Source organism: Lentiprolixibacter aurantiacus (assembly GCF_026241225.1).
In the GTDB taxonomy this organism is placed as follows: Bacteria; Bacteroidota; Bacteroidia; order Flavobacteriales; family Flavobacteriaceae; genus Lentiprolixibacter; species Lentiprolixibacter aurantiacus.
Genome location: NZ_JAPFQP010000001.1, coordinates 804,436 through 919,778 on the forward strand (window position 1 = coordinate 804,436; position 115,343 = coordinate 919,778).

At 43.8% G+C, this 115,343-nt stretch carries 100 protein-coding genes and 1 tRNA gene (2 of these 101 only partly in view); 48 read left to right on the plus strand and 53 right to left on the minus strand.

Going from position 1 to position 115,343, the window contains the following annotated elements:
* On the minus strand, positions 1–1,326 hold the beginning of the coding sequence (locus OO016_RS03560) for a TraB/GumN family protein (protein WP_266010898.1). The gene continues 2,202 nt to the left of window position 1, outside the view; the window shows 1,326 of its 3,528 coding nt (coding positions 1–1,326); it begins with the start codon at positions 1,324–1,326; the stop codon falls past the left edge of the window.
* Between the two features lie 271 nt (positions 1,327–1,597).
* On the opposite strand from OO016_RS03560, the gene hemH reads away from it, so the two are divergent.
* The 3 genes from hemH to OO016_RS03575 all read left to right on the plus strand — a co-directional run bounded on the left by hemH (position 1,598) and on the right by OO016_RS03575 (position 4,849).
* Positions 1,598–2,632, plus strand: a complete 1,035-nt coding sequence (gene hemH, locus OO016_RS03565; protein ID WP_266010900.1) for a ferrochelatase — start codon at positions 1,598–1,600, stop codon at positions 2,630–2,632.
* Entirely contained in the window at positions 2,632–4,017 is a 1,386-nt protein-coding gene (locus OO016_RS03570; protein WP_266010902.1) for an MATE family efflux transporter, read from the plus strand. Before hemH ends, OO016_RS03570 begins: the two co-directional genes overlap by 1 nt.
* Positions 4,018–4,153: 136 nt before the next feature.
* Positions 4,154–4,849, plus strand: a complete 696-nt coding sequence (locus OO016_RS03575; protein WP_266010903.1) for a hypothetical protein — start codon at positions 4,154–4,156, stop codon at positions 4,847–4,849.
* Between the two features lie 302 nt (positions 4,850–5,151).
* Here the strand turns inward: OO016_RS03575 and OO016_RS03580 are convergent, their stop codons facing one another.
* Positions 5,152–6,288, minus strand: coding sequence for a DmpA family aminopeptidase (locus tag OO016_RS03580; protein WP_266010904.1), 1,137 nt, complete (start codon positions 6,286–6,288; stop codon positions 5,152–5,154).
* A 52-nt stretch (positions 6,289–6,340) separates the two neighbouring features.
* Positions 6,341–6,811, minus strand: coding sequence for a YybH family protein (locus tag OO016_RS03585; protein WP_266010906.1), 471 nt, complete (start codon positions 6,809–6,811; stop codon positions 6,341–6,343).
* 206 nt (positions 6,812–7,017) lie between these two features.
* Here OO016_RS03585 and OO016_RS03590 point away from each other — a divergent pair, with 206 nt between their 5' ends.
* From OO016_RS03590 to OO016_RS03620, 7 genes are all read left to right on the plus strand, one after another.
* Positions 7,018–10,155, plus strand: coding sequence for a VPS10 domain-containing protein (locus tag OO016_RS03590; protein WP_439649298.1), 3,138 nt, complete (start codon positions 7,018–7,020; stop codon positions 10,153–10,155).
* A gap of 19 nt (positions 10,156–10,174) precedes the next feature.
* The gene (locus OO016_RS03595) at positions 10,175–13,309 is read left to right on the plus strand and encodes a VPS10 domain-containing protein (RefSeq protein ID WP_266010907.1); all 3,135 of its coding nucleotides are present in this window, start codon (positions 10,175–10,177) and stop codon (positions 13,307–13,309) included.
* Positions 13,309–13,860: a CopD family protein gene (locus OO016_RS03600; protein ID WP_266010909.1), complete on the plus strand. Its 552-nt coding sequence runs from the start codon at positions 13,309–13,311 to the stop codon at positions 13,858–13,860. The genes OO016_RS03595 and OO016_RS03600 overlap by 1 nt, the downstream gene beginning before the upstream one ends.
* A gap of 161 nt (positions 13,861–14,021) precedes the next feature.
* Positions 14,022–15,434, plus strand: coding sequence for a sensor histidine kinase (locus tag OO016_RS03605; RefSeq protein WP_266011946.1), 1,413 nt, complete (start codon positions 14,022–14,024; stop codon positions 15,432–15,434).
* A 10-nt stretch (positions 15,435–15,444) separates the two neighbouring features.
* Positions 15,445–16,227 (plus strand): enoyl-CoA hydratase/isomerase family protein, encoded by a 783-nt coding sequence (locus OO016_RS03610; protein ID WP_266010911.1) that lies wholly within the window; start codon positions 15,445–15,447, stop codon positions 16,225–16,227.
* 21 nt (positions 16,228–16,248) lie between these two features.
* Positions 16,249–17,802, plus strand: a complete 1,554-nt coding sequence (locus OO016_RS03615; protein WP_266010913.1) for a hypothetical protein — start codon at positions 16,249–16,251, stop codon at positions 17,800–17,802.
* Between the two features lie 56 nt (positions 17,803–17,858).
* Positions 17,859–18,932 (plus strand): PA0069 family radical SAM protein, encoded by a 1,074-nt coding sequence (locus OO016_RS03620; RefSeq protein WP_266010915.1) that lies wholly within the window; start codon positions 17,859–17,861, stop codon positions 18,930–18,932.
* A gap of 46 nt (positions 18,933–18,978) precedes the next feature.
* Here the strand turns inward: OO016_RS03620 and OO016_RS03625 are convergent, their stop codons facing one another.
* Together OO016_RS03625 and OO016_RS03630 are read right to left on the minus strand one after the other, a co-directional pair.
* Entirely contained in the window at positions 18,979–19,638 is a 660-nt protein-coding gene (locus OO016_RS03625; protein ID WP_266010917.1) for an HD domain-containing protein, read from the minus strand.
* Positions 19,638–20,372: a lysophospholipid acyltransferase family protein gene (locus OO016_RS03630; RefSeq protein ID WP_266010918.1), complete on the minus strand. Its 735-nt coding sequence runs from the start codon at positions 20,370–20,372 to the stop codon at positions 19,638–19,640. The genes OO016_RS03625 and OO016_RS03630 overlap by 1 nt, the downstream gene beginning before the upstream one ends.
* 175 nt (positions 20,373–20,547) lie before the next feature.
* On the opposite strand from OO016_RS03630, the gene OO016_RS03635 reads away from it, so the two are divergent.
* The gene (locus OO016_RS03635) at positions 20,548–20,880 is read left to right on the plus strand and encodes a YegP family protein (protein WP_266010919.1); all 333 of its coding nucleotides are present in this window, start codon (positions 20,548–20,550) and stop codon (positions 20,878–20,880) included.
* A 62-nt stretch (positions 20,881–20,942) separates the two neighbouring features.
* Here OO016_RS03635 and OO016_RS03640 read toward each other — a convergent pair whose 3' ends face one another.
* A complete protein-coding gene (locus OO016_RS03640) occupies positions 20,943–21,353 on the minus strand; it encodes a BrxA/BrxB family bacilliredoxin (protein ID WP_266010921.1) in 411 nt (136 codons plus the stop codon).
* 129 nt (positions 21,354–21,482) lie between these two features.
* Here OO016_RS03640 and OO016_RS03645 point away from each other — a divergent pair, with 129 nt between their 5' ends.
* From OO016_RS03645 to OO016_RS03660, 4 genes are all read left to right on the plus strand, one after another.
* Positions 21,483–22,214, plus strand: coding sequence for a TerB family tellurite resistance protein (locus tag OO016_RS03645; protein ID WP_266010922.1), 732 nt, complete (start codon positions 21,483–21,485; stop codon positions 22,212–22,214).
* 25 nt (positions 22,215–22,239) lie between these two features.
* Positions 22,240–22,824, plus strand: coding sequence for a HupE/UreJ family protein (locus OO016_RS03650; RefSeq protein ID WP_266010923.1), 585 nt, complete (start codon positions 22,240–22,242; stop codon positions 22,822–22,824).
* 101 nt (positions 22,825–22,925) lie between these two features.
* Positions 22,926–23,378 (plus strand): deoxycytidylate deaminase, encoded by a 453-nt coding sequence (locus OO016_RS03655; protein ID WP_266010924.1) that lies wholly within the window; start codon positions 22,926–22,928, stop codon positions 23,376–23,378.
* Positions 23,379–24,992 carry a S41 family peptidase gene (locus OO016_RS03660; RefSeq protein WP_266010925.1) on the plus strand — a complete coding sequence of 538 codons (1,614 nt, stop codon included), beginning with the start codon at positions 23,379–23,381 and terminating at the stop codon, positions 24,990–24,992.
* A 24-nt stretch (positions 24,993–25,016) separates the two neighbouring features.
* Here OO016_RS03660 and OO016_RS03665 read toward each other — a convergent pair whose 3' ends face one another.
* The gene (locus tag OO016_RS03665) at positions 25,017–25,220 is read right to left on the minus strand and encodes a hypothetical protein (protein WP_266010926.1); all 204 of its coding nucleotides are present in this window, start codon (positions 25,218–25,220) and stop codon (positions 25,017–25,019) included.
* 27 nt (positions 25,221–25,247) lie between these two features.
* Positions 25,248–25,826 (minus strand): MarC family protein, encoded by a 579-nt coding sequence (locus tag OO016_RS03670; protein ID WP_439649299.1) that lies wholly within the window; start codon positions 25,824–25,826, stop codon positions 25,248–25,250.
* 120 nt (positions 25,827–25,946) lie between these two features.
* Here OO016_RS03670 and OO016_RS03675 point away from each other — a divergent pair, with 120 nt between their 5' ends.
* From OO016_RS03675 to OO016_RS03695, 5 genes are all read left to right on the plus strand, one after another.
* Positions 25,947–26,519, plus strand: a complete 573-nt coding sequence (locus OO016_RS03675; RefSeq protein ID WP_266010927.1) for a DUF3109 family protein — start codon at positions 25,947–25,949, stop codon at positions 26,517–26,519.
* Positions 26,520–26,787: 268 nt separating this feature from the next.
* On the plus strand, positions 26,788–26,952 hold the full coding sequence (locus OO016_RS03680) for a hypothetical protein (RefSeq protein ID WP_266010928.1): 165 nt from the start codon (positions 26,788–26,790) through the stop codon (positions 26,950–26,952).
* 29 nt (positions 26,953–26,981) lie between these two features.
* The gene (locus OO016_RS03685) at positions 26,982–27,530 is read left to right on the plus strand and encodes a hypothetical protein (protein ID WP_266010929.1); all 549 of its coding nucleotides are present in this window, start codon (positions 26,982–26,984) and stop codon (positions 27,528–27,530) included.
* Between the two features lie 399 nt (positions 27,531–27,929).
* Positions 27,930–28,916, plus strand: a complete 987-nt coding sequence (locus OO016_RS03690; RefSeq protein WP_266010931.1) for a ribonucleotide-diphosphate reductase subunit beta — start codon at positions 27,930–27,932, stop codon at positions 28,914–28,916.
* A 113-nt stretch (positions 28,917–29,029) separates the two neighbouring features.
* Complete coding sequence (locus OO016_RS03695; protein ID WP_266010933.1) at positions 29,030–31,507, plus strand: ribonucleoside-diphosphate reductase subunit alpha; 2,478 nt, start codon at positions 29,030–29,032, stop codon at positions 31,505–31,507.
* 478 nt (positions 31,508–31,985) lie between these two features.
* Here OO016_RS03695 and OO016_RS03700 read toward each other — a convergent pair whose 3' ends face one another.
* Together OO016_RS03700 and OO016_RS03705 are read right to left on the minus strand one after the other, a co-directional pair.
* Positions 31,986–32,642, minus strand: coding sequence for a gluconate 2-dehydrogenase subunit 3 family protein (locus OO016_RS03700; protein WP_266010935.1), 657 nt, complete (start codon positions 32,640–32,642; stop codon positions 31,986–31,988).
* Positions 32,642–34,354, minus strand: coding sequence for a GMC oxidoreductase (locus OO016_RS03705; protein ID WP_266010937.1), 1,713 nt, complete (start codon positions 34,352–34,354; stop codon positions 32,642–32,644). Before OO016_RS03705 ends, OO016_RS03700 begins: the two co-directional genes overlap by 1 nt.
* 144 nt (positions 34,355–34,498) lie before the next feature.
* On the opposite strand from OO016_RS03705, the gene OO016_RS03710 reads away from it, so the two are divergent.
* The 4 genes from OO016_RS03710 to OO016_RS03725 are packed head-to-tail and all read left to right on the plus strand — an operon-like array spanning position 34,499 to position 38,354.
* Positions 34,499–35,497, plus strand: coding sequence for a sugar phosphate isomerase/epimerase family protein (locus OO016_RS03710; RefSeq protein WP_266010939.1), 999 nt, complete (start codon positions 34,499–34,501; stop codon positions 35,495–35,497).
* A gap of 16 nt (positions 35,498–35,513) precedes the next feature.
* Complete coding sequence (locus OO016_RS03715) at positions 35,514–35,957, plus strand: DinB family protein (protein WP_266010941.1); 444 nt, start codon at positions 35,514–35,516, stop codon at positions 35,955–35,957.
* Positions 35,958–35,969: 12 nt separating this feature from the next.
* Positions 35,970–37,199 (plus strand): nucleoside permease, encoded by a 1,230-nt coding sequence (locus OO016_RS03720; RefSeq protein WP_266010943.1) that lies wholly within the window; start codon positions 35,970–35,972, stop codon positions 37,197–37,199.
* 18 nt (positions 37,200–37,217) lie between these two features.
* Complete coding sequence (locus tag OO016_RS03725) at positions 37,218–38,354, plus strand: Gfo/Idh/MocA family protein (RefSeq protein WP_266010945.1); 1,137 nt, start codon at positions 37,218–37,220, stop codon at positions 38,352–38,354.
* 31 nt (positions 38,355–38,385) lie between these two features.
* Here OO016_RS03725 and OO016_RS03730 read toward each other — a convergent pair whose 3' ends face one another.
* Entirely contained in the window at positions 38,386–38,850 is a 465-nt protein-coding gene (locus tag OO016_RS03730) for an ASCH domain-containing protein (RefSeq protein WP_266010947.1), read from the minus strand.
* Between the two features lie 258 nt (positions 38,851–39,108).
* Here OO016_RS03730 and OO016_RS03735 point away from each other — a divergent pair, with 258 nt between their 5' ends.
* From OO016_RS03735 to nadD, 5 genes are read left to right on the plus strand one after another with little or no spacing between them, the layout of a single operon-like run.
* Complete coding sequence (locus OO016_RS03735) at positions 39,109–40,161, plus strand: sugar phosphate isomerase/epimerase family protein (RefSeq protein ID WP_266010948.1); 1,053 nt, start codon at positions 39,109–39,111, stop codon at positions 40,159–40,161.
* A gap of 55 nt (positions 40,162–40,216) precedes the next feature.
* Positions 40,217–40,519 carry an SdpI family protein gene (locus OO016_RS03740; RefSeq protein WP_266010949.1) on the plus strand — a complete coding sequence of 101 codons (303 nt, stop codon included), beginning with the start codon at positions 40,217–40,219 and terminating at the stop codon, positions 40,517–40,519.
* A 38-nt stretch (positions 40,520–40,557) separates the two neighbouring features.
* Positions 40,558–41,415 carry a YicC/YloC family endoribonuclease gene (locus OO016_RS03745; protein WP_266010950.1) on the plus strand — a complete coding sequence of 286 codons (858 nt, stop codon included), beginning with the start codon at positions 40,558–40,560 and terminating at the stop codon, positions 41,413–41,415.
* Positions 41,415–42,020, plus strand: a complete 606-nt coding sequence (gene gmk, locus OO016_RS03750; RefSeq protein WP_266010951.1) for a guanylate kinase — start codon at positions 41,415–41,417, stop codon at positions 42,018–42,020. Before OO016_RS03745 ends, gmk begins: the two co-directional genes overlap by 1 nt.
* Before the next feature lie 27 nt (positions 42,021–42,047).
* Positions 42,048–42,632: a nicotinate (nicotinamide) nucleotide adenylyltransferase gene (gene nadD, locus OO016_RS03755; protein ID WP_266010952.1), complete on the plus strand. Its 585-nt coding sequence runs from the start codon at positions 42,048–42,050 to the stop codon at positions 42,630–42,632.
* An 87-nt stretch (positions 42,633–42,719) separates the two neighbouring features.
* On the opposite strand, the gene OO016_RS03760 is transcribed toward nadD, so the two are convergent.
* A complete protein-coding gene (locus OO016_RS03760; protein WP_266010953.1) occupies positions 42,720–43,226 on the minus strand; it encodes a nicotinate-nucleotide adenylyltransferase in 507 nt (168 codons plus the stop codon).
* Positions 43,227–43,385: 159 nt separating this feature from the next.
* Positions 43,386–44,096 carry a DUF6503 family protein gene (locus OO016_RS03765; RefSeq protein ID WP_266010954.1) on the minus strand — a complete coding sequence of 237 codons (711 nt, stop codon included), beginning with the start codon at positions 44,094–44,096 and terminating at the stop codon, positions 43,386–43,388.
* A 93-nt stretch (positions 44,097–44,189) separates the two neighbouring features.
* Between OO016_RS03765 and OO016_RS03770 the strand changes: the two genes are divergently transcribed.
* On the plus strand, positions 44,190–45,959 hold the full coding sequence (locus tag OO016_RS03770; protein ID WP_266010955.1) for a Na/Pi cotransporter family protein: 1,770 nt from the start codon (positions 44,190–44,192) through the stop codon (positions 45,957–45,959).
* A gap of 74 nt (positions 45,960–46,033) precedes the next feature.
* Here the strand turns inward: OO016_RS03770 and OO016_RS03775 are convergent, their stop codons facing one another.
* A complete protein-coding gene (locus OO016_RS03775) occupies positions 46,034–48,331 on the minus strand; it encodes an inorganic phosphate transporter (RefSeq protein WP_266010957.1) in 2,298 nt (765 codons plus the stop codon).
* A gap of 76 nt (positions 48,332–48,407) precedes the next feature.
* Positions 48,408–49,610, minus strand: a complete 1,203-nt coding sequence (locus tag OO016_RS03780) for a porin (protein ID WP_266010959.1) — start codon at positions 49,608–49,610, stop codon at positions 48,408–48,410.
* Positions 49,611–49,983: 373 nt separating this feature from the next.
* Here OO016_RS03780 and OO016_RS03785 point away from each other — a divergent pair, with 373 nt between their 5' ends.
* On the plus strand, positions 49,984–50,343 hold the full coding sequence (locus OO016_RS03785; RefSeq protein WP_266010961.1) for a toxin-antitoxin system YwqK family antitoxin: 360 nt from the start codon (positions 49,984–49,986) through the stop codon (positions 50,341–50,343).
* Positions 50,344–50,453: 110 nt separating this feature from the next.
* Here OO016_RS03785 and OO016_RS03790 read toward each other — a convergent pair whose 3' ends face one another.
* The 3 genes from OO016_RS03790 to OO016_RS03800 all read right to left on the minus strand — a co-directional run bounded on the left by OO016_RS03790 (position 50,454) and on the right by OO016_RS03800 (position 54,994).
* Positions 50,454–50,849: a carboxypeptidase-like regulatory domain-containing protein gene (locus tag OO016_RS03790; RefSeq protein WP_266010963.1), complete on the minus strand. Its 396-nt coding sequence runs from the start codon at positions 50,847–50,849 to the stop codon at positions 50,454–50,456.
* A 120-nt stretch (positions 50,850–50,969) separates the two neighbouring features.
* Complete coding sequence (locus tag OO016_RS03795) at positions 50,970–52,151, minus strand: beta-helix domain-containing protein (protein ID WP_266010966.1); 1,182 nt, start codon at positions 52,149–52,151, stop codon at positions 50,970–50,972.
* Between the two features lie 20 nt (positions 52,152–52,171).
* Complete coding sequence (locus OO016_RS03800) at positions 52,172–54,994, minus strand: TonB-dependent receptor (protein WP_266010967.1); 2,823 nt, start codon at positions 54,992–54,994, stop codon at positions 52,172–52,174.
* Between the two features lie 189 nt (positions 54,995–55,183).
* On the opposite strand from OO016_RS03800, the gene dgt reads away from it, so the two are divergent.
* Entirely contained in the window at positions 55,184–56,527 is a 1,344-nt protein-coding gene (gene dgt / locus OO016_RS03805) for a dGTP triphosphohydrolase (RefSeq protein WP_266010968.1), read from the plus strand.
* Here the strand turns inward: dgt and OO016_RS03810 are convergent.
* Positions 56,524–57,639, minus strand: coding sequence for a DUF3078 domain-containing protein (locus OO016_RS03810; RefSeq protein ID WP_266010970.1), 1,116 nt, complete (start codon positions 57,637–57,639; stop codon positions 56,524–56,526). The two genes, dgt and OO016_RS03810, sit on opposite strands and share 4 nt — an antisense overlap.
* Positions 57,629–59,398, minus strand: coding sequence for a 1-deoxy-D-xylulose-5-phosphate synthase (locus OO016_RS03815; RefSeq protein ID WP_266010972.1), 1,770 nt, complete (start codon positions 59,396–59,398; stop codon positions 57,629–57,631). Before OO016_RS03815 ends, OO016_RS03810 begins: the two co-directional genes overlap by 11 nt.
* Before the next feature lie 76 nt (positions 59,399–59,474).
* Between OO016_RS03815 and OO016_RS03820 the strand changes: the two genes are divergently transcribed.
* Positions 59,475–59,924, plus strand: a complete 450-nt coding sequence (locus OO016_RS03820) for a nucleoside deaminase (RefSeq protein WP_266011950.1) — start codon at positions 59,475–59,477, stop codon at positions 59,922–59,924.
* A 52-nt stretch (positions 59,925–59,976) separates the two neighbouring features.
* Here OO016_RS03820 and OO016_RS03825 read toward each other — a convergent pair whose 3' ends face one another.
* From OO016_RS03825 to aspS, 4 genes are all read right to left on the minus strand, one after another.
* Positions 59,977–60,171 carry a cold-shock protein gene (locus OO016_RS03825; RefSeq protein ID WP_266010974.1) on the minus strand — a complete coding sequence of 65 codons (195 nt, stop codon included), beginning with the start codon at positions 60,169–60,171 and terminating at the stop codon, positions 59,977–59,979.
* A gap of 72 nt (positions 60,172–60,243) precedes the next feature.
* The gene (locus OO016_RS03830) at positions 60,244–60,507 is read right to left on the minus strand and encodes a hypothetical protein (RefSeq protein ID WP_266010976.1); all 264 of its coding nucleotides are present in this window, start codon (positions 60,505–60,507) and stop codon (positions 60,244–60,246) included.
* A gap of 3 nt (positions 60,508–60,510) precedes the next feature.
* A complete protein-coding gene (locus OO016_RS03835; protein ID WP_266010978.1) occupies positions 60,511–62,295 on the minus strand; it encodes a chloride channel protein in 1,785 nt (594 codons plus the stop codon).
* Positions 62,296–62,355: 60 nt separating this feature from the next.
* Complete coding sequence (gene aspS, locus OO016_RS03840; protein WP_266010980.1) at positions 62,356–64,104, minus strand: aspartate--tRNA ligase; 1,749 nt, start codon at positions 64,102–64,104, stop codon at positions 62,356–62,358.
* A gap of 187 nt (positions 64,105–64,291) precedes the next feature.
* Here aspS and OO016_RS03845 point away from each other — a divergent pair, with 187 nt between their 5' ends.
* Entirely contained in the window at positions 64,292–67,216 is a 2,925-nt protein-coding gene (locus tag OO016_RS03845; RefSeq protein ID WP_266010982.1) for a SusC/RagA family TonB-linked outer membrane protein, read from the plus strand.
* Positions 67,217–67,226: 10 nt separating this feature from the next.
* Positions 67,227–68,543: a RagB/SusD family nutrient uptake outer membrane protein gene (locus tag OO016_RS03850; RefSeq protein WP_266010983.1), complete on the plus strand. Its 1,317-nt coding sequence runs from the start codon at positions 67,227–67,229 to the stop codon at positions 68,541–68,543.
* A gap of 52 nt (positions 68,544–68,595) precedes the next feature.
* Here the strand turns inward: OO016_RS03850 and OO016_RS03855 are convergent, their stop codons facing one another.
* The 4 genes from OO016_RS03855 to OO016_RS03870 are packed head-to-tail and all read right to left on the minus strand — an operon-like array spanning position 68,596 to position 75,239.
* Positions 68,596–72,102 (minus strand): efflux RND transporter permease subunit, encoded by a 3,507-nt coding sequence (locus OO016_RS03855; RefSeq protein WP_266010984.1) that lies wholly within the window; start codon positions 72,100–72,102, stop codon positions 68,596–68,598.
* A 4-nt stretch (positions 72,103–72,106) separates the two neighbouring features.
* Positions 72,107–73,279 (minus strand): efflux RND transporter periplasmic adaptor subunit, encoded by a 1,173-nt coding sequence (locus OO016_RS03860; protein ID WP_266010986.1) that lies wholly within the window; start codon positions 73,277–73,279, stop codon positions 72,107–72,109.
* A gap of 19 nt (positions 73,280–73,298) precedes the next feature.
* Positions 73,299–74,633, minus strand: coding sequence for a TolC family protein (locus tag OO016_RS03865; protein ID WP_266010988.1), 1,335 nt, complete (start codon positions 74,631–74,633; stop codon positions 73,299–73,301).
* Positions 74,634–75,239 carry a TetR/AcrR family transcriptional regulator gene (locus tag OO016_RS03870; protein ID WP_266010990.1) on the minus strand — a complete coding sequence of 202 codons (606 nt, stop codon included), beginning with the start codon at positions 75,237–75,239 and terminating at the stop codon, positions 74,634–74,636. It lies immediately after the preceding gene.
* A gap of 228 nt (positions 75,240–75,467) precedes the next feature.
* Between OO016_RS03870 and OO016_RS03875 the strand changes: the two genes are divergently transcribed.
* Entirely contained in the window at positions 75,468–76,445 is a 978-nt protein-coding gene (locus tag OO016_RS03875) for a polyprenyl synthetase family protein (RefSeq protein ID WP_266010992.1), read from the plus strand.
* Here the strand turns inward: OO016_RS03875 and OO016_RS03880 are convergent.
* Together OO016_RS03880 and OO016_RS03885 are read right to left on the minus strand one after the other, a co-directional pair.
* The gene (locus OO016_RS03880) at positions 76,442–77,599 is read right to left on the minus strand and encodes a lycopene cyclase family protein (protein ID WP_266010994.1); all 1,158 of its coding nucleotides are present in this window, start codon (positions 77,597–77,599) and stop codon (positions 76,442–76,444) included. The two genes, OO016_RS03875 and OO016_RS03880, sit on opposite strands and share 4 nt — an antisense overlap.
* Before the next feature lie 34 nt (positions 77,600–77,633).
* Positions 77,634–79,931: a TonB-dependent receptor gene (locus OO016_RS03885; RefSeq protein WP_439649300.1), complete on the minus strand. Its 2,298-nt coding sequence runs from the start codon at positions 79,929–79,931 to the stop codon at positions 77,634–77,636.
* 82 nt (positions 79,932–80,013) lie between these two features.
* Here OO016_RS03885 and OO016_RS03890 point away from each other — a divergent pair, with 82 nt between their 5' ends.
* Together OO016_RS03890 and OO016_RS03895 are read left to right on the plus strand one after the other, a co-directional pair.
* Entirely contained in the window at positions 80,014–80,667 is a 654-nt protein-coding gene (locus OO016_RS03890; RefSeq protein WP_266011954.1) for a metal-dependent transcriptional regulator, read from the plus strand.
* Between the two features lies 1 nt (position 80,668).
* Entirely contained in the window at positions 80,669–81,487 is an 819-nt protein-coding gene (locus OO016_RS03895) for a ZIP family metal transporter (protein ID WP_266010996.1), read from the plus strand.
* 14 nt (positions 81,488–81,501) lie between these two features.
* Here OO016_RS03895 and ppk2 (OO016_RS03900) read toward each other — a convergent pair whose 3' ends face one another.
* Together ppk2 (OO016_RS03900) and ppk2 (OO016_RS03905) are read right to left on the minus strand one after the other, a co-directional pair.
* A complete protein-coding gene (gene ppk2 / locus OO016_RS03900) occupies positions 81,502–82,242 on the minus strand; it encodes a polyphosphate kinase 2 (protein ID WP_266011956.1) in 741 nt (246 codons plus the stop codon).
* A gap of 74 nt (positions 82,243–82,316) precedes the next feature.
* Positions 82,317–83,162 (minus strand): polyphosphate kinase 2, encoded by an 846-nt coding sequence (gene ppk2, locus OO016_RS03905; protein ID WP_266010998.1) that lies wholly within the window; start codon positions 83,160–83,162, stop codon positions 82,317–82,319.
* A 180-nt stretch (positions 83,163–83,342) separates the two neighbouring features.
* On the opposite strand from ppk2 (OO016_RS03905), the gene OO016_RS03910 reads away from it, so the two are divergent.
* The 3 genes from OO016_RS03910 to OO016_RS03920 are packed head-to-tail and all read left to right on the plus strand — an operon-like array spanning position 83,343 to position 86,271.
* On the plus strand, positions 83,343–85,397 hold the full coding sequence (locus OO016_RS03910; protein WP_266011000.1) for a S9 family peptidase: 2,055 nt from the start codon (positions 83,343–83,345) through the stop codon (positions 85,395–85,397).
* Between the two features lie 4 nt (positions 85,398–85,401).
* On the plus strand, positions 85,402–85,830 hold the full coding sequence (locus tag OO016_RS03915) for a hypothetical protein (RefSeq protein ID WP_266011003.1): 429 nt from the start codon (positions 85,402–85,404) through the stop codon (positions 85,828–85,830).
* A 36-nt stretch (positions 85,831–85,866) separates the two neighbouring features.
* Positions 85,867–86,271: a DUF2141 domain-containing protein gene (locus OO016_RS03920; protein ID WP_266011004.1), complete on the plus strand. Its 405-nt coding sequence runs from the start codon at positions 85,867–85,869 to the stop codon at positions 86,269–86,271.
* A gap of 8 nt (positions 86,272–86,279) precedes the next feature.
* Here OO016_RS03920 and OO016_RS03925 read toward each other — a convergent pair whose 3' ends face one another.
* Entirely contained in the window at positions 86,280–89,540 is a 3,261-nt protein-coding gene (locus OO016_RS03925) for a S41 family peptidase (RefSeq protein WP_266011005.1), read from the minus strand.
* 226 nt (positions 89,541–89,766) lie between these two features.
* Here OO016_RS03925 and OO016_RS03930 point away from each other — a divergent pair, with 226 nt between their 5' ends.
* The 3 genes from OO016_RS03930 to OO016_RS03940 all read left to right on the plus strand — a co-directional run bounded on the left by OO016_RS03930 (position 89,767) and on the right by OO016_RS03940 (position 91,636).
* On the plus strand, positions 89,767–90,348 hold the full coding sequence (locus tag OO016_RS03930; RefSeq protein WP_266011007.1) for a TetR/AcrR family transcriptional regulator: 582 nt from the start codon (positions 89,767–89,769) through the stop codon (positions 90,346–90,348).
* Between the two features lie 51 nt (positions 90,349–90,399).
* Entirely contained in the window at positions 90,400–91,149 is a 750-nt protein-coding gene (locus OO016_RS03935) for an SDR family NAD(P)-dependent oxidoreductase (RefSeq protein WP_266011009.1), read from the plus strand.
* A 94-nt stretch (positions 91,150–91,243) separates the two neighbouring features.
* Positions 91,244–91,636 carry a DUF423 domain-containing protein gene (locus OO016_RS03940; protein ID WP_266011011.1) on the plus strand — a complete coding sequence of 131 codons (393 nt, stop codon included), beginning with the start codon at positions 91,244–91,246 and terminating at the stop codon, positions 91,634–91,636.
* Positions 91,637–91,789: 153 nt separating this feature from the next.
* Here OO016_RS03940 and feoB read toward each other — a convergent pair whose 3' ends face one another.
* The 3 genes from feoB to OO016_RS03955 form a co-directional block, all read right to left on the minus strand.
* Positions 91,790–93,997: a ferrous iron transport protein B gene (gene feoB, locus OO016_RS03945; RefSeq protein WP_266011013.1), complete on the minus strand. Its 2,208-nt coding sequence runs from the start codon at positions 93,995–93,997 to the stop codon at positions 91,790–91,792.
* A complete protein-coding gene (locus OO016_RS03950; protein WP_266011015.1) occupies positions 93,990–94,238 on the minus strand; it encodes a FeoA family protein in 249 nt (82 codons plus the stop codon). Before OO016_RS03950 ends, feoB begins: the two co-directional genes overlap by 8 nt.
* 103 nt (positions 94,239–94,341) lie before the next feature.
* Positions 94,342–95,016: an SCO family protein gene (locus OO016_RS03955; RefSeq protein WP_266011017.1), complete on the minus strand. Its 675-nt coding sequence runs from the start codon at positions 95,014–95,016 to the stop codon at positions 94,342–94,344.
* Between the two features lie 160 nt (positions 95,017–95,176).
* On the opposite strand from OO016_RS03955, the gene rseP reads away from it, so the two are divergent.
* Together rseP and OO016_RS03965 are read left to right on the plus strand one after the other, a co-directional pair.
* Positions 95,177–96,529: an RIP metalloprotease RseP gene (rseP, locus tag OO016_RS03960; RefSeq protein ID WP_266011019.1), complete on the plus strand. Its 1,353-nt coding sequence runs from the start codon at positions 95,177–95,179 to the stop codon at positions 96,527–96,529.
* 69 nt (positions 96,530–96,598) lie between these two features.
* Positions 96,599–96,675, plus strand: a tRNA-Asn gene (locus OO016_RS03965).
* Here the strand turns inward: OO016_RS03965 and OO016_RS03970 are convergent.
* The 7 genes from OO016_RS03970 to OO016_RS04000 form a co-directional block, all read right to left on the minus strand.
* A complete protein-coding gene (locus OO016_RS03970) occupies positions 96,638–98,170 on the minus strand; it encodes a recombinase family protein (RefSeq protein WP_266011020.1) in 1,533 nt (510 codons plus the stop codon). The genes OO016_RS03965 and OO016_RS03970 overlap by 38 nt on opposite strands.
* A gap of 193 nt (positions 98,171–98,363) precedes the next feature.
* The gene (locus OO016_RS03975; protein WP_266011021.1) at positions 98,364–99,185 is read right to left on the minus strand and encodes a MerR family transcriptional regulator; all 822 of its coding nucleotides are present in this window, start codon (positions 99,183–99,185) and stop codon (positions 98,364–98,366) included.
* A 278-nt stretch (positions 99,186–99,463) separates the two neighbouring features.
* Positions 99,464–99,721, minus strand: coding sequence for a hypothetical protein (locus OO016_RS03980; RefSeq protein WP_266011022.1), 258 nt, complete (start codon positions 99,719–99,721; stop codon positions 99,464–99,466).
* A 322-nt stretch (positions 99,722–100,043) separates the two neighbouring features.
* Positions 100,044–101,294, minus strand: coding sequence for an McrC family protein (locus tag OO016_RS03985; RefSeq protein ID WP_266011023.1), 1,251 nt, complete (start codon positions 101,292–101,294; stop codon positions 100,044–100,046).
* The gene (locus tag OO016_RS03990) at positions 101,295–103,514 is read right to left on the minus strand and encodes an McrB family protein (RefSeq protein ID WP_266011025.1); all 2,220 of its coding nucleotides are present in this window, start codon (positions 103,512–103,514) and stop codon (positions 101,295–101,297) included.
* Positions 103,511–104,569: a DNA cytosine methyltransferase gene (locus OO016_RS03995; RefSeq protein ID WP_266011027.1), complete on the minus strand. Its 1,059-nt coding sequence runs from the start codon at positions 104,567–104,569 to the stop codon at positions 103,511–103,513. Before OO016_RS03995 ends, OO016_RS03990 begins: the two co-directional genes overlap by 4 nt.
* The gene (locus OO016_RS04000) at positions 104,562–105,416 is read right to left on the minus strand and encodes a DNA-methyltransferase (protein ID WP_266011029.1); all 855 of its coding nucleotides are present in this window, start codon (positions 105,414–105,416) and stop codon (positions 104,562–104,564) included. Before OO016_RS04000 ends, OO016_RS03995 begins: the two co-directional genes overlap by 8 nt.
* A 157-nt stretch (positions 105,417–105,573) precedes the next feature.
* Here OO016_RS04000 and OO016_RS04005 point away from each other — a divergent pair, with 157 nt between their 5' ends.
* Positions 105,574–105,861, plus strand: a complete 288-nt coding sequence (locus OO016_RS04005) for a calponin homology domain-containing protein (protein WP_266011031.1) — start codon at positions 105,574–105,576, stop codon at positions 105,859–105,861.
* 36 nt (positions 105,862–105,897) lie between these two features.
* Here OO016_RS04005 and OO016_RS04010 read toward each other — a convergent pair whose 3' ends face one another.
* On the minus strand, positions 105,898–106,950 hold the full coding sequence (locus OO016_RS04010; protein ID WP_266011033.1) for a hypothetical protein: 1,053 nt from the start codon (positions 106,948–106,950) through the stop codon (positions 105,898–105,900).
* Positions 106,951–107,026: 76 nt separating this feature from the next.
* Between OO016_RS04010 and OO016_RS04015 the strand changes: the two genes are divergently transcribed.
* Positions 107,027–108,019, plus strand: a complete 993-nt coding sequence (locus OO016_RS04015; RefSeq protein ID WP_266011035.1) for a S1 family peptidase — start codon at positions 107,027–107,029, stop codon at positions 108,017–108,019.
* 146 nt (positions 108,020–108,165) lie between these two features.
* Here OO016_RS04015 and OO016_RS04020 read toward each other — a convergent pair whose 3' ends face one another.
* From OO016_RS04020 to nosZ, 9 genes are all read right to left on the minus strand, one after another.
* Positions 108,166–108,690 carry a RipA family octameric membrane protein gene (locus OO016_RS04020; protein ID WP_266011037.1) on the minus strand — a complete coding sequence of 175 codons (525 nt, stop codon included), beginning with the start codon at positions 108,688–108,690 and terminating at the stop codon, positions 108,166–108,168.
* Between the two features lie 379 nt (positions 108,691–109,069).
* Entirely contained in the window at positions 109,070–109,852 is a 783-nt protein-coding gene (locus OO016_RS04025; protein WP_266011039.1) for an ABC transporter permease, read from the minus strand.
* Positions 109,845–110,555 (minus strand): ABC transporter ATP-binding protein, encoded by a 711-nt coding sequence (locus tag OO016_RS04030; protein WP_266011041.1) that lies wholly within the window; start codon positions 110,553–110,555, stop codon positions 109,845–109,847. Before OO016_RS04030 ends, OO016_RS04025 begins: the two co-directional genes overlap by 8 nt.
* Positions 110,552–111,802: a nitrous oxide reductase family maturation protein NosD gene (locus OO016_RS04035; RefSeq protein ID WP_439649301.1), complete on the minus strand. Its 1,251-nt coding sequence runs from the start codon at positions 111,800–111,802 to the stop codon at positions 110,552–110,554. The genes OO016_RS04030 and OO016_RS04035 overlap by 4 nt, the downstream gene beginning before the upstream one ends.
* Positions 111,799–112,233, minus strand: a complete 435-nt coding sequence (locus OO016_RS04040) for a CopD family protein (protein WP_266011043.1) — start codon at positions 112,231–112,233, stop codon at positions 111,799–111,801. The genes OO016_RS04035 and OO016_RS04040 overlap by 4 nt, the downstream gene beginning before the upstream one ends.
* 1 nt (position 112,234) lies before the next feature.
* The gene (locus tag OO016_RS04045; protein ID WP_266011045.1) at positions 112,235–112,528 is read right to left on the minus strand and encodes a cupin domain-containing protein; all 294 of its coding nucleotides are present in this window, start codon (positions 112,526–112,528) and stop codon (positions 112,235–112,237) included.
* Between the two features lie 3 nt (positions 112,529–112,531).
* Positions 112,532–112,975: a nitrous oxide reductase accessory protein NosL gene (locus OO016_RS04050; protein ID WP_266011047.1), complete on the minus strand. Its 444-nt coding sequence runs from the start codon at positions 112,973–112,975 to the stop codon at positions 112,532–112,534.
* Positions 112,976–112,991: 16 nt separating this feature from the next.
* Positions 112,992–113,627 (minus strand): hypothetical protein, encoded by a 636-nt coding sequence (locus tag OO016_RS04055; RefSeq protein ID WP_266011049.1) that lies wholly within the window; start codon positions 113,625–113,627, stop codon positions 112,992–112,994.
* 100 nt (positions 113,628–113,727) lie between these two features.
* Positions 113,728–115,343, minus strand: the 3' portion of a protein-coding gene (gene nosZ, locus OO016_RS04060) for a Sec-dependent nitrous-oxide reductase (RefSeq protein WP_266011051.1). It continues 343 nt past the right edge of the window; only the last 1,616 of its 1,959 coding nucleotides appear in the window; its start codon lies beyond the right edge, outside the window; the stop codon is at positions 113,728–113,730.

Below are 115,343 nucleotides of genomic sequence, written 5' to 3' on the forward strand. Positions count from 1 at the left end.
TTTTCGAAACTGCAGGCTGTTGAATATTGCATCAGAAAACCTGGCAACATAATCGCCTTCCCCGGACATTTTGATCAGCAGTATTTCCAGTGGGGTAACAAAGATCTGATAGCGTTGATGGTCTCCGTTCTTCAATTGGTTATGTATGTCTAACCCTTGGTACCCTCCCCGTTCAATAGTTTTTTTGGCTACGATGCTGCCCGGGATATTTTCATATAACAATTGATCAATATGATTCAGATTTAGGGGTTCTGCAGCAGCTAAATGCTGGTAACTGGGGATGCGGTGAACTACAATATAGCTGCCATTAGCCAGGTCCGGGGAAACATAGGTAGCCCTGTTCTGAAGGCTTACCGGATATAATTTATTTGGCAGGGCAAGTGAAAAAAACCTGTCTTTCGGTGCATATCTCGTTAACCTGGGCCTGAGCACTTTGTTTTGCAGGGTTTCTTTCAGGGTCTTACCTTTCTCAGTCGCCGGAGATACGAGTGGCTGTACGGTATACCCTTTTTTTCGGAGCAGGGCTATCACTCCCTGATCACCGGGAAGATGTGCAGCACCGATACCAGCAAAAACTTTGGTGGTATGCATAACTGAGTCCAGCTTTTCGGCCATTTGTTCATTGCGCAGGTACAGCATGTTTTTTCTGTAGAATTCTGTGTACATGGCACGGTCTATGGAGTCCAGAAGGTTGATGTTTCGCTCCCTGTAGGCGTCCTGCATCAGATAGGCCAGTGCCTGTTTTTTCATCTTTTCCTGCAGCCACTGATCTGGTTTGTCCTTCATCGCATTGCGACTTGCCCTTCCCACCAGGGCATTGGTTATGTCAGGGTCTTCCAGGGCCATTACTGGCTTTCCGTACTTAGCCCCGGCCCGGTAAATAAACATATCCAGGTAGGTGTCTTCCTCAAAATTCTGGTTAAAAGTATTGGTGCGATAAAGGATATTGTTAATCAGGTGGTCTTCCGAAGCCAGGTATTTGCCCAGGGCGTGCTTACTTGGGGCAGTGAATCGGAACGTACGGGAGTAAAACCCTTTGGGATTCAGGCCATAAGAGTCATTTATCTGTCCCCCGCTGCGATCCGTATCTGTTTCCAGCCAGGTTCCGGGATCGGATTCCAGGGCGATCATTTCACTACTTAGCAAGGCCTCGTAAAAGACATCGTCCAGGTGGAAGGCTATCTTCTTGCTTACATGCATGGTGCCGTACAGGTAGGAGCTTTCCCCGAGCCCGTTTCCCGAAATTTCCCAAAGCAGGCTGTTCCGTTCCTGGGCATTCAGGACCGAAAACAGGCAAAACGATATACAGGTAAATATGAGTCGCATTTACTACTTTGGTTTGAACTACTTATTAAAGGTGTGGTTTCCGCAAGATACTTTTTTCTACCAAACCCAAAATAAGGGTGTTTACTCCCCCTGAGGGTTATTCTATAGGCATTATTTATGCCTGCATCAAAAAGTAATGGTCTATTTTCCAACGGAGATTACAGCTAAGTATTATTTTAGCGCTGTTAAAATAGCCCCGGCTTTTAACCTCTTGCTGAGCCTAATATAAAAGCAAATACTAAAAAATATCCGGGTTTAACAAAAAATTGTTATGAAAAAAGGTGTGTTACTGGTCAATTTGGGTTCTCCGGACAGCCCAACTCCTAAAGATGTAAAACCCTATCTGGATGAATTCCTGATGGATGAAAGGGTAATTGATGCACCCAAATGGCTGCGTACTCTGCTGGTCCGCGGAATCATTCTTCAGACAAGGCCAAAGAAGTCGGCCAAGGCCTACCAGAAGATCTGGTGGGAGGAAGGGTCACCCCTGATTGTAATCTCGGAACGCTTCAGGGATAAGGTGAAATCCGGGCTTTCCCTGCCCGTTGCCCTGGGGATGCGCTATGGTTCTATGAGTATTGAAAAGGCTCTGGGAGAGTTGCAATCCAAAGGGGTGGATGAAGTGCTTTTGGTGCCGCTCTATCCACATTATGCCATGTCTTCTTACGAGACCGTAGTTGTAAAATCCCTGGAAGTACAACAGCAGAAATTTCCGGAGATGCAGGTTACCACCATGCCTGCTTTTTACAAGAACCCGGATTACATCAAAGTACTTTCAGACAGCATAGCAGAAGGCCTTAAGGATTTTGATTACGATCATATCCTCTTTTCCTATCACGGGATACCTGAACGGCATATCCGCAAATCTGACCCCACAAAATTTCATTGCAAAATTGACGGTTCCTGTTGTAAGATCAATTCTGTGGCCCACCACACCTGCTACAGGCACCAGTGTTATGACACAACAGATCGTGTTATTGAACATATGAAGCTTGATGAATCCAAGGTAAGCTCTTCATTTCAGAGTCGGCTTGCAGGAGATCCATGGTTGAAGCCCTACACCGATTTTGAGTTTGAAAGGCTTGCTAAGGAAGGCAAGCGAAATCTGGCTGTTGTCACCCCTGCTTTTGTAAGCGACTGTCTGGAAACACTGGAGGAAATTGCCATGGAGGGACAGGAGCAATTTGAAGAAGCCGGCGGAAAACACTACAAACACATACCCTGCCTCAATGATTCTGATGCCTGGGTAACCCTTATGGTAAAATGGATACGGCAATGGGAAGCTGATCAATCCCTTCCTGCCTGATGGGCAGGATAAGCTCAGATCAGCTGGGAACAGAACCCATCGGGCGTCTGCTGGTGAGGCAGGCTGTCCCCGCTTCCATTGGGATCCTGGTCATGAGCCTCAACATACTGGTTGATACCATATTTGTTGGGAACTGGATTGGTTCCATCGCCATTGCGGCCATTAATGTTGTTCTTCCCGTTTCATTTTTTATTGCTGCTCTGGGTATGGCGATTGGCATCGGGGGCAGTAGTGTTATTTCCCGCGCCCTGGGGGCGGATCAGAAGGAAAAGGCCCGGAAGACCTTTGGAAACCAGATCAGCCTTACCCTATTGGTCACTATTTCTATGGTGGCTTTGGGCCTTTATTTTATAGACGATCTTATTCCTGCCTTTGGAGGCAAAGGGATGATTTTTGAGCCGGCCAAGATCTATTATACCATTGTACTCTATGGTGTTCCTTTCCTGGCCTTGTGCATGATGGGCAATACGGTGATCAGAGCAGAAGGGAAACCCCGTTTCGCCATGATTGCCATGATTATCCCTTCGGTAGGAAACCTGGTACTGGACTATGTTTTTATCTATCTTTTTGATTGGGGGATGCACGGTGCGGCATGGGCTACAACTGCGGGGTACCTGCTTTGTTTTGGCTATATCCTTTATTTTTTCCTGTCTCCCAATTCGGAACTCAAAATTCAGGCGCACCACTTTGCCCTGAGTACTAACATCCTCAAAGAGATAGGGGCTTTAGGGCTGGTAACCCTGGCGCGACAGGCCGTTACCAGTATTACTTTCTTATTGATGAACAATATCCTCTTCGAGCTAGGAGGGGAAGCTATGGTGGCGGTTTATGCCATTATTGGAAGGATGCTGATGTTTGCCTTATTCCCGGTTTTTGGTGTAACCCAGGGATTCCTGCCTGTAGCCGGCTATAATTATGGCGCACATCGCTATGAAAGGGTAAAGGAATCCATTTACACTGCGATAAAATATGCTTCTTTTATGGCAACCCTGGTGTTCATTGGTTTGATGGTGTTTCCTGAAGCCATTACGGCCTTGTTTTTAAGTAATCGCCCTGATATTTCCGAACAGGAATTACTCACCAATAGCTTCGTACTCGAAAATACACCCGGGGCAATGCGCTGGGTTTTTGCGGCTACTCCTATCATTGCTTTGCAACTTATAGGAGCGGCCTATTTTCAGGCAGTAGGAAAGGCAGTGCCGGCGTTGCTGCTCACCTTAACACGCCAGGGCTTCTTTTTTATTCCCCTTATACTGATTCTTCCCCGATTTATGGGAGAATTCGGAGTTTGGTTGTCATTTCCTGTAGCCGATTTTCTGGCCACTGTGGTAACCGGTTACTTCCTGAGAAAGGAAGTGAAACACTCCCTGAATATTCAGTCTTAGGGGATATCCATCCCTGTTTTTTGTCTTTTTATCAAACACGCATGCATGTTGCAGATGGCCACGCTAATTTGCCGCCTCATTACCACCATGGGGTAAGATAGAAGATCAATGGAGTACGAACATAAATGGATTTTGGATGATGGAAATGAAGATGGAAGTATACGGTACAGGCCTGACTAAAATGAATCTGATGAAGATTCTTCTGGTAGCTCTGTCGTTTTTCTCACTGGCTTGTGAAGATGAAAGTGACACTCGGGAATACCCCGATATAAACAGGGAGCTGGCGATACGTGATTTTGAAGAAACCCTTAAAGAGGCCGGCGAAAGTTTGGGAGCACTCATGGGATCACAATCATCGGCTTTAAATGCGGGGAAGAATCTTAAGAAAGAAGGAAAAGAATGGGGTCAGCAAATGCAGGGCATTCTGCAACCAGCAGTGGTTGCAAGCAGAAAGTTGCTGGAAACCTACGGCATTTCAGAATCTTTTATCACCAGGGAGTTAGGAGTTTCTGATGACCCCAGATTGGTGCTTGTGGGCATTTGGATCGCTAAGTCTGAACGGCAGGGCTTGCAGGCACAGCACGCCTACCAGGCGCAACATGCAGATTTTAGTTTCTTTTTGCAGGATAATACCCTAATCGGAGGCAGCCAGGATTGGATGGATTGTATGCTGGTAGCTGTAGGGGTAGATGCCATAATTGAGTTTGCCAAAGGCAATGTTACGGAGGCTATAGCCAAGAAGGCCATAAGAAAAATAGCATCCCGTACGCTGGGATGGGTAGGAGTGGCTCTGGCTTTATATGAGTATGGAAATTGTATGGGCTGGTATTAAAAATTGGATATGAAATGTTTTAAATACAGGCTTACGCCACCCAGAGCACTTCTTTTTATTGTCTTGCTGACTTCAGGAATCTGGCAAATTGCATCATATGGATGGGAGGCGAGCAGGCCCGGGAACATATGGTTAGCTTTGGTTTTGTTTGTTGCGTTGCTGGGATCAATAGTCCTTCGGTTTTACCTGGGAAGGAAAAATAAGGAGTAAGACCCGGTGATTTGAGTTAGTGAGGGGGGAAGCCTTTGGTCTGGTACCGAAGGCTTTCTTTTTTGTAGGTGGAACGATTTATATTGCTACACTCATTCTTTCTGAAGCAGGGGAAGTACCTTTTCAAGGGGTAGTGCATCTATTCCATGGTTATCCCTGCCATTCATGGTTTCGGCTGCAAAAAGAGAATTTATGATGGCTTCCTCGGTTGCTTCAATAACGGCCAGGAACAAGGGGCTCATGGCGTCATTTTTTAATTCTTCCTTTATTTCGGTATTTCTTCCTTTGGCCTTACCCGATAGGTTTGGCTCGTAGGTGGAAAAAGCAATTACATAATCCCCACTGCCATTGGAGGCGATACCCCCTGTACGGCCCAAACCCAAGATGGCCCGTTTCGCCAGCCTCTTCAAGTTTCTTGAGTTTAAAGGGGCGTCTGTAGCAACAACAATCATACAGGAACCATCGGCATCATACATAAACCCTTGGCTGTAATTCCCCAATTCCTTTCCGACAGGAACACCATTTATTTGAAGTATTCCTCCAAAATTAGATTGTACCAGGACCCCTACGGTATATCCTCCAACTTTCCTCGGAAGGACTCGTGAAGAAGTTCCAATACCCCCTTTAAATCCAAAACAGACTGTACCTGTTCCTGCCCCAACATTGCCTTCCTTTACCGGTCCTTTTGTGGCCGATCGAATAGCTTCGCGAACATGGGATTCTTGCAGGTGCCTGCCGCGTATGTCATTCAGAAAACCATCATTGGTTTCACCTACCAGGGCGTTAACCGACCGTACTTTTTCATTCCCAGGTAACTCCAGCGTATAGGAAATAAGGGCATTCATAGCCGTGGGAACACTTAAAGTATTGGTAAGCACAATGGGAGTTTCAAGAACGCCCAATTCCTCAACCTGTGTGGATCCGGCGAGCTTCCCAAATCCATTCCCAACATAAATAGCGGCGGGGACTTTCTCCTGAAAGATATTTCCAGAATGTGGTAAAATGGCGGTAGCTCCGGTACGGATATGCTGGTCTTTAATAAGCGTGGTATGTCCAACCAGAACGCCGGGAACATCAGTTATGCCGTTTAATGGGCCCGTCCGTAAAACACCGATTTCAATTTTATAATCTCTTGCCCGGGGATTTTGGGCATTGATTTCCCATGTGGCAAAGGCCAATAGAAAAAACACGATACCGGCAAAAGCGGAAACTGGCTTGGATAATTTCATGCATTATTCCTTTATCCAGGGGGAATAACACCTCCCTGGCTTAGGTAAAAGGCTATTTAATTGAAGTTAACTGAGGATCGGCAGCTAAATGATCTACCACGCATTTCCATTTACCGTCATCTTGTTTTTTCCATACAGTCACAGTTCGGAAATACTGGGTCATTGGATTGCCAAGGGAATCATTCATAGTAAATGAACTATTCTCCAAAAGATAACCCATGTCACCGCTTTCGGAGACATGTGCTTCGTAGGGCTCCCACATTACCTTAAATCCCGGAATATCCTTTGTACTTTCAAGCATTCCCATAATGGCCTCGTGACCTCTCATCATGGGATAACCGGATTGACTTAACTGAGCATCCTCTGTCCAGTAGCTGAGATATTCTTCATTGGATTGGGATTGGGCCCATTCCCTGCTGGTAGCCATTAAAGCCTCTGCTTCTGCTTCAAGGTCAATTTGTTTTTTTTCTTCACAAGCTGTAATAAGCAGAACTGCTAACAGGAAATAAATGATTTTTTTCATAATTAAAAGGTTTAGTTGCTATGAATACAGAGATACAATATAACAAATAAGAGAATAGCATTTAAGGGGATGCATTTGGGTATTGGCAATCAATAATCCGAGGCTGTTAAATCTCAATATTGCCTTTGTAGATGTACAGCATTCTCGATTTACTATATGACTCTTTTTCCCTACATTTAAGCCTGACTAATTCAAAAGAACACAATATGAAACGCTTACCATTGCTGGTGGGGATTTGCTTCCTCATGATTACCTTTTCCCCCGATTCAATAAATGCCCAAAGACGCAAAAAGTCAACCGAAGCTTCAGTAGAATATCCTGAAGACCTGTATTCCAGCATGGAGTACCGTCTGGTTGGTCCTTTCAGGGGTGGTCGTTCTGCTGCGGTTACCGGTGTACCCGGAGAACCTAATCTGTTCTATTTTGGCGCAACCGGTGGTGGTGTCTGGAAGACAACAGATGGAGGTCGTTCATGGGAGAATATTTCCGACGGTTATTTTGGGGGGAGTATTGGCGCAGTGGAAGTGGCCCAGAGTGATCCCAATGTGATTTATGTTGGTGGAGGGGAAAAGACCTTAAGGGGTAATGTTTCCTCGGGATATGGCATATGGAAAACGGTTGATGCCGGGAAAACCTGGACCTCTCTGGGGCTCGAAAAAAGCCGGCACGTGCCCAGGATCCGCATCCACCCTAAAAATGCCGATATTGTTTATGCAGCCGTACTGGGGAATATTTACAAACCTTCCGGAGATAGGGGGGTATACAAAAGTACCGATGGGGGTAAGAGCTGGAGGAAGACCTTGTTTGTAAACGATCAGGCCGGGGCGGTAGATCTGGTGATGGACCCCAATAACCCAAGGATCTTATACGCCGCTACCTGGAGGGCTCAGCGCACCCCTTACAGCTTAAGCAGTGGGGGAGATGGATCTGCCCTGTGGAAGAGTACCGACAGTGGCGAAACCTGGACTGAGATTTCTAAAAACGAAGGATTTCCGGAGGGGACGTTGGGGATCATAGGGGTATCTGTTTCCCACAAGAACTCTGAACGTGTCTGGGCAATTGTTGAAAACAAGGATAAAGGAGGCTTGTATCGTTCAGATGATGGGGGTAAAAAATGGACACTGGTAAATGGCGAACGAAAACTGCGTCAAAGGGCCTGGTATTATACTCGCGTTTACGCCGATACCGAGAATGAAGATGTAGTCTATGTACTCAACGTCCGGTATCACAAATCAACCGACGGAGGAAAAACCTTCAAAACCTTCAATGCACCACACGGAGATCACCATGACCTGTGGATCGCACCGGAAAATCCAAAGCGTATGATCATAGGGGATGATGGGGGAGCCCAGGTTTCTTACGATGGAGGAACTACCTGGAGTACCTACTACAACCAGCCCACCGCCCAGTTTTACCGGGTGACTACCGATAATGATTTCCCATACCGCATCTATGTTGCACAACAGGATAATTCAACGGTCAGGATTCGCCATCGAAGTGATGGGAGAAGCATCAGCGAAGACGATTGGGAACCTACTGCAGGGGGGGAGTCTGCCCATATTGCTGTAGATCCGAACAACAATGATATTGTCTATGGCGGAAGCTATGGAGGCTTTTTAACCAGGGTTAACCACGATAAGGGTACTGTCAGGGCAGTTAACGTCTGGCCGGATAATCCTATGGGCTACGGCGCAGAAGGAATGAAATACCGCTTCCAGTGGAATTTCCCGATAATGTTCAGCAAGCATGACCCCAAAAAACTTTACACTTTTTCCAATCATGTACACCTGAGCACCAACGAAGGTGAAAGCTGGAAATTGCTTAGTGGAGACCTTACCCGCAATGATCCGGATAAACTGGTTTCCAGCGGTGGCCCCATAACACAGGATAATACAGGGGTGGAATATTACTGTACCATTTTTGCGGCTAATGAAAGCCCCCTAAAAGAAGGCCTGATGTGGGTAGGGAGTGACGATGGCCTGGTGCATTTAACACAGGATGGCGGGGAGACCTGGCAGAATGTTACACCAGTGAATATGCCTGAGTGGAGTATGGTAAACAGCATTGAACCCTCGGCATTTGACGAAGGAACATGTTACGTGGCTGCAACCCGCTACAAACTGGGTGATTTCACCCCCTATTTGTACAAGACTACGGACTATGGAAAGACCTGGAGTCTGATCACAAGAGGAATTAAAAATGAACATTTTACACGCGTTTTGCGGGAAGACCCAAAAAGAAAAGGGCTGCTTTACGCAGGAACGGAAACCGGCATGTACATCTCATTTGACGATGGACAGAACTGGCAGGCTTTTCAACTAAACCTGCCCATTGTTCCAATAACAGACCTGGCAATCAAAGACGATAATCTTATTGTGGCAACCCAGGGGCGAAGTATTTGGATTCTGGACGACCTTACTGTGCTGCACCAGCTCGAAGCAGGCCAGAAATCGGCCGCAAGCATATTGTTTGCTCCAAAGGATGCTTATCGTACCAAAGGGAGAGCCGCTTCGCGACCTTCTAAGACAGCTGGTCAAAACCACCCCAATGGCGTGGTTACTCACTTTTATTTACGGGATTACACTGAGAAGGATACGGTAATGCTTACCTATACTAATGCTAGAGGAGACACCCTGGCTACCTATAGCACACATGCCAAGGAGCCGAAGAACAAACTCAAAGCTAAAAAGGGAGGTAATACCCATGTTTGGGACACCCGTGGAAAAGGGGCAGAAATGCTTAAGGGGATGGTTCTGTGGTCTGCAAACCTGAACGGGGCAAAGGCTGTGCCCGGCAAGTACTCGGTTCACCTGAAGGTCAACGGGGCAAACCAATCACAGGGATTCAAAATTATTCCGGACCCACGTGCTGAGGTATCGGTTACTGATATGCAAAAGCAATATGACTTTATTACTGATGTAAATACAACTGTGGACAGGGCGCATCAGTCAATTAAGAAGATCAGGAAGATAGGAGCTCAGCTGGATACTTTCATGAAACAATATAAAGACGATGAGCGCACAAAAGAATTGAGGGATAAGGCAAGGAAAATGAAAGAATCATTTGAGGGGATTGAGAAGGCCCTTTATCAGACTAAGAACAGGAGTTCACAGGATCCACTGAATTTCCCGATCAGGCTGACGAATAAGCTCGCCCACCTGAATAGCCTGGTTTCAATCGATGATTTTCCACCTACGGCACAGGACATCCAGGTCAAAGATGAATTATCCCGGAAAATCAATGATCAACTGGCAACTTTTGACAAGCTGGTAGACAGCGAAATCAATGAATTTAATGCTGCATTCAATCAATTGAAGCTGAACTATCTTTTTATTGAAGAATAATCCTCTTAATTTAAAAAACATGAAAAGGCAACTGTTGTTTTACCTACTGGTTTTTTTAACCATAACCATCGGATGGTCTCAAACTGCTGAGGAATACTTCAGCCCAATGAAGTATCGGAATATAGGTCCCTACCGGGGCGGCAGATCGGTTACAGCTACCGGAGTGGTTGGGGATCCGCTTACCTATTACATGGGGACAACGGGTGGAGGACTATGGAAAACTGAGGATGCAGGACAGCGCTGGAAAAATATTTCAGACGGATTCTTTGAAACCGGTTCCGTTGGAGCGGTGGCCGTATCCAGCTCCCACCCCAACATTGTGTATTGCGGCATGGGCGAGCATGCCCCACGAGGGGTTATGACATCCTATGGAGATGGGGTTTACAAGTCTACAGATTCGGGTAAGACCTGGAATAAGATAGGACTGGAAAAAACACAGCATATTTCCCGTATTGTGATACATCCTGACAATCCGGATGTGGTCTATGTTGCTGCTCAGGGGGCACTTTATGGCCCAAATGCTGAGCGAGGGGTATTTAAAACTGAAGACGGTGGAGAAAGCTGGAAGAAGGTCCTTTTCGTAAATAACCTTACAGGGGCTTCCGAACTGTCTATGGATCCTACAGCGCCAGATATTCTTTATGCCGCCATGTGGGAACACCAGAGGACCCCTTATAAAGTGATAAGTGGCGGTCCGGGGAGCGGACTCTACAAATCCACGGATGGAGGTAAAAACTGGAAGCAAATCCACAAGGGACTACCGGAGGAAAAGGGAAAGATGGCTATAGCCGTCAGCCCTGCTAATCCCAATCGTGTTTATGCACTTATTGAAAGTGATTCGAACCAGGATAAGGGTGGACTTTTTGTTTCCATGAACGGCGGGGATTCCTGGAGTATGGTAAGCGGGGATAATCGTCTTGTGCAACGCGCCTGGTACTACATCGAGGTATTTGCAGACCCCAATGATGAGCATACGGTTTATGTGCTTAGTGCTCCTGCACTGAAATCCATAGACGGGGGTAAATCCTGGGAGCGCATTACAGGAACTCATGGGGATTATCACGACCTCTGGATTAACCCGGATAATTCCCGGAATATGGTAATTGCCAATGACGGTGGTGCGGCCATCTCCTTCAATGGGGGAAAGACCTGGTCTACCCAAAAAAATATGCCCACGGCACAATTTTATCGTATAAATACAGACGACCTTTTTCCGTATAATATTTATGGAGGACAGCAGGACAATACCTCGGTAAAAATAGCGAGCCTGTCCGTTGGCCGAAGTAGTATCAGCACCCAGGATTGGACCTATGCTGCAGGTGGGGAAAGTGCTTTTCTGGCGTTTGATCCCAAAAACCCCAGGTATGTCCTGGGTGGAAGTTACCTGGGGACCATTGAGGCGCTGGATATGGACTCGAAAGCGGGTACTAAGATAATGGCAGCACCAATTCAGTATTTAGGCAGGGCAGCCCGGGACATGAAGTATCTTTACAACTGGAATGCCCCCATTATCTGGTCGCAACATGAACCCGGAACTTTTTACCACTGCGCACAGATGGTGCTGCGGACACGCGATATGGGAATTACTTGGGAAGAAATATCACCAGACCTTACCCGTAATATGGATGATAAACAGGGCAAAGGGGGAGGGCCCTATACGGTTGAGGCCGTTGGAGCTGAAAATTATGGGACTATTGCCTATATGATGGAGTCTCCCCATGAAAAAGGTGTTTTCTGGACCGGTAGTGACGATGGGTTGGTGCATATTACCCGAAACGGAGGACAAAGCTGGGAAAATGTAACCCCAAAAGGCCTGGAGGAATGCCTGGTAAACGCCATTGAGGTCTCTCCCCATGATCCAGCCACGGTTTATATAGCCACTACACGATACAAGTTTAACGACTATACACCGGCCCTATACAAAACCACCAATTACGGAAAAACCTGGACCAATATCAGCAGGGGGATTCCTTACGGATCATTTACCCGGGTGGTGAGGGAAGATAAAATCCGGAAAAACCTTTTATATGCGGGAACCGAAAAGGGGCTATACATTTCCTGGAACGGGGGAGGCAATTGGGAACCCTTCCAGTTAAACCTACCGGTAACCCCGATTACAGATCTGAAAGTACAGGAGGGGGATCTCGTTGTAGCAACTTCAGGGCGATCGTTCTGGATATTGGATGATCTTGAAACCCTAGCCCAGTATAAGGCTGGAAACAAAGAGCTTTCCATTATGCGCCCGCCGATTGCCTACAATGGAAGTTGGGGCAGTCCGCTTAGCAGAAGTGCTGGCAATTTTGATGGAACACATCCTTTTGAGGGGGTTAATCCGGCTAATGGCGTAGTTGTTTACTACAATTTGCCCGATTTGAAGGAGGACCAGGAAATTACTTTGACCATCAAGGATTCAAAAGGCTCCATCGTAAGGACAATAAGCTCTGAAAAAGATCCTGCTTACAAACCGCACAATGGGGGAGGGGCTCCTCCTAAGCCACTGTTGAGCAAAAAGCCAGGGCTCAACCGTTTTGTCTGGGATATGGGATATCCGATAATGCCCGGGATTCCGGACGTTTATATAGAAGCCAATTTCAGAGGGCACAAGGCCCCCCCGGGGAAGTACAGCCTGGAACTTGAGGTGGGTGGAAGCAAGGTTGTCACCACAGCTGAAATAAAGGAAATGCCAGAATTTCAGACGGCACCCGGACAATATGAAGACTTTAATACTTTCATGATTGCCATGGAGGCCAGCCTAACCGAGATGCACAACATGATAAATTCCCTTTACAAGGTACAGGGGCAGGTGAAGGAAATCCTGGACCACCTTGAAGAAGGATCCCTAAAATCGCAGGGGAATGAACTGCTGGAGAATTTGAAAAACTGGGATGAGGAAATGGTACAGCGAAAGTCCAAAGCCTATGACGATGTTGAAAATTTCCCGAATAAGTTTACAGCCGAGTATCTGTTCCTGATCAACCAGACCTCCAGTCCAATTCCAAGGGTTAACCAGTCTTCCCGGGATCGCAAAGCGGAACTGGATAAGCAATGGTTGGGATTAAAGGCAAGGGCAACTTCAATAATCGAAAAGGAAATACCAGCGTTCAACAAAGCCCTGTGGGAAGCAGGGATAGGGGCAGTAAAAATGCCTGATTGATGGAGGCCTATTACAATTATATAAAAGCCCTGCACCTGATCTTTGTGGTTACCTGGTTTGCGGGCTTGTTCTATATTCCCAGGCTTTTCATTTACCACATAGAGGCACTGGAAAAACCCTCTCCGGACAGGGAGATTCTGGCCAACCAGCTCCGGCTGATGACCAGGCGATTGTGGAAAATCATTACCTGGCCTTCGGCCATTCTGTGCACTTTTTTTGCCGCCTGGCTGCTCTTGCTTATGCCCGGGTGGCTTTCCCAGCCCTGGATGCATGTAAAGCTGACATTTGTCCTGTTGCTGTTTATCTATCACCTTAGAACACACCAAATATACCGGCAGTTGCAAAAGGATGAAGCCCGTTATACCTCCAACTATATGCGTATATGGAATGAGGGAGCTACCCTGGTATTGTTTGCGGTAACCTTCCTGGTTATACTTAAAAATGCGGTCAACTGGATATACGGCCTGGCTGGTCTTATCCTCCTTGCCATATTGCTGATGCTTGGCATAAGACTGTATAAGCGCATAAGGGATAAAAACCCGGAGGCCTGAACGGGTGGTTAAGAATTTTGGTGGCGTTTTTGAGGTACCACAGGCCAATATGAACCCTTCTTTACAGCCGGATATTTTTGGATCGATTATTGCTATCTTTATTTCCAAATTACAGGTAGTTGTTTGCAAAGATTTCGTTAAGGTCCCGGATATTCATTTCCATGATCTTGCTGGTACTGATCGCCTCGGTGTTGATAGCCGGGGTTACCCTCTATCAGTATCGGGAGCAGTCGCGAGATTACCATGTGGTGCGACTGGAACGCAAGGAGGCCCAGATCAAGCAGAGCATTGAGTATGCCTTGAAAGAGACCACATATCCGGTAATTACAGACAATCTTTCCCTGATTTTCAGGGATGAGATTTATCGGATTGCAGATGTGCAGAATGTCAACTTTAATATTTACGACCTGCAGGGGAACCTCGTTAAGAGTTCGAAACCCCGCTTCAGAAATGATTCTCTGGTCAGTGTTTTGCCTGATGAGATCCTCACCAACCTCAATGCCAGTCCTACCAAGCGCTATGTGCAGGACCGTGTGGCCGGGATGGACAGGTACAAGGCATCTTACACCTATATAACAGACAATCGTTTTAAACCAATAGGTATATTAAATCTTCCTTATTTCGAAGACAATTCCTTTAACGATATGGAATTGAGGGAGTTCCTCATTCGCCTGGGGATGGTATACATATTTATGCTCTTGTTTGCCATTGCCCTGGCTTATTTTATATCGAAATACATAACACGTTCTTTGCAGACCATTTCAGAAAAGATCACCAAAACAGAGTTGACCAAAAGGAACGAAAAGATCATAATTGAAAACCCCGGTGAAGAAATAGGTAAGCTAATCGATTCCTATAATGAAATGATTGATGCCCTGGAGGAAAGTGCTGCAAAGCTGGCCCGAAGCGAACGGGAACAGGCCTGGAGGGAAATGGCGAAGCAGGTGGCACATGAGATCAAAAACCCGCTTACCCCTATGCGGTTAAGTGTGCAGAGCTTTGAACGCAAGTTTGATCCCTCAGATCCCAAGGCTCCGGAAAAAGTCAAGGAGTACTGCAATACGCTGATACAGCAAATAGATACAATGAGCAGTATCGCTTCCGCTTTTTCAAATTTTGCTGAAATGCCTGCCCAGCAGAATGAGACCCTTAATGTTGTTAAGACAGTTAAACTGGCTTTGGATATTTTCAATGAAAACTACATCCATTTTATAGCGGATGAAGAAGAAATTATCGCCAAACTGGACCGCACGCAGCTGGTACGCGTGGTCACCAACCTGGTTAAAAACGCAATTCAGGCCATACCCGATGTTGATGCCCCAAGAATACTCGTATCAGTATCCTCAGAAGAAAAATATGTCAAGATCTCAGTAGCTGACAACGGGGTTGGCATAGCAGACGGGGTACGCGATAAGGTCTTTGAGCCCAAATTTACCACTAAGACCAGTGGTATGGGACTTGGTCTTGGCATGGTCAAAAATATTGTAGAAACCTACAAAGGAACCATTACATTTACTTCCCAGGAAGGAAAAGGAACGGTGTTTACCGTGAGATTTCCCCGGGTCTTAACATAAATCCACAATTATGCAGTTCAATAACCTTCTTGTTGAAATAGAAGAAAGCCTTGCAACGGTCATTATAAACCGGCCTAAAAAACTCAATGCCTTAAATAAAGCGACAATACAGGAGCTCCATGATGCATTGTCTGCTTTGCAGACTGATCCCGAAATCAAGGTAATCATCCTGACAGGGTATGGTGAAAAGGCGTTTGTTGCCGGGGCAGATATTGCTGAATTTGCCCACTACTCAGAAAAAGAGGGTGAAAATCTCGCAGCCCATGGGCAAAAAATACTCTTCGATTTTGTCGAGAACTTAAAAAAACCGGTTATCGCCGCTGTGAATGGTTTTGCCCTGGGAGGCGGACTGGAACTGGCCATGGCTTGCCATTTCAGGGTCGCAAGCGATAATGCCCGTATGGGACTACCAGAGGTGTCCCTGGGGGTAATTCCCGGTTATGGTGGTACACAAAGACTGCCCAGGCTTATAGGCAAAGGCAGGGCCATGGAACTGATAATGACAGCCGGAATGATCAACGCTGCGGAAGCCAGGGAATACGGACTTGTAAATCATGTGGTGCCACAGGAAGAATTGCTTTCGTTCTGCGAGGAGCTCGCCATCAGGATATCGAAAAATTCTCCGGTAGCCATTTCATATGCAATAAAAGCGGTAAATACTGGTTTTATGAATACTGCCCGCGGATTTGAGGCCGAGATAGAAGCCTTTGGGGAGTGTTTTGGAACCGAAGATTTTAAAGAAGGAACCACAGCATTCCTGGAAAAAAGAAAGGCCAAATTCCCGGGGGCGTAACAACCTCTAACGGCTTTCTTTATGAGTAAAAATATCCTGACCATTCTGGTCCTTTTTCTGGTATCCGGAATAGCTGCTAGCCAGGAATTTCCTATTTCCTTTGAGATCGGAGAAAAATATAATGATCGGTATAAGTATTCTAATCTCCTCACCATAGCTGATGACGGCAGCGGGGGCACCATATTGGTCCGCGCATACTATTCCGGGCTCATCCTGCAACCAAAAGGTTATCTGGTAGAGCATTACAACAAGGATCTTGAACTGATAGATGAATATAATTACAAGCTAAAAGGGCATGAGTTTGTAAATGGATATGTGAAAAACGGACAATTGTACCTGTTGTTCCTGGATTACAATCTGAATACTTTGTCATACGAGTATACCGTCCACAGGAGCCCAATCACCGATTACAGATTTACCGAGCAGACCCTTTTAAGCATTGCTTCTGACCCCGTGGACAATCCGCTGGATAAAAATTATTACAACCGCAATTTTGGCAAAGGGTTTACTACCACTGTGTTGTTCGATGATGACTTCTCGGCATTTATTATCAGTACACATTACAAAAAGGGAAACCTCAATAAGCACAGGATCCATGTGTTCAGCACTTCCCTGAATAAAATAATGGAGCATGATTTCTCAGAAGCTGTGGAGGACAAAAATTACGCTTTCGAACAGTTGGAAGTGTCTCCTGATCTAAAAACCGTGTACGTAATGGGAAAGGCGTACTTCAAGCGTAAAAGGTTCAAGGCCATGGAGCGTAAGTTTCAGTATGAGCTGATCCGAATTACACCGGAAGGGAGGAGTATACAGACCTTTGACGGAACAGGAAAGTATTCCGAAGCCTTAAAACCAATGCTCAACAATGATAAACTGATATGCGTAGGTTTTTATGCAGACAGAAAGGACAATCGCTATAACGGACTGGGGTATTTTTCACTGGATCCGGTTACACTGGATATCAGGATAAAGAAATACAATCCATTCTCCGCACAGTTTATGCTGGATAAATTTGGCAAGGATGATGCACAGCAGGTAAAAAACCTGGTCTTCAAAAATGTGAGTTTTGCCAAAGACGGCTGCGTTCAATTCAATGCGGAAGAATATTTTGTAACAAATAGCGTACAGGCCAATTCCAGTGGAGGTCGTGTGCGTGTAGAAAGATTCCATCACAACGACATAGTAAGTGCTAAACTTGGCCCTTCAGGAGAGCTGATCTGGGCCAGAAACATCAACAAAACTGAAGTTACCCAGGGCGATGGAGCCTATGTTTCTTATTGTTCCTTTACCAAAGGAGGAGATACCTATTTCTTCATAAGCTCTGCTGCAGAAAACCCCGAATTGCTCAATAACGAGCGTCTTATCTTTAAGCAGGGATTCAGCAGAAACCGGAATGTCTTTGTAATCCGCCTGGACGATCAGGGCGTTATGAGCTACAAGAAAATGATTGATAGCAAAGAAGCCCGATTGCCTTTGATGGTATCCAAACCCCTTATGGACAAGTCCAATGATGCACTGCTTTTTTATGCCAAGCGTGGCACCAAAAAGCAATTGGTTAACTTCTCTATCAATTAACATACAGGATCATTTATTATTGGATATATTCCATATATTTGGATATAATCCATTAAATGAAAAAGTCTCCGCTAATAAAGGGAAGGGGTGCCCAAAGCAACCATCCCAATCGCTTTCTTGCCCATATCCAAGAGCATCGCGATGATTTTCTTGAATACTGTCGTATTCAGGATGAACCGGTAGACAATGCTAAAACCCTGTATTTACCAATACATCCGAAAACCATCGTAAATGAAGTAAAGAGCCCGGACCTGAGCATGGAATTCTCCATGAACCCCTATCAGGGATGTGAACATGGCTGTGTGTATTGCTATGCAAGAAACACCCATGAATACTGGGGGTATAGCGCCGGGCTGGATTTTGAAAAACGAATCCTGATAAAACAAAATGCTGCCCGGCTTCTGGAAGAGCGTTTAAAAAAGAAAAGCTGGAAAGCCAATACAATTGTAATGTCTGGAAATACGGATTGCTATCAGCCGGCTGAGAAAAAGTTCAGGATTACAAGGGCTTGCCTGCAGGTATTTTTGAAGTACCGCCACCCTGTGGGAATAATCACCAAAAACGATCTTATCCTCAGAGACCTCGATCTGCTCAGGGAGTTGAATCGCTATAATTTGGTTGCGGTGCATATTTCGGTTACGACCTTGTCCGAGCGTACACGAAGGATGCTGGAGCCCCGCACTTCAACAGCAAAGAAAAGGTTGAAACTCATAAAAAAATTATCAGAGGCAGGAATACCCGTAAACGCAATGCTTGCACCTATTATACCCGGTATCAACAGCCATGAATTGCTGTCTCTGGCCAGGACCTGCGCAGAACACGGCGCCATTTCTTTTGGTTATACGGTGGTTCGACTGAACGGTGCAATTGGCAAGTTGTTTACAGAATGGATCAGGATGGCTATGCCAGATCGCGCCAGCAAGGTTTTAAACCAGATTGCCTCCTGTCACGGAGGACAATTAAACGACAGTCGTTTTGGGATCCGAACCCGTGGTGAGGGCAAGCTGGCAGAGCAAATAAAGGAAATGGCCCGGCTGGCCCGTTCAAAATATTATAAAGGAAAAGGGCTGCCATCGCTTGATGCCACCTTACACGGATCCTATAAAAACGATCAGCTTCGGCTGTTTTAGGTGGTTTCCATCGGGTCAGAATGAATAAGCGCTGTCCCTGAGCAAATTATCCTGCCCCTTCCCATTCCTTGTAGAATTGTTCCAGGAAATCCAGCATGAATTGATGTCGTTGCTCAGCAAGTTTTTTTCCTGTCCGGGTATTCATCCGGTCTTTCAGCGTGAGCAATTTCTCGTAAAAATGATTGATAGTTGGGCCTTTAGCCTTTTTGTAAATATCCTTACTCATATTGGTAAGGGGTTTGATTTCCGGGTCGTAAAGCGGCCTGTTCCTGAATCCCCCATAGTTAAATGCACGGGCAACACCAATGGCGCCTATTGCATCCAGGCGGTCTGCATCCTGTACAATTTCAAGGGCTTTGGATTTCGGTTTATTGTGCTGTGTTCCGAGGCTGTTTTTGAAGGAGATGTTCCTTACGATATCTGATACCTCGTTGACAAGGGTCTCCGGAAGTTCCAGCTTTCTCATGAAGGAAGTGGCTATGCGGGGACCAATGGTTTCGTCCCCATCGTGAAATTTGGCATCGGCAATATCATGCAGCAGTGCTCCCATTCCAACGGTAAGAAGATCTGCTTTTTCCCCCTCTGCAATAAGTAAGGCGGTTCTGTAAACCCTTAGGGTATGCCACCAGTCATGCCCTCCCTCTGCACCTTCAAGGCTTTCCTTTACAAATTTCTGTGTTGCCTGTAGTATTTCTTCCGGAGTCATTAACTGTTTTCTATTGCTGAGGTTATTTGTTCTTCTATGACGGAGATGAGTTTGTCCGGGTCACCTTTGTTCTCCAGGGGGGGATGTACGGTGAACTTGAGATGTGACCCCAAACCATAGGGAAATTTCCCATAGCGAAGCATTTTCCAGGAGTTGTTTATGGAAACAGGGACCAGCAATGCCGAAGGAGCGTGTTTCATAATGGTTTTTAGGCCGTTTGTTTGAAACCTTTTAGGCTGTCCGTTCCTGCTGCGTGTGCCTTCCGGGAAAATAACAGCACTGCGATTATGTTCCTGGATGTATTTGCCCAGGCTTGCAATCTGCATTAGGGCCTGTTTACTGTCTTTCCTGTTAATGAGCACAGACCCCCCATGCCTCAGGTTGTATGAGACACTGGGAATACCCTTGCCCAGCTCAATCTTGCTTACAAATTTTGGGTGGTGTGCCCGCATAAACCAGATCAATGGAGGGATATCATTCATGCTCTGGTGGTTGGCTACTATAATCAGCGGACGATTTGTGGGTATATTATGCGGATTCTTAAAAGTGTAGCGGGTTCCCAGTACATGGGTGGCCCTTATAAGGAAAAGGTTCAGAATACTTACACTTCGTTTATGAGCCTCGTAACCAAAAACATTAAAGCACAACCATTGTATAGGGTGGAAAACTACCAGAATCAATCCAAAAAGGACAAAGTAAATGGCAGTTAGCGGATAGGCCAGGATTTTAATCATACACAAAAATAAAAATAAGGACAGATTACGGCTATTCCACCTTAAAAATGTCTTTGAAGTAAATTGGCAAATACCCATATAACTGCCGGTTTTAGGGCATCTTTCTTACAAAATCAATTGAAATTCTGAAGAATATATTTATCTTTAACAAATTGGAAAATCTAATATTCAGAAAATGGGAAAATTCGAAATTAAAAAGGACAAAGCCGGTAAATTCAGATTTAATTTGAAAGCTGGTAATGGCCAGGTAATTTTAAGCAGTGAGGCATATAATTCAAAATCTGCCTGTGATAACGGAATTGAATCAGTAAGAAAAAATTCTGCTGACGACGCCCGTTTTGAGCGGAAGACTGCCAAGAACGGAAAGGCCTACTTTAACCTTAAAGCGGCTAACGGACAGGTTATAGGAGCAAGTCAGATGTATGCTTCCGAAGCTTCCATGGAAAATGGTATTGCATCGGTTAAGAATAATGCTCCCGATGCATCTATTGATGACCAGTCCGAATAAGACCTGGTGAAAAAAAGAAAGGCGGCCAACTGGCCGCCTTTTTACTTTAATTACTCCTGTTACTAACAATATTCATCGTAAGCACTGGTCAGGTTTTCAGCGATCATTTCTGCTGGGCGCCCTTCAATATGATGCCTTTCAATCATATGCACCAATTCTCCGTCCTTGAACAGGGCCATGCTTGGTGAAGATGGTGGAAAAGGAATCATCAGGTTCCTTGCGGCGTCAACCGCCTCGGTATCCACACCGGCAAAAACGGTAATCAAATGATCTGGTGTTTTGGCGTGCATCAGGCTCATTTTTGCAGCTGGCCTGGCATTCGCAGCAGCACAACCACATACGGAATTCACCACAACCAGGGTGGTGCCTTCTTGCTTAATGGCCGATTCTACATCTGCTGCAGTATATAATTCCTGAAAACCGGCCGATGCCAGGTCTTCTCTCATGGGTTTAACAAGTTCTGCGGGATACATAGACTATTTTTTAGTTTTTAAGTGCAACAAAGATAAGGAAAGAAGAATATTTTTTACAAGCCGGTTCCCAGGCATTACTGCATGGCAGGTATTCTGTAAAACCCTATCTTTGGCGCGTTATTTTTTGCTATGATAAAGTGGGTGGGCAGCATACTGGGCTACTTCCTTTTCAGGCTTCCCGGAGCCCTGATCGGTTTTTTTGTGGGGAGCTTTCTGGATAATATGGGAAACACTGCCGGGCCGGATACACTCTTCGGAGAATTGAACCGCAAGACTGTTTCCCCCGCAGATTTCGAGTTAAACCTCTTATCCCTCTGCTCTATAGTGATCAAGGCAGACGGGCAGGCTACTGAGCGAGAACTCAACTATGTGAGGCAATACTTTATCAGCACCTACGGCAAAGAAAAGGCCAATGCCATATTTCGCACTTTCAATGAGGTTATAAAAAAGAGGGAAGTTTCTGCGCACAGGATATGTACGTACCTGAACCAGCGAACCCGTTATGAGGTACGCCTGCAACTTTTGCATTTTCTGTTTGGCATTGCCCAGGCCGATGGGGCTGTGAGTAAAGCTGAAATCAATAAATTGCAGGAAATTGCCGGTTATTTACGGGTAGGGCGATATGATTTTGAGAGCATTAAGGCCATGTTCGTCAAAACTACAGACCATGCTTATCGCATACTCGAAATTGAAAAAACAGCTACGGATGACGAGGTAAAGAAAGCTTACCGTACCATGGCCAAAAAATATCACCCAGACCGCGTTGTAACCGAAAATGAAGCAATTAAAAAGGGAGCGGAAGAGAAATTTAAAGAAGTTCAGAAGGCTTATGAATCCATTCAGCGCGAGCGGGGGTTATAACCATATAAAGCCATAATATAAAGCAATGCAGGAATTCTGGTTCTATACAAAACTCGGGTTTAACCATGTGATGGATTTTGGCGCCTATGACCACATCCTTTTTCTGGCAGCACTAGCAGTGCCCTTTACCTTTAAAAGCTGGAAGAAAGTACTCATCCTCTGCACCATGTTTACAGTGGCTCATTGCCTGTCCCTGGCCCTGTCTGCTTACGGTGTGTTGCGGGCGGATGAGGAGATCATTGAATTTTTAATCCCGGTAACCATCTTCCTTACCGGAATTTTCAATCTTTTCTACACGGGGCGCAATGCAGACCAAATGAAAATTCACTGGCATGCCCTGTTCACTACCTTTTTTGGATTCATCCATGGCTTTGGGTTCTCCAATTATTTCAATATGATGATGGCCGAACTGGAAGACAAACTCAATCCGCTGCTGGGCTTTGCCCTGGGTATTGAGATCTCCCAGGCGTTGATCATCCTGAGCATACTGCTACTTGGTTGGCTGGTGGTTGCCTGGTTAAAATTAAACAGGCAGATCTATATCGCCATTTGCTCGGTTGTGGTATTGCTCATAACCATCCCCATGCTGCTCGATACCTTGCCCGCTTAACGATTTTCACTTAAAATTAACCGATAGAGTGTTGTGAGGCTGTCCTAAAGCAGGTATCTTAGTCACCAATAGTAATAATTCACACGGTAAAAACTGTTTCCTTGAAAAAATCCAAACAGGAAAAATACGATAAGGCATACCTTAGAATGGCCCAGGAATGGGGCAAGTTATCTTATTGCCAAAGGAAGCAGGTTGGGGCAATAGTAGTAAAAGACCGGATGATCATTTCGGACGGGTACAACGGAACCCCTACAGGATTTGAGAATATTTGCGAGGATGAAGAGGGGTATACCAAATGGTATGTTTTGCATGCCGAGGCCAACGCCCTCTCCAAGGTAGCAGCCTCTACTCAGTCGTGTGAAGGAGCTACGTTGTATATTACCTTGTCGCCCTGCAGGGAATGCAGCAAGCTGATTCACCAGGCGGGAATACAACGCGTGGTCTACCAGATTGCCTACAAGGACGATTCCGGAATACGTTTTCTGGAACGCGCCGGAGTGGAGTTGGTACATATGCCTGTAATTGACAGCAACCAACCAACAGTAATTGAATAAATGAAGAAAAGCTGGTACATATGGCCTTCGGTATTTGCTCTGGCACTCGCCATAGGGATTTTTATTGGTGGGAAGCTGCATTTCAATGATACTCCGGAAAAACTCTTCACCACCAATTCCAAAAAGGACAAACTCAATCGCCTTATTGATTATATCGACTACGAATACGTTGATGATATCAACACAGACAGTATTGTGGATGTAACCGTAAATAACATTCTCGAAAAACTAGATCCTCACTCGGTTTACATTCCCAAGGAAGAGATGCAAAGTGTAGCTGAAAATATGAAGGGTGATTTTGTTGGCATAGGAGTCAATTTCTACATGTATAGAGACACCATTACTGTTATCAGGACAGTAGAGAACGGCCCCAGTTTCGACAAGGGGATACTTCCCGGAGACCGCATCATGATGGCCGATCAGGATACCCTGTATGGACAGGGCCTTCCCAGTGAGCAGGTGGTCAGCAAGCTCAAAGGGTTTAAGGGAACTAAAGTAAATCTTCAGGTATACAGGAAATCTGAGGACAAGTTTTTTACCGTTACCATAAAACGTGACCGCATCCCTTTAAAGAGTGTGGATGCCTTTTACATGCTTACGCAGAACATGGGGTATATCAGAATAAATCGTTTTGCGGAAACCACCTACCGGGAGTTCCGGGATGCGATTAGGGAGCTGAAGCAGCAGGGAGCCCAAAAGCTGGTTCTGGACCTCAGGGATAACCCCGGAGGATATTTCGATATAGCAAAGCAACTTGCTGATGAGTTTTTGCCGGAAGATAAACTGATCCTTTTCACCAAGAACAAGAAAGGCCAGGTAGACAGTACCTATGCTACTGAAAGGGGTAGCTTTGAAGACAAACCGGTCTATGTCCTAATCAACGAAAGGTCAGCTTCGGCAAGCGAGATCATTGCCGGCGCATTGCAGGATAATGATATAGGCACCATTGTAGGCCGAAGGTCCTTTGGGAAAGGTTTGGTGCAACGGGAAATGGAACTAGGTGATGGTTCGGCAGTAAGGCTTACTGTTTCCCGCTACTACACCCCTACGGGTCGTTCCATTCAGCGTGACTACCAGAATGGCAAAAGGGATTACTACCATGATTTTTCCCGGCGGTACAACTCAGGGGAATTGGTGTCTGTAGACAGTATAAAAGTAGCGGATTCCCTTAAATTCAAAACCCCTAAAGGAAAGGTAGTTTATGGAGGGGGTGGAATAATTCCCGATGTTTTTGTGCCCATAGGCACTAATCAGGAAGAGGCAATCGAAGCGTTAGAAGGGCGGGGATTCTTCAGTCGTTTCATTTTTGAACACCTTGAGGAAGACCGGAATCGCTACAGCAATTTTACCCAGGATGAATTCTACAATGGCTTTAGTGTAGACGATATCCTTTTTGAGCGTTTTATTGACTATGTTCTTTCTCTGAAAATAAAGCTTGATTTCTACGCCTACGAAGACATCATCAAATTATACCTCAAAGCCAACCTGGCAGAACAGCTCTATACCCCCAATTTGCGGGCGAAGATCAAGGGACAGGCAGATCCTATGCTGAAGGAGGTCCTGCAGGCAGATCAACCATTACTGCGGCAGGCCGGTCCAGATGATGGGATTTAATAGACGTTCCGGTTTATTGCCGGATTACTTCCCGTCTATTTTCTTTTCTATTTTTTTTGATGTCTGATAGATCAGCAGGAGCACAATTGCACACAAGGCGGCCACAATGCCGATAAGTGCGATGACACTTTTCCCTTCCAGAGGTTGCTGATAATCCACAAGGGTAGCATTATAGGCGATCAGGCCAACGGCCAGAATTAACAGGATAATAGTTACCGTCTTATTCATAGGTCTTTAATTGTATCGGGGTTTCCGCTAGAACAACTGGTTGATGTTTGTTGCGAATAACTTTACTGCAATAGCCAGCAATACCACACCAAAAACCTTACGAATAACCCCCAGTCCGTTACTTCCCAGAAGTTTGCCAATCCTGGATGAGGATTTTAAAACCAGGTATACAAAGATAATATTAATGATAATGGCAACGATGATGTTCTCCACATAAAACTCAGCCCTCAGGGCTAAGAGCGAAGTCATGGTGCCTGCTCCTGCTATCAACGGAAAGGCAATAGGCACTATGGATGCTGTTTCCGGCTTTTCATCCTTGTGAAGATTTACTCCCAGGATCATCTCTATGGCTAAAAAAAATATCACAAAGGCACCGGCAACGGCAAAAGAATTCACATCTACCCGGATGAGGTTCAGGATTTCTTCACCTACAAAGAGGAAAGCCACCATGATACAGGCAGCCACAATGGATGCTTTTTCAGACTGCACATGCCCTACCTTGTTGCGCAGGCTTATGATGATGGGAACGCTTCCCACAATATCGATTACTGCAAATAATATCATACTTGCCGTGGCGATTTCCCGAAAGTTAAGATGCAAATTCATGGTTTCAGATTTAGCGGCGGCAAAGGTACATTTTCCGGGATATTATTAATCCCATAGGCCGAAAAAATTACGGGGCCACCAGGCTCATTGTCTTATCTTTGCCGGTAAGTAATCTGGCTTATGTTTCAAATTGGCGATACCCTTATTTCTGAAGAGGTCCTGGAAAACGATTTTGTCTGCAACCTGGAGGCCTGCAAGGGGGCGTGTTGCGTAGAGGGAGAAGCCGGTGCCCCTTTGGAGGAAACAGAGACTAAAATACTGGATGCTATATACCCCCAGGTAAAACCCTTTTTAAGATCCGAGGGGATTCAAGCCATTGAGACCCAGGGGACCCATTTGCGGGGATTGGATGGTGAATGGGAGACCCCCTTGGTAAATGACAGGGAGTGTGCTTATGTTATATTTTCAGAAAAGGGCGTAGCCAAATGTGGCCTGGAGGAAGCCTTCGAGGCAGGAGCAACCCTTTGGAAAAAGCCCATTTCCTGCCATTTATACCCGGTTCGGATAAGGGAATTCTCTGAGCTTACGGCTGTTAATTACCATAAATGGCAAATATGTAATGCCGCTTGTAGCCTGGGCAAAACACTGGAAGTACCGGTATATAAGTTTGTAAGGGAGGCCCTGATCAGGAAATTCGGGGAAAATTGGTACCAGGAACTGGAAACTGCTGCAAAAGAGCACCTTAGCCCATAAATGCTCTCATATTGGACATTTATCCCATGCTCTTTTATTTAGTTCTCTTTTACCGTTCACAGAACTTTTTAAGCAGCTTATAGGATTTTTTTCGTTTTAGCCCCTTTCCTCGCGAAATTTACCATCGCTAATTATCAAACCAAAGCTATAGGCGGGGTTCTGATTACTGAAACTTATCTTCAGCCCTCCATGTTAATCATTGGGGCATGCATAGTGGGCTTTAAGATATTTATACCGGAATCCTGTTTGTAATGAATAACCAACAACCATGAAAAAGAGTTGCATTTTCTTTGCTGTTTTTCTACTTGTTTTAATCGTTGCTGTGCTCTCGGAGCGTCGTGAAAAGGAGGAATTCTCCGATCGTGTCGCAATGGGCGATCAGGCAACTACCCAGATTGCTACTCCTGACAATAACATTGGAATGGAGGAATAAACTTCCCGGAAACCTACCCCCAAATCATTATGCCCCCAAAGATACAGAACCGACTGAAGTCAGGCTTGTGGATACTCCTTCCATTAATTCTTCTCTCATTTTTATCGAACAGTATTGCCGATAGCCCCCTACCCGTGGAGGAAGGTATGTATACCATTTCAGCCAATGGGACAACCCGGGGAGAGATGAGCGGGATTGTTAGCTTTCGGGAGAGTGAGCTTGTTTCACAAAATGGCCATTTGCTTAATGTGGTTAGAATCAACTTTGGGGATTCTGCCTCTGATCAGGAGATCAACATGGAATTTCTGATTTCCCAAAGGTCGGATGCAGACCCTATTGATGAGGGTAAATACTACGTAAATCGATATATCAGCGGATTCGTTAGTGAATTTAATGGGGTTTTTGGATATGCAAACTTCGTTTCTAGGGGTGAGGATCCTTATTTCTCCAAAACCGGCCACCTCAGAATCACCAATAAGAGTGAAAACCTCTTAGAGGGCACTATGGACGTAACTTTGATAGATGCAACTGGTGAAAAGTTACAGATGGAGGGATTTTTTAAAGCCCTTCGTCAATAGATTTTCCTTTGATTAGTACTGCACGGACCCTTTAACTCTGTTTTTAAGGGCTTAAAATCAGGCATTTATTCTATATAATCGAGCAGCTCGAAACCAGGATTTCCTGCCAATTATTTTTTCATAGACTACATTTAAAACCCATAAACCAAAGAGTACTTTTTTTTATACTTCTTGGTCTAAAAATTTTTGTCTAGCCCCGACCAAAATTCCCATAAAAGTTATGATGTTCCGGAAAGGCAATCTATGACTGTGCCGAGCTTAGATTTCAACATAGCGTGTTAAAAACTTTGGGACTGATTTACTGAAACAGGCTTTACAATTTGGTAACATTTTTAAATATTTGTTAGCCCAACTCGCTAGTAGTTTTCACCCAACATTAATACCAAAAAATTAAAGCATATGTCAGCAGCTGTTGAACCCATTTTGCAGGAAAACAAGGACCGATTCGTAATATTTCCTATTGAACACCATGATCTTTGGGAGTGGTATAAAAAATGCGAGGCCTGTTTTTGGACTGCTGAGGAAATAGATTTACACCAGGATTTGTCGGACTGGAACAATAAGTTAAATGACGATGAGCGTTACTTTATAAAGCACATACTGGCCTTTTTTGCAGCTTCAGATGGAATTGTAAACGAAAATCTCGCGGAGAATTTCGTGAATGAAGTGCAGTATTCGGAAGCTAAATTCTTCTATGGCTTCCAGATTATGATGGAGAATATCCATAGTGAGACTTACTCTCTGCTGATAGACACTTATGTAAAGGACGAAAAGGAAAAAAATGTTCTTTTCAAGGCGATTGAGAATTTCGAGGCAATTAAGAAAAAAGCCGACTGGGCTTTGAGGTGGATTGAGTCCCCGAGTTTTGCGGAAAGACTTATTGCTTTCGCTGCAGTAGAAGGAATCTTTTTCTCCGGAGCCTTTTGTTCCATCTTCTGGCTGAAGAAAAGAGGTCTGATGCCAGGTCTTACCTTCTCCAACGAATTGATTTCCCGCGATGAGGGAATGCATTGCGATTTTGCCGTGCATGTTCACAATAAACACCTGATAAACAAGGTGCCCAAGGAGCGCATTACTGAAATTATTGTTGATGCCCTTAACATTGAACGGGAGTTCATCACTGAGTCCCTTCCTGTAAGCCTGATTGGTATGAATGCCAAGTTGATGACCCAGTACCTGGAGTTTGTTACAGACAGGTTGCTGGTAGAACTGGAATGCGACAAGGTATACAATGCCACCAATCCATTTGACTTTATGGATATGATTTCCCTGCAGGGGAAAACCAATTTCTTTGAAAAGCGTGTGTCCGAGTACCAAAAGGCGGGCGTATTGAACAAGGAAAAGGACACTGACTCCCAGAAGATCAGCTTCGACGCAGACTTCTAGGAAAGTACGTTAAAAGCAACCCCAATTTTTCTGGGGTTTTGCTTTGCCTAAAAATGAGATGTTAAACTTTTTAACACTAATCAAACCAAGAGAACACTAAAGAATTGTAGCAAATGTTTGTAGTAAAACGAGACGGAAGAAAAGAGCCGGTAATGTTCGACAAGATCACGGCCCGAGTAAGAAAACTATGTTATGGGCTTAACGGTCTGGTAGACCCGGTTAAGGTGGCCATGCGGGTAATAGAGGGCCTCTACGACGGGGTAACCACTTCAGAACTGGACAACCTGGCGGCCGAAATTGCGGCAACATTAACAACTGCCCATCCGGATTATGCCAAACTGGCTGCCCGTATATCCGTTTCGAACCTGCATAAGAACACCAAGAAATCCTTCTCGGAAACCATGAAGGATCTCTACGAATATGTAAACCCAAGAACCGGGAAAAAAGCTCCCCTGCTTTCAGATGAGGTGTACAAGGTGGTCATGGATAATGCAGAAACACTGGATTCTACTATTATCTACAACCGTGATTTTGGCTACGATTATTTCGGCTTTAAAACCCTGGAACGCTCGTATCTGCTCAAACTAAATGGCAAAATTGCGGAACGGCCACAGCATATGCTGATGCGGGTTGCTGTTGGTATCCACCTCAACGACCTCGATGCTGCCGTTGAGACCTACGAGCTGATGTCCAAGAAGTATTTTACACATGCTACGCCAACTTTATTCAATTCCGGGACACCAAAGCCACAGATGTCTTCCTGTTTCCTTTTAGCTATGCGGGATGATAGTATCGACGGGATCTACGATACATTGAAGCAAACCGCTAAAATATCACAATCGGCAGGAGGTATAGGATTGTCTATACACAATATCCGGGCAACTGGATCCTACATCGCCGGAACCAATGGAACCTCCAATGGGATTGTTCCCATGCTCCGGGTTTATAATGATACAGCCCGGTATGTAGACCAGGGCGGTGGAAAGCGAAAAGGTAGCTTTGCCATATACGTGGAACCATGGCATGCCGATATTTTCGATTTCCTGGAGCTGAAAAAGAACCACGGCAAAGAGGAAATGCGCGCTCGCGACTTATTCTACGCCATGTGGATTCCGGATCTTTTCATGAAGCGTGTTGAAGCCGATGGGGAGTGGACATTGATGTGTCCGAACGAATGCCCGGGATTGTTCTCAACCCATAGCGAAGAATTTGAAAAACTCTATACGCAATACGAGGCAGAAGGAAAAGGTCGTAAAACAATCAAGGCAAGAGATCTTTGGGAGAAGATACTGGAATCTCAGATCGAAACGGGCACGCCTTACATGCTTTACAAGGATGCTGCCAACCGCAAAAGCAATCAGCAAAACCTGGGAACCATCCGTTCCTCTAACCTGTGTACGGAAATACTGGAATATACTTCCAAGGATGAGATAGCAGTATGCAACCTGGCTTCAATTGCCCTGCCCATGTTCGTGAAGAACGGGGAATTTGACCACCGGGAATTATTCAAGGTAACCAAGCGTGTTACCAAGAACCTGAACAGGGTAATTGACCGTAATTATTACCCGGTTAAAGAAGCCGAAAATTCCAATATGCGCCATCGTCCTATAGGGCTCGGTGTACAGGGATTAGCAGATACCTTTATACAGTTGCGACTTCCTTTCACATCTGATGAGGCCAAACAGCTTAACCAGGAAATTTTTGAGACCTTGTATTTTGCTGCGGTAACCGCCTCAATGGAACTTGCCAAGGACGAAGGACCCTATTCCACATTCAAGGGATCACCTATTGCAGATGGCAAATTCCAGCACAACCTGTGGGGAATAAAAGATGAAGAGCTCTCAGGACGCTGGGATTGGGGTAAACTCAGGAACAATGTTAAAAAGCACGGGGTGCGCAATTCCCTGCTGGTGGCTCCTATGCCAACAGCTTCTACCTCCCAGATCCTGGGCAACAATGAGTGTTTTGAGCCTTATACCTCAAACATCTATACCCGCAGGGTACTTTCAGGAGAATTCATCGTAGTGAACAAGCACCTACTGGAAGACCTGGTTAAGCTTGGCCTATGGAATGAGAATATGAAGCAGGAACTCATGAGGGCCAACGGTTCTATTCAACATATCGATGTTATTCCAGAAGATATCAGGGAGCTGTACAAGACTGTTTGGGAACTGAGCATGAAAGACATTATCGATATGTCCAGACAACGGGGTTATTTCATTGACCAGAGTCAGTCTCTTAACCTGTTCATGGAAAACGCCAATTATGCCAAGTTAACCTCCATGCATTTCTATGCCTGGAAGAGCGGATTGAAAACCGGGATGTACTACCTGAGGACTAAAGCTGCGGTTGATGCCATCAAGTTTACGCTTGATAATACCAAGAAAAAAGAAGTTCCGGTTAGTGTGGCAGCGGAGGCTGAAGTAGCTGCTGCTTCTCCAAAGGCTCCTACTGACATCAAGGTTGAGACATCTCCTGTTAAAGGAGCCGAAGTGGACGTGGAACCTATGTCTCCAGAAGAGATGAAAGCATTGATAGCCAGAGCAAAAGAAGGACAGGCAGATGATGATTGCCTGATGTGCGGGTCATAAGCTGTCGCTTCAGCTAAAGAGATCCCCGGGGATCTCCTAAAGTTTAGTGTTTATTGATCGGGAAACACCCAGGAGGGATCCATATTTTACAAAATGGACTCTTGCCGGGGTGTTTTATTTTTAAAGGGGTTCACAGATTCCATAACAGGGGGGCAAGGATACGGTCTGGCAAAACTGGTAGTGGCAAAAGACAGAAGTTAAGAGCACTTCAATCTTTGAAATACGGTCTGAGCACAAAAAAGGATAATGCCAAAAGGGCCGCATAAATGCTAAGAAGAACAAGATAATGATCCATATCAGACAGTTATAGGAGGAACATCTGTAAATATATACGGATGCAAGGTGTTTTTAGATTTCAAAAAGGGTTTCCCGGAAGTATTATTCTAAATAGAGAGAAAAACCCTGATAGGCCATAAAGTGTAATTGTACAATGGTAATCTACCCATTATTTTACCAAACCCGGGGACTTTTCAGTGGTCTACATTTGTGGTGACCAGACTTTGCCGCCGGTCAGTTCATTCAGGTCTCCGCAAGCAATATTAACTCCGGGAACGGGAGCATATGGCAGGACTTTTTCACCTACATATTCAGTGTTTTTGTAGGACCAGATACTGAAACTGCGAAGTGATTTGGCCAGGTTGGCATTGGCTACCTCTTCGGCCAGGTCGGCGGTTTCTCCTTTTGACCTGGCCGCCATATAGGCTGCCAAAGCTTCCTCGTTGGCTTTTTCTTTTTCCGGATCAGGCACTTTCAGGGCAGAAGCCAGTATGGGTTCAATATCATCACTATCCAGGTCTGAAGGATCTTCCTTACCCGAAGCCCGGAGGGCTGATCCTGTAAATTTCCCCATCAACATGCGGATAAAACCCTGCTGTTCCAGTGGCATAACCTCGTCAAGGTACCGATCAATAAAGATATGTACATTCACTTCGGAGGCTGAAGGAGTGTCCGTTTTCGGCAATAGTATGTCTACTATATGCGTAAGTACATTACCCTCTCCAGGACTGAAAAACCGGGGTGTCCAGCTGGCCGCTGACTCTGTTTTGCAATTGTTGAGCAGGCTCATTACTGCAGGTGTAGCTACAGTGTAACCCATTGCCAGTCCCATATTCTTAAGTGCTTTTCTTCTGTCCATTAGAGTAACCCTTTTTTTAATTGTTCAGCCGCATGATTAGCAGCTCTTGCGGTAAACGCCATGTAGGTAAGCGATGGATTGACACATGATGCAGACGTCATAAAGGCGCCATCCGTTACATAGACATTTTTAACGGCATGGATTTGATTGTATCCGTTCAATACGGATGTTTTTGGATCCCTGCCCATCCGGGCGGTCCCCATTTCATGAATTCCCAAGCCGAGAGCTACGGGTTTGTCATAGGTTTCCACATCGCGTAAGCCAGCCTTTATTAGCATTTCTGCGGCCTGCTCTTTCATGTCTTTCCGCATTTTCCACTCATTATCTCGTAATTCTGCGTCGAAGGTTACGGTAGGCAGGCCCCAACCATCCAGTTTGTCGTAATCCAGCGTCATGCGGTTATCTTCGTACGGCAAAACTTCACCGAAACCACTCATACCGAACTCCCAGCCCCCGGGTTTCAGAATAGCCTCTTTAAGTCCCTTGCCATAAGACACCTCGGCTATTGTATCCTCCCAGTTGCCGCGGGTTGCTGATCCCTGGTATCCATACCCGCGAATAAATTCGGGGGTATCCGATTTACCTCCCAGGTTCCTGAAACGGGGCAGGTAAATTCCACCTGGCCGGCGTCCTTTGTAATATTTATCCTCAAATCCATCATACTTTCCGGAGGCACCTGCATCAAGATGGTGGTCCATAATATTTCGACCCAGCTGATCCGAGTCGTTGCCCATCCCGTTGGGGAACCGGTCCGATTTGGATTGCATCAGGATTGAGGTTGAGGCAATGGCCGATGCACAAAGGAAGACTACTTTGGCCTTGAACTCAAATTGCTCTTTAGTCTCCCTGTCAATCACCTTAACTCCTGTAGCTTTTTTAGTATCAGGGTCATAGATGACTTCATGGACAATTGAATCCGGTCGAAGCGTAAGATTACCTGTGCGTTCTGCTGCTGGAAGTGTAGAGGAATTGCTGCTGAAATAAGCCCCAAAAGGACAACCGCGCATGCATCGGTTTCTGAACTGGCAGCGGTTGCGGCCTTCAAATTTCTTATCGCTGTTGATATGGGCAACTCGACCAGAGGTAAGGAAACGATCATCGTATTGCTCCAGTAACCTTTCCCTTATGTGTTGCTCCAGGCAGTTGAGTTCTATCATGGGTTCAAACTGTCCGTCCGGCAGTTGTGGCAAGCCGAGCTTTTCCCCGGTAACTCCAATATACGACTCCACCTTGTCGTACCAGGGAGCAATGTCCTTATACCGAACCGGCCAGTCTATTGCGATGCCTTCTAATTTGTTGGCTTCGAAGTCCAGCTCACTCCAGCGATAACTGTGACGGCCCCAGGTGATGGACCGGCCTCCCACATGGTAACCACGGATCCAGTCGAATCGCTTAATCTCATTATAAGGGTGTTCGAGGTCGTTTACAAAGAAATGATTGTGAGCAGCCCTGGTAGTGTATCCGGTCCTTGCCTGCTTCAGTTGTTTGGCCTCATCTTCCCGCCTTAAAGAACCTCCATTCTCGAAGTCCCAGGGGTCCATATTGGCAGTGCGGTAGTCTTTGATGTGCTCTACCATTGGGCCTCTTTCCAGCACTAAAGTGTTCAGTCCATTTTCACATAATTCCTTGGCGGCCCAGCCTCCACTAATACCCGTACCAACAACAATGGCGTCATAAGACGCCTGCTCTTCATTGTAATAAAATTTGCTCATGAAAGTGTTTCGCTTTTTCCGTAAAGGGATCCTAAATATAAAATTATTTTTCTACATTTAGAGGTATCCCCCAAGAGCTAAAGGTCTTTTATTTGGCATGCTGAAGGGGCTGTATTTCCGGATTAACTATAACCTTTATATAACATGAAACACAATCCATTTAACACCAGTATGGTTTTTATGCTTGCGCTAGTGATGACGCTTTCTTTTTCCTGTAAACAGGAGAAGAAGAAGGAAACGTCTGAGACGCCCGAAACTGAAGAAGTTGCTATGCAGGAACAAACAGAATTCCCCCTATCCCTGGCGCAGTGGTCCATTCACAGGATGATCTGGGATGGTACAGATCCTTACTCCTTTGCAGAGAAAGCCCATGGATGGGGATTCACAGGCCTGGAGTATGTTAGCCAGCTGTATAACAAAGAACTGGAAGCTGCAGGTTTTTCTGAAGAGGCTATGAACAATTTTGTGGCGCGCTCCAATGCCGAGGCTGAAAAATACGGATTGACCAACCTTATTATTATGATAGATGGGCAGGGCGACCTTGCCACTTCGGATGCGGAAGAAAGAAAAAGCGCAGTGGAAAACCACTTTAAATGGGTTGATGCTGCCGCAGGCCTGGGCTGCCATTCCATTCGGGTCAATCTTTCTGGCAGTACCGACCCCGCAGAATGGGTTCCCAATGCAGTGGATGGACTTACTCAACTGGCCACCTATGCGAAGGATAAGAACATCAATATAATTGTTGAGAATCATGGAGGGCTTTCTTCCGATGCTACGTTGTTGGCCGAAGTAATGAGCACTGTAAATATGGAAAATTGCGGGACCCTTCCCGATTTTGGCAATTTCTGCATCCGTCGCAATGACCCTTCAGACTACAGCAAAGGCTGTGCGGAGATGTATGACATGTACAAAGGGGTGGAAGAATTAATGCCTTTTGCCAAGGCTGTAAGTGCCAAATCACACAATTTTGACGAAGCGGGCAATGAAACTGATATAGATTATGGTAAAATGCTGCAGATTGTGAAAAGTGCTGGGTATTCAGGTTTTATTGGTGTGGAATATGAAGGAAATGAATTGAGTGAGGAAGAAGGGATTATTGCTACTCGAGACCTGATCCTGCGTGAGGCCAAGATGCTTCAATAAACCATAAAGGGCAAAGATGAAAGCATTCTTCAACCAGCTTTTTGATTACAATTTCCAATGTAACAAAAAGCTAATCGGGACCTGTTTGGAACTGAAAGCAGTTCCCGATGATGTTGTCCGATTATTCAGTCATATTCTGAATGCCCATCACATCTGGAATGCCCGTATGCTTGGAGTTTCTGCTGAAAATCAGGTATGGCAGCTTCACGAAACACAGAACTGGGGTGAACTGCATTATGAAAACCAGCGCAATTCCTTTGAAATCATTACCAATACAGAGAATTTTGAAAAAAGGATAGATTACGAGAGCACGGAAGGGCAACGCTACAGCAATTCCCTGCAGGACATACTCTTTCATATCATTAATCATTCTACCCACCACAGGGCTCAGATATCTGCTGTTTTCAGGGCTAATGGTATTGAACCCTTGCCCATGGATTACATCATATACAAACGTTAAGTAAGGCAACCCATGAAATCAGTTGTTAAGTTTCAGTTGTCGCTTATGATGTTCCTCGAGTTTTTTATCTGGGGCGGCTGGTTTGTGACCATGGGGATTTATTTGCCCAATACATTGGAATCTTCAGGAGCAGAAATTGCCCTGGCCTATTCCACTCAATCCTGGGGAGCGATTATTGCCCCCTTCATCATTGGACTGATCGCAGACCGTTACTTCAACGCTGAACGCATATTGGGGTTCCTGCATCTTGTTGGTGCTATCCTGATGTACCAGATGGCTAATGCAAACGAGTTTTTGGTTTTCTACCCCTACATCCTGGGTTATATGATTATTTACATGCCAACGCTGGCCCTGGTAAATTCGGTTTCCTTTAATCAAATGGATAATCCGGCCAATCAATTTGCCATAATCCGGGTTTTTGGCACTGTGGGATGGATCGTGGCGGGCCTGGTTATCAGTTATGTCTTTCATTGGGATTCGGAGGAAAATGTGGCTCAGGGGATGCTTCGGAATACTTTTTTGATGACCGCTGTTGCCTCGGCAATTCTGGGAGTTTTCAGTTTTACACTTCCAAAGACCCCTCCCGGGGCAAACCGTTCGGAACGAATCTCTATTTCCGGCATCCTCGGGTTGGACGCGCTTAAATTATTGAAAGACAGGAATTTTCTGATTTTTTTTATCGCGTCTATCCTTATCTGTATTCCTCTTGCGTTTTATTACCAGCATGCAGGTCAGTTTCTCGGGGAGATCAAACTAGGTAATCCGGCAGGAAAGATGACCATAGGACAGGTTTCGGAGGTTATCTTCATGTTGTTGCTTCCCTGGTTTTTTGCGCGCTTTGGATTTAAGAAAACAATCCTCTTTGGTATGCTGGCATGGATATTACGCTACCTGTTGTTTGCCTATGGGAATGCTGATGAATTGGCATTCATGTTGCTTATAGGTATTGCCCTTCATGGTATTTGTTACGACTTTTTCTTTGTTTCCGGACAGATCTATACCGATGCAAAAGCCGGTAATAAGTATAAAAGTGCAGCACAGGGGCTGATTACCCTCGCAACCTACGGATTGGGTATGTTAATCGGGTTTTGGATAGCCGGGAAGATAACCGACTACTATGCGTCTGCAGAAAACGTTCACGATTGGCCAGATATATGGATGTTCCCTGCGATTTTCGCTCTGGTTGTTTCCCTATTGTTTGTTCTGTTTTTTAAAAATGAAAAAATAGTATATAACTCCTAACGAATAAGAAAAGGTAAAATGCCGGAAAAAATAAGACTTGGAATAATAGGTGGAGGAGGCGACTCTTTAATTGGAGTATTGCACCGGGTAGCATCATTTATCAACGATAATTATGAGATCGTTGGTGCCGTGTTTAATGCGGATCACGAACAAAGCCTTTCCTTTGCCAGGCAGATCGATATCCCTACAAACCGCATATACAGGGATTTCGATACCCTAATAGAGGAAGAAATGAAACTTCTGCCTTCGGAACGGATTCAGGTATGTTCCGTGCTTACCCCTAATTTTCTCCACTTTCCCATGGCTAAAAAATTGCTGGACAACGGCTTCCATGTCATATGTGAGAAGCCCATGACCACCACTCTCGGGGAAGCCAGGTTACTTCAGAAGGCCCATGAGAAGGCCGGGACTGTTTTTGCACTAACCCATACCTATACCGGATATCCCATGGTCCGCCAAATGCGTGAAATGATCAGGGCCGGGGAGCTGGGAAAAATCCACAAGGTTGATGCCCGGTATTACCAGGGCTGGATCAATTCGGTAATACATGATCCCGAGGAACGTTCCAGGGTCTGGCGGCTGAATCCTAAAAAAGCCGGCATCAGTTCCTGCATGGGAGATATTGGTGTGCACGCTTTTAATATGGTTGAATATACTACCGGCCTGCAGGTAAAATCCCTTTTGTGTGACTTTAATTACCTCTATGACGACAATCAGATGGATGTTGATGGGACTGTGTTGATCCGGCTTGGGCAACATGTAAAAGGGGTAATCCGGAGCAGCCAGGTGGCTACTGGGGAGGAAAATGGCCTAGCTATCAGTATTTATGGGGATAAAGCAGCCTTGCGATGGGAACAGGAACGACCTAATTTCCTGTACAAAATAACAGACACGGATCCGGTACGGATATATAAACCCGGTCATGCATACAATTCAAAGCTTTCCCTTGACGGCACTAAGCTTCCTCCGGGTCACCCCGAGGGTATTTTTGATGCCATGGCCAATATTTACCTGGGTGCTGCCCGCGCCATCAGGGGGGAAGACTACAATGATGGGGAATTTCCGACAATGACAGATGGAGTAAGGGGGATGACTTTTATTGAAGCCACAGTTGCTTCACATAAAGCGGGGAATGTCTGGGTAGATATGGATTAATTCTGACAAGCAGGGTTGGGATGCAGGAGGATTAAGCAGGAAAGACCTTTTCAAATACCTCACAAACCACAATCATACTTTCCCGGGGCTCCCTTCCAAAGGGTTCCAGTTCACGCTTGTAAAATTCCCAATGCATTTTTTTCCAGTATTCAAGGGATTTATCTCCCTCCCCTTCGAGTTTGGCATAGGATCCGGGGATACTAAAGAAGGGTTTGAGTTTTACCCCCGCGGTTCTCACTATACACCGCGCCTTGCCATTCCAGTCGGTTAGCACCGTAAAATCTCCAATTTTAGGAAGGCGTTCCCCCCTGAGCTGTAATCCAAGCAGGGAATGTGAGGTAGCCCTTTTAGTACCTGAAAGCACTAATTTAATGCTCGCCTGACAGTCTTTTTCGTTGTCAAAGAAGCGTTCAACACGCGGCTCTTCGGCAAAAGCGTACTCCAGGTGGGTGTCCAGAAAATCACCCCACATATTCCGGGCAGATGCGTTATCCATTGGCAGGTTTTTTAGGTATCATTGGGACAAAATGATCGTAAGTCTCAGAAATTGTGCTGAGCATCTCCTGGCGATAGTCGCCTGATATAGCCGATAAGCCAGGCTGATTCTTCACGATCACTGTTTTAATTCTTGGGTATTTCCTATATTTAGCTTTAGCTCCTGCAAGGATAAAAATCCCAATAATTTCAATAAATATAGGGTATTATTCTGAAACTGAACAGCCATATGAATAACTGAAAAAACCAAGCCCGATATATGAAAACAATAAAAGGTCCGGCCGTATTTCTAGCCCAATTTGTAGATAAGAATCCCCCGTTTAATTCCCTGGACGGTATGTGCCAGTGGGCCGCTGATCTGGGCTACAAAGGCATACAGATACCCACCTGGGAGCATTTTCTGATCGACCTGAATAAGGCGGCAGAGAGTCAGGATTACTGCGATGAGCTCAAGGGTAGGATCAATTCGTATGGACTGGAAATAACGGAGTTATCAACCCACCTGCAGGGACAACTAGTAGCGGTTCACCCTGCCTATGACCTGATGTTCGACAATTTTGCGCCTGATGCCTTGAAAAACAACCCAAAAGCACGTACCGAATGGGCTGTTGAGGTGGTTAAAAAGGCGGCCACGGCAAGCAGGCGCCTCGGGATTAAAGCCCACGCCACCTTTTCAGGGGCCCTGCTCTGGCACACCTGGCATCCCTGGCCGCAGCGCCCGCCTGGCCTGGTAGAAATGGGCTTTGAGGAACTCGCCAAAAGATGGCTTCCGATATTAAACCATTTCGATGAGGAAGGGGTAGACGTGTGTTACGAAATACATCCCGGAGAGGACCTGCACGACGGGGACACCTTTGAACGTTTCCTGGAGGCCACAGGCAACCATAAGCGGGTTAATATTTTATACGACCCCAGCCACTTCGTGCTCCAGCAGCTGGACTACATCACCTATATTGACCATTATCATGAATTTATCCGTGCTTTTCATGTAAAGGATTCAGAATTCAACCCAACTGGCAAGAAAGGCGCTTTTGGAGGATATAACGACTGGGGAGACCGGGCTGGCCGCTACCGTTCCCCGGGGGACGGGCAGATCGATTTTAAATCTATTTTCTCCAAACTTACCCAGTACGGATGCGATGTCTGGGCCGTAATGGAGTGGGAGTGCTGTATTAAAAGCCCGGAGCAGGGGGCCCGTGAGGGAGCTAAATTCATCCAGGACCATATCATTGAAGCTACTCAAAAAACTTTTGATGATTTTGCCGGGGGTGATATTGACCCGGAAATGCTCAAAAGAATATTAGGTAACTAGTATGGATTGGTTGTTGTTCCTGGCAAATACTACGCCACCTATTTTAATCGTGATTATGGGAATTCTATGGCGAAGGTTCCCGCCAAAAAACATCAATTACTTTTATGGCTACCGCACCCAAAGGAGCATGAAAAATCAGCAAACCTGGGATTTTGCAAATCAAATAGGTCCGGACATGTTTATCAGAACGGGATTCTTTTTGTTCCTGATATCGGCTTTTGCATTTTGGTTTTTTGATATCAGGGAGGCCATTATTGCCAATGTCGTTGCCATGGTTTTTGGGCTTACCAGTGGTGTAATCTTGTGTGAGGGGAAGTTGGCACAACATTTTGACAAGGACGGTAATCCTAAAGGATAAGGCCATTTTTAACTAACTTTAGCCAAATTATTTGATCTATGATCCAATCGATGACCGGTTTCGGGAAACACGTGATCCAACTCCCTGAAAAGAAGATAACGGTGGAAATCAAATCACTGAATAGCCGAAACCTGGATATGAACGCCCGCATGCCCTCCGCCTATCGGGAGAAGGAACTGGCCCTGCGGCAGAAAGTTGCCGGAGTTCTGAAACGTGGAAAGATTGATCTGGGGTTGTATGTGGAAATAACAGGTGAGGAGACCAGTTCTCAGATCAATAATGGTGTGGTAAAGGGATACATGAACCAGTTGTCCGAAATAGTCCCCGGGGAAGACATCAAATTGCTGGAAATGGCCCTGAGGCTGCCAGACGCTTTGAAAACTGAAAGGGGAGAAGTAGATGAAGATGAGTACCGCGCCATACAGCAGGCCCTGGATGCTGCCCTTGAAGAAATTGACCGTTTCCGGACGGAAGAAGGCAGTGTTCTGGAGCAGGATTTTAACGGCAGGATAAATGAGTTGAAATCACTGCTGGAAAAGGTATCTGCCATGGATACAGATCGACTGGCTACCATAAGGGAACGACTGGAGAAGGCTGTGGCCGACTTGCAGGTAGAAGTGGATGCCAATCGATTTGAGCAGGAACTCATCTATTACCTGGAAAAGTATGATATTACCGAAGAGAAGGTGCGCCTGGCGAACCATCTGGATTATTTTCTCACTACCATGGCTGCTGCCGGGTCTAATGGAAAAAAACTGGGCTTCATAAGTCAGGAGATTGGGCGGGAGATCAATACTATTGGGTCTAAGGCCAATTATGCTCCTATGCAACAGCTGGTGGTTCAAATGAAGGACGAACTGGAAAAAATAAAGGAACAAATGCTAAACGTGCTTTAATGGAAGGGGGAAAGCTTATCATTTTTTCAGCGCCTTCAGGCAGTGGTAAGACCACAATTGTGCGTTACCTGCTGGAGCAACCTGAGCTCAACCTGGCCTTTTCGGTCTCGGCAACAAGCAGGCCAAGGAGGGGAAAGGAAAAACACGGGGAGCACTACTACTTTATGTCAATATCCGAATTCAAGAACCATATCAAACAGGGAGACTTCCTGGAATGGGAAGAGGTTTACCGGGATAATTTCTATGGGACGCTGATCAGTGAGGTGGAGCGCCTTTGGCAAGAGGGTAAGAATGTGATTTTTGATATTGATGTGGCCGGAGGATTGCGTATCAAGAGGAAATTCCCGGAAAAGACCCTGGCGGTTTTTGTGAAACCACCCAGTGTGGATGAGCTTAAGATACGGTTAAAAAAGCGGAGCACCGAAAGCGATGAGAAGATCAACATGCGTATAGCCAAGGCTTCTGTAGAACTGGCTACAGCTCCTCAATTCGACAGGATCATTAAAAATTACGACCTGGATGTAGCGCTGAAGGAAGCCCACCAGCTGGTAGCGGAATTTGTAGGGGCAGTTCCCAAATCAGGAGAGGATAAATCCGCTAACTGAAATAATTGCGGTTAAGCGAAGAGGATTATGAAAAAAGTCGGGCTCTATTTCGGAACTTTCAACCCCATACATATTGGCCATTTGGTGATTGCTAATTATATGGTAGAGTTCTCTGACCTGGATGAGGTATGGTTTGTAATAACGCCTCGCAGTCCGTTCAAACAGAAACAATCCCTGCTGGATGATCATCACCGGTTTCAGATGGTTTTTGAAGCCATTGAGGATTACCCGAAGCTCAAGGCCAGCAAGGTAGAATTCTCGCTACCACAACCCAACTACACGGTCAACACCCTGGTTCATCTGGGGGAACAATACGGCGCAGACCACAGGTTCTGCCTGATCATGGGGGAGGACAACCTCAAGACCTTCCATAAATGGAAGAACTACGAAGTGATTTTAGATAACCATGAATTGTATGTGTACCCGAGGGTTTCGGATGGGCGGTTGCCGGATCAGTTCAAGGGACATGAGGGCATTCACCAGGTGAACGCCCCGATTATGGAGATCTCTTCCACATTTATCCGCAAGCAGCATAAGGCGGGAAAGAACATACGTCCCATGCTTCCGGACCGTGTATGGAAGTATATGGATGAGATGAATTTCTATCGGTAAAAACAAAAGGTCCCACCCGAACCGGGCGGAACCTTTCGTTCCCACAATACAGCTATAGCGATTATGCTATGCTTAATAGGTTACCAATTACAGGAATTCTCCGTCTTCGTTCATTTTAATCCTCAGTATCTTGTCGCCATTTTTCAGTTTAAGTTTATAGGTTTTCTTGGCACCTTTGGTTTCGGCGTAAGAAACACGATAAACATCTTTTACAATACTCCAGTTTGGATATCTTTTCAGAACTGATTTTTTAACAGCATCTGGTAAGTTGACATTGTTAAATTTTTCAATAGTCCTGATGATTTTTCCTTCAGAGTCATAAACGGCTACAAGCTTTCCATCGGGGATATAGAATGAAACGGTGTAGAAATCGAAATCATCCTGATAGTAGTCCTGAACGGTTACGTCGTATGCTGCTGCTTTGCGTTCCAGCATTTTAACAGGAATGGCAGCTTCAGTATTATCAACTTGATTCAAATACTTGTAATTCACCGCCATAACGACGACTTCTGATAATTCTTCTGTTTTCACTACCTGTGAAAATAAGGGGCTGGTAAGGCCAAGAACAAATAAACCAACAATAAATTTTTTCATGATACTGGATTTAAAATTCGAATTCCTTATAGTTCATGGCATTGAACTGTGGCTAATGTAAGGAACGCAAGAATTTCAACCTATGATATTGGTCAGTTGCCCCTGTAATAATGACTCAGATCATTTTAAACGGATTTCAGGAAAGCAATTTTAAAGGAATCATTCAGGTATGAGTGTGTCTGTTCCCAGATAGGTGTTGTCTTTATTATAATACCAGGCCCTTACTTTGGGCATGCGGATTCCCTGAATGGTTTCCTCACCGCTCAGTAGGATGTATTCCCCGTCATTCAGGGATTCGTTGTGAAAGAACTGGTAGACTTCCATGGCATAGGTTTCCGGATCAAAATAGAAGTACCAGCTGTCTTCCCCAACCTCTTTATCGTAAGTAACCTTCAGGACCAGGTATTCCTTGCCCTTGAATTTCTTATTCAGGACAACAGGGTGCAGCCGGGTACCTGGATCCCGGAGTTTCATTGGCAGACCATAGAGGTAGGTGTAATAATCTTTCATCAGGGTTGCCCGTTCACAATTAAGCTGGTTGGCCTTTGCTTCTTCGGGGCTGAAGTCTTTACGCCCGTTCAGAGATAAACTGCAGTTATTTCCTTCCAGCAAATAGGATGTGCTTATTCCATCCCGCTCTACAGCCAGTCGGAAATAGGATTTCGGTAAATCCAGGGTTATTTTGCTTTTCCTTAGCGGTCTGTTCGGGCTCTGCATGGTGATCAGGAATGATCCATTAAATGATTTCCATTGATTTTGGGGATCGTGATACGCTATTGCCTTATCCAGTAACTCAATACCATTTAGTTCCTGTGTAAAACCAGTGAGAGGAAGGCTAATTAGGAAAAACAGGAATAGGGATTGCTTCATTAGGGGATACTTTTTCTACCTAAAAGATACAATTCTTTTAACTTTACATTGAATTAACGGTTAGATAACAATTAAGTTTCATTGTAGCCTGTTTTGGAATACGGTATAGGTGACATACTGCGATTAATTGGGTCTCTGGGATTATTCCTGTTTGGGATGAAGGTGATGAGTGATGCTTTGCTTAAGCTGGCAGGTAACCGTATGCGTACCATTCTGTCTACCATGACCTCGAACCGTTTTCTCGGTATCACCACAGGGTTCCTGATTACCTCTGTTATACAGTCCTCTTCGGCAACCACCCTGATGGTTGTAAGCTTTTCCAACGCTTCCCTGCTGACGCTTACTGAGGCCATTAGTGTGATCATGGGCGCTAATATTGGGACTACGGTAACGGCATGGATCATTGCCATCCTCGGGTTTAAGGTGAGTATGAGCTCAATAGCCCTTCCCCTGGTAGGCATGGGCATGCTGTTCACTTTTTCCAAAAGAGAGCGTTTGCAAAACTGGGGAGTCTTTGTAGTAGGGTTTGCCGTCCTGTTCATCGGTTTGCAATTCCTGAAGGATGCCATGCCCAACATTAATGAAAACCCGGCCATACTAGATTTTTTAAGGCCATATACAGATATAGGATTCTTTTCAGTGCTCCTGTTTATGATCCTGGGCACCGTCCTCACTATCCTGATACAATCTTCCAGCGCCACCATGGCCCTTACCTTATTGATGACAGCCGAAGGCTGGATTCCATTTGACCTGGCCGCTGCCATGGTGCTGGGTGAAAATATAGGGACAACCATTACTGCAAATATTGCGGCTATTGTAGCCAATTACCAGGCGAAGCGAACGGCCAGGGCCCATCTCATTTTTAATATCGTTGGGGTAATTTGGATGCTGATCCTGTTCTATCCATTTCTTTATGCGATCAGCTGGTTAGTTCAAGAACTGGGATCACCCTCCCCTTACCTTGAACTAGCAGCTATTCCGATTGCAATATCACTGTTCCATACAGTGTTCAACATTACCAATACTTTGCTTTTAGTATGGTTTATCAAGCCGATGGCCTGGCTAGTTGAGAAGACAGTGCCAGAGATTATTCCACCTGAAAGAGCAATTGATGAACCAAAATACCTCAACGATGACATGCTGCAATATCCTGAAACAGCTATTGCCACCCTTATCAGGGAGTCGAAATACCTTTACAAGAATGCTGTTTATGAAATCGTTGCCCACGCGTTGAATATCCATCGAGCGGATATTATGTCTGACCTGAAGGCTAGAAAAGTGATAAGTAAATCAATGAAAGATTTTAAAACGGATGTTCGTGCACTGTACCTGAGTAAGGTAAAAAACATCTACGGGGAGATTATCCGTTATGCTACAAGGGCACAAAGTGAGTTAAAACTGACGCGGGCTCAGAATAACAGGATTATGGAAATAAAACTCGCCAATCGGCGGATGGTAGAAATTATAAGGGATGTTGGAGAACTCAACAGGAATGTTACTCGATTTCTCAATTCCGAAAACAAATATATACGTGAAGAGTACAACCAGTTCAGAAAATCAGTTGTTAGGGTTTTGCGTGTTATTTATCTTTTTAGGACAGAGGAAGAGAAAGAGCTTTACCGTAAGAAACTTAGTTCATTGAAGCGGGAAGCCAAGGAAAATATTAAGAAGGGGAACCTGGCCATAGATAAACTTATACGCGAGGAACTTATAACAACAGATATGGCATCCTCTCTTGTGAATGATCATGACCTTGTAAATGATCTTATAAGAAAGTTAATTGCTGTAGCCGAATTACTATACGGTGCTCGGGATCCGCTTTTTGTTAATGAGGGGCAAGATGAATTAAAAGATGTAGCTTGATATAATAACAAATGGAGCATCAGGATATCCTAATAGAATTCCGCTGATACTCCATTGGCATATTTCGAAGATTTTTATGAAGGGTCCTCGATTGTTGCCGGCTCGATACTACTGTCATAACGGGCGTAGTAAAGCTCCAGCAGATTCATTGTTGACTCCATTAAATCTTTTGTCTCAAGCAATAAAGAAAAATACAAAGTTGTGTTTTTAGGACTAGATTCCTCAGTTCTTGTCCTTGCAATTTGCTTCTCTATTTTGTCTGTAACTGTTTTGTATAGGTCATGCTTTTGATTGAGGATTTCGCCGATCTCCTCAAAAGAACGATTGTCAAAAGCGTTTTTTGTTCTGCTCAGCAAAGATTCAAGGTCCTGATTAATATCAGTAAGTTCTTTGATCTGATTGTATTTTAATTTCTTATGATTGTTGTTAACGTGTTTATGGCTGATCTTTGTAATGTATTCTAAAGACTGGGTCATATCTGTTAGATAGTCCAGAATATTTATGTAAAAATTACTTGCTTCCAGGCTGCTTTCCTCTAAATTCTTGATAAAGTAAAAGAGATGATCGCGTAGGTCATCGATCTCTGCAGATAGCTTAGAAACGTTTTTCTTGTTCTTTTTCAGATAATCGAGGTCTTGCCTGGCCAGCCCATCTATACTATGGCGATACAGTTTGCTGCTTCGCTTCATGACATTGGAAATATTCTGGGCACTTTCCTCGATTACTCCCTGAATAGAACTGCTTTCTGCACGCAATAGGGAATCCTCAGCACGAATGGCCCGGGTCTTTTTGCTATGGCTGATATAATTTCGGACCAGTAGTAAAATGGCAATAAAAAGTAATACGGCAATTGCGGCGCCTTTACCGAAGCTGATAATAGTAAGGATTACACCGGAGGCAATGAAGGCAACTATTGCCGTGGCAAACCAGCCTCCAATTACATTCAGCACGCCGGCTACCCGATAAACAGCACTTTCACTCCCCCATGCCCTGTCAGCCAGAGAGGTTCCCATTGCCACCATGAACGTCACATAGGTGGTAGACAGGGGTAATTTATATGATGTAGCTATGGAAATAAGGATCCCAGCCACCATGAGGTTAACAGCAGCACGCACCATATCAAATGCCGGATATTCATGGACTTTCCCTTTTGGCAGATGGATAACGGGTTTTGTAAACCTCTTATCTATCTTTTCAAGAACTGAATTAGGGATTACCGTTGCCGTATATTTAGAAGTTAAAATTGAAAACCTTACCAGGGCGCGGGAAATATTATTGGGCTGAAACCGCTCTCTGGCTTCCCCTGTACGCGCCAGGTTTATTTCAGTTTCGGTTACATATCTGGCTTTCTTGGATAGCCAAAGGGTAACCACCATAATTAAACCGGAGATAACAAGCAAAACGGTTGGAGTCGGCACTTTGGAAGCTAAGACGTCCATGCTGAATTCCGATGCAGCAATTCCTGAGGCCATCCAGGCTTCATAGGACTGGTATGCTGCAATGGGTACTCCAATAAAATTTACAAGGTCATTTCCTGCAAAAGCAAGTGCAAGGGCAAAGGTGCCCACGCCTATAATCAATTTGTAAATATTTGTTCTGGTGAGCGTAATAAGCAAGAAGGAAAGAACGGACCAGAATGCAAAACTAATCAGCACTATGGTGAACACTTTTTCTTCCAGAAAATCTTTAATGGTCATCCCTCCGATAAGGGAGTAGGTTTCTCCTGCAAAAGGAGTCCCTTTAATCCCCTTCATAAAAATGAAATAGGTTATGGCAGAAAGGGCAACACCACCAAAAATAGCACCTACCCATTTGGCCTTTTTCTCAAAATCGTATGAAAGCAGAACCCTTGAAATCCATTGTACGATTGCCCCGATGGTAAATGCCACCACAACAGATAAAAGGATTCCCAGGATGATTTGAAGGGCCTTTTCGGTGTTGATATAATTGATTAATTCCGAAAAGCTATCGCCGGCTGAAGCTATTTTAAGCAGTGACATAGCCACTGCAGCCCCCAGCAATTCAAATACAATGGAAACCGTGGTAGATGTTGGCATACCAAGCGTATTGAAAAAGTCCAATAGCAGTATGTCTGTAATCATTACGGCCATGAAGATGAACATTATCTCGGCAAACATAAATTCGCCAGGGTTAAATATACCTTTACGAGCTACCTCCATCATACCACTAGAAAAAATAGCACCACAGGCAATCCCTAAGCTGGCCACTACCATCAAAGTCCTGAATGAAATAGCCTTGGATCCAATGGCCGAATTCAGGAAGTTTACGGCATCGTTGCTCACCCCTACCACCAAATCTGCAACCGCCAGTGCGGCAAGGGCTATAATCATTAACAAATAAATATTATCCATAATTCGATTTTACTTTGATCAGCAAATATCCTAACTCTGTGTTTTAGCAAGGTTAGTAAAAAGTTATGATTTAATGTTAAAAATGAACGTCTAATTGAAGCCTGAACATCAGTTCATCTGAGCCATTTTGAACTGTTAAATAACTTAAATCTGATTGAACTTTCAGTTTGTGTCCAACCACATATTTGGACAACCCCAGGGTATATTGGGTTTCCGGAGATCTTCCGGTTATACCTTCATCCAGTTTGATGTTGGTATACCTTCCGGAAATCTCCCAGTTATTCTTGAACAAATATCCGGATTGGAGGTTGATACCCTTACCTACCTGTACAATATCCCCAGTCTCGGTTCCATCCGAATTTTTGGCAATGGGGTCATCAGCATCCCTTTCCGCATATTCCCACATAAAAGATAAACCATTGTATTTAAACATACCATCAAAAAAGAAGGTGTTAATTGTGGTTTCATACAGCCCTACGTCATTTATCATGTAGGAGCCCAAATTACTTCTTGTTTTTACCGCATCCTGATTTATATCGTAGTTTACGGCAAACATTAGTTTTGGCTTTTCCTCACGCTCCAGGTCACTACCGCTATAATCGCCTTTCTTTGTAAATTGACCAAAGGGTAGGAACTCCAGGCGGCCGGTGTATTGATGGCCTCCTTCGTTTCCTTCAGTTACGTTGCGGCCCTCTCCCTGTGAAAAAGCGAGTTTTTCTCGGATGAGGAAGTTATCAGATAGATAAAAATGGTGCCTCAGTTGGAATCCCACATCACGGTCAATATTAAAACGGCTGTTTACTAAGGAACGATCAACTTGCTGAAGGTTCCCAGAAGAAATTACTCGTTCAATATTGCCAGGTAACTTGGTTTGTCCCGCCCATAACTCGAAATTGCCTGCGAAGTTCCACATTACAACGGCATCCAGAATGTATCTTGGCGTGTTTCTGGTAAAGGGAGACACCCCGGAAATATCTCTGTTGGAAAGACCAAGCTCAATTTTATATTTAAATTTTGGAGTAAAAGCAAATCCATCAAACTTTAGACGGGCACGGCGAATCAGGAAGTTCTGCTCAGGATTTCCGTAGCCACCGTCATCTCCTTCCTGCCATTCTGCAACGGTCAAAAATTGCATACGGGTGCCAATCTTCATTGTAAAAGAGCTGTCTTTGCCAACCAGGTTAAACAGGCCTTTACCAAATGCTGGTGCATTGGCTTCTTGTGAAAAACTAGAGAAAACGGAGAGCAGAAATAAAGGGATAAGGATTTTAGCCTTCATAATGTATTAGTTTTTGTCAAGTACAAATAACCTACTCCCCTGTTAATTGAAGGTTAATAAATGATTATGTTAAAAATGAAAAAACTGCCTTGGCCAAAGGCAGTTCTTAGCATTCATAAAATAGTCGACAAAAACTAATAGATATTATGAATCAACTAAAGCTGTATTTAAATACATCACAATGTTCTAGAATAATTGTAATTCATGCGTCACCAAAACATTAAATAATCATTAATACTTAATGGATTGAGATTTTGGTAGATGTACTAAGAATAGAACTTCAGCGTTTTGTATGTAAATAAATAGTTAAGAAAAAGTGTTTATAAAGTTAATATTCCTTAACTTAGATTTTAGTAAAAAGATGTATGACGCCATGAAGAATTTTACATTTTTGTTAATGTTTGCTATTGCCCTGACAGGGGCATATGCTCAACAGAAAAAAGAACAGCATCTAAATAAGGAGACCAATCTTATAGAAGTGACTTATTATCATAATAATGATCAGGTAAGTCAACAGGGCACTTTCAATTTAGAAGGGAGGTTACATGGAAAATGGATCAGTTATAACGAACAGGGAGTGAAGATTACCGAGGGTTCCTATGACAATGGAATCAAAACCGGCAAATGGTTTTTCTGGTCGCAAGATGGAGTTAAGGAGATCATTTATGACAATAATAGCATTGCCAGTATCAATGAATCAACAAATAAAACTCGGCTAGTCGACAAACACTAATAGGGGCAGAACCAATATAAAAAAGCAAACATCAGTTATGATTGATGTTTGCTTTTTTCTTAGTTTATTTAAAAGGGGATTACCTAATAGAAGGAATGCAACCCGTCTTATCAAGGCTTTTTATCTGTCTTGTACTTGGCTTCAACGGAAGTATCTTTGGATACGCTATCAAGATCTAACTCCTCAAAATCCGGTCTTTTAGCGGATAATCCGGTGTTGATTTCTAAACGTTCACTTTCTTTAAGGTAAATAGGTATAAACCGTGTATCATAACCAAGATAGCGTACTACCAAAGTGTAATTTCCGGGATTAACATTATTCAATTCAAAATTCCCATGAAAATTAGTCCGGGTACTAATATTTGTGTTCTGAAGATAAATATCTGCAAAAATTAAAGGTTCGTTATTAACCTCAAGGTCTATTATATTACCCTTAATACTGGCATTTTCTTGGGCGTAGTTAAGAAACACGCTACAAGTGAAAAATAAGAATAATGTTTTTTTCATCATTATTTGATTTGAATACAAATCAAGAAAAAGTATGTAAACCAAAGGTTAACCGCGGATTAATATTCAGTAATTAAAAAAGCCCTGTCAAACAGGGCTTATGGTAAGAAAGAATTAATATTAATTTATTCCTACGGTCCAGCCTGCTCCCCAGGTGGCAATGTCTGTTCCGGTACCGTTACCTTCCCCTGAGATAAAATCAGCTTCGGTAAATGTATATCCTGTATCGTTCTTAAGCTTGGTTACTACATTATTAAAGGTAACATCAACTACCTGAAGAAGATCGTCTAAAACACCTTGCCCTGTAGTGTTTTCACCTGTATCTCCATCAAGGTCAAAAGCCTCTTCAAAATCAGTAACCACAATGTTGGTAAAAATGCCCTGCGTTCCTTCCCTTAAACGGAACGCTTCAGTTCCGGCTTCAGCAGTTCCCACCACGGTCACATTGTTGATATTCGGTGCAGAGAAGTAACCCCCTTCGTTACTGAAATCGGTGTTATATCCGTCGCATTCGAATGCTTTGTCATGAGAAACTCCGTGCTGTACGTAAACATCAGTTAAAGTTCCCGTATAGCCTTCGGTCCAGTCAATGGAATCATCTTCGGAGTTTACAATGGCAACATGACTTACGTTTACCGTACCCCCAAAGAATTCTATTCCATCGTCAGAACCTTCAAATACCTGAACATAATCAATAGTAGTTCCGTTACCTACTGCATAAAGGGAAAGGCCATTTAGCTCGGCATTACCGTCAATAGCACCTCCGGCATATTCAATTCGCAGGTACTGTATGTTACCGGAATTGTCATCTGCGGTATCACCTCCATAGGAAAGACCCCCTACTTCAGAGGTGGCGGTATTCGTAGAACCATCTGGAGTTGAGTTGATAGGTGCGCGACCGCAAATCACCAATCCACCCCAGTCACCTGAGGATGGTGAGCTGGCATTGGAAGTCAATACAATGGGGTTGCTGGCATTACCCACGGCATTAATAGATGCTCCCTGTTGAATAGCGATGTATGCATTTACACCAACAGGTTCTGCCTTAATGGTCATGCCAGCGGGAATGGTCAATGTGGTACCGTTGGCCATTAATACTGGGCCGGTAACAATGTATTCTACTTCAGGGTCCAGGATTAGGTCTTGGGTATAAACCCCACTGAGATTTACACTTGTTTCACCAGGTTCTTCATTTCCGCCGGTGTTAGTAATATTAATGATAATTTCTGAGGTATCGTCTCGCTCGCATGCTATGAACGATAACGAAATAAGTCCTAGAATTAACAACAATCTGTTTTTCATCGTTTTCAGTTTAAATGGAATTATAATTTATATTTCAGGGTTAGCCCTATGTTAACCCCAAGGTTGTACTCTCGTATTACTATATCTCCAATTCCGGTACCTTCCCTTACCAGAGAGATGTCAGGATTCAGTAAGTTGGTTGCACTTAGATTGGCTTCAAAATGCTCGCCGAAGGAATTCCTCCAAACAAAATTTAAAGTGGGAACCGATTTCTCAACAATGTTTCCAAGACTCCCTGCCCCCAGCGAAAAGATGCGGTCTGAGAAATAGGAGTAAGTCAGGGTGGCTTTAGGTCGGTATTCGCCAAATACCGGGCTGAAGTTGATGTCCGCATTCATAATGAAAGGAGAAGCTCCTTCCAGTTCATCGGAATCACGGTCAAAGGATGTTCCAAAAGTGTTTTCTGATCCAGCTGGAATGTCCACCAAATCCTGCTCTGTTTTGGTATAGGCTGCGTTGAGTCCCAGAGATAGAACACCTATGCCGTCTGCAGTAGATAAAAGGTTTTTCCTTGCTTCCAGTTCTATACCGTACACCTCTGCCTGTTCTCCCGTTCGGAAATACCTTTGGGTTCCTGTAGCATCTGCTGCAACTACCCTGTTTACCGGATCTTTTATTGTTTTGGCGAAGGCAGCCAGAGAAATAATTTCACCCTGATCCATAAACCATTCGTACTTCAGGTCGAAGCTGTATACATCTGAATAGGTAGCTCCATTTCCGGATAGCCCTCCAAGCAAGTCAGGGTTACCTCCTACCCGCTGGGTAACGGATTCATAAACAAAGGGAGCTACCTCCTTAAATTCAGGGAATGATGCTGTTTTGCTGAAAGCAAAGCGTAAATTACTGTCCTCATTTAAGGCATATCTAACATTCAAACTGGGCAGGAATATGTTTTCATATACGTTCCTTTCTCCCGGATCGTCCGGCCGGATGTTGATTACATCATAGACCACATCCTGGGCAAAGGACTCTACCCGTATACCGGGAACAATGCCCCATTTTTCTCCGAGGGATATCTGGGCGCTTGCATAAAGTCCATGCACGTTCAGTGTTCCCTTATAGGTATTTTCTGAAAGACCTGGACGGTTTCGGTTCCCGATCTCATTGCTAATAGGATTCAGTACGATCAGGTCGTACAAGCCATTGCCATCTGGGATATTTATGTTTTCTAAATTGAAGATGGCGTTGAAATTGTTTACATCGGTTACAGGGGTGTTATCCCGGTCATGGATTTCGTATCCGTAACGAATACTGTTAAACTTGCGTTCTTTCCTTTTCCCATTATAGCCAAAGTTCAGCGTGACCTGTTCAGACAAGTTAAAGCCCAGATTTAAAAAGCTGTTTAATTCATCGTCCTCAATAATTTGGAAAAACCGCTGGTTGTCAAAAGCGATATTGGTGTAGAAAACAGGATTAGTTCCCGGATCATTGTCCAGGGCTAACTGGTAGTTTTCCAAAGTGAACCGCTTACGGTCGGGTTCGTCAGAGAATACTTTGTTAAAACCGGTTCCCCAGTCCAGTGTTATTTTGTCATCAAACTTGTGGGTTCCCGTCAATTGGTTTACGAAGATCATATCCTGGTTGAACTGAACATTCATAACGTAGAATCCCTGGTCTGTATCAATTATGGCATCTCTATTGGTACCGCGGCCTTCAATTCCATAGTATCCTACGGCATCTGATGAGCTATTTATGAACAAGGAGTTGAAATTTACCTTGTGATTTTCATTTATGCGATAGCCAACATTTCCAAGGGCCGTGGTGGTGGTTTTATAGGCGTATTCCCGTACGTTGGGAAAATCTATTTTCAGTACATTGGTAAAGTCCCGAGCAGGGCCTTCCCAAATTTCATAGCCATTGCTAAAACTGGCCGCACCGAAAAAACTCAATCGGGAGGCCTCACCAAAACTATACGAATACCCTCCTTCAATGGCACCGGAAAAGTTGATGGGATCCCATGCACTCTGGGGGTCAACCCCGTGTGACAGAATAATTGCAAAAGGATTGTTGTCATAGCGGTTATAAAAACCGAAGTTGCTCGGTCCTTCACTCCTAACAAAATCTTCACCGGCCGCATTAGAATTCTGTCCACTTCCAAGTGAGACCTCCAGATATCCGTCACCGGTATAATCCTTGGAGGTAATATTTACATTTCCTGCCGCAAAGTCCCCATAGAAAGATGAGGCATAGGCCTTGCTTACTGCAACATTTTCGATAATGCCTGACGTAAATAAATCAAGGTTGATGTTCTTTTTATTGACATCATTGGAGGGCAGGGATAAGCCGTTCAGGGTAGTAGTCTGGTAACGATCTCCCAAACCTCTTACGTAAACGTTACTGGATCCCTGTTGTTTGGAGATCCCGGAGATCTGTGCAACGGCTCCTGCCGCATCGTCAATCCCTTTAAGGCTAAGTGCTTCTGCACTAATGGCTTCCTGCATTACCAGGGATTTCTTCTGTTCCAGAAGAAGTGCTATTTCCGAGTCCTTTCTTGTGGAAGTAGTAATCACCACCTCGTCCAGACTAACGCTTCCTGCTCCTAAAGCGGCATTCACCTGAGTAACCTTATCTGCCTCTACCACAACATTGGGAATTTCCAGGGTTTCATATCCCAGGAAACTAAAAACCAGGGTGTAAGTGCCGGGTTCTACAGCTGGTATTTCGTATAACCCGTCGAAGTCTGAAGTAGTGCCCTTGGAAGTGCCTTTAATCAATACATTGGCAAAGGCCAGGGGTTCGTTGTTAACATCCTTATCAGTAAGTTTCCCTACTATGCTTCCGTTTTGTTGGGCAAAAGTGAAAACCGTGAAACAAATTAATACTGAGGTTAGTAATAATCTCATTAAGCTGAATGTTCAATTTCTGCGGCAAAGAAAGACTGAGGGTGTAAAGGTCCCGTTACCTGCAGGTTAAACCTTTATATACTTTGTGTTATCAAAAAGTTATGTGATTAAGCCAGTGTTAAGGCGTAAGAAATACCCTTCATCCTATTAGAGATTAAAAGATGTAACTTGCGGTTTTAAAGAACTTTCATGAACTGGGAACAACTGCTTTCTCTAAAGCGATTCGGGGATAGAAACAAACGATTACGAAAGGAACAGGACCCAACCAGACTGGGGTTTGAAGTGGATTACGACCGGGTGATCTTCTCCGCAGCCTTCCGGAGTTTGCAGGATAAAACACAGGTAATTCCGCTTTCCAAAACCGATTTTGTGCATACCCGACTCACCCATAGCCTGGAGGTTTCCGTGGTGGGCAGGAGCCTTGGCCGACTGGTGGGTAAAGAGCTGCTGCGTGTTCACCCATATCTTGAAGAAACCCATGGCTATCAGTACAATGATTTTGGTGCCATTGTAGCTGCGGCTGCCCTGGCACACGACATTGGTAATCCGCCCTTCGGTCACAGCGGGGAGAAGGCCATCGGTGAATATTTTTCATCTGGTTCGGGTAGTCGCTACCGGGATGCCCTGACTGACAAGGAATATGAGGACCTTATAAGTTTTGAGGGCAACGCCAATGGGTTCAAACTGCTGACGGAATCCCGCGAGGGAGTATCCGGTGGTTTGAGGCTTAGTTATGCCACCTTAGGTGCTTTTACCAAATATCCCAAAGAGTCGTTACCCAAAAAGCCCACGAAACACATAGCAGATAAGAAATACGGATTTTTTCAAACGCAGGCAGATTTCTTCAGAGAACTGGCAGAAGAACTCGGCCTGGAATCACGGGGTAGGACAGGGGACAACTCGTATTCCCGTCATCCCCTGACTTTTCTGGTTGAAGCTGCGGATGACATTTGCTACACCATCATTGATTTCGAGGATGGTATCAACCTGGGATTAATTCCCGAGGAATATGCCCTGGAATATCTCATAAAACTAGTCAAAGACAGCATAAATACCAATAAGTATAATAATTTGGTGCATATGCAGGACCGCCTGAGTTACCTGCGTGCTTTGGCGATTAATACCCTTATTGCGGATGCGGTGCGTATTTTTATGGAAAATGAAGATAAAATACTAAACGGTATATTTGATACTGCATTGCTGGATCGCAGTCAGTACAAAGCCCAGATAGCCGATATAATTGACCTTAGTGTAGAGCGTATTTACCGATCAGATGAGGTGATCGAAAAGGAAATAGCCGGCTACAGGATCCTGGCCGATATACTGGAGGTATTTACAGATGCATTGACTAGGGACAAGGAGGGAAATGCCTCCAATTACGATCGTTTGATGATAGGCTTGCTTCCTCCGGTTTTCAGAAATTCTTCGGGTAGTGTTTATGAAATTCTGCTGAATACTTCATGCTATGTGGCCAGCTTGTCAGACGGGGCGGCCGTGCACATCCACAATAAAATTACGGGTAAAACGCTTTAGAAATTATAGGCGAGGCCAACGCCCAGCAGTTGCCTGAATTGTATCCTGGGTTGCCCCGGGTCAACAATTGATCCGTCATCTGCCTTCACTTCATTGAATAGGATATCGTCATCATAGATAATTTGTGTCCCGATATTCGCCTTGATGTATTCATTTACCTTCAGATTGAGGTTTAATTCCCAGTCGATATCCACATTGCCAAAGGAACGCAGGTAATCTGTGTAAAGGTTCAATCGGTGGTCCAGAACCATATTTTTCCCGATTTCCTTTTTCCAGGTATTGTTAATGAGTATCCCAAATTCAATAAAAGTATTTTCTCCAGGAGTAATAATATTACCCGCATCGTCACGAATGGCTTTTTTAACCCCGAAGGCACCATCGTTGGCCAGATCCTGGTCTAGCACAAAAGTAGCCTTCAGCGAGGTAGGGGAGAGGTAGAGGTTAAACCCTTTTCCTTCAGGGATGTAAGAAGTTCCCGCTCCGAAAAACAAATAGCCCGGGGCCATAAAACGAGATATGGGGGTACTTCTGTCCGGATATTTGAATCCATTGGAAATCTGGGTGTTGAAATTGGCCTTGACGGAATAAAACCAGTAATTCAGCGTATCCTTGCGGTAGCCAATGGTGGAGCTTAGCCGGATTGCATCATCGGTTTTACGCAACTGCCTTCCTTCCTGGGCGTTTACCCCGTATCGGATTACCAGGGAATTATCCCACTGAAAGTATCGGAATTTATAGTTACGCTCAAATTTAAGTCCTCCCAGGGCAGAAACAGAATTGTCTCCACCGGCATTCCAGTTTACGAATGCTACTTCACTCAGGTTGAGGGTGAACTCATTTTCCCTGGTCCAGAACGAAGGGACCCTGAATTTTTTCTTCCTCCTGATTAGCGGTTTTGTACCTGTGAAGGTCAGTTTGGGGACGGTAAGGTTTACCCCCCTGGGAATGATCTTTATTTTGTATTGTTGCGCGCGGATAACAATGGTATCTACCTTGGTTGTATCCACTTCGGGAAAGGGAGGAATACTGTCCTGGGCTACCGACTGCAGCGGCAGAAGAGCCATGATCCCCAGGAATAGTGCAGCTAAAAAATTGGCTGATTTAACCTTCATTAAGCGCTTTTAGAAATTCAGATTGAAGGGATAATGCATCTATTCCCCCCTGTCTGTGCAATTCTTCAACAGGACCGTGTTCAATGAATACATCTGGAATCCCTTTGATCCTGATTTTTGCAGAACTATTACAACTTTGGGCATACTCCAGAACTGCACTGCCAAAACCCCCGGCCATGCACCCGTCCTCGACGGTAAATATAGTGTGATAAGTTGATAAAATTTTATCCAGAAGCACGGTATCCAGAGGTTTTGCAAAACGCATGTCGTAATGGCTTGCTTTGCCATCGAGCTCAGGATGCTCCAAAACCTGACGTACCGTATTTCCAATAGGGCCAAGGCTCAAAACCGCAATTTCACTGCCTTTTTTCAGGCAGCGGCCTGTTCCCGGAATAACTTCTTCAAAAGGTTGTTCCCAATCTTTAGTCACCCCTCGTCCCCTGGGATATCGGATCGCGATGGGATGTGACAGCCCCATTTGGGCCGTATATAGCATATGGCGCAGTTCCACTTCGTTCATGGGCGAGCAGATCACCATATTGGGGATGCATCTGAGGCAGGCAATATCGTATATCCCATGGTGTGTGGCACCATCTTCCCCAACCAATCCGGCACGATCCAGACAGAATACCACCGGCAGGTTTTGCAAGGCAACATCGTGTACTACCTGGTCATAGGCTCGTTGCAGGAAGGTAGAATATATATTGCAGAACGGGATAAGGCCATCGGCAGCCATTCCTGCGGCCAGGGTTACCGCATGTTGTTCGGCAATGCCCACATCAAAAGCCCTTTCCGGGATTTCGTCCATCATAAACTTCAGGGAACTTCCGGTAGGCATAGCAGGGGTTATTCCAACAATGCGCTCATTTTTTCTGGCGAGGGTTACAATAGTGTGGCCAAAAACATCCTGGAATTTTGGGATCTCCGATACGTTCCCGGAGATCAGGTCTCCGGTCTGTTTGTCGAACCTTCCCGGAGCATGATAGGTAACCTGGTCCTCCTCAGCCTTTTTGAGGCCTTTGCCTTTTACAGTGGTTACATGCAGTAGTTTTGGCCCTTTAATACCTTTCATTTCATCCAGGACATGGAGCAGGCCGGGAAGGTCGTGCCCGTCTACAGGTCCTGTGTAATGCAGGTTCAGGGATTCGAAAAAATGTTCCTCTTTAATTGAGCCCTCTTTGGTGCGACTGAGGTAATTCTTGAGTGCACCTACACTGGGGTCTATTCCAATGGCATTGTCATTAAGCACAATAAGCACATCGGCATTGGCCACACCCGTGTGGTTCAGTCCTTCAAATGCCATCCCGCTGGCAATTGAGGCATCCCCGATTACGGCAATATGTTTTCGCCCTGCATTCCCCTGTAATTGTGAGGAAATAGCCATGCCCAGTATTGCCGAAATGGAAGTGGAACTGTGCCCGGTCCCGAAGGGATCGAAATCACTTTCTGAACGACTGGGGAAGCCGCTGATGCCACCGATCTGCCTGAGGCTTTCAAAATCGCCTTTACGGCCTGTGAGGATCTTGTGTCCGTATGCCTGATGCCCCACATCCCAGATGAGTTTATCATGGGGGGTGTTGTAACAATAATGGAGGGCTATGGTAAGCTCCACAACCCCCAGGCTAGCCCCTAAATGCCCTTGTTTTGCCGACACAACATCAATAATAAATCGTCTTAATTCCCCGGCCAGCACAGGAAGTTCTTCCGGCTTGAGCTTTCTCAGGTCATCTACCCCATTTATGTGTTCCAGCAGTTTCATCAGCGGGCATAAAGGTACGTTAAATTCGATTTCCCTGCCGGGGAGTCTCTTCCCTAAAAGTGGTACTTTTGCAGGTATGGAATTCAAGCTGGACGACACCTATTTTATGAAGAAGGCCCTTCAGGAGGCAGAGATAGCATTTGAGAAGGGGGAGGTGCCCATAGGAGCTGTAATTGTCGTAAAAGACCGGATCATAGCCCGGGGCCATAACCTTACCGAACAGTTGCACGATGTTACCGCACATGCTGAAATGCAGGCCATTACTGCAGCTTCCAATTTTTTGGGGGGAAAATACCTGTACGACTGTACCTTATATGTAACCCTGGAACCCTGTCAGATGTGTGCCGGGGCGCTGTACTGGAGTCAGATTGCCAGGGTAGTTTTCGGGGCTTATGACCCGCAGCGTGGCTTCACTGTGATGGGTGGACAGCTGCATCCCAAAACCGAACTTCTTGGAGGTTTAATGGAGGAAGAAGCCGGGGAGTTGATCAAGCGGTTTTTTATTCAAAAGCGCAACCTCAACTAATAAAAAAACCCCGGGAAAATCCCGGGGCCGTGTTCAATCAAAATAAAATATATTAGCCGATCACCTGCACTTGTGCAGCGACCACACCTTTTCTTCCTTCTTCTTCTTGGTATTCTACTTTGTTGCCTTCTCTAAGCTCCACCCCGTTCAATGCCGTAACATGAACAAAAATGTCCTTACCGGTTTCATCGTTGGTAATGAACCCATAACCTTTGGATTCATTGAAAAATTTAACTGTTCCAGTCATGTAAAAAATTTAAAATAATAATATTCGAAGGTACTACAATAAATGGGGAACCCCGCAAGGAAAATTAAATAATTACTTATCCTGCCTCCTTTTTTCCTTTTTCTCCCGCATTTTCCGGATGTTTTCATCGGTCAGCATATAATCTTTCACTTTTTTCCCTTTGCTTTCCTTTATCAGAAACAGGGGCATAGCCACCAGGAACAGGCCAACGGTACCAAACCCTATGTATTTATTAGCCAGCTGCAATTGCTCATCCTTTATAGAAAAGCCATAGATAATGGAACCCAGTGAGGCTAAGACCACGAGGACAATAAAGTATTTCAACCTGAATTTCATAAGCTAGACACTGAAATTAATCAACTTTCTGCGGTAGGAAGTAAGCAATTTGGAACGGGAAATAAACCCGTAATATTTACCGCCTCTAATTACCGGCAGGTTCCAGGCACCGCTATCCTGGAATTTCTGCATTACCTTCTTCATACTATCGCTTTCATAGAAAATATGTTCCGGCGCGGTATGCATAAAACTACCCACGGTTACCTTATCGTACATGGAGCTGTCAAACATCACTGCGCGTATGTCATCAAGATGGACGATCCCAATCAGGTTTTTCTCATGATTTACCACCGGAAAAATATTCCGGGCAGATTTAGCCACCGTATCGTGCAGCATCTCCCCAAGTGTCATCTCCTGCCGCACTTCTTTAAAATTGCGTTCAATAACGTCGTCTATTTCCATCATACTGAGTACCGTCTGGTCCTTGTCGTGCGTAATAAGGGCCCCTATTTTTGCCAGTTCCCGGGTATAGATATTGTGTTCAACGGCGTTTTTGCTGATGAGGTACGAAATGGCTGCTGTGATCATTAAAGGGACAAAAAGATCGTAACCCCCTGTGATCTCTGCTATCAGAAAGATGGCGGTAAGGGGGGCGTGCAGCACGCCGGCAATCAATCCGGCCATACCGATAAGCGTAAAATTACTTTCGCTAACGTAAAATCCCAGGCCTGAATTGTTGATTACCTTGGCCACTACATGGCCCAGGGAACTCCCCATTACCATAGTGGGGATAAAGATACCCCCTACACCTCCGGCGGCAAAGGTTGTGGTCATTGCCACGGCTTTGAAAATGGTAATCCCGAATAGCAGGGCTATCACTACCCAGATATTTTCCATGTAAGCATCAAAAGGGGTTGTCCCTAGCGCTTTGACGTGGTCTCCAAGAAGCAGGTCGTTGATAAAACCAAAACCTTCCCCGTACAGCGGAGGTATAAAATACAGCATAATCCCTATGGCAATCCCCCCAATCAACAGTCTGTACTTAGGGCTTTTAAATGGCCGGAATAAACGAAGAATGCCAAAATACATTTTGGTGAAATAGATGGAGGCCACAGCGGTACCCACTCCCAGGACCACATAAAATAGCGTATCCTTAACCTGGAATGAATCCTGTATGTTAAAATTGATCAGGGTTTCCTCGCCCAGGAAGAAATAGGAAGTCAGGATCCCGGAGATGGACGCCAGGATCAATGGCAGCAACGAAAGCATGGTAAGGTCCAGGCTAAAGATCTCTACAGCAAATATGATGGCCGCTATGGGCGATTGGAATATGGAGGCTATGGCGCCGGCGGAGGCACAGGCGATCAGCAGGGAGCGGTTATTGGCATTAACATGGAACAGTCTGCCGAAATTGGAGCTTATGGCAGCACCTGTTGCAACGGCGGGCCCCAGCAATCCTACGGATCCGCCAAAACCAACCGTAAGCGGGGCGGTTATAAGCGGGCCGTAAATCTGTTTCAGGGACATGATCCCCCTTTTTCTGGAAAGGGCATAGAGAATAGAGGAAACGGCATGATCCATTCGCTCCTTGTGGACGTATTTCACGTAGAGGTAAACCAGGGTAAGGCCAATAATCGGGATGATGAAATACAGCTGGTTGTCAGAAAAAATGATTCCTCTCTCCAGGGAAGCCTCAATGAAATAGGTCAGGTTTTTTAAAGTAACAGAAGCAAGCCCGGCAAGGAGGCCAACCGCTATGCTCATAACATAGATGAAGCGCTTGCTGGATACATTTCTGTACCGCCACTTGTGCAGTTTGGTAATTAAGTCAGCGTATCTGCCAGCCATCCCCGGGACCTATATTTAAAGGTATTAAAAATACGTCAGGAAAAGGGATTCCGTTGCTTCCTAAAGGTCTAATTTCAAATTCAGCTCTTCCAACTGGGCTTCATCGATTGGCGATGGGGCATCGATCATCACGTCCCTTCCGCTATTGTTCTTGGGGAAGGCGATAAAATCCCGTATGGTTTCCTGTCCGCCCAGAATAGCTACCAGTCGGTCCAGGCCAAAAGCGATACCCCCATGTGGTGGTGCACCGTATTGGAAAGCATCCATCAGGAACCCAAATTGGGACCGTGCTTCCTCAGGGGTAAATCCGAGGTGCCTGAACATGGTAGCCTGTATGTCTTTATCGTGAATCCTTATGGAGCCCCCGCCAATTTCGTTTCCATTGAGAACCAGGTCGTAGGCGTTTGCCCGTACAGCGCCGGGATCTGTTTCCAGCAATTCCAGCTGTCCTGGCTTGGGAGATGTGAACGGGTGGTGCATGGCATGGTAACGCTCTGTTTCGGGATCAAACTCCAGCAGCGGGAAATCTACCACCCAAAGTGGAGCAAACTCATCTGCCTTGCGCAGGCCAAGACGTTCAGCCAGTTCCATTCGAAGTGCACTCAGCTGGGTACGTGTTGCGTCTGTTTCCCCGGAGAGGATGCAAATGAGATCCCCGGCTTCTGCACCAGTGGCTTCTGCCCATTTGGCGAGGTCCTCGGAGGTATAGAACTTGTCTACAGAAGATTTGAAGCTGCCGTCTTCATTGCATTTAACATAGACCATCCCTTTGGCGCCTACCTGGGGCCTCTTTACCCAGTTGATCAGGGCATCGATCTCCTTTCGGGAGTATTCGGCCCCACCGGGAACTGCAATCCCCACTACCAATTCCGCAGAATTGAAAACCTGGAAATCCCGGTGCCGGGCAATGGCATTCAACTCCCCGAATTCCATACCGAAACGAATATCCGGCTTGTCCGAACCGTATCTTTGCATCGCCTCGTCATAGGTGAGACGGGGGAACGGACCTGATTCAATGTTGTGTATATTCTGAAGCAGATGACGTACCAGTCCTTCAAAAGCATTAAGTACGTCTTCCTGTTCCACGAAGGCCATTTCGCAATCGATCTGGGTAAATTCTGGCTGCCGGTCGGCCCGCAGGTCCTCATCCCTGAAACACTTCACGATCTGGAAATATTTGTCCAATCCGCCAACCATCAGCAACTGCTTGAAAGTCTGGGGCGACTGAGGCAGGGCGTAAAACTGGCCTTCGTTCATCCTACTGGGTACCACAAAATCCCGGGCACCTTCAGGAGTGGATTTAATTAGGTATGGTGTTTCTACTTCTATAAAACCCTGATCAGAAAGGTATTTGCGAACCTCCATGGCAACCTTGCTTCGGAAGATCAGGTTGTTCTTAACCGGATTCCGGCGAATATCCAGGTAGCGGTATTTCATGCGCAGGTCATCCCCTCCGTCTGTCTGGTCTTCAATAGTAAAAGGGGGCAGTAGTGCTTTGTTAAGTATGGTTATTTCGGATACCAGCACTTCCACATCTCCGGTAGGCATTTTCGGGTTCTTGGAGGCCCGTTCAATGACCTTACCTTTCACCTGAATTACGTACTCACGGCCCAGTTTTCTGGCTTTTTCGAGCAGGCTTATATCGCTTCGTTCCTCGTCAAAAACCAGCTGTGTTATGCCGTATCGGTCCCTGAGGTCAACCCAAACCACAAAGCCTTTGTCTCTCAGCTTGTGCACCCATCCTGATAATAACACCTCTTTATTGATGTGGGCTTGCCTTAGTTCGCCACATGTATGATTTCTGTACATAATACCAACCGAATTTAGCCGCAAATGTAAGAAGATAAGCTTGTTTGAGGAATATGGAAGGTGCTAAATTTAGCCAGGTGAAGTTCAAATATTTACAGGTGGTGCATACAAGAAAATTTCAAAAATAGTTTCACACACAGGAATTGTTCATTACCTTGTTTCAAATAACTTATTCAAACTTATTATTATGGAACACAAACTACTTGGAAAAACATTCCTATGGCTATGCCTACTGATTCCGCTTATCGGTTTCTCACAGGGTACTGTCAGCGGTAATGTTACCGATGCCACCTATGGTGGTCCTGTGGCCGGAGTAAATGTTGTCATCAAAGGCACCAATACCGGAACCACAACGGATTTTGACGGGAATTACGAAATTAGTATTTCGAGTTTCCCAGCCACACTGGTGTTTTCCTCTCTTGGATATGAGACACAGGAAATCCGGGTAACCGGAGCCACTGTGCTTAACGTGTCCCTTGGAGAATCTGCCACAGGTCTGGACGAAGTGGTGGTTACCGGTCTCGGTACTACCATTAAGCGTAGTAACCTGGCCAATGCCGTTTCCACGGTTTCTTCACGGGAACTTGTGGGGACTACAGCACAAACCACCCTGGACGGTGCACTTTACGGAAAGCTTACCGGGGTTAATATCACATCTTCTTCGGGTGCTCCCGGTGGAGGTTTTGCCCTCAGGCTGCGTGGTATTTCTTCAATTAACGGGAACAACCAGCCGCTTTATATTGTGGACGGGGTTTACGTGAACAATGCGGAGATACCTTCCGGACTGCGTTTTGCATCCGGTGCCAACCGGGGCAATGAGGAGAATTCCTCCAACCGTATTGCAGACATTGATCCTAACGATATTGAAAATATTGAGGTGTTAAAGGGAGCTTCTGCTGCGGCTATCTATGGAACCCGCGCGAATGCAGGGGTAGTAATCATTACCACCAAAAGGGGACGTCAGGGAAAAACTGATATCCGCTTTAGCCAGGATACAGGTTTTAATACGATAATTCAGAAACTGGGACTAAGGCCCTGGACTGCACAGAGCGTGGAAGACACTTTTGGTGCCGCTGAGGTCGATCTTTATAACCAGGCTATAGCCCGTGGCGGCCTTATCGATTATGAGGACGAAATCTATGGGGAAACCGGCTTTATTACCGATACTCGTATCAGTGCGAGTGGTGGAGGCGATAAGACCCGCTTTTTTGTAGGGGCTTCCTACCGTGACGAAGAAGGAATCATTAAGAATACCGGATTCAGTCGTTTTTCTGTACGCGCCAATATCGATCACGAAATTTCAAAAACATTCAGTTTCTCTGCCTCTTCCAATTTTGTAAGAAGTGCTTCAAGCAGGAGTTTTACTGGTAATGAAAATGAAGGAGGTCTTAGTTACGGATACAACCTGGCTTTTACACGTCCCTGGATTGATTTGTTCCCGGATGAAAACGGTATTTATCCTGATAACCCCAATTCATCAGGTAACCCCATTTTAGTGCGGGATCTGGCCAAGAATGAGGATACCAACAACCGCTTTATACAGGGGATGAAGTTTACTGCCAATATTCTGGATTCTGGTAATAATGTGGTTAGGCTCCTGTTCAATGGAGGTATTGATTATCTGGCAAACGAGACCTATGTCTATGTGCCTGAAATTCATCAGGCTCAGCGAGGTAACCAAAATGGTTTCATCGGAGTGGGTAAAAACATATTTACCAACTACAATTACCAGGCTATTGGGGTTTGGAATCATGACGCCATGGGCGGTGATCTAGCACTGACCACACAGGGAGGTATTTCCTACCTGGAACAGCAGGCAGACTTGATCTTCAACCAGGCTACCCAGCTGATTCCCAACCAGACCAACCTGGGACAGGGATCTGCCCAATCGATTACCCAGACTACTTCCACGGTGAAGGAATTCGGGTATTTTGCCCAGGTAGAGGGTAATTACAAAGATCAGTTAATAGGTACGGTGGGGTATCGCCTGGATAAGTCTACCCTAAATGGTGATCCCAATAAATTCTATGGTTTCCCAAAAGCCTCCATGGCCATAAATTTGCATAATTTCGATTTCTGGGAAGGCTCTTCCTTCCTGGACAGGTTGAAGTTGAGGGCGGCATATGGGGAAACTGGTTCATCCGGAGCCTTTGGTTCGGCTTTTACCAGTCTTGACCAGGTGTCCATTGGTGGAAACGGAGGATCCTCCATCAATGCATTGAAAGGTGATCCCAATATTGAACCTGAAACTTCTTCCGAATTTGAAGTTGGTTTTGACGCCGGCCTGTTTACTAAAGTTGGGCTGGAAGTATCTTACTACAACAGGAATGTTAATGACCTCCTGCTTAACCGTGTAGTGCCAACCTCTACTGGTTTCGGTTCAGAAACTACCAATCTTGCAGACCTGAAAAACTACGGTCTGGAAGTAGGCCTTAATGTAAATGCCTTCAACGAGGAAAATTTCGTATGGAATTCAACGTTAAACTTCTGGTTTAACCGATCCGAAATTACACGCCTTGATGTTCCGGCATTCCCACAGCCCGGTGCAGGATTTGGGTTAGGCTTGGGGACCTTCTACATTGAAGAAGGAAAACCAGTTACTCAACTTGCTGGTAATGTAAACGGTGTTCCGACACAAATTGGTAATGTTGAGCCAGATTTCCAGATGGCTTTTAATAACAACTTTACTATCTTCAAGCAGTTTGATGTTTCATTCCTGCTGCAATGGAAGAAGGGAGGAGATAATATCAACCTGTCCAAATTGCTTACCGACCTTGGTGGAACTACCCCTGACCTGGATACTCCTGCAGGACAGGAAAGAGCTGGTCTCGGATTTGTAGCTGAACGGTTTATTGAACCAGCGGGGTATTTGAGATTACGAGAGGCGGCTATTTACTATCGCCTTCCTCAAAGTGCACTGGATTTCTTCGGGGATACTGTGTCTGCAGTTAAACTGGGCGTATCCGGACGGAATATCTTTACGATTACGGACTACAGTAGTTATGATCCGGAAACGTCAACGAACGGGGGGGCTGGATTGTCCTCAGGTATTGAGGTTACTCCATTCCCAAGTACGAAGCAATTCTACTTTCATCTAAATGTTAATTTCTAAAAAAAGCGCGATGAAAAGATTATATACATACATAAGAGAAGGATCGGTTTTGCTCATTGCCCTGGCTTTAACCTTGGTTACATCGTGTTCCTTTGATGAACAGGTAGATCCCAACAGACCGAGCTTAGAGGGTGTTTTGACAGATGCTTCAGCAAACCAGCTGAATAATCTGGTGGTGGGCGTTGAATCTGCCATGAGAAATTCTCTGGCCATACAAACCACAGGATCTGGTACTATGGCAAGGGAACTTTATTTATTTGATGCGGATCCCAGGAATACAGGTGATTTGCTTGGTGCTAACGGAAGCAGCCTGGATAATAACTCCTTTTATTCCACCGCTCCATGGGCGGGTCGCTACCGAGCTATTAAGAATGCTAATATTCTGCTGCAATCAGTAGAGAATACGAGTGCGGTAACTGATGCCCAGAAAGCGGGTTACCGGGGATTTGCCAAGACTATTATAGCCTATGAGCTTATAGAAGTTCTGAAATCCTATAACCGGGCAAGGGTAGATGTTGCTGATCCGGAAAATTTAGGCCCTATTCTTGGATTTTCTGATGCCCTCAGTGCTGTGAGGTCCCTTTTGGATGCTGCACAGACAGACCTGAGTGGCGCGGGCTCAGAATTTGCCTTTACACTGGCAGGGTTTAGCGGGTTTGACACTCCGTCTACCTTCGGGCAATTTAATAGGGCAGTGGCAGCTACTGCAGCCGTTTATGCAGGTGATGGAAATGCTGCACTTACCGCACTTTCCGGCTCCTATTTTGATTTGAATGGGGACCTCACTGTTGGGCCCAAGCATGTGTTCAGCCTTAGTGCCGGTGATTTGACCAATGGGTTGTTTAAAATACCGGATAACAACGGGGATCAGATCATTGTGCATGATTCCTTTATTAATGAGGCAGAAGCCGGTGATACGAGGGTTACGGATAAAACCATTATCCGGGCTAACCCAACCTCTCAGGACGGACTTACCGGAGCTTATCAAACCGGCCTTTATGCTAGCAATATCAGTTCAATTGACATGTTGCGCAATGAAGAGTTGATCCTTGTATATGCCGAGGCCAGTATCCTGACCAATGCCCTTGGTGATGCAACCACTGCACTTAACGTGATCCGCAACTCGGCTTCATTAGGCAATACCACAGCAACAGATGCTGCTGGCCTGACAACCGAATTGCTGAGGCAACGCCGTTATTCACTTTGGTGTGAAAATCACAGGATGTTCGATCTTAGAAGGTACAATCTATCCAACACCTTGCCGATAGACAGGGCCGGAGATCAGATATTTGATGTATTGCCTGTTCCTCTTTCGGAAAACGAATAAGGATCAGTATCTATAAAGAAGAAAACCCTGGTTTTATCACCAGGGTTTTTTATTATGCAGCTATTTCGAATGCTTCCTCCTTGTCTTTTGGCTTTTTATGGCCTCCGCGGAAGCGGATCTTAATCCTGTATACAATATTGAAAAGGACGGGAACAATGATCAATGTGAGGAATGTGGCTACGATAAGCCCGAAGATAACGGTCCAGGCCAAAGGCCCCCAGAAGATCACATTATCCCCACCTATATAAATATTGGCGTCGAAATCGGCAAAAAGGGTAAAGAAGTTAATGTTCAGTCCTATAGCCAGTGGGATTAATCCTAATACCGTGGTGATGGCAGTCAGGATTACAGGTCGCAAACGGGCTTTTCCGCCTTTTACTATGGCCTCGGTAACCTCCTCGTTGGATAGCAGGTCTTTGTCATCAAGACCCAGTGCTACCTTTTTACGGTCGATCAGAATTTGGGTATAATCCAGCAGAACCACACCATTGTTAACCACAATTCCCGCAAGTGCGATGATTCCCATCATGGTCATCATGATTACAAAAGGCCATCCTGTGAGCATCAGGCCTCCGAAAACACCAATTAAACTCAGGAAAATTGCGGTCATGATAATGGCCGGTTTGGATATTCCTCCAAACTGGAATATGAGGATCAGCATGATTAGCCCCAGACCTGCAAAGAAGGCTCCCACAAGGAAATTCATCTGCTTGTTTTGTTCTTCAATCTGCCCCGTATAATCTACCTTAACCCCTGCTGGCAAGTCGCCAAAATCTTCCATTTCCTTCTGGATCTGGGCAACGATAGCCCCTGCATCTGTAAATCCGGGTTGCAATCCGGAATAAACCGTAACCACCCGCTTGGTATCCCTGTGTTTTATCGCGCTGAAGGAAGAGGTGTTCCGTTGTGAAGCCACGGCAGAAACGGGAACTTCCTTGATCTGCCCGGTTGCCGGATCACGGAAAATTATTCTCTGATTGAAAAGGGCACTGGTGTTGTAGCGCAGATCTTCATTAAAACGAACATTGATGTCATAATCCTCCCCGTCTTTCTTGTAAATTCCTGCCTTATCGCCAAACAGAGATCTTCTCAGTTGCTGTCCTACCTGTCCTACACTTACGCCGAGCTCCCCTGCCTTTTCACGGTCCACAACCACCTGCATGCTGGGCTTGCTCTTGTTTACGTCTATCTTGATTTCTTCTATACCAGCAATATTCTTGCTGTTGATGAAGTTCCGGATACGTTCAGCAACATTGATAAGGGTGTCATAGCTCTTGCCCTCTATCTCTATATTGATAGGATATCCGGAAGGGGGTTCAATTGCATCTTTTTCCACTGAGATGGCAAGACCAGGATATACCCCATTCAAACCTTCCTGTATTTCCTTGCGCAGTTGTTCCGTATCCCGTCCCTTGCGGAATTTAAATTCGCGCATGGAAAGAGTAACCTTGCCACGGTGTGGCATCTCAGCAGCAGACCCACCTTCTGTAAAGGGGTTCTCTGCTCCTTTTCCTACCTGCGAAACGCTGGATTCTACCAACAGGTTGTGCGAGCCTTCCATGTATCGGTCACTATCGGCAATGGCGTATACCCTTCGTTCAATGTCCTTGGTAATAGCGTTTGTTTTATCGATATCAGTACCCTGGGGATATTCAATGTATACAAAGATCTGGTTAGGGGTATTATCGGGGAAGAATTCCACTTTTGTCCTGCCGCTTCCCAACGAAATCCCGAACGTAATAAAGGCAGTTAGCAGCAGTATTACAGTTACTCCAAAATACCAGTATACATTGCTTCCCCGGAGAGCATGCTTTATGCGGGTTTCATACCAATTCTCAAAACGGGTCAGGGTTTTAGTCTGGAACTTTCTCGCCGAAGGTTTTAGCAGGTATTTGTAAGCCCAGAACGTGATAGCGAGCACAATCATCAAGGTGCCCAAGCCTCTTACCTGTCCTCCGACAATTAGTATAAAGGCTCCCATACCCCCCAGCAAAATACTCAGGCGTATTAATTGCTTGCGGGAGAGCTCCCTTTCTCCAATTTCCATAAAGCTGGAAACCAACATAGAGTTCATAAAAATGGCCACAAAAAGGGAAGAACCCAGTACTACTGATAAAGTGATGGGGAAATAGATCATGAACTCCCCCATAATGCCAGGCCAGGTACCTAAAGGAACAAAGGCCGCCACTGTTGTAGCTGTTGATATGATAATGGGAAAAGCAATTTCCCCGATTCCTTTTTTGGCGGCCTCAATTCTGCTCATCCCTTCTTCCTCCATAAGGCGATAGACATTTTCAACTACCACAACCCCGTTGTCTACCAGCATACCTAATCCCATAATCAGTCCAAACAGGATCATGGTATTCAGTGTATATCCAATTGCCGACAGGATCATGAATGACATGAACATAGACATAGGGATGGCAAAACCAACAAATAGTGCATTTCTGAAGCCCAGGAAGAACATCAGGACGGTAACCACAAGAATGATTCCGAATATGATATTGTTTACAAGGTCATCTACCTGGTTCAAAGTCCGACTGGAGGTATCATTGGCAATAGTAACTTTCAGGTCCTTCGGGAAATAATTTTCCCTGGCTTCATCCACCAGCTTTTTGATTTCTTCTGCCGCCGTGATAGCGTTTTTACCAGAGCGTTTCTTTATATCCAGCATTACTACGCTATTGCCCTTCTCCCGTGCGTAAGTGGTCTTATCTTCTTCCTTAAAGGATATGGTTGCGATGTCTTTGAGGTATACGGCATTGCCCTTTTCCGATTTGACCACGAAATTCTCCAGCTCCAAAGGGTTTTCAATTTCTCCCAGCACCCGGATGGTGCGCCTTTGTCCGCTTGTTTTAAGGTTACCGGCAGACATGGTTATATTTCCATTGCCGATAGCCTGGAGAACATCGTCGAAGCTGATTTTGGCAGCCATCATTTTATAGATGTCCACGGCAACCTCCACTTCCTTATCCTGTGCACCTCGAATATCTACTTCCTTGATCTGGGGCAGGTCTTCAATTTCCTCTTCCAGGTATTCCCCGAATTCTTTCAATTTGTCCACCGGATAGTCGCCCGTAATATTAACGTTCATAATGGGCATGGATTCTGATAAATTCAGATCAAAGACATTGGGTTCAACTTTGGCGCCGTTAAAAATGGGCCAGTCTTCCCCTGCTTTTTCCTCATCTACCAGATCCTTTACTTTTTGCTTGGCACTTTCAACAGTGATATCCTCATCGAACTCAACCGTGATCATGGCGTAATCTTCTTCAGAAGTAGAGATGATTTCTACCAGGTTACTCACGTTTTTCAAACGGTCTTCCAGAGGGTCGGTTATAAGGCGTTCAATATCTTCTGCGGTATTGCCCGGGTATATGGTGCTGACATAGATCTTGGTTTCCTCAACTTCCGGGAAATCCTCACGAGGCATGGCGAAGTAGGAAGAAAGGCCAATCAGGAAAAAGATTCCTATCATGACATAGATAACCGAAGGGTTGTCAATGGCCCAGGAGGAAAGCCTGAATTCCTTGTTGATATTTTTTTTCTGACGACTCATTTTGCTACTGGATTATTTGAATTTGTTGTCCCTCCCGAACAGTACGAGCTCCTTCTTTGATAATTTGATCACCGGCTCTGATCCCTGAAAGGACTTCAACGAGATCACCCTGTGTCCTGCCGGTTTTCACAATCATTTTGGTAGCTTCGGCAAAAGCATCATCAGAGGTGTTTGAGGCCAGGTAAACGTATTGCTCACCCTCGGCATTCTCGGAGATTACACTTTGGGGGATAAGTATGGCTTCCGCATTGCTGTAATCATTAATCTGTACCCGGGCTGTCAGATTCGGTTTGATATTTCCCGTCTGGTTAGGCACAGGAATCTCAACGTTGAAGGATCGGTTGACAGGGTTGATAAAGTTCCCTGTCTGACGAACCCTGGTTGTTATACTATCTCCCAGGACAGGAAAATAGACCTTTACTTCTTTTCCTTTGGTAACCCCTTCAAGGTAACTTTCCGGGACATCAACAGAAATGTACATATCCGACAGGTTAACTATGCGGAATACCGCTACTCCTGTACCTGGAGAAACCACTGTACCTTCGTCCTGTATTACATCATCTATGATTCCTGAGAATGGGGCAGTGATCCTGGACTTGGCCAGTTGGCTCTCTGCCTGTTCCACGGTATTCCGGGTGGCTTCGAAATTAGTTTTAGCCTGTAAAAACTGAATCTCTGAACCAATTTTCTGATCCCAGAGTCGCTTTTGCCTTTCATAGGTGGTCTTTGCCAGGGCCGCCTGAGTCCGCAACTGTTCCAGCTGACTTTCCATGCCTCCATCATCGATCACAGCTAGCAGTTGTCCCTTTTTTACCTGCTGTCCTTCCTTTACATACACTTTTAACAGTGTACCGGGCATTTCGGGATAGATCAGCACATTTTGCCTGGTCATAACATCTCCCTGTAAATCAAGGAAGTGCTTAAAATGGCTGGTTTCTGCTTCAATAGTGGTTACCAGGGGCACTTTCATATTATTGTCTATAGAACTTATGGCGGAGTCCAGTAGTTCTAACTCTCTGTTGAGCATTTTTTGCTGGTCGGAAATTTCCTGTCGCTTTAATTTGATATCATTCAAATTTCCGGCGGCGATTATATCTTCTATAGTAGCATTGCTCTTATTCTGACAGCTCTGGGTAATGGTCATTCCAATGAGCAGCAAACCAATTATTTTTTTCATCACGTTAAACTTGTTATGCTTAGTTGTTGAGTATTGTTTCTAGATCTGTTTTTTTGTTGATTACGTTAACCATGGATTGCAGGTATTCCTGCTGTGCAGCGTAAAGCTGGGTTTGAGCCTGTCTGAGTTCAAAACTGCTGGCCAGACCTTCGCTGTACTTTATCTGATTTTTATTTTCGATACGTGCGGCCAAATCCAGGTTCTTCTTTTTGGTCTCATATTCTTCAATGGAAAAAATATAGTCGCTTCGGGCACGGTCCAATGCCAGCCGGATTTTCTCCTCGGTTTCGGTTAACTGGGTTTTGGCCTTCTCAAATGCAATTTTAGCACGCTGCGTACTGGCATCCCGTTTTAATGAACTGAAGAGGGGAATCTTAAGGTCTACACCCAATACGGAGCTTTCAAACCATTCCTGTTCGCTTTTAAGGAAATTAAAATCGTCTCCGAAAGCAAAGTAGCTGTAATTAACAAAGGCGTTTAAGGTAGGCAGCGCCCTGCTCCTGGCCAGTTTCAGTTCGTAATACCGCTGCTCGTTCAGATTAAAGACCAGCTTGTAATCCACATTGTTTTCCATCACAAACTCCGATTCCAGCAAGCCCGGATTGATCTGTTTTTTAGTCAGGTCGTCCAGATTTTCAGTAAGTATGGTGTTGTACTCTATGGGTAATCCCATCATAAGATTGAGCATTTGCAGGGTAATCACTTCCAGGCGCTGCGCATTTTTAAGGCTGCTCTCCAAAGAAGCGAGTGTTATTTGCAATTGCTCCACACTTTCTTCATCTCCTAATCCGTTCTCAAAAAGTTTTTGGGTTTCGTAAAGAGTTTTGCCCAGGGTTTCAATATTATTTTGGGCGATGGCAACCGTTTCTCTTGCCAGCAATACATTTCCATAAGCTTCTACCACTGCCTTGCGAACCTCCTGGGCTGTCTTCTCTTTGTTATTCTGACTATAACTCAGAAAGGCCCTTGTAGCCTGTACGCCGACGATATAGGAGCCGTCAAAGATCTGTTGCTTAAGCGTTGCTGTTGCATTGGCAGATTGAGGCGGACTAAACACTACCGGTTGAAATGTGCCAGGCTCCCCTCCGAAAAATTCTGCAGGGATCAGGGATACCGGCTGTTTCAGCTGGTTTTGGTAGCTGATGTTAGCATCTATCTGTGGCAGCCCCGTGGCTATTACCTCCCACTTTTGTTTTCGGGCATCCAGGATATCGCGGTCTGCGTTTATAGCGCTGTAATTGTTTTCCAGGGCAAAGTTTATGGCTTCCTCCAATGAAAACTGTGTTGGCGTATCCTGTGCCCAACTGGAAATAAGCGGAATAATTAATAAAAGGGTAATCAGTGAGTTTCGCATTTATTCGTGGTTTGAGTTGATGATTTGATTTAAAATTTTTCTGCCTTTTGGAGTGACAATACCCCTGAGGTGGTACTCGAGGTATTCATCCATCAATTGGGCAGATGAAAACCGGTTGCCCGGGAATAGTCGCGGATCATTGAGACTCGTTACACCAGAAAAATAAATTCTTGCAATGAAGTCGGGATCCAGATTTTCGCGGTATATGCCCATGGCAATACCTTCCCTTACGTTGTCAAGGGTGCATTTCTGCATCATTTCAAATTGTTTTCCCCTCAGGGTCTTGTGAATCTGGGGGTAATATTTCTGCAACTGAAACTGGGGAGAAGCCTTTTCCTCCTTGAGATGCTCCATAACCAGACGTTTGATCTCATAAAGCTCTTCAATGGGGTTTTTATGAAGGGAGCATATTTGGTCAATACCTTCAGAAATGACATTAAAAACATGAAGAGTGCAGGCCTCTACCAGTTCATTTTTATTCTTGAAATGGGCGTAGATGGTTTTTTTAGAAATACCCATTTCATGGGCCAGGTCGTCCATGGTGACGCTCTTGAATCCCAGGTTCAGGTATAATTCCGTCGCTTTTTCCAGTATCTGCTCTCTCATAAGTGAGGCAAATATAGCAATGGAAACTTTTAATACATAAAAAGTTTCCAGAGTTTTACAATTATTTAACAAGATGTTTATGTGATGATAATTTTTACAGGAATTCCCGGGCCTTGTAAGTCAATTTAATGTCGAGAAAAGCATTACTGAACTATAAGAAGGGATGAAATAGCCGTTGCGTAATATCAGTAAAGTCAGCTTTTCCATTATTTTTGGAAAAAATTCAAAATGCCCGATTTAATTAAATCATACCAGGAGGTTTTTAACGGCTATCTGAAGGAGAAAGTCAGGAGTTCTGAACCGTCGGGTTTATACGATCCCATGTGTTATATCCTTGACCTGGGGGGCAAGCGGTTAAGGCCTGTTCTGACCCTCATTTCTGCTTCGGCCTTTGGTATAAATAAGGATGAAGCCCTGGATGCTGCGCTTGCTATTGAGGTATTTCATAATTTTACTTTGCTTCATGACGATATTATGGATGAAGCTCCTTTGAGGCGGGGACAACCTACTGTGCATCACAAGTGGGATATTAATACCGGGATCCTCTCAGGTGATGCCATGCTCATTTATGCCTACCAACTATTTGAGACCTATCCGGAAGACATCTTTAAACCTTTAATGCAGCTATTCAGCCAGACTGCCAGGGAGGTATGCGAAGGACAGCAATACGATATGGACTTTGAGACACGAGAAGATGTTACTATCCCGGAGTATATGCTGATGATCACATATAAAACTGCGGTTCTTGTAGCGGCAGCCATGCGAATGGGGGCTATTATAGCCCGGACTTCTGAAGAAAACCAGAAACTTATTTACGACTTTGGTAAAAACCTCGGGATTGCATTTCAGTTGCAGGACGATTATCTGGATGCTTTTGGAGACCCTGAAACCTTTGGCAAACAGGTGGGAGGGGATATTATAGAAAACAAAAAGACCTACCTCTATTTAAAGGCAAGGGAACTGGCTTCCCCGGAAGTGGCTAATGATCTGGACCATCTGTTTTCCATTAAACCAAAGAATCCTGTGGGCAAAATCAGTACTGTGCTCGAGATTTACCGGGAGACCGGGGCTGCAGAGGCCACCAGGGAAGCTATTGCGGGGTATACCAGAGAAACGTTTGAAGTGTTGGAAAACCTGGAACTGACGGGGGATTACAAAACATTACTCCGTTCCTTTGCCGAAAACCTGATGGATCGTAAGGTTTAAAAGAGCCTTCTCCTCAGGGCGTCCAGGAACAACCGGGTTGGACTGCCGGACATGGTCAAAAGTTCTTCCCAGAAATTGGTTTCTTCATCAAGGAACTTGAATAAGAGTTGAGGACTCCTTTTTTTGAATATGGACTCAAAAATCCGTCTTCCCTGGCTGTTATCCCGTTTCAAGATGTCTAACAACAAAAGATCGTAAAACCAAAAACGGGATCTTCTGTCAAAGCTTTTAAGCGGCCGTTCTGCTTTGAGGTGCTCAACAAGTTTTTTAACTTTTAAAGCACTGCTCCTGAAGGTATATCCTGTGCTTGCTTTGGCCCAGCCCCCGGCTATTCCAATATGAAGCAGATTTGCTGAATTATGCTGTTTGAAGTTATAGGAAGTCATGGGGATTCTCCCTTTTTCCTTAACCTCTATCTCGTATTCTTCGCAATTAAGGTCTTGCTTCAAATAATTCCGGATAGCATTTTCGTATTCTTCCTCGGGTAAAAGTTCTTCTGAAAAAAGTGTGTATTCAACAAGGGCTTGCTTCTCTGAAAAGGGAAGCACATACATAAAGCGTGTGTTGCCCTTCTGAGGGATGGAAAAGTCCATGAAGGTGGCCGTGCCCGGATCAAAAGTGTTGGTTCTGGTTTTAACGAACCAGCCTATGAAGTGCTGTTGTAAAACCGGATAGCGTTGTTGGGAAGTTAAGGCGGTACCATCAAAGATACTTGAGAATACCTGGCTACCGGTATATGTTCTTTTATTAGTGCTGACTACTACTTCATGTCCCTGATCTTCTATAGATTGAACTTTGGCATTTATGAATGTCAGGTTGGAAAAGCCCTTTAACTTTCCAAAGTAATGTTCGTAAAAATCAATACCCCTGATCATTTTGTACCGGTAAGGCTCAATGGGGATACGGGCCCTGTATTCTTTCCCCGCAAAATAAATGGTGTCCCAGGTCCTGTGGACTATATTGTCAAAAGTCCCTGCTCCCTGTTCCCAGAAACACCACGTCCGGTCATTGCTTTGCTTCCGGTCTTTGTCCAGCAGCAGTATTTGCTTATCACCGAAATGAGGATCGCTCCCCAGTGCATCGGCAAGCATTAATCCGGAAGCACCGGCGCCTACTATGATATAATCAAAATCTGGCATAGCCTTTAGCGTCAAAAATACGAATTAAGGGGTGAACCCGCTTGCGAACTTAATTCAACTGGTACCTCAATCCGATAAAAGCACGGATACCCTGATTGGGCCCGTAGACGTATGAGGGATCAAAAGTGAGGGCATAAGGATTATCTGCCGTAGGCACTACATTGCCACTGTTATCAAAAACTACCTGCCGGTCAAACGGATCGTTGGCTCTCGCAATTATGAAAGGGTTACCCCTGTTGGGTGTCCAGTCCAGCAGGTTTTTTACCCCACCATAGATTTCAAATCCAGGTAATCCATTGTAAGTGAACTGAATATTCTGTATGCTCCATGCAGGGGAGAATTCCGACCTGGGGTCCAGTGCCCCCAAAAGAGGCAACCGCATGGGGCCGTACAAATTCCCGGTATAATCCACGCTCAGGTTTAAGGATCGAATGGTATAGGAGACATTCCAGGTTCCCGTATAACTTTCCGTAAGGATTTGCCGTTGTGTAATCCCGTTTTCGGTGTTTTTGACGTCCTGAAGTGTGGCGCCCAATAAAAATTTGAGCCCATTCGGGAATACCAGGTCCAGGTTGGCACTGATTCCCTGTGAAATGGATCTTCCATCGAGATTATCGTAGATGATCTGGTTGGGGTTTGTATCATAATCGGGCAGGATGATATTGGAAAACTGGGTATAAAAGACAGAGGCATCAATGCCAATGAATGAGCCGTTATCGGCATAAATTTTTTTCAGGTAATTGAGATTGAAGTTAAAGGAGCGTTCCGGGTTTAATTCTTCGGTAATAACCACCTCCCTGGCCCCGGTAAGGGCTGCATGCTCCTCGGTAAACAAATTAACCACCCGGAATCCTGTTCCAGCATTGAATCGTAAAATATCCTGTTCGGAAATCTTCCATTTAACTGCTCCCCTTGGTGTAAAGATATTGCCGTGGCGGTCGTCATAATCATATCGCAGTCCTGTAAGAACGGATAGTTTTGGACCCATCTTTATTTCGTCCTGAAGGAAAATGCTGGGTATCCAGACCTTATCGGGTTCGTTGGATCGCAGTGTTGAGGTGGCCGGGGTACTGTCGTCGTAATAGTTGTAGCGAACAGCAGTTCCAAAGAGCAGATCGTGTTTGCCCAGGGATTTATCCCAGGTAAGCTGTCCGAAACCTATGCGCTGGTCGGCCAGATAAGGCATATCTCCATAGACGGAGTTCTGGTAATGGTCATTGTAGCTAAAGGACAGCAGTAATTTTTCTTTAAGGGGCAGCTGGTACTTACCAAGTATTTCCCAGCGCCTTGTATAAATACTTTCGCCGTATATAACATCACCTCCACGGAAATCAGGAGTCCACTGCATCTCGCCACCCCAGCGGTCTTCATAGAAAAATCGACCAGCCAGTGAAAAGATCCGGGAATGCTCTCGCTTTATATTCCATTTCTGGAAAACGGATATGCGGTCCTGAAGGGTTACATCGGTAAAGTTGTCACCGTTTTCATCTGTGGGTACATCGAAGTTGAAGTAATTCACTCCCAGCAGCAGATCAGTTTTGGATCCCATGCTGATCTTGGCTCCCACATCCAGATTATACTCTCCCCAACCCGTCACAAAGGCTTCGGCAGAGAATTCCGGTGCCAGAGGGGCGTGTTTGGTAATGACATTGATCAAGCCGCCAACAGCCTCACTTCCATACAGGCTGGAAGCCGGCCCTTTTACGATCTCTATCTGTTCAATCAGGGAGTTTGGGATACCTGTCAGCCCATAGACAGTGCCCAGGCCACTCACAATAGGCATCCCATCAATCATCACCAGCGTGTAGGGGCCTTCCAGTCCATTGATATGAATATCTCCCGTATTGCAGACATTGCAATTGATCTGAGGCCTGACCCCGTTTACATTCTGCAATGCATCAAACAGGCTGGGGGTGGGGTTTTTTTTGAAAAAAGCTGGAGTATATACTTCCACAGGTACGGGACTTTCCAGCCTGTTAACAGGTTTAAGGGTGCCGGTTATTACGGTTTCATCAAGTTGCTCCGCGGAATTTATAAGGGAAATGTCCAAAAGCTCATTTCTTGAATTGCCACTGAATTCAATTCGTTTCCGGTAGGTTTCATAACCCACCGCGCTGACCAGCAAAACATAATTGCCATGTGGGATATCTTCAAGCACATACAGTCCATTTTCGTTTGTAGAAGTTCCATATGTGGTCCCTTTGAGGTAAATGTTGGCAAATGGGACCGGCACTTCTGCACTGAGAACAGTTCCCCTGATACTATTCTGACCCAACAAACTGGAGTAGAACATTGCACAGGCAAAACCTAAAAAGGCCCTGATTTTAATATTGTTTACATTAGGCATTTAAGAAACCATAAAATAAAATTAGACAAATCTAAAAATATGTTTATACAAATAAAAATGTATTTTTGTAATTATGAGTGCGATAAGCCATTCCGAGGAGAACTATTTAAAGGCCATTTTCCATTTAGGTGGTGAGGGAAAGCAATCTGTGGCTACAAACGCAATTGCCCGCAGCATAAAGACGAAGCCTTCTTCTGTAACGGACATGATGAAACGCCTTGCGGAGAAAGACCTGGTAAATTATCGCAAGTACAAGGGGGTATCGCTTACCGAGGAGGGAAAGAAAGCTGCATTGTCCATTATTCGGAAACACAGGCTTTGGGAGGTTTTTCTTGTGGAGAAACTGAATTTCTCCTGGGATGAGGTACATGAGGTGGCGGAGCAACTGGAGCATATTCAAAGCGAGAAACTTGTAGACCTGCTGGATGAGCATCTAGGGTTTCCCCAGTACGACCCTCATGGGGATCCTATTCCCGGTAAGGATGGCAACTACCCATCCCGTGAAAAGCAATTGCTAAGTCAGTTCCCGGAGGATTCACGGGGGATTTGCATAGGCGTTAAGGATTCCTCCGCTTCTTTTCTTAAATATCTGGACCGGAATAAAATTTCATTAGGAGATACAATCCACGTCCTGGAACGGGAAGACTTTGACAATTCTTTATTGGTGAATATTGGCAATAGGAAGATGCAGATTTCTCATCAAATTGCCGCTAACCTTTACCTTAAAATGCTTTGATATGATAGATCAGGTTATTGCTTATTTCGAAACTATTGACCCTATCCTGGCAGCCCTTTACGCCACAATTTTTACCTGGTTCCTGACGGCCTTGGGCGCTGCACTGGTTTTCTTTTTCAAAACCATGAACCGGGCTGTTTTGGATGGAATGCTTGGATTTACAGGTGGCGTAATGGTTGCTGCAAGCTTCTGGAGTTTGCTTGCACCAGGAATAGAAATGAGTCCTGGAGAGGGATTTATAAGGGTGATCCCGGCTGCGGTTGGATTCCTGTTGGGAGCTGTATTTCTTTATGGACTGGACAAAATCCTGCCTCACCTGCACATCAATTTCAAGGAAAGCGAAGGGATTAAAACTCCCTGGCACAGGACTACCTTATTAATCCTGGCCATAACTATGCATAATATTCCGGAGGGACTGGCCGTAGGGGTTCTCTTTGGCGGAGTAGCCTCTGGTTTTGAAGGGGCTACAATAGGAGGTGCCGTTGCCCTTGCCCTGGGGATAGGACTGCAAAATTTTCCAGAGGGGTTTGCTGTTGCCATGCCGCTTCGAAGGCAGCGACTTAGCAGGACCAAAAGCTGGTTGTACGGTCAGGCTTCTGCCCTTGTTGAACCCATTGCCGGAGTACTGGGAGCCTGGGCCGTGCTTACTTTTGAGCCTATCTTACCCTATGCTTTGTCCTTTGCTGCCGGTGCCATGATCTTTGTTGTGGTGGAGGAGGTTATACCCGAGACCCAGCAGGATAAATTTACTGACATCGCCACCATGGGATTTATAGGAGGTTTCATAATAATGATGGCCCTTGATGTAGGTCTGGGATAAAAAGCGGTTTGAATCTATTCTAATTCCTCTTCCTGTATTTCCTCGTAAGGAATATTGTCCAGGATATATTGAAGTGCCTCTATCCGGGCATCTGTTTTCCTGTTGGCATCTATAATAACCCATGGGGCTTGTGGCAGGTTGGTATTCTCGAACATCCGCAGTTTAAAGGAGGTGTATTCATCCCATAATTCCTGTGCCTTTTGATCCACCGCGGTTATTTTCCAGCGTTTCAGCGGATTGGCTTTGATTTCCTTGAAACGCAGGGCTTGCTGTTCCTTGGATATGGAGAAATACAACTTGAGCAGGTAGGTGTCCGATTCCAGGATCATCCTTTCAAAACTGTTGACCTGCCCCATGAAGGTGCGGTATTGCGATTTGGTGCAAAATCCGTTAACGGGTTCCACTACGGCCCTGTTGTACCAGCTACGGTCAAAGAATACCATTTCACCAGGCTTGGGCAGCTGGTTTACGTAGCGCTGGAAATACCATTGGCCCTGTTCTTCAATAGTAGGTTTTGGAAGTGCTACTATTCTGAAATTCCTGGGGTTGATATGGGCCGTAATCCTGCGAATGGCTCCCCCTTTTCCTGCAGCGTCCCTGCCCTCAAAGATTACGACAACCTTTTTGTTCTTGGTGATCACCCAGTTCTGCAGTTTTATCAATTCTGCCTGCAATTCCCTCAGCCTGATCTCATTCCGGGTATACCGGAGCGCCTTCTGCAGGTTTATCTTTTTCTCCGCGAATAAAAACTTCATGCCTATGGGCGAATTGAGCAAGGCAACTTCTTCTTCAGAAAGTACGGGTGTTTCTACTTTGGTTCTTGCCATGATTAAATATCAATTTGTTCAATATGCCTGTAATAGCGCTGAACCACATTTGGATCCGGAAGGATGGTGGTTTTGGAGCCTGCATGGCGTGAATAGTGAAATTGTGAAAGTACATATCGTATGCTTTCCAAACGGGCTACCCTTTTGTTGTTCGCTTTTACAATGATCCAGGGGCTGAAGGTAGAATGGGTTTTGGAAAACATCTGTTCCTTGTAGTGGGTATATTTATCCCAGAGTACCTGTCCCATTTTATCCACAGGGCTGAATTTCCATATTTTCAAGGGGTTATCCATACGGGAATCGAACCGCTTTTTTTGTTCGTCCTTGGAGATAGAAAACCAGAATTTGATCAGGATTACCCCGTCTTCATAAAGCATGTGTTCAAATCCGGGAACCTGCACCATGAACTGGTCGTATTCCGGTATTGTACAAAAGCCCATCACCGGTTCTACTACTGCCCGGTTATACCAGCTGCGGTCAAAAAAGACGATCTCCCCGGGATTTGGCATTTCTTTGATATAGCGACGAAAATACCACTGTCCCTGTTCTACTTCTGTAGGTTTGGAAAGGGCTACCACCCTCATGCTCCTGGGGTTGAGATGCTCAGTGAATCGTTTGATGGAACCTCCTTTCCCCGCAGCATCCCTGCCTTCGAACAGAATGGCTACCCGTAACTTTTTTTTGGTAACCCATTGTTGCAGGGTCACCAGTTCTGCCTGCAGCAGTTTGAGTTCCTCTTCATAACGGACATTCCTTAAAACTTTCCTGATTTTCATGTTTTTCTGATCGGCTACGCTGATCAGATCCTTCCTTCGTTTGGCTTTTAGTAAGTCCTCAAGTTCAAACATTCGCTGTATTGGTATTAGGTTGCCGGCAGTTCGAATCTGGCCTGATTGCAAATCACCGGAATCCTAAAGATACTATTTTTCCCCAATCCGGAAGACGCAAAGGAGGCCAGAATAATGAGTAGAAGTAGTATTTTTGGCATACGGTTATTATTGTCCGTTTGTTTTTAACCCAATACTCTAATGATTCTATTTCGCAATTATCTGATTTCCTTATTTTTTGCACTCTTACCCCTGTTTCTGGCAGCCCAGGAAGCCCAGCCGCATCCCAAATTTTCATATTTGGATGTGTTTGATTTGCAGTATGTATCCGATCCACAGATTTCTCCTGATGGGGAATGGGTGGTGTACCGCAAAATGGGATACGACATTATGAAAGATCGTGCAGTTGGCAACTTGTGGATTAGAAGTACTAATGGAAGTTTACATCAGAAGCTTACTGCAAGGGAAGGAAATGAATCCAGCCCAAGATGGTCTCCTGACGGGAATAGGATAGCTTTTGTAAGTGCTACCGGGGAGGGATCCGAAATCTATATCTACTGGAAGGGTAGCGGTAAAATAGCGCGTATATCACAGCTTCCTGCAAGCCCCTCTTCCATGACCTGGTCTCCGGACGGAAAACAACTGGCCTTTTCCATGAATGTTCCCAAGGCACCTCCGGTTTTGGTGAAAATGCCCAAAAAACCAAGAGGGGCCAAATGGGCAGAAGCGCCGCGTATTACAGATCGTGTCTATCACGAAGCTGACGGTCGGGGATATATTAACCCCGGGTTTAACCATATTTTTGTTATCCCGGCAGAGGGCGGAGCTGTAAGGCAGGTAAGCTCGGGAGATTATCACCACAGAGGCGCCCTGTCCTGGAGTCCTGATGGCAGGTACATATATTTCTCTGCCAACCGTAATGAAAACTGGGAGTACGATTTCCGCAACAGTGAAATTTACCGCGTTTCTGTAAATGAGGGTACCATCGAAACCCTGACCAGCAGGAATGGACCTGACCGCAATCCGGCTGTATCCCCAGATGGGAAAAGCATCGCTTATATAGGCTTTGAAGATAAAACACAAACTTATCAGGTAACCCAGCTCTATCTGATGGATGCCAATGGAGGCAATATCCGGGAACTGACCAAACAGCTGGACCGGTCGGTGGCCAGTCCTGTATGGGATAAGGAGGGCAAGGGCCTTTACTTTCTTTGTGATAATGAGGGAAATACCAAAATTGGTTATGTTACGCTGAATGGTAAAGTCACAAAAAAGGCAGATGATGTTGGGGGAACCTCTATTGGCAGGCCCTACGGAGGCGGGTCGTTTTCCGTATCCAGTTCCGGAATACTGGCGTATACGCTTGGAAGGACAGATCATCCCGCGGATCTGGCCATACAGAAAGCTAGGGCGTCTTCTCCCCGAAGATTGACCAATCTAAACAAGCCCTTGTTCGAGTTTCGCAGGCTGGGTAAAGTAGAAGAGATCTGGTACACTTCTACTGTAGATCAACGAAAAATACAGGGATGGGTGGTCTATCCTCCCGATTATGATCCAGCAAAGGAATATCCTTTCCTGGTTGAGAACCATGGCGGCCCCATCTCCAATTACGGGGACAGGTTTTCCGCAGAGATACAACTTTATGCAGCAGCTGGCTATGTGGTGTTTTACCCGAATCCCCGGGGCAGCACGAGCTACGGTGAAGAATTCGGAAACCTTTTATACAACAACTATCCCGGGGACGATTACCAGGACGTGATGGATGGGGTAGATTATTGCATTGCAAAAGGGATCGCCCATGAAGATCAGCTCTTTGTTACCGGGGGTAGTGCAGGGGGTATAATGACTGCATGGATGATTGGGAAGAACGATCGTTTTGAAGCTGCTGTGGTAGCCAAACCAGTCGTAAACTGGATTAGCAAGACCCTGGTTGCCGATAATTACTTCGGCTATGCCAATTCGCGCTATCCCGGGCAACCCTGGGAGAATTTTGAAGGCTACTGGAAATTTTCCCCCTTGTCTCTAGTGGGCAATGTCACTACACCTACCATGGTGCTTGTTGGAATGGACGATCTCAGGACGCCTCCCAGCGAAGCAAAGCAATTGTATCACGCATTAAAATTGCGGAAAATAGAGACTGTTTTGGTAGAGATCCCGGGCGCAAGCCATGGCATTGCCAGCAAACCAAGCAACCTCATTACCAAAGTTGCTCATACGCTGGCCTGGCTGGATAAATATTGCAACAAAGAAAAATAGGGTCGTGGCGCAGAAACATCGAAAGGGATTGTGGAATTTCATTATTGTAGTAACGCTACTGGTTTGTGGTATGGTGTTTGCCATGCATTATAAGAACTGGATCAGAGAGGAAACAGACCAGATTACAATTCTTTCGGGATTTTATTTACAGCAGATACCCTATGCAGAGTTGCAGGAGGTAGAACTTGTACCGCGCATCCCGGAATTGGAACGTATAAATGGGTTTTCTGCCTGGGAAAAAGAGAAAGGAATTTTCAGGGATTCACTTAGGCCGAATAATAAGATTTATGTCTATGTAGATAACCTTTATGATGAAAAGATAAGGTTGTTGTACAAGGACTCAATAGAACTATACCTGAATCTCTCCGATTCCCTTAAAACAAGAGAGCTGTTACAGTTGTTGAAAGAACGAAAGGATGTACAGATACAATAGCGAACAGAAGAACTCGTTATAAGCTCAAAAACAGAAATGCGACTTCTTTTTCTTTTTTTTCTTATTCCCTTGATGGGGATAGCTCAAAATAAACTGACCGTAAAAGTTTCCGGGGTTTCCTCCAATTCGGGAAATATCATGTTGGCCGTCTACGATAATGCCGAGGGGTTCCTTAAGGAAGACAAGGCCCTGATGGGGGTCAGCACCAGGGCCGTAAGCGGCATCACCGAATTGCAGATAAGTGAACTCCCTGAAGGTCAGTATGCCCTTGCCATCTACCATGATGAAAATGGCAATGAGGAACTCGATACCAATTGGCTGGGTATTCCCAAAGAACCAATTGGATTCTCCAACAGTAAAATGAAAACCTTTGGTCCGCCAGGATTCGAGGACTGTTCTTTTTTACTTAAGGCTGATAAGGAAATCCAGATCAGCCTTTGATCCTGATTTTATTCGTTATTATAACCATCCGGTCTTTTCCATTTAACCGGTGGTGCTGGTTCTGGCTTGATCTGGAATTCATTCTGCCTGAGTAGCTTCATGGCTTCTTCAACCCCCTTTTCCAGTTGAGGATCCTGTCCTGCCAAAACCTTGGCAGGCTCTTGAATCACTTCAATATCTGGTGCAATACCATCACCCTCAACAGCCCATTTTCCGTATTTATCATAAAATCCACCTCTGGGGGCCACCATACGTCCACCATCTATAAACCTCGGGGTATCCCAGGTTCCTACCAGACCACCCCAGGTTCGAGTCCCAACCAGCGGTCCGATATTCTTCGCCTTGAACATGTAGGGCAAAAGGTCACCCCCGGAACCGGCCCTCTCGTTAATCAGCATTACCTTAGGACCCCAGATCCCGGCAATTGGAGTTGTCCAGGGACGATTGTCTTCCGTCTTGCTGTTGAAGTAGCCAAATAATTCCCTGTCCAGGATATCAATCATATAATCTGCTGCAGATCCGCCACCATTGTTCCTTTCGTCAATGATGACTCCTTTTTTATCCTGCTGGGAGAAATAATACCGGTTGAATGAAGTGAATCCACCTCCACCCGTATTGGGAACATAAACATAGGCCAGTTTGCCGCCCGACAATTTATCTACCTTGCGACGATTTCCTTCAATCCAGTCATAAGTCCGGAGACCTCTTTCGGAACGAACGGGTTTTACCAAAACCTTTTTTGCCCCCTGTTCATTGGGGACATTATTGACTGTAATATAGATTTCGCGTTCTGCGGTTTGCTCCAGCAGGCTGTAGGGGTTGATGCTGCTGTTGAGCGGTTTTCCATCAATTTCAAGCAGGTAATCTCCCTCATTTACCCCAAGTCCCGGCATTGCTAACGGGGCCCTAAAATCCGGATTCCAGCTTTCTCCGGTATAGATCTTATCAATTCTGTAAAAGCCTTTATCGACTGATAAATCACATCCAAGGAGGCCCACGGGTACATTGTCAATATCGGGTTGATCCCCACCCGAAACATAGGAATGGCCAACAGATACCTCGCCAGACATGATGTCTACCACGTAGTTGAGGTCTGTACGATGCCGCACATGGTCAATCCAGGGGGAATACCATTCATAGATCTTGTTCCAGGGCGCCCCGTGTACATTATTGACATACAGGAAATCACGCATAAAACGCCATCCTTCCTTGAAAATTTGCTTGTACTCGGCCCTTGGGTCTACTTTAACACGTAAATTGGTGTTCAATGCCCCATCCCCATTTTTGGGTTTTCCGGATGTTTTTACAATACTCCAGCTTCCATTTTTTTGAAGCAATATGGATTCCCGGTCGGACGAGACCATAGCTCCAGCCACATTGGTGCTGAAATCTTCTGCCTTTAATTTCTCGACATCGTATTTATGCAGTGTAACATTGGGTTGGTTAGGCACACTCTCCGCAATGAATACCTGCATTTCCGGACCGGCCATCAGTGCAACGTAATTGCGGGCGTCCAGTTTAAGCGGTACTATCCGCTTATATATATCTTTCGGACTGATGGTAACGCTAACGCCTTTTGTTTCACCATCCTTATCCCCTTTATCTTCCTTTTTCTTTTTATCCCCGCTATCCTTTTCTTTTTTTACTGATTCTTCGTCGCTTTTTGGCAGGTTCGGGGCTTTGTCTTTATCGGATAAAACCAGCGCATATAGAGACCGGGTTACATCAGGGTCATAGGAACTCATATCCAACCATCCCGATTGTAGTCCATAATTGGTGCTGGCCAGGAAATAGAGGTATTTCCCATTCTTATCCCAGGAAGGGCTGATCGCATCTGCCATTCCATCTGTTAACTGCAGGCGCTGCTGTGTTTTTATATTATAAGCAAATATGGCTTTAAAATGACTATCTAACTGCCTGGGATAAGCGATCCACTGACTGTCGGGAGACCAGACCGGATTCATGGTCCGGTTGGGATGTGCATAGCGATCCGTATCTGCTTTCATTGCTGTACCACTATTCAGGTTGATTACCCAGATGTTGTAATCCGTATCGGAGTAAGCAATATGGGTGCCATCAGGCGACCAGTCCGGTTCAAAGTAGAATGTGGGGTTAGGCAGCGGGTAAGATTTTTGATTCTCCCCGTATTGGTTGGCCACAACCAACTGATATTCACCACTGGCATCTGAAAACCAGGCCACTTTATCGCCCTTCGGAGACCATACAGGATACCGATCAGCTACACCTGGGGTATTCGTCAGGTTTTTCCAGCTTCCGTTTTCCCTGGGAACGCTGAAGATCTCTCCACGATGCTCAAAAAGGGCGCGTTTTCCCGTTGGCGACAACCCGGGATTGGTGAGATTCCTGCCGGAAACATCTTCCCATCTCAGACGGGAAAAGCTCATATCTCCCTGCACGGTTATATTCAGCTGCCTGCTGGCATTGGTCTCAGGGTCAAGGAAGTGAAGATAACCACCCTGTTCATATACAATTCCAGATGGCCCAGCATCCAGGCTTTTTACATCAAACTTTTTGTGGAAGGTATGCTGTTTTTCCGCTCCTGTAGCAGGGTCAAAAGACCAGATATTGCTTGCATAATCCCGTTCCGATAAATAAAATACCTTATTGCCATGCCAGACCGGGTCCAGATGCCTTTCCGCGGTAGGTTGGGGGGTGCGAATGAGAGCTTTGGTCTCCATATTGACAATCCAGATCGGCATGGCCTGTCCCCCCCGATAATTGCGCCATTCCGGATCCCAAAAGGTGATAGGTACGTATGCAATATGTTTCCCGTCCGGAGCGATTTCCCCGAATGCCGCTCTTGGGATATCAACAGCCTCGGGGATACCACCCTCAAGCGAGACCGTGTAGAACTTGTTGGTTTGCGTTGGCCTGCCTTCCCGACCGGAACGAAACAGTATTTTGCCATCAGGGGTCCAGCCCTGTACAAAGTCACCTGCCGGGTGCCAGGTAAGTCTTTTGGGTTCCCCTCCTGTTGCCGGGATAACGTAAACGTCCAGGTTACCCCCATACTGACCGGTAAATGCGATCATTCTCCCATCTGGTGAGAAATGAGGGGCCAGTTCATAGCCCTCATTGCTGGTTAACCTGATCGCCTGTCCGCCGTTAATAGAAGTCTTCCAAAGATCATTGGCATAGACAAATACTACTTCCTTATCAGAAAGCGTAGGTTGTCTTAATAATTGGGTGCCCTGCCCGAGCAGACAGAAGCTCATCAAACCCGCTATAAGGGTGAGTAAAGTTTTCATGAGATTAGTTTTATGGATAGTTATTATATCTGGCTTTAAATGACCTTATTTGCTTTTGCCGGGGTCTTGAGTGTGGTAAGAAATCGGGGTAGATTAAACGACATGTAAATGCGTCTTGCAAGCATAAGATACGTATTCTTCACTTCTTGCAGTGACAAGAAAATCTAAAAAAAATGTTAATCATTTTTTGAAACGATTGTTTCAATATATATTTGCAATGAATATTATGTCCAGAACACTGACATTTGATAGAGAAACCATACTCCAGAATGCGATGCAGCTTTTCTGGGAGAAGGGTTATAATGCCACTTCCATGCAGGATCTGGTAGAAGCTACCGGGCTTAACAGGTCCAGCATCTACAACACCTTTGGTTCAAAATTGGATTTGTACAAGGCTTCTCTGTCGGTTTACCAAAAAAGAACCGGAAAAACCCTGAAAGAGGTCCTTCTCAAAGCGAACAGACCATCAGAGGCTTTGCAAAAGGTCTTCGAGATGGCCCTTCGGGAAATTGTTGAAGATAAAGAGGGCAGGGGATGTTTTAATATGAACTGCAAATCTGAAATGGGCAATCAAAATTTGGAAATCCGGCACTGGCTGTTGGGGACACAGGAGGAAATGCTAAGCCTTTTTGAGTCATTGGTTAGCCAGGGACAGCAGGAAGCAGAATTTAATCTGGACAAATCTGCTCAGGAATATGCCTATTACTTATATAGTAGTTTTCAGGGATTTAGGATGACGGGCATTCTGGTTAAGGACAGGCCTGTGTTGGAAGGGATAATTTCAAATACATTATCCGTATTGAAGTAAATTTTTTTAATCTAAAATGGAACGAACGTTCCAATAAATAAATCAAATTATATGCAAAAATTAAAGAACAAAGTAGTAGTAATTACCGGAGGAAATTCCGGAATTGGACTGGAGACTGTCAAAGCATTTTTAAGCCAGGGGGCAAAGGTGGTCTTTTCAGGAAGGCGTCAGGAAGCGCTGGACGAAGTGGCTTCATCAATTAGTGGAGACTTCAGGGCTGTGCTGGCAGATCAATCCAGGATTGAGGACAACTCTCGTTTGATCCGTGAAGCGGTAGCGGCATATGGGCAGATAGATGTACTATTTGTAAATGCCGGAGTGGCTTATTTTGCACCAGCCGACCAGATAGATGAGGATCATTTTACCTCCCAGTTCAATACCAATATTAAAGGACCTGCCTTTTTAGTTAAAGAAGCTATCTCTCATATGAATGAAGGTTCCAGCATTATCTTCAACACCTCAATTGTTCATCTTAAAGGCTTTGAAGCAGCTGCAGTATACAGTGCAACCAAGGGTGCCCTGAGGGCTTATGCAAGGGTATTAACCACTGAACTGGCGCCAAAAGGTATCAGGGTGAATTCTATAGCTCCGGGGCCCATCGCAACGCCAATATACAACAAGATGGGCATGCCTGAGGAAGCCGTTAATGAAATGGGCAAGTCCTTTGCAGCTTCCAATCCTCTGGGACGTTTTGGTGAGCCCCGGGAAATAGCCGAAGTTGCTGTTTTCCTTGCCTCCGAAGGTGCCAGTTATATAAACGGAATTGAAATAGCCGTAGACGGAGGAATGAGCCAGATATAATGATAATCATCTCCAGCAGTAACCCGTTCACAAAAGCTGGACGGGTTTTTTCTTACCTAAATTCTTCCTACATTTCATTCTTATAGCTCATATTATGGAAGTAATCTTAATGGTGCAGGTATTGGGGGGTCTCTTCGGCATGTTAGCTGTTGTTTTCGGGGCCTTCGGGGCACATGCATTGAAAAAGAAATTATCGGCAGAACAATTGCGAAGCTATGAAACCGGAATCAAGTACCAGATGTACCACGCTATTCTCCTCCTCGTATTGGGATTCAATTTAGGATTTAGCACTGCTTCGGAACGCTATATGGCCTACTGTTTTATTTTGGGTATAGTCTTCTTTTCCTTCAGCATTTATGGCCTGGTTATAACAGAGGCGAAAGGACGCAAGTGGAAATTCCTGGGGCCGGTAACCCCAATAGGAGGTCTCTTGCTGGTTGCAGGCTGGGGGCTGCTGATCTATTCTTTTCTTGCCAATATGTTCTAGGATCAATGGCAGTTGCAATCTCCCTGTCCGCACCCTCCCTGGTCTGATTTTTTGGGAGCGAACCATTTTTGGGGGAGCACAAACTTTTTCAGCAAATAAAAAAGCGCAATGCCGAGGGCGAGATATACCAATATGGATTGTAGCAGGCTCATACTATTTCAGAAGCTGATAGGCTATGAGGGATATAAGGTACGCAAATGTGCTCATAAATGCCAGTTGCAGTAGAGGCCATTTCCAGCTGTTGGTTTCTTTTTTAACAATGGCCAGTGTACTCATACATTGCATGGCAAAAGCATAAAAGAGCAGCAATGATATCCCGGAGGCCAGATTGAACAGCGGCTTTTTGGTTTGTTCGTTGATCTCCGCAGCCATACGATTCTTTATGGTCTCCTCTTCGTCATTCCCCACGCTGTAAATGGTAGCCAGTGTGCTGACAAACACTTCGCGGGCTGCAAAGGAGGTAATCAGGGCAATCCCGATCTTCCAGTCGTACCCCATAGGTTGTACCAGTGGTTCAATGGCCTTTCCCATATATCCAATATAGGAATGCTCCAGTTTGTAACTGGCAATTTCCTGGACCTTTGCTTTTTCCTCCAGAAGATTGTTGAAGGCCTGAAGAGAATCCCGGTATTCAGGCAATGCCAGGGCGCTTAGGTTAAAATCTTCGATACCGGTTTTGATAAAAGCCTGGCTATTGGCAGAAAAACCCTCATTCTCGATTCGCTGGATTACAATATCTTCCGCATTTTCAAAATCTTCAGAAAATCCGTTTGAACCCAGAAACCAAAGTACAATGGAAATGGCCAGGATAATCTTCCCGGCTCCCAAAACAAAGCTTTTGGTCTTTTCCACAACCGTAAAGGCAACATTTTTAAACAGGGGCAATTTGTATGAAGGCATTTCGGCCATAAAAAAGGAACGGCTCTTGATTTTAAGAACCCTGTTGAGCAGCATGGCAGAAAAAATTGCTGCCCCGAAACCCATAAGATAGAGCAACATCAGGGCAAGGGCCTGATAACCCAGCCCCATGAAACGCCCTTCAGGGATGACCAGGGAAATAATGATCAAATAGACCGGCAACCTGGCCGAACAGGTGGTAAAGGGGGTAACCAGGATGGTTATTAATCGTTCTTTCCAGCTGTCGATATTCCGTGTAGCCATAACTGCAGGGATTGCACATGCGGTACCAGAAATCAGAGGAACCACACTTTTACCACTTAACCCAAACGGTCGCATGAGCCGGTCCATCAGAAAAACTACCCTGCTCATATAGCCGGATTCTTCCAGGAGTGCAATGAAAAGGAACAAGAAGGCAATTTGCGGGATAAAGATCACAATCCCTCCAATTCCGGAAAGAACTCCCTCGGCAATGAGATTGGTAAATGCCCCTTCAGGCAGGGTATTTTTAATCCATTCACTGCCAGCGGCAAACTGCTCGTCTATAAAATCCATCGGATAACTACTCCAGTCGAAGATGGCCTGGAATATGGTCAGCAATATGACAAAAAAGGTCAGATAGCCAAACACCTTATGGGTAAGCACCCGGTCCAGGCCAGCCCTTAAACCTTTTGCTTTGGTTCGGTCTACCTGGTACGTTTCCTTAAGAATGTTGTTGATAAACTTGTAGCGGTAAATGGTCTCCTTTTGTTGAAGCCGTTTGAGCTCTGACTTGGATTTGGTCTCGAAGTCTTCACTGATTTTAATGGGCTTCTTGTCTACAGGACTAAAATTTACATCCTGGGTAATCACAAGCCAGAGCTTGTAGAGATCTTCGTTGGGGAAAACAGTTTGTAAGCGCCCGAAATATTCCGGGGATATTACTGAGGCATTCAGGTTGGGTTTTGTAGACAGGTTTTTGTAATCGGCAATCAATTCCTTGATCCTGTCTATACCTTTGTTTTTTCTGGTACTAACCAGGGCAATCCTGGTATCCAGCTTTTCTTCCAACAGGCTTAGGTTGATGGTAATACCCTTTTTAGACATCCTGTCGGACATATTAATTACCAACAGGGTAGGTATCTTAAGGTCCTTGATCTGGGTGAAAAGCAGGAGGTTTCGCTTCAGGTTTTCCACATCGCTGATCACTACGGCCACATCCGGATAGTCTTTGTTGTTCTTGTTGAGCAGTAGTTCCACAACCACACTCTCATCCAGGGAAGTGGTATTGAGGCTATAGGTGCCCGGGAGGTCCAAAATATGTGCTTTTACCCCTCTGGGCAATTTGCAAATACCTTCCTTTTTTTCTACCGTAATACCAGGATAATTGCCCACCTTCTGGTTAAGGCCGGTTAATTCATTAAACACGGAGGTTTTTCCGGTGTTGGGATTCCCGATCAGGGCTACATTGATGTTTTTAGTCATGGGAATCCTGATCTTCTATGAGGTCTATTTCTATTTGCAGGGCTGTGGCCCTCCTTATGGCTATATGCGATCCGTTAACGTTGATGTAGATGGGGTCGTTCAGTGGGGCAACCTGGACCAGTTCTACCTCATTACCTGGGAGACAACCCAGTTCTAGGAGTTTGATGGGAAGCAAATCATGTTGAAATTCCCGGATTACCCCACGCTGTCCATTTCTAAGGTCTGCTACTGTGATCAACAACGCTTATTTAGATTAAATTTAAGCAAGGACAAAAATACAGGAAAAAGGTGGAAAATTCAGGAAAAAACTCCTAAAACCGCATGTGCATTTCTATGTTTCAGGACTAATTTTGGTAAGAGGCCTTGAGTATTTTGAGGTCTTTCAGGAGTTCCTTTATTTCCTCCGGGTTGGTTCCGTCATAAGTCCCGCGAATTCTTCTCTCCTTGTCGACCAGGATAAAATTTTCCGTATGTATCATGTCGTACGGACCTCCGTCGCCATCGCTTTTTACCGCCAGATAAGACTTTCTGGCGAGCTCATAGATTTGTTTTTTATCGCCCGTAACAAGGTTCCACTTATAATCCAGGACACCTTTTTTCTTAGCGTATTTCTTTAGTTGTGCCACAGAATCAATATCCGGTGTAACCGAATGGGAGAGCAGTAGCACCTCCTCATCATTCAGGATTTCCTTCTGGATATCGGCCATGTTTTTAGTCATGATCGGACAAATGGTAGGACAGGTAGTAAAAAAGAAATCGGCCACGTAGATCTTGTCCTTGTAGTCTTCCTGGGTCACGGTTTCACCGTTCTGGTTGACCAGGGAGAAATCTGCTATGGTGTGGTATTTTTTAACGTGGGTAATGGTGCTGTCTACCAGTTCGGGATTAAAATCGGCGGGCTGGTATACGGGCAGAGTAACTTTTGGTTGAAGCGCATTGTAAAACAGGTAAAGGATTACGACGGAAAGACCGGCCAGTACAATTCCAAAGCGCTTGTATTTTGCAAAAAACTTTATCATGATTTCGTTTGCAAAGTTAATTCACAGGGAGCAGGGGTTCAAATCCCTCAGCTGCGATGTGCTGCTAAATCTTTCTTAAATTCAGAAAGCCTTGAATAGCTTACTTTTTTAAGAGCGCCTAAAACACTACTTTTGTGCGTTTTAATGGCAAAATGAAACCATGAGTCCCATTCTCATCAAAACCATACAATTTTTCCTGAGCCTTTCATTGCTGATAATTCTGCATGAGCTGGGCCATTTTATCCCGGCCAAGCTATTTGGTACCCGGGTTGAGAAATTCTATCTGTTTTTCGATATCAAATATTCCCTTTTCAAAAAGAAGATCGGTGAAACCGTTTATGGAATAGGCTGGTTGCCCCTTGGCGGTTATGTGAAGATTGCCGGGATGATCGATGAGAGTATGGATATGGAGCAAATGTCCCAACCCCCAAAACCCTGGGAATTTCGTTCCAAACCTGCCTGGCAAAGGCTTATCATAATGCTTGGGGGAGTTACGGTGAATTTTATCCTTGCCGTTATTATCTACATCGGGATGGCCTATGCCTACGGGGATCAGTTTATCCCAACCAACAGCCTCAGGGACGGTGTATGGGTTACGGAAAAGAATATAGGAGACGAACTGGGAATTCAGACCGGAGATAAGATCCTTGCCATAGACGGGGAATATGTAGAAAATTTCAATGGCCTGCTGGGCGAGATCATTAATGGTAACAATATAACCATTGAGCGTAGCGGGCAGGTAATTGAAAAGGAAATTCCTGTAGATTTTATAGCCACCTTGCTGGAGGATGAGGACAAGATACGCTTCCTGAGCCCGAGGATCCCCTTTGTAGTTGGGGATATCCCGGAGGTTTCATCAAACAAAGATTCCGGCCTGGAAGTTGGAGACATTGTAATTGGCATTGGCGATGATCAGGTCACATACTTCGACCAGGCCAGGGAGGTACTTAAAAAATATGCAGATCAGAACACTGTGATCACCGTACAGCGGGAAGAATTGCAACAGCAAATTCCTGTTGTTGTGAGCGACACGGCCACCATTGGTGTCAACCTTGGCGTTCTGACCTTCGATCAGCTGGAGCAAAAAGGCTATCTGAAACTGGAAACCAAAAAGTATTCCTTTACCGAATCCATACCTGCAGGTATAGACAAGGGGGTAACTACGCTAACCAGCTATGTGAAACAGCTTAAAAAGATATTCAACCCTGAAACCGGGGCATACAAAGGTGTGGGAGGGTTTGCTGCCATCGGAAATCTCTTTCCCGACAGCTGGAACTGGCCGGCATTCTGGAGTACTACGGCTTTGATCTCCATTATCCTCGCCTTTATGAATATCCTTCCCATCCCAGCTTTGGATGGTGGTCATGTGGTGTTCCTGCTTTATGAAATGGTAACCGGGAGAAAGCCGAGCGACAAGTTCCTGGAGTATGCCCAGATGATAGGATTCTTCCTCTTAATTGCCCTGTTGTTATTTGCCAATGGGAATGATATCTACAAGTGGTTGTTTAAATAGAAATCCGCTTTTTTTTATTGGGGTATTGGAAAGAAAAATTTATATTTGCATCCGCTAAAAGCGCAATATTCCTCCTTAGCTCAGTTGGTTAGAGCATCTGACTGTTAATCAGAGGGTCCTTGGTTCGAGCCCAAGAGGGGGAGCCAAATTAGACAAGCCACCAGAAATGGTGGCTTTTTTATTTGCCACCCTTTGAGAAAGCCAATTTTTACCGGTGATGAGGTCCACAACAGAATTCAATTTTCCGATTCGATAATTTTTTCCAGTAAAAATCAATTTCTCAGGGAATATCGAACCAACTATCTGCCGTTTAATCTCTACAGGAGCCATCAAGTAATGTTCCTTCAATTGAGAAATCAAATTTATAGCCTGGTCAAAATAGACATTGAAGTTAGATTGATCCGTATTTAAATTATCGATTTCATTTTTTATCTCCTGAATTCCTTTTTTGATACGGATAGTCAGTCGGTTATAATCTTCAATTTCTAGGACACCCGTGGCCAACTTGTCATCTACACGTCCGAGATTGTTTTGCAGTTTTAGTAATTCCTTTTCCTTTGCCTTGACTTGAACCTCTCTTTTGCCTTCCTGACTTTCGAATACATCCTTAACCACCCTCTGATATAATCTCATTACGGAAACCGGTATTTGTATCGACTCTAATAATTTCTCAAATTGAGTTTCTGCATAATCTGCGGGGTGACGCTCCTTACATCCATTCTGACAATGATAGTAATTATAATATCGGCTTCTTCCCTTTGAACGGCTTGCTGTAAGGTTATTTCCACAGGTATTGCATACCAAGTGCCCTCGTAAAGGAAATATTTTGTCCGTTTCTTTTTGTTTAGGTTTTTTTCGGACATTGCCATTTACAATATCCTGCACTTGGTAGAACAATGATTCCGGAACAATGGAAGAATGTTTTCCATCCACAAGTTCCTCCGGTTCCTCGCGGTAGGCAATAATGCGAATTTTACCCATATAGAGAGGGTTCCGTAACAAGTTGTAAAACGTTTGCTTAGAGCACTTGAAACCTTCTCTGACCAGATCTTTACGGATATGATCTAGTGGTCTCCGGTTTTGTGAAACCTCTTTAAAAGCCCTTAAAATGAACTTAGCGTCATCATTAGGTTCTATGGTTTTAGCAGCCTTATTATTGTCATATCCTTTTGGTGCAGGCCATACCCAGCGCCCTTCACGTAACGCCTGTCTCATGCCTCGAATAGTGTTCAGACCGCGTCTTTCATTTTCTACTTGTGGGAGTACCATATTGAGCATGTATGCAATTAAATTTTCCGGCACAGTTAAGTCCAAATCATTTTCAATAAATCGCAATCGAACACCCAAGTTTTTCAATTTTTCAATCATTTGCATGGAGGCATAAGCGTTCCTCGAAAACCGATCGAAGCGAACACACCACAACTCCTCAATATGTATGTTCCTTGATTTTAGGTCAACAATCAACTTTTTAAATTTTGGGCGGTCAAAATTTTTACCTGAGCATTCTTCCTCATAATGGGCTACAATTACTTTGCCATTGGATTTGCAATGCATAAGGAGCCTTCGCTGTTGGTCCTGTAAACTAAATCCATTTTCCTTCTGGTCTTCAGTAGAAACCCTAGTATAAATCGCAACGTTCATTCTTCATAAATTTTAAAAATTTCGTATTCTAGCATAGCCAACTGATATAGTGTATGGCGCAGTATTACAATGTTTTCTTCGGATAAATTTTTTGCATCAGGGCCTAATATTTCCTTGCATGATTCAATTGATAACATTATTAATTAGAAACATCAATAGTCCTTGGTTTTTGACCACTTGCCTATCTTTTTTCCTATTTTAGGGTTTCGCCCTCTTTATCTATCTTTTTAGTTTCAGTAATCTTATATGCGGTTCTTGAATCGTATTTAGTGTCTGTCCTAACTCCAAAATCGATCATATTGAAAAGTGCTTCAGCAGTCCTTTTATCTTTCATCAATCTTTCCTTTTCAACAATGTATTTCTTTCCTCGTACCGTTACTTTTAATTCCTTAAGGTCAGACAGTTTTAAAGATTCTTTTAACTCCTTTTCAATTTTTGTTGAAGTATATTCTGTTTGGTTCGGAAATCCTGTTCCTTTTGAAAACAATGAAATTACATCGATACAGATATAGTCATCTTTAAGATTCCCATCCTCGTGAAATTGGTTCAATGCTTCTTGTCTGCATAATAATGACTCACCATCTGCAAAAACGATAAGTTTTATGGGTTCTTTGAACATTCTACCATATGCGAGATAAAAATCAAGGATTAAATACTTCGAAAGGACTTTTTCAGAATTGTAGGACTTTAGATACTCATTAACTTTTTTTATGGCATTCATATCTAAACCAAACCTCCTTAATTTTTTTATGATGGTTATCCAAACCATCTCCGAAATAGAAAACCTTCTCCACCCCTTACCCTCGGGTCGATCATCTTCAAGAATGCCAATTTCATTCCAGTGGTTTAATACCCTTGATGTCACTTTCTCATCTGATAATTTATATCTTTTTTCATTCAGAAATTCCCTTATTTTTCCTCCTTTGGGGATAAAATTGAAAAGAAAATGATGATCAAACCAACCTGAATCAGTGAGTATTTCTGCCCACTGTAAGCGTGTCAACTTATTAGCCATTAGAAATAAAACTTACATAAGTGTAATATTCACAAACTTAATAATAAAAATTACATCAATGTAAGTTTTTGTACATTTATAAGATAGAAATAGGCCAATTCCTTTTTCATTATAATCTTGCTCTTTTCTAATTAAGACAGATAAGAAGGAAGTTTAATTAACAACCGTCACAAAGGGATCTATGATAAAAGGAAAATTAGTTATGGAAGTTTTATTAAAGCACAGAAATGAATCCTTTTATATAAAATATAGATAGAGGAAGGATAACATGTCAAACTTCAATATTTGTCATAACTAAAATCTACAGGTTCCCCAGATTCAAAGGATATGGGGTTTAATCTCGGAAAAACATAAGGCATCAATTTAAGCAATATCTCTATTCTCTTTTTATCTGGAATTGATTCTAAGTATGAAGGCAAATGTTCTAATTCCTGAGCAATAATTTCTTTTAAGACATTTCGAAGTTCTTTTGTAATTCTATTTGGAGTTCCTTTTTTTCGACCTCCAATTTTTTCATGACCCTTGGTGAATGGCATCGGTAGTTAATACTATTTTATACTATTATAGTATTCCAAATTAAGCGTTATAATGCAATTAGAAGCATACTAATTAGCATTAAATTTCATAGTTGAAATTTGATTTATTTATTATTTCCAATAGGGTCGTTTTGATAAAACTACTAAATCAACAGTGGCAATTCTAGTTTAAGATTACAATTATCTTTTTACAGAATTATTCTTGATCAGTATAACAGGATTGTGTAAAATAAGGGATTACTTACTGAAGCAAATTGCCATTTATAGTGCTTAAAAAATTTTCGGTATAGTTCTTTGCATTATTTGGAAATAATGTTGAAACCTAAATTTCAAGTAATTCAATAACTTTTTGCCCAATATCCATGCTTAATTTATTTGAATCTGTATCGATAACGGAAACAAATCCAATCTTGCATTGGTGTTGCATTCGTTGCATTTGTTTATCCCTTCCTTCTATATAGTCTTTATTGTTATAATTGGCAAATTCTTCACTGAGGGTCTCGTCACCAGGATAAAGCAACAGTCCCTTTTTGGCTTTCCAAAATCGGCAATAAGAGTATATCTGCTTTAGATCATTGTTTGATACAGATGTTTCCAATGGAAGTTTCCACTTTGTATCTATGACATATGTATCATTACCTTTAGATAAAATTATATCAGGCTCTAGATATTTATTGTTCCAAAAATTTTTCTTTTGATGTGTTTGAATTCCTATACCTTTCTCAAGGCATACTTTTCTTAGTTGTAAACCAACAAATTCTTCCCACAGTTTGTTCATATCAAAGAGAATGGATAGAATCCTTTCTTCGCCAGTCTCGATGTCCGGAGAACTATTGCTTATAATTAGTTTGGCAAGTTCAAGGGCGTACTCATACTCCTTAGTCTTCCTATTCAATACAACTTTAGTTAGATGCTTGGAATTTATTTCTAAAGGATCAGAAATAGGAAAGTTTAGTGATATTCGCTTGCATTGATCAAAAAGGTAAGACCCCTTTGAGAAAAATGATACTATTTGTAAGGCCTTTAATAGTATTTGATGCAATAAATGATTAGCATCATAAACTTGATGTGTTGTATAAAAGCGTTCTTTGTGGATAAGGTTGTAACGGATATTGCCTGCAAAATCTAATTTGCCTTTTAAAGCCTTTGTGTTACTGGTCTCTTTTCTATACTGCTTAACTAGCCCCAAACGAATCAACCTATCTAATTCATTGAGATATATCTCAAAATAAACATAAAGTAAATTGAGGTTTTGTTTTTCTACTAATCCTGGACCAAATGGTGTAGCCTTTAATTGATTACAGAAGGATAGCATTTTGAGCAGTTTCCCACGCCATTTCCCGTCCTTGTCATTCTTGTCGGCCTTAGGATTGATCTCAATACTCAATCCATCAATCTGTATGACACCAACATATTGATTGAACTTAACACCTCTTGGAATTGGTTGGAAAAAGTTAGTCTGATATTGGTCATTTAAAGCCAGTAATTTCTCAAGGTGGCTATCTGTAAAACCTTTGTCACCAACATATAAGCGTTGATGCTCGAAAACTGATATTTTTTCGATAAATGACAATTAGGCCATATCTTCTGAAGGAGTATTTAATAACTTTTCTACAGCAGGCATTATCTCTTCTGCTGAAACTTCCTTTATTAAATACGACGGTTTCTGTTTATAGCGATCTTCATCTCCTTCATATACAAAAGGGGCGAACTTTTTATTTTGATTGATAATCTTATCAATGAACCCATCTCCTAGAACTAATCCAATTTTACCATAGTCACCGTAGAAGTATTCTTGTAATAAAGGAATTATACTGTTCTTAAAAGTATTAGCAAGGTCTTCTTTTGTTTTTACGTTGATGAAATATGCGTGCCCAATTAAATGATCTTTATCTAAAAGTAGCCCTATATTATTATTTATGCCCTTAAGTATATCTGATACTTTAATTCCTTCAATTTCTTGCCGTATTACTGAAAGATCAGGGGGCATTTCTATAAATTCAAATCTCCTCCTTAATGCCGTATCCAAGGCTTCAACACTCCTATCAGCCGTATTCATAGTTCCATAAATATCAACATTGGATGGAACTGTAAATGTTTTTTTTGAATAAGGGAGTTTAATAGGCAATTCATTCGATTTACCTTGTCTTTTATCTTTTTCTATTGAGGTTATGAGTTCGCCAAATATTTGGGAGACATTTCCTCGATTGATTTCATCAATGAAAATGGCGTACCTGTTATTTGGATCTCCTTCGGCCCTCCCGCACAGTTCTTTAAAAATCCCTGGGACTACATCATAACCTAAATCACCCGCTACTTCTTCTCCATCATCAAGCATGATTGGTTTTATACCTTCTATAAAATCTTCATAACTATATGATTGGTGGAAGGTTATGAACTCATACCTTTTTACAGGTTTTCCAGGTTCAGGTTCAAAATTGTCTACACCTGTTTTAATTTCAATTATTTCTGGGCACTGGTCATGAACATTATTTTCTAAGATTTTCCATTCACCATCTTCCATCTTATTAAATATTAATGGTGAGAACCTTTTTGCGACATTAACTGTTTCGGATTCTAAGATTGTATGTGTCTGAAGTTGTCCCCATATTGTGTTGCTCAGTGTTTTTATTTTTTGAGTCCTTTGTTTCTCAACAATCCATCTATTATCAATTAGTTGGCTTACCTTGGATTTACCTTCTTCCAATAATGCTATGGCAATTACCTGCCACCAACTCAATTCTTGAACAACAGATTGGAAGTTTTCTTCCGGTGACAACCTATCTTCTGTGGTAGTATATATAGGAAAGTAATCGTTTTTTAGCCTATATGTTTTTCCGGTTCCTGGTGGGCCGTAAAGTATTAAGTTTATTGGGTCTTTACTGGCAGGATATTCACCTTCCGCTACTTCTTTTTGTGCTTCTACTTTTAAACTTTTTGGGGATAGGTTTAATGAAGTATTTACGCGTTTAAGATATTGAGTAAGTGCATCATTTAAACCTTCCTTGATTATAAAGCCGTCCTGAGGGGATTTGCCTAGGTAATAATTGAAATTTTCGCTTACAGCACTTTTTAAGACTCTAAATGGTCCGACGGCTCCTTCAATATCTATGTCATCTACTGTATCGCCATTTACTAATTTTGAATAGATTCCTTCTTGTTGGAAAATTATTTCACCTTCGTCCAATCGTATTTTATATATAGTTTCTTCTGAAAATACAGTTAAGACCCTTCTAAGTTTATCTTCTAAACCTCCATCAGGAAGGTTTTGGTTAGTGATAAGATTAAACAACAGATTTTTACCTTCTTCTGTTAATTGATTAGCATTATTTAAGAACATGCAATCGATAATATCCAAATTGCTAGAGAATTCAAGTGATTTGGCAAATCTATCACCACCTGTTCTTTCTTTACTTTCAGGTAGAGTATCGTCTGTGAAATAAACCTTGGCAAGTTTCCAAAAAAGTTCAATTGTAACTTGAAGAGGTTCGAGTTGTTTTTTAAAAAGGGGTGAATCGTTGATCAGGTCTATAAAGTCATTGTCCGCAATACCAGAATTTTGTAATTGAACCCTATAAAAGTCTAATAGAGGGTCATTTAATTCAGATTTTAAACGAATTTGAGTATTATTATCGGAAACAAATTCTTCTGAATACTCAAGAGTACTATTGCCAAATTTATATAATGTAAAGAGTGATCCGAATAATTGGGCCAAATTGTTCATTGAAGATTTAATACCCAATCGCAAATTTAAACCCTCCCTAGGAGTGATTTTAACTGGTCCTACTTTCATTTGTTTTCGTTCAAGTGAATGATATTTGCAATTTCTGCCGCTAACATAGGCGGAACCGCATTTCCCACTTGTTTCATCTGGGAAGACTTCGTCCCATAAAATAAAAATCGATCAGGGAAAGATTGTATTCTGGCGGCTTCACGAACGGTTAAGCAACGGTTTAATATGGGATGTGTGAATAACCCTGAAGAAGGGGTATCAAATCTTGTAGTAATTGTTGCGGCTATTCCATCCTCATCTAAACGTGACCATGTGCCACTATAAATTGACTTAGTCCTGTGCTCTTCCGGAAGTACTTCCTTGCCCTTGCCTTTTGGTATTAAAGAAAGCCTTTGAAGGGCAATTTCAGAGTGCTTAGTTGAAATATGGTTGAAAATACCTTCTGAACCGGACCTCATGATTTTTTGATAAACAGAAGTTGCAGGCTTTTCATAATCGAAATATTGATGGCCTTCGCCAGACTCAATAAAAGGAAGGTCATAAATTGCCTCCTTTATTGTCGTTACTTGATTATTTGGACTAGGAAAAGGTAACATAGTTCCATCCATAGACCCTAGGAAAAAAGCCCGTCTGCGATTCTGAGGGACTCCGAAATCAGAAGCATTAAGAGTTTCGGCGTTTACGGTATATCCAAGTTCATTAAAACCTTGAATTATCTGCTCTTTAAAAAAACCATTGGCAGTAGATAGAATATTAGGAACATTCTCAAGAACAAAATATTTGGGCCTAAATATGTCAACAGCATCTATGAACCTCTTGAAAAGATAGTTCCGTTGGTCATTTATACTTAACCTTTTTCCCTTTTGAGAAAAACCTTGACATGGGGGACCTCCAACAATAACATCAATCTTGCCATATGAATCTTTTAACCTTTCTAAGTTGATCTCTCTAATATCTTCATTGATGACAGATGTATTAGGATGGTTTAATTCATAGGACTTTGAAATTTCTTTATCGTATTCAATGGCAAAGGCCACTTCAAACCCCTTTGAAATGAATCCTTGTGAAAGCCCACCAACACCGGAGAATAGGTCTGCTACTTTTAGACTAGCCATTTACAATTCTTGATTTAGACAGTTCATAGTAATCATTATCCAAATCGATTCCGATAAAACGCCGATTAAGCCTTTTTGATGATACGCCAGTTGTTCCACTACCCATAAAAGGATCAACCACGACATCGTTGATATTGGAAAGATGCTTGATTAAATGTGAAATTAGTTTAGTAGGCTTTTGTGTGGGATGCTTGCCAAAACCTTTTTCCTTTGTTGTGGTGAGGGAACTTTCAAAGAAATCATGCACAACTTTCCCTTCGTTATTGAAAGTTCCAGAAGTATCGTTATTTATAAAGTAAATCCAGCCCTCCGTCGAATTTACAAAGTGTATATTCATATTTCTGGGCATGGGATTGGTTTTATGCCATACTCCTGTTGTCTTATAGTAGAATTTATATTTAGAAGCAAGTTTAACTATTGTTTCCACCTTCATGAGCGACATAAAAATAAGTAATGCGCCCCCCTTTTTTAAGATACGAGCGCTTTCCCTAAGAAATTTATCCATCTGCTCTTCCCATTCCTCTTGGGAAAGGTTATCCCAACCGGCATATGCAAACTGATTTTCTCTCATTTTAACCAAGTTCGTATTCCTTTTGTGCATGAAATTACCCAAATTGTAAGGGGGATCGGTTAAAACTAGGTCAACGGATGACTCATTGATTTTACCTAATAGATCAATGCAATCCCCTTTAGCAAGAATGGATCTATCTAGGATAGGTTCAAACTTTATATTCTCATTATTAGATGATAATTTATCAATATTGATAACATCACTAAATAGTGAAAATGGGCTAATTTCGGATCCATTGGTTGCAATCTTCGTATTTTCATATACTTCTTCAATCATTTGGCACAAATAGAATTTGGAATTTGAAAATATGTTTTTAAAGGTAAATTGACATCCCTGGTAATGGAAAGATATTTAAAAGTTACAAACATGGCAAGAATCAAAATGAATTGAAAATATAGTTCCGCAGATGTAGAATAGTGACCTAATTGGATTAATGAATAATATAGAAATAATGAAAAAAGCACCCAAACTTGAAAATAGCATTCTTGATGGTGTGATCAAAGTGGTATTTGATGGTCAAGGAGAGATCACTACCTATACCCGAAAATCTGAGGATTTGTGGGAGTGTGAATACTGCCGTAAGCCAGGCAAATGTGAAGAATGGGAGAGCCTTGACAGCCAAGGTGTTAAGAGAGAACTGGAGGTATTTATGGTTATGTATAGCAGGAACTTGGAAATAAATGGAAAAAAGGGGGAGAGAGTAATTTCAATTCATGAGTAAATAGAACTAATTAATTTTCTTAATACCCTTTTTCATTTAATGATATCTTCTATAGGTCTTACCTTCAATTACTCTCTTCACTTGGGCTTGATTTATAGCCTTAATTTCTTTAGTAATTTTTTCTAAAGACCATCCTTTTCCATTTAGTTCACGGATTAATAATACCTGTTCACGTGATAAAGTTTTCGGTCTTGCTTCAATTATTTTTAGATAATATTCATCATCTTTCCATAATTCAGCAATAAATGGATTTGGAACTCCTTTCCTGCGATTTTGTTTGGCGTATTTTGCAATCGCTCTTTCTCTTTGCTCAAGTGGAATTTTAACACGATCAGTTATTCTAAGTTTATGAAGAAACTTGAGTCCTTTAAAACCTCCAGGAATCATATTGAGACAATTTGCGTCTTTACTTAGACTATCAACTTTCTTTTCCTCCCAATCCATTGCCTCTTCATAGGACTGGTTGATTTCCCTTAAGTATGAAGAGAACTGAACATTGTTTTTCCCTAAACTTTCACGCCATGCCTTATGAAAACTCTTTGCACTACCTCGGCGTATTTCTCCTATATGCTCATTTAATCGTTTAAGCCAATCTCGACTTGTTATACCTGCATAATAATAATTATCCGAATCAGAATCATTCCATTGCATTGTTTCCAGGTTAACCTTTTTGTCCATATTATGCGAAACATAATGTATATAACACTGATGACCCTCCCTAGCATTTCCCCAACCTTTCAGTAAATATTGTAAGGGAACTATAATCTTTTGTGAGACTGTATTTCCGAAGTATTGTAACATCATGAATTCCGCAGGGGCGCGTCTATCTTCAAGAATTGCTCTGGTGTTGATCACTCTTTCTTGAAAGTCAACGCCCTGCGCAATCTTAATGTGAGAGACGCAAAGCCTTCTACTTCCTTTACAGCGGATCATGCTCTTCTCATTTGTCTTAATTAAAGACCTTATGGATCCAGGATACTTATTGTTTATTCCGTCAAGGCACTCATCAAGTCTTTTGAGAGTGGGAAGCCCGTCAGAATCAGGTAAAAGTGCTCGACAATTTTGAACATTAAGATATTTTAGTTTCATAACCAGTTAATTGTAAGTGGGCAATAGTTATACACTTTAATATAACTTTACCTATAAATCTAATGATCCGAATAAGATGAAAAAGAACCATAAATTAATAATTCTATCGATCCTGTTCGCTCTAAGTATTTCTGTTTTTAGTCAAGATAAGGAGTATTCATTCATAGAAACAGTTACTCAATCAAGTGCATTTTTGTTTGGATCTGCCAATGAACTCAACAAAAAATATCCAGTCGGATCAGGATTTTTTGTTAGCGATAATGGGTTGATTTATCTAATAACTGCAGCCCATCATGCAGATAGTATATCGAAGTCAAAAACAAGTTATATTAGATATATTAATCAATCCGGCGGTATTTCAGAATTTGAAAAGGTTGAATTTTCGAACCATGAATGGTATTACAATGAAGAATCAGATTTGGCCATTTTACCTATGAAGAGATCAGGTGTTTTATTCTCAGAATTCCCTATTGGAATTAGTTCGATTGCTATATATAACGAAAAGAAGGCTCCTTTGCGAAATGAAACTACTTATACTATCGGTTATCCCGATGGTCTAGGAAGGTTTAAAATGGAGCCAATAACATTAAGTGGACGACCGGCAAGTAAATTAATCCAATATAGGCTAGATAGTTTAAAAATATATACGGGATATTATCTGGATTCAAATTCTTTCGGTGGCAATAGTGGAGGCCCAGTTGTGACAGTAGATACTTCTGGAAAACTCAAAGAGTTAGTAGGTGTGGTGTCAGGCTCTAATACTAAATTAAATTTGGCTGTAATCGCCCCTTCTTACTCAATTATGGAAACGATTAAACGAATTCCAAAGTATTCAGATACTCTTAGAATAAGTTACGATAATGGCAAGCCATTTACATCAATCATATATCAGGAAAATAAGATTATGGAAGTTCAATACATTAAGAGTAGTACTGGTATCGATTTGGATAAGGGGAACCTTCGATATGGAAATGGGGAACTTTTACAATATGAATACTTAAATGAAAAACCCGTTCAGAAATTAATAATTAAAAACGGTGAAATTGTTTCTGTTCAAAGAATCAATTAGATGATTTAGGTTCAAAGAACAACTAAACAAGTTGGAAACTATTTAAGAAATTTTTTTCTCAGTATTTCCATTATTATCAACCAATACGTCACATTATTCATGTTATGATTTTCTAATGGATTAGTTAATAAGATAACCTGGAAAAATCAAATATTGCAAATACCAAGGCGAGGGTCTATATTACATAAAGAAACACCAATAAATATAGTAAACCATAATACCAAGAAACCTATTTGAGCAATTTTAATTGGAGAATGAACCGATGAATATTCTAAAGTTTTACCTCCATATTCTACGGATAAGGGTTCTTCGTAACTGCCTGATGCTGGATGTTTATTAAATAGATTTACATCAATTTCTGCCAATTCAAGAAAGGCATCATTAACCTTTGACGTCCTTTCTTCCCAATATCTAACCCAAAATAAGGATGATTTATAGTACAATATCCAACTAATGGATATTAATATGCCAAAAGCGGATATTATCAATTCAAGAATTAATGTAAGGTCTTTAAACGCAATAAACGAACCAACCAATACAACTTGAACACCAGTAAATATGGCATTTCTAATCATTTGAATATTTAATTCATTATTTCTTAATCTAATCCCCACATCTAGGTAAGCCCTCAGATTTTCTGTTTCGTTATTGTTTGACTTTTTCTTCGCCATTGCATTTATCCTTTATGAATATTCGTTTTGTTATAATCATACTAATATAATTCATTACCCAATTAAATAGGTGTTCGTATTGGTTCAATTAAATAGTGGGATGTAAACTGCGATGTGCTCTATATAGGTCTAGATTATGGTAGATAAGAGATTCCGACACATCATAGAGTTTACGGGCATCTTCATAAAATTGGTTCGAAAATAGTACTTCAGGGGAGCAGGTAATTTAGAAAAAGCCATCCACGAAAGTGGGTGGCTTTTTTCATGGGAAAAGTTGGGTAAGACATCTATCCTAACCTTTCTATAATTTGTTCCGCCCATATGTTTAATAAATTACCCGGATGGTAATTAGATCAATGCAAAGTTGTCGACCCTGACTTCAAAAATCCTTTTTCTTGGCCTTAAAAGATAAACTCCAAACGGGTAGTACTGTCCAAAGTAATAGTGCCGCAGCAGAAATCAGGAATCCAAGCCCGGTGCCAAGGAAGTTTTTAAAAACTGCTCCGGTATAACCCAGTAATGCAGAGATGTCCAGTTTTAGGAGTATCAGGATACGGGAAAGATCAATAGGGTTGAAAACAGTAGCTGCCAGGGAAAAGGTATCCAGAGGATATTCCTCGAAAGCAATAAGAGTAAGCAGGAACAACCCGTCATAAATCACCGCCATAAAAAGCCATAGCAGTACGGCATAGCCGAAGCCCTTTATCCTGTTTTCGTTAGAAAGAGCAATGTTAAATGCAAGTCCGGTGAAAATAAAAGTGAGCAAAGCCCCGATAAGGATAAGCATGGAAAAGTTAAGGATGGCGCCACTCTTGAATAGACCGTAAAGCAGAAAGGGCAGGCCCAGGCCAAGGCAAAGGCTGAGGGTCAGAGAACCTGCTACACCCAGGTACTGACCCATGAATATAGAAGACCGTTTTAAGGGTTGGGCCAGCAGCAATTCGGTGAATTCTCTTGAATTATAGAAATACATGACCCCGAAGATTGTGGCAATCAGTGGGACGAGTATAATGATAATATTCATTAGGGTAATCACTGCCTTAGAGAGGTCGTTGTTCAGGAATAACAATACAAAACCGAGCAACAGGTAAAACAAGAAATACACATAACTCCAACGGCTTCGCATCAAATCGTAAAAACTGTATTTAAGAATTTTAAGCATTTTGTTTCTCCATGGTTATATGTGCAATGGCATGTTCCAGATTTTTTTGTCCCGTTTTTTCCAGTAATCCGGACAGAGTCCCGGTATAATAGACCTGCCCTTCGAGTAAATACACGATCTGATCGGCAACTTCTTCCACGAATTGCATTATGTGGGTGGTGATGAGAAAGGTTTTACCTGCCTTCCGTTCCTTTTGAATTAAGTTTTTCAGTACAATCATTGCCGTTGGGTCAAGACCAGAGGTGGGCTCATCCAGGACGATCACCGGGCTGTCAAACATAAAAGTGAGCACCAGGTTTACCTTCTGTTTTGTTCCGCCTGAGAGGTTTGCCAACTTCTTATTCAGAAATGGTTCCAGGCCAAATAAACCTATAAGGGACCTTTCATCCCCCGGTTTGCTTCGAAGGTCTTTTATCATTCCGATGAGCTCCCTTACCCGGATATTCCCCGGGAAATTAGCAATCTGGGGTAGGTAATTAATTTGTTCCCTGTATTTCCACTGGTTTTTTACAGGTTGTTCCAGTATGCTGATGGAACCTTCGTCCGGTATAACCAACCCCAAAACACATTTTATAAGGGTGGTCTTGCCTGAACCATTCGGACCCAATACTGCATAGATTCCCCCTTCAGGAATATTGAGATTTACCCCTTTCAATACTTTATTCTTTGCAAACTGCTTATGTATATTCTCTATTTGAATCATTGAATTAAACGCATTTGGGGTTGGGAATCCACCAGGTTGTCCGGGGTAAAAACTGGGGATACCCTTTCGGAAAAATCAATCAAATCCATAAACAAACTTCGAAGCAGGATTAGGGTCTCCGGAGTGCGGTTCACTATATAGGAAAACAGCTTTACCGGTCGGTGGGGAACATCGCCCACCCCGTTTTTGTCCAGATCGTAACCCGAATAACTGCTCCAGTAGTTTCCTTCAAAGCTGTTATCGTTCACATTGCTGTTATAGGAAAGGTCAAAGGAATTGTGAAGGAAATTATTTCGGCTGAATGCGTTTGAATAACATGCGCCCAGTACCCGGATGGCCCAGCCATTGCTAACGAAATTATTACCCCTGTAGGTTATCCGATTGGAACCCTCTATATTGATCCCAACGGTATTTTCTTCAAAAAGGTTGCCGGTGATCTCAGCATCATTGATTTCTTTTAGCAGCATGCCATAGGCGGCAGGCCCCCAGTTTTTCCGGAACCGGTTCCCAGTCATACGGATCTTTTTAGAGAACATTACAGCGACCCCTGCCCCGTTGTTTTCGAAAAGATTGTCCGAATAAATATTGTCGTTGGAAAACATAAAATGCAACCCATAACGGAGGTTCTTGCGGCTCTGGTTTCCCCGGATGCGTATGGTATCTGCAAATTCAAGGTAAATCCCGTCCCTTACCCCCTCTATGTTGTTGTCTTTTACAAGTATATTATTGGAATACCAAAGATGGATCCCATTCCCGGAATTGTATTCATCCCGGGCAATCCCCAATATTTGGTTGCTGTCAACAACACCATGAGAAGATTTTTCAAGGAAAATTCCAAAAAAAAGATTTTCAAAGCGGTTGTTTACTATTTGAAAATCTTTGCTTCGCACCACCCGAATAGCAGCATGATCGGATGTATAGCTTACTCCCACATTAATAATGAAAAGACCTTCTATACGAACTCCATCCGATACGATCCTGAATACCTCACCTTTTTCATTTCCGTCAACTACAGGATAGTTTTGACCAAGAAGGGTTAATGGTTTATTTATAAGTATGTTAAACTCAGCATATACACCTTCTTTTATTATCAGTGTGTCCCGTTCCTGGGCTATGTTAATCCCATGCTGTATGGATTTGACATCACAGTCCGGACATACCTGAATGGTACCCGCTCTGACCGGAGTTATTCCCAATAACAAGAGTAGAAGTATATAAAAAACGTAATGTCGATTTTCTTGACTCATAAAATACCTCCGCTTCGAGCACTAAAACCCAATAGTACAAAAAGTATGGCTATAATAGTTACCAGGATTATATGAACAGACAGTGGCCTGAGGGCTTTTTTAGGGATAAGGTAAAACCTGGCGTGGATAGCCAATATGAGTGTGATGATCAGCAGGCCGTATTTCAGAAGGATATGGCGTGTAAAGTGGTCCTGCCAATTAAACATAAAAATGTCTGGGGTGTAAACTGTTGTAATATAGGTTCCTGTTAGAATAAGGATAAGCAAGGCGGGTAAACCAATGGGTTCAAAACGGGATTCGAACTGTTCAATAATCCTGAAATCCCTATTTCTCATCGCTTTGGGGAGAATTCCAATGGAAAGAATCAGATGACCTCCAGTCCATATGGTGGCCGCAAGAATATGAATGAAAATTATACTTTTGAGTATCATTTTAGCGGATAATCAAGAATCTGGAATTTTCCTTTGCCCTTACTGAATGTGGTATCTCTTTTGGAAACATAAAATCCTCATAGTGATAAAGAAGGAAGGATTTTCCCTCAATTTTAAAATCAAGCGCACCTTCCATGACTATTAGCGTGGCATCCTTGGGTGAGATATGCTCCGGAAGTATCGAGCCCTTTTCCATGATAATACATAAGATTTCCAGAGCCTTATTTTTATTGAGTTTATGGACCTGTATTCCTTTGATCGCTTGGGTTTTTATACGTTTACCAATCTCGTACATATCTTATTTTTTAAATCGGTTTCTGATTTCTTGCCATGAAAAAAGTACACCACCATGCTTTTGCAGTGCCTCCAATGCTTCAAGCTCTGTTTCAAATGCGGTTAGATACTCCCCCATAGGACTTGGGATGCCTTCGCTAACCAGATAAGTTGCCGCTGTGGCATCAATCAATTTTCCTGGATTTGTATATCCGTTTACAAGAAATATTGCAATGTCCTTATCTTCCCTTTCCTTCAGATAATTAAACATACATTCTATTGCATCGAATTTATACACCTTGCCTTTTTTGGTAACAATTTCAGAAGCGTGTTGTTTGTCTACTATTGTCATACGGCAAAAGTGACAGGTGTCAGAACCATATACAATTGGGTTAGCTTCAACAATACAGCTCAGCTGCAGTACCAGCAACAGGATCATTAAAATATATAGCCATTTTCTTGATTTCATATCGGCAGATAATATCTTATGTTTCCAAAGGTTTAATTACATGTCCGGACTTCGTGTTTTTCCAACCGAAATAACCGGCTAATAGAGTCAACGTCATACCTACAAACATTAACCAGGCCCCAGTGGCAGGGAGAGAGGTGACATCAAAATTTAACATTTTTACATGGCCAAACAAGGGTGGCTTATACGAAATCGGAGAACCATCCGGATTGGTAAGCTTCATGATCGCATTTGGATCGAGATTTGTCCCGTAATCCACCATCCATTCGTTAAAGTCGTACATTCCCATGACACCGAGGACCGACATCAAAAAGAACCACCCCAGGAACCATTTGTAATTTATCCTTCTAAAAAACCCTGCCAAACCAATTATCACTCCGATGGCTATCATTACAGCAACAATGATCGGGAAAGCGCTAAATTCCCACATGTCTTCATCCTTTGGAAGGGTTCGCATCCCTATGTAGTGGTTCAGGCCATCTATGTTTTGAATGTCAAATTCATTTACTCCCCTTATACCGTCAATATGAATGTTCATTCCGAGCGGATCGGGGTATTGCGGAGCACCCAGCATAATATTCCATAATGGAAAAATGTATAGACCCAGCAGAAAGAGGGGGCCAAGGATCATTAAGATGCTTGCTTTTTTCATCGGATTGATTTTTTATAGGACTTTTATGAGTAATAGGATAGCGGGCAGGTTTTCACACGGCCCGCTATTCCATTTTTAGCCAATTAACTAAAGAAACCTATTATTCTCCTACCGACCAGGATAATTCAATGCTTGAATTGGTTGGCGATACCCGAACATATCCCTGCATTTCCTGGTGAAGAGCAGAGCAGAAATCGGTACAGTAAAATGGCCATACCCCAACTTGTTTGGGTTCCCAAACAATGGTCTTGGTTTGTCCCGGCATTACAAGAATTTCAGATGTGTTGGCACCAATTGCTGCAAATCCATGGGGTACATCGAAATCCTGTTCATGATTGGTCACATGGAAATAGACCCTGTCTCCTACCTTGATGCCTTCTATGTTGTCTGGAGTAAAGTGGCTGCGGATTGTGGACATGTAAATATGTACATCCTTACCTTCCCGCTCAACTCGTGCATCTACCGGGGATTTTATACTATAAGGGTGATTGTTCTCATCCAATCTGTATATTTTCTTGGAATTCTGCCTTAACAGGTCTGCCGGACATCCCGCTGCGTAATGAGGTTCCCCATGTGTAGGGAAGTCATAGAGCAGTTCCATTTTCTCTCCCGAAATGTCATAGATCTGGGCAGAGTGCTCCATTTCTGGTCCCGTGGGCAGGTACCGGTCTTTGGTGATCTTGTTCATTGCCACTACATATTTTCCGAAAGGTTTTCTCGAGTTTCCACCGGGAATCATCAGGTGGCCAACTGAATAAAATGTGGGTTTGCGGTCTACTACTTGCCAGGTCTCCAGTTGCCACTTAACCACCTCGGATGAGATGAAGAAAGTGGTGTAAGCATTACCTTTTCCATCAAATTCCGTGTGTAATGGGCCAAGCCCCCCGCTTTTTACGACACCGGCAAGTACTTCTTCGAAATTCAATATTGGGATTCCATAAGCATACCCGTCATATTTTTCGGCTTCAATAGCGGCCAGCATATTGTCAAATGAGTGTACCGTGATATCTGCTGAAAGCTTTCCTGCACCTATAATATATTGACCTGAAGGGTCTACGTCACATCCATGAGGTGATTTGGGAGTTGGCAAGAGAAATACCGCACCAGGCACCTTGGTAGGATCCACAGTAAGAACCTTTTTCTTCATAGTTGACCTTGCCATATGGGTGCTTTCATCATACACGTTATGGGCATAATTTGCCGGCATTTCAGTTCCTCCTCCATTGTTTACATATTCCTCGATCTTCTTCCAGTTGATGGCGGCAATAAAGTCTTTGTCATTTTGTGAAGCATTCACTTCCTGGAGCGTACTTGCTTCTTCTGTATTATAAGTAGAGAAGAAGAACCAGCCATGGGATTTGCCCCTCCCGGGATGGGAAAGATCATAGTTAAATCCGGGCATGATTACCTGGAACTTAATATCCATATGCCCGTGTTCGGGATCGACATTAATAAAAGTCAGGGCACCTTTGAAATTACCCTTGTATTCATTGATTGGCATGTCACGCTGAGGTACTGGAACGGAAAAACGTGTACCTGCCACCACATATTCTGTATTTTCGGTAATAAATGAAGAACTGTGGTTTCCGGCACTATTTGGGATTTCGATGATTTCCTCAGTTTCAAATGTGCTCAAACTTACACGTGCAATCCTGGGGGTGTTGTTTCCATTTACAAAAATCCATCGACCATCCAGTTCCCCGTTGGTTTGTGAGA

Coding starts and splice junctions, on each gene's coding strand:
- nadD (WP_266010952.1), top strand. CDS start 42,048: ATGAAAAAAGTCGGGCTCTATTTCGGAACTTTCAACCCCATACATATT.
- OO016_RS03910 (WP_266011000.1), top strand. CDS start 83,343: ATGATTCTATTTCGCAATTATCTGATTTCCTTATTTTTTGCACTCTTA.
- OO016_RS03715 (WP_266010941.1), top strand. CDS start 35,514: ATGAAAGCATTCTTCAACCAGCTTTTTGATTACAATTTCCAATGTAAC.
- hemH (WP_266010900.1), top strand. CDS start 1,598: ATGAAAAAAGGTGTGTTACTGGTCAATTTGGGTTCTCCGGACAGCCCA.
- OO016_RS03595 (WP_266010907.1), top strand. CDS start 10,175: ATGAAAAGGCAACTGTTGTTTTACCTACTGGTTTTTTTAACCATAACC.
- OO016_RS04055 (WP_266011049.1), bottom strand. CDS start 113,627: ATGAAAAAAGCAAGCATCTTAATGATCCTTGGCCCCCTCTTTCTGCTG.
- OO016_RS03625 (WP_266010917.1), bottom strand. CDS start 19,638: ATGACTCCGGAAGAAATACTACAGGCAACACAGAAATTTGTAAAGGAA.
- OO016_RS04030 (WP_266011041.1), bottom strand. CDS start 110,555: ATGATTCAAATAGAGAATATACATAAGCAGTTTGCAAAGAATAAAGTA.
- OO016_RS03635 (WP_266010919.1), top strand. CDS start 20,548: ATGGGAAAATTCGAAATTAAAAAGGACAAAGCCGGTAAATTCAGATTT.
- OO016_RS04015 (WP_266011035.1), top strand. CDS start 107,027: ATGAAAAAGAACCATAAATTAATAATTCTATCGATCCTGTTCGCTCTA.
- OO016_RS03830 (WP_266010976.1), bottom strand. CDS start 60,507: ATGAAATTCAGGTTGAAATACTTTATTGTCCTCGTGGTCTTAGCCTCA.
- OO016_RS03820 (WP_266011950.1), top strand. CDS start 59,475: ATGGAATTCAAGCTGGACGACACCTATTTTATGAAGAAGGCCCTTCAG.
- OO016_RS03995 (WP_266011027.1), bottom strand. CDS start 104,569: ATGGCTAGTCTAAAAGTAGCAGACCTATTCTCCGGTGTTGGTGGGCTT.
- OO016_RS04005 (WP_266011031.1), top strand. CDS start 105,574: ATGAATAATATAGAAATAATGAAAAAAGCACCCAAACTTGAAAATAGC.
- OO016_RS03575 (WP_266010903.1), top strand. CDS start 4,154: ATGATGGAAATGAAGATGGAAGTATACGGTACAGGCCTGACTAAAATG.
- OO016_RS03955 (WP_266011017.1), bottom strand. CDS start 95,016: ATGATAAAGTTTTTTGCAAAATACAAGCGCTTTGGAATTGTACTGGCC.
- OO016_RS04035 (WP_439649301.1), bottom strand. CDS start 111,802: ATGAGTCAAGAAAATCGACATTACGTTTTTTATATACTTCTACTCTTG.
- OO016_RS03695 (WP_266010933.1), top strand. CDS start 29,030: ATGTTTGTAGTAAAACGAGACGGAAGAAAAGAGCCGGTAATGTTCGAC.
- dgt (WP_266010968.1), top strand. CDS start 55,184: ATGAACTGGGAACAACTGCTTTCTCTAAAGCGATTCGGGGATAGAAAC.
- OO016_RS03970 (WP_266011020.1), bottom strand. CDS start 98,170: ATGAACGTTGCGATTTATACTAGGGTTTCTACTGAAGACCAGAAGGAA.
- OO016_RS03690 (WP_266010931.1), top strand. CDS start 27,930: ATGTCAGCAGCTGTTGAACCCATTTTGCAGGAAAACAAGGACCGATTC.
- OO016_RS03800 (WP_266010967.1), bottom strand. CDS start 54,994: ATGAGATTATTACTAACCTCAGTATTAATTTGTTTCACGGTTTTCACT.
- OO016_RS03785 (WP_266010961.1), top strand. CDS start 49,984: ATGAAGAATTTTACATTTTTGTTAATGTTTGCTATTGCCCTGACAGGG.
- OO016_RS03825 (WP_266010974.1), bottom strand. CDS start 60,171: ATGACTGGAACAGTTAAATTTTTCAATGAATCCAAAGGTTATGGGTTC.
- OO016_RS03835 (WP_266010978.1), bottom strand. CDS start 62,295: ATGGCTGGCAGATACGCTGACTTAATTACCAAACTGCACAAGTGGCGG.
- OO016_RS03740 (WP_266010949.1), top strand. CDS start 40,217: ATGGGAATTCTATGGCGAAGGTTCCCGCCAAAAAACATCAATTACTTT.
- OO016_RS03845 (WP_266010982.1), top strand. CDS start 64,292: ATGGAACACAAACTACTTGGAAAAACATTCCTATGGCTATGCCTACTG.
- OO016_RS03765 (WP_266010954.1), bottom strand. CDS start 44,096: ATGAAGCAATCCCTATTCCTGTTTTTCCTAATTAGCCTTCCTCTCACT.
- OO016_RS03700 (WP_266010935.1), bottom strand. CDS start 32,642: ATGGACAGAAGAAAAGCACTTAAGAATATGGGACTGGCAATGGGTTAC.
- OO016_RS03670 (WP_439649299.1), bottom strand. CDS start 25,826: ATGAATTTGCATCTTAACTTTCGGGAAATCGCCACGGCAAGTATGATA.
- OO016_RS03865 (WP_266010988.1), bottom strand. CDS start 74,633: ATGCGAAACTCACTGATTACCCTTTTATTAATTATTCCGCTTATTTCC.
- OO016_RS03665 (WP_266010926.1), bottom strand. CDS start 25,220: ATGAATAAGACGGTAACTATTATCCTGTTAATTCTGGCCGTTGGCCTG.
- OO016_RS03980 (WP_266011022.1), bottom strand. CDS start 99,721: ATGCCATTCACCAAGGGTCATGAAAAAATTGGAGGTCGAAAAAAAGGA.
- OO016_RS03940 (WP_266011011.1), top strand. CDS start 91,244: ATGGAAGTAATCTTAATGGTGCAGGTATTGGGGGGTCTCTTCGGCATG.
- OO016_RS03810 (WP_266010970.1), bottom strand. CDS start 57,639: ATGAAGGTTAAATCAGCCAATTTTTTAGCTGCACTATTCCTGGGGATC.
- OO016_RS03780 (WP_266010959.1), bottom strand. CDS start 49,610: ATGAAGGCTAAAATCCTTATCCCTTTATTTCTGCTCTCCGTTTTCTCT.
- OO016_RS04045 (WP_266011045.1), bottom strand. CDS start 112,528: ATGTACGAGATTGGTAAACGTATAAAAACCCAAGCGATCAAAGGAATA.
- OO016_RS04010 (WP_266011033.1), bottom strand. CDS start 106,950: ATGAAACTAAAATATCTTAATGTTCAAAATTGTCGAGCACTTTTACCT.
- OO016_RS03815 (WP_266010972.1), bottom strand. CDS start 59,398: ATGAAACTGCTGGAACACATAAATGGGGTAGATGACCTGAGAAAGCTC.
- ppk2 (WP_266010998.1), bottom strand. CDS start 83,162: ATGTTTGAACTTGAGGACTTACTAAAAGCCAAACGAAGGAAGGATCTG.
- OO016_RS03615 (WP_266010913.1), top strand. CDS start 16,249: ATGAGTAAAAATATCCTGACCATTCTGGTCCTTTTTCTGGTATCCGGA.
- aspS (WP_266010980.1), bottom strand. CDS start 64,104: ATGTACAGAAATCATACATGTGGCGAACTAAGGCAAGCCCACATCAAT.
- OO016_RS03850 (WP_266010983.1), top strand. CDS start 67,227: ATGAAAAGATTATATACATACATAAGAGAAGGATCGGTTTTGCTCATT.
- OO016_RS03855 (WP_266010984.1), bottom strand. CDS start 72,102: ATGAGTCGTCAGAAAAAAAATATCAACAAGGAATTCAGGCTTTCCTCC.
- OO016_RS03735 (WP_266010948.1), top strand. CDS start 39,109: ATGAAAACAATAAAAGGTCCGGCCGTATTTCTAGCCCAATTTGTAGAT.
- OO016_RS03600 (WP_266010909.1), top strand. CDS start 13,309: ATGGAGGCCTATTACAATTATATAAAAGCCCTGCACCTGATCTTTGTG.
- OO016_RS03930 (WP_266011007.1), top strand. CDS start 89,767: ATGTCCAGAACACTGACATTTGATAGAGAAACCATACTCCAGAATGCG.
- ppk2 (WP_266011956.1), bottom strand. CDS start 82,242: ATGAAGTTTTTATTCGCGGAGAAAAAGATAAACCTGCAGAAGGCGCTC.
- OO016_RS04040 (WP_266011043.1), bottom strand. CDS start 112,233: ATGATACTCAAAAGTATAATTTTCATTCATATTCTTGCGGCCACCATA.
- OO016_RS03705 (WP_266010937.1), bottom strand. CDS start 34,354: ATGAGCAAATTTTATTACAATGAAGAGCAGGCGTCTTATGACGCCATT.
- OO016_RS03650 (WP_266010923.1), top strand. CDS start 22,240: ATGCAGGAATTCTGGTTCTATACAAAACTCGGGTTTAACCATGTGATG.
- OO016_RS03605 (WP_266011946.1), top strand. CDS start 14,022: ATGATCTTGCTGGTACTGATCGCCTCGGTGTTGATAGCCGGGGTTACC.
- OO016_RS03975 (WP_266011021.1), bottom strand. CDS start 99,185: ATGGCTAATAAGTTGACACGCTTACAGTGGGCAGAAATACTCACTGAT.
- OO016_RS03760 (WP_266010953.1), bottom strand. CDS start 43,226: ATGAAAAAATTTATTGTTGGTTTATTTGTTCTTGGCCTTACCAGCCCC.
- OO016_RS03645 (WP_266010922.1), top strand. CDS start 21,483: ATGATAAAGTGGGTGGGCAGCATACTGGGCTACTTCCTTTTCAGGCTT.
- OO016_RS03745 (WP_266010950.1), top strand. CDS start 40,558: ATGATCCAATCGATGACCGGTTTCGGGAAACACGTGATCCAACTCCCT.
- OO016_RS03730 (WP_266010947.1), bottom strand. CDS start 38,850: ATGGATAACGCATCTGCCCGGAATATGTGGGGTGATTTTCTGGACACC.
- OO016_RS03710 (WP_266010939.1), top strand. CDS start 34,499: ATGAAACACAATCCATTTAACACCAGTATGGTTTTTATGCTTGCGCTA.
- OO016_RS03570 (WP_266010902.1), top strand. CDS start 2,632: ATGGGCAGGATAAGCTCAGATCAGCTGGGAACAGAACCCATCGGGCGT.
- OO016_RS03885 (WP_439649300.1), bottom strand. CDS start 79,931: ATGCCTAATGTAAACAATATTAAAATCAGGGCCTTTTTAGGTTTTGCC.
- OO016_RS03660 (WP_266010925.1), top strand. CDS start 23,379: ATGAAGAAAAGCTGGTACATATGGCCTTCGGTATTTGCTCTGGCACTC.
- OO016_RS03590 (WP_439649298.1), top strand. CDS start 7,018: ATGAAACGCTTACCATTGCTGGTGGGGATTTGCTTCCTCATGATTACC.
- OO016_RS04000 (WP_266011029.1), bottom strand. CDS start 105,416: ATGATTGAAGAAGTATATGAAAATACGAAGATTGCAACCAATGGATCC.
- OO016_RS03640 (WP_266010921.1), bottom strand. CDS start 21,353: ATGTATCCCGCAGAACTTGTTAAACCCATGAGAGAAGACCTGGCATCG.
- rseP (WP_266011019.1), top strand. CDS start 95,177: ATGAGTCCCATTCTCATCAAAACCATACAATTTTTCCTGAGCCTTTCA.
- OO016_RS03870 (WP_266010990.1), bottom strand. CDS start 75,239: ATGAGAGAGCAGATACTGGAAAAAGCGACGGAATTATACCTGAACCTG.
- OO016_RS03790 (WP_266010963.1), bottom strand. CDS start 50,849: ATGAAAAAAACATTATTCTTATTTTTCACTTGTAGCGTGTTTCTTAAC.
- OO016_RS03585 (WP_266010906.1), bottom strand. CDS start 6,811: ATGAAAAAAATCATTTATTTCCTGTTAGCAGTTCTGCTTATTACAGCT.
- OO016_RS04025 (WP_266011039.1), bottom strand. CDS start 109,852: ATGCTTAAAATTCTTAAATACAGTTTTTACGATTTGATGCGAAGCCGT.
- OO016_RS03680 (WP_266010928.1), top strand. CDS start 26,788: ATGAAAAAGAGTTGCATTTTCTTTGCTGTTTTTCTACTTGTTTTAATC.
- OO016_RS03610 (WP_266010911.1), top strand. CDS start 15,445: ATGCAGTTCAATAACCTTCTTGTTGAAATAGAAGAAAGCCTTGCAACG.
- OO016_RS03920 (WP_266011004.1), top strand. CDS start 85,867: ATGCGACTTCTTTTTCTTTTTTTTCTTATTCCCTTGATGGGGATAGCT.
- OO016_RS03620 (WP_266010915.1), top strand. CDS start 17,859: ATGAAAAAGTCTCCGCTAATAAAGGGAAGGGGTGCCCAAAGCAACCAT.
- feoB (WP_266011013.1), bottom strand. CDS start 93,997: ATGACTAAAAACATCAATGTAGCCCTGATCGGGAATCCCAACACCGGA.
- OO016_RS03895 (WP_266010996.1), top strand. CDS start 80,669: ATGATAGATCAGGTTATTGCTTATTTCGAAACTATTGACCCTATCCTG.
- OO016_RS03860 (WP_266010986.1), bottom strand. CDS start 73,279: ATGAAAAAAATAATTGGTTTGCTGCTCATTGGAATGACCATTACCCAG.
- OO016_RS03775 (WP_266010957.1), bottom strand. CDS start 48,331: ATGGATAATATTTATTTGTTAATGATTATAGCCCTTGCCGCACTGGCG.
- OO016_RS04050 (WP_266011047.1), bottom strand. CDS start 112,975: ATGAAATCAAGAAAATGGCTATATATTTTAATGATCCTGTTGCTGGTA.
- OO016_RS03795 (WP_266010966.1), bottom strand. CDS start 52,151: ATGAAAAACAGATTGTTGTTAATTCTAGGACTTATTTCGTTATCGTTC.
- OO016_RS03685 (WP_266010929.1), top strand. CDS start 26,982: ATGCCCCCAAAGATACAGAACCGACTGAAGTCAGGCTTGTGGATACTC.
- OO016_RS03990 (WP_266011025.1), bottom strand. CDS start 103,514: ATGAAAGTAGGACCAGTTAAAATCACTCCTAGGGAGGGTTTAAATTTG.
- OO016_RS03925 (WP_266011005.1), bottom strand. CDS start 89,540: ATGAAAACTTTACTCACCCTTATAGCGGGTTTGATGAGCTTCTGTCTG.
- OO016_RS03630 (WP_266010918.1), bottom strand. CDS start 20,372: ATGATTAAAATCCTGGCCTATCCGCTAACTGCCATTTACTTTGTCCTT.
- OO016_RS04020 (WP_266011037.1), bottom strand. CDS start 108,690: ATGGCGAAGAAAAAGTCAAACAATAACGAAACAGAAAATCTGAGGGCT.
- gmk (WP_266010951.1), top strand. CDS start 41,415: ATGGAAGGGGGAAAGCTTATCATTTTTTCAGCGCCTTCAGGCAGTGGT.
- OO016_RS03580 (WP_266010904.1), bottom strand. CDS start 6,288: ATGAAATTATCCAAGCCAGTTTCCGCTTTTGCCGGTATCGTGTTTTTT.
- OO016_RS03935 (WP_266011009.1), top strand. CDS start 90,400: ATGCAAAAATTAAAGAACAAAGTAGTAGTAATTACCGGAGGAAATTCC.
- OO016_RS03875 (WP_266010992.1), top strand. CDS start 75,468: ATGCCCGATTTAATTAAATCATACCAGGAGGTTTTTAACGGCTATCTG.
- OO016_RS03725 (WP_266010945.1), top strand. CDS start 37,218: ATGCCGGAAAAAATAAGACTTGGAATAATAGGTGGAGGAGGCGACTCT.
- OO016_RS03675 (WP_266010927.1), top strand. CDS start 25,947: ATGTTTCAAATTGGCGATACCCTTATTTCTGAAGAGGTCCTGGAAAAC.
- OO016_RS03720 (WP_266010943.1), top strand. CDS start 35,970: ATGAAATCAGTTGTTAAGTTTCAGTTGTCGCTTATGATGTTCCTCGAG.